This window comes from Syntrophaceae bacterium (genome assembly GCA_013177825.1).
Lineage (GTDB): Bacteria > Desulfobacterota > Syntrophia > Syntrophales > PHBD01 > PHBD01.
Genome location: JABLXX010000001.1, coordinates 460,221 through 573,013 on the forward strand (window position 1 = coordinate 460,221; position 112,793 = coordinate 573,013).

Sequence of the window (112,793 nt, forward strand, 5' to 3'; positions counted from 1 at the left end):
CCCGCCAGGCGGTGGGCGTTTTCAACCGCGGCGGCCAGCTCCAGCTCCGTGATCCCTTCCCTCAGGGTGGACAGCACCGCCTCGTGGCCCGCATGGATGGCCCCGCAGGCCTTCCGGATCTTTTCGATCTCGGCCGGCTCCTTCTTCTTTCTCTGGTCCAGCGGCAGGGAGGAGACGTCGACCGCCTCGAAGCCGGGGAAGCATTTCCCGACCTGCCGGAACTGCTCCGCCGTCAGGATGTCCATCTCCACGCCGAGACGCCGGTCTTCCCCTTGCGCGGGTACGGACAGGGCCTCGCCGATCCGTTCAAGGCGCCGCTCCTCCCGGACCTTTTCCCGCGGGATGAAGACGTCGTTCAGGGCGAAGTCCAGTCCGCTCCGGACGTACAGCGTGTAGTCGCCGGGGAGGACGACCAGCCAGGAGGGCTGCGCCGTGCCCGTGTAGTAGAGGATGTTTCTGGAGTAGCCGATCAGGGCGGCCGTGATGCCCCGGGCGGCCATCCCGGCCTGCAGGCCCTTGATTCTATCTTTACGGTCCATGGAGATACCTCCCTGCGAATAAAGAAAAGAGATCTGGAAACCGATTATATCGGATTGCCGAACCGCCGCCCGCCGCGCTTAGATAATTAGCCGTGTTAATTCCCGGGAAAGGCAAAGCGATCCTGATGCCGGAACGATGTCCGCGGGCGCATTGCTCGGTGATGGGTGAAAACGGTTTCAGGGATGGGTGGGGTGATGTCTCAGGGGGACTCCATCTGTGCCGCCGTTCGCCTGAGGAGGGCGAGGATTTTTTCCGCCCGGAATTCCGGAACCCGGGAGAGGCCTCTCTCGTACCGCGACAGGGTCTGGCGGGTGATTCCCGCTCCCCCGGCCACGTCTTCCTGGCGAAGATGAAGCCGGGTGCGAAGCCTCTTCAGCCGTGCCGGCTCCGTCGTCAGGAGGGAGGTGTCCGCCGGGATCGAATCGTCCCCATGCGGTTTTTTTAACTTCCCGATTGTCACGATCGGTTTCCGTTTCCGTTTTGCAGCGACCCTCTTTGCCGTTCTCCAAAGTTTTTCCGAGAGCTTTACGGTGATGGGCGTCTCCAGCCACTCTGCCATGTAGCCCTTCGTCCGGCTGACGGGTTCCCGCAGGTCATCCGCCTCGACGATCCCGATCTGCATGAGTCTCTCGTGGGCCTTGAAAAAGGCATCCACCGTATGGCCCGGATTGCGCCAATTCACGCTTTCCCCGCAAAAATCAAGGATGCTCCGGGGGGTCGCCCTGGGCAGCCCGCCTTTCTTTCCGGCGACCGTTCCGATCAGCGTCCAGTATGTACCCAGCTTCTTGGTGAATGCCTCCTGATACGGGTTCAGGTGGAGAAGGGCCTTGCCGTAGTAGCCGATCCAGAACAGCCCCTCCACGTTCAGGAAATGGGCCAGGGCCTGGCCGCAGCGGAACCGGAACGCCGTTCCTGCCCGGTCCTTCCGCCGATATTCCACGTCCAGGAGATCCAGGAGACGGTCCGGTCTCTCCCTGCCGAAGGTGACCGTTCCGCCGGTGCGGTAGTCCTTCCAGGTCATGGACACCCTCAGGTCCGCAAGGCGAAGGACTTCCGCTTTCAGGTCGTCGAGAAGATTCCCCGCCCGGCCGCGGCGAAGGCGGATGTTTCTCATGGCCGCGATCTCCTCCGGCGTGATGCGCGCAATCCCCGTCCGGGGATCGTCCAGGCGGGCGATGGCGGACATCAGGATCATCAGGACGTCCGCCGACTCCACGGACAGGCTGCGGACGGTGTTTCTCAGCCGGCCCGAGTAGATGAAGTCAAGGCGGGGCGTGTAGTACAGGGCGATGGTCGGATGGAAGCGGTGGGAATAATCGGGCGGCGGCTCATAAAAGAAGGTGATGTTTCCCGCCCTTGTTTCATACGGATAATAGGGGTGGCCGTGGGCGTCGGAGGACCACCTGGATTTCGGCCCGCCGGCATAGATCGCCCGCAGGGAGGAGTGGATGATGGGGCTGACGGGGAAAGGGATTTTTTCGAGGACCGGCGGAAGCCTTACGGCATCGCTACGGGCGGGCCTGTCTTGATAAAAAGCTTTCCGTTCCATCGGGCCTGGCCCCGGGTGAAGGGTTTGGGAAAAAACGCCGGATGCCGTCGGGAGGAGCACTTCTTTACGTTCCAATAGTCATAAGGTCGATTGTCACCGTTCGTCAAGGCGGAAGACAGAGCCGGCAGAAAAAGGGAGCTTTTGGATTCGGAATGTCGGGGATGAGATCCCGGCGAGGGCTTGTGCGCCGCTTCCTGTGGCAGAGGACGCATTCCCGGCTGAATCATCGTGTCCGGGCCGGTTCGGGATCGGAAAAAAACGGGGAGACCCGGCGGGAAATATGGTACGAATGTCATCACGAGATCAGCGAGGAGGTCTTGAGATGACGACAACGGAAGCCGGGAAGGAAGAAAAGAATGTCTGGAAGGTTGTCCGGGTGGTTCCGGAAAATCATGACGTGAACTCGGTCTTCCTGGAGGGGGCGGATGAAAAGTTCTCCGCCCGCCGGGCCGGTCAGTTCGCCTCCATCCGGATCCCGGGACCCGATGGCTGGAGCGAGCCCCATCCGTTCACCATCTCCGCCGCCCCCGAGGATTCGCTGCTGCGCCTGACCATCAAGAAGGAGGGAGCGTTCACCTCCGCCATTCCCGACCTGAAGCCGGGGACGTCCGTGAAAGTCATGGGGCCGCTCGGCGTTTTCTGCAAGGGCATCGACGAGAAGCCCGAGATCGTCATGATTGCCGGGGGGGTGGGCGTCACGCCGTTCCTGAGCGTCCTTCGCCATTTCCGGAACGGCAAGGCGAGGAACCGGGTCCTGCTTTTCTGGTCCAACAAAACGCTGTCCGACACCTTCTGCCGGGATGAAATCCGCGAGATGACCCGCGATCTCGACCTCACGGTGATCCACTGCCTGAGCAGGGAAGATGACGTCGGAGGCTACTTCGACGGGCTGGCCCCGCGACTTCTCTACGAAAAGGGTCGGTTGAGCGCCGACATCCTGAAACGGCACGGGGTGATGCGGGATGCCGCCTTTTACCTCTGCGGTCCGCCTCCCATGATGGAGTCCGCCCTGAAGGAACTGGGAATCCTGGGCGTGGATCCGGCGATGGTGGAGGAGGAACGGTTCATCTGGAAGAAATAGCCCGCCCATGGCCGGATCACGAACTTTCATGCGTCTCATCGCGTCCAGCGTCCGATCTGCGTGCCGGGCATCCGGAGGGACGATCCTTCTGGCGGTGCTGCTTGTCGCCGGCTGCGGCGAGAAACCCGTGTCCGTCGCGACTGTCCAGCCGCCCATCGACGTCAAGGCCGAACCCGTCCAGGATTCCCTTTCTTCGAACGAGAAAATCCGCATCAAGCTGAAGGCCGGATTCGTGGACCTGGTTCCCGTAGCCCGATACCGGATCGCCGCCGTCGTATCCTCGAAGAGAAAGTACTCGTCCGGATGGGGTGCCGAGGTGATGCCTTTCGACCTGGCCCTCGTCTGGGGCCGCCTCACGGACCCGGACATCGCAAAACGCCTGCAGATCAAGCACGACAACACCCGCCTCGCCTGGTTCCGGATCAAGGGGGACGACTCGCCTGTGAGCTTCGAGTATGTTATGTCCCACGGGTCCAACAACCATCTCATCCCGGCGACGGGGAACCTCTTCCGGGCTATCGACCGCGATGTGAGCGTCAAGGATCGCATTGTTCTCGAGGGGTACCTGGTGAACGGCGAGGGACTCATCGAGGGACAGACCATCCGGCTCAAGACGAGCCTTACCCGTGAGGATACGGACCGGGGGGCCTGCGAGATCTTCTATGTCACGTCCCTGCGGATCGGGGACCGGGTGTATCGCTGAAAAACGGTGCGGGAAGATGCATTCGGACGGGGAAATGGTTCGATTGCCGGGCCTCGCGGCAGCCCGGCTCGATCTCCCGGTCAGCGGCCGCCGACAGTGAAAAAGGCATCGATCTCCCGCAGCCTTGCCGCTTCGGTCCTGTAGAGGGCATGGGCCTCCTCCAGGGTCACCTTCTTGAACCAGATCCGGTTGCCCGGCATGGCCTGGGCGACCTTCGGCAGATCCGTCGAGATCACCGTAGCGATTTTCGTGTAGCCCCCCGTCGTCTGCTCCACAAGGAGGATGATCGGCTGTCCGTCGGCGGGGAGCTGGACGTTGCCCGGGATGACCGGCTCCGAGATGATGCTCTGGGGAAATCCCTCGTCATGGTGGATCGGCGTGCCATGGAGGCGATACCCCATGCGGTCCGCCTCGGATGCCACGGTATAGTCGGCGTCGAAAAAAATCTCCATCCCCGAGTGAAAGGCCTCTTCCTGGGGCCCCGGCAGGGCCTTCAGCACGATGTCGGTCCGGTACGTCGGGATCCAGCGATACGGAAGGCGCCTCGGTGCCGCCAGGAGGTCGCCGGCACCCCGCCGGAGGACGTCCTCCTTCCACAGAGCCCTTCCCTCGATGCCGCCGATCTTCGCCTTGAGGCAGGTGGCGCGGCTCCCCATGACGACGGGGACATCGATTCCCCCCGAGACGGCCAGGTAGGTCCGGCAGCCGGTCGTGGCGAAATGGAACCGGAGGATGTCCCCCGCCTTAACCCGGAAGGACTTCCAGGGTGGCATCGGCCCGTCGTTGAGCGTAGCGGCCATGTCGGCGCCTGCCAGGGCCATGTCGGCTTCGCAGAGAACCTCCAGGGCCGGACCCTGCAGTGTCATTTCCAGGACGGCTGCCTCGGGGGGATTCGCGACCAGCAGATTGGCGATGCGGTAGGCAAAGCCGTCCAGCGCACCGGATGGGGGGACGCCGCGGTCGATGTAACTGTAGCGTCCGGCGTCCTGGACCGTCGTCAGGGAACCTGGCGAAAGAACGCGGAAGGCCTCCATCAGGGTTTCTCCTCCTGGCGGATCCGGTCGAATTCCGACTCGGGAATCGGGACGAAGCGAATCCGGTCGCCCGCCTCATAGAGAAAGGGTGACTCCCGCTCCGGGGCGAAAAGCCGGAGGGGCGTCCGGCCGATGATCTGCCAACCACCGGGGCTGTCCACCGGGTAGACGCCCGTCTGGGCCTCGGCGATGCCGACGGAGCCGCCGGGGATGACCGTCCGGGGCGTTTCCCGGCGCGGCGTTACGATCTGTTTGTTGAGCCCGCCCAGGTAGCAGAAGCCGGGGGTGAAGCCGATCATGTAAATCGGGTAGTCCGTTCCGGAGTGGACGGCGATGACTTCTTCCGGGGTCAGCCCGTTGCGCTCCGCAACGACTCCGATATCGGGTCCGTGCTCTCCTCCGTAGCAGACCGGAATTTCGACAATGTGGGGCGCCGGGATGTCCACCTCCCGGAGATGTCCCTCCAGTTCGTTCAGGACCTCCGACAGCCGTTCCGGAGTCGTTTGCAGGGGATCGTAAAGAAGGGAGAGGGAGCGGTAAGCGGGAACGACGGCCTGGACGCCCTCGGGGAGATTCCGCTTGAGGAGAGCCGTGACGGCCCGGACTTTCTCGTTGATCGCGGGGTCGATGGCATCGCCGTATTCCACCAGGATGGCCCGGTCGCCGCTGTGCCGCAGGCGGGGTCTCTCGAACGGAAGGAAAGTCATGGGCGAAACCATCCTCCTTATGGACCGATGAAGGTTCCCAGGGGGGCGACCCCGATCCCGTCCCGCTCGAGGACGGAACGGATCCGCTTCACCAGGGCCACCGCCGCGGGGTTGTCGCCGTGAACGCAGAGCGTGTGGATCTCCATATCGAGGACCGTCCCGTCGGTGGCGATCACTTTTCCCTCTTGGGCCATCAGGAGCGCCCGGGCGGAGGCCTCTTCCGGGTCCTCGATCACGGCCCCGGGCATGCTCCTGGGCGCGAGCTTCCCGTCGGGCGTGTAGGCCCGGTCGGGGAAGGCCTCGAAGGCGACCCGGATCCCCGCCTCTGCGGCGATTCGCTTCACCAGCGGCGCCTGGGCTCCGCCAAGGGCCAGGTAGATGAGGCCGCGGTCGATCCGGGCGACGGCCCCGATGAGGCTGCGCAGGAGGGCCTCGTTCCCGACGCTCTCGTTGTACAGGCTTCCATGCGGCTTTACGTGCTGGAGCGCCACGTCGTGGGCATCGCAGAAGGCCCGGAGAGCCCCCACCTGATACATCACGTAGTCGCGGATTTCCTCGGGCGTGCAATCCATCCTCCGCCGGCCGAAACCGGCGAGATCCGGGTAGCCCGGGTGGGCGCCCACAGCCACGCCGTTTCCCTTTGCCAGGCGGACCGTTTCGTACATGACCCGGGCGTCGCCGGCGTGAAATCCGCAGGCAATGTTCGCCGAGGTGATGTGCCGGATCGCCTCGGCGTCCATGCCGAGGGTATAGGCGCCGAAACTCTCTCCCATGTCGCAGTTCAGGTCGATGTTCTTCATCGGGCGTCTCCTGGCTTATTTCATCCGGTTGGGCAGGTAGAGGGCGATGTCCGGGAAGACCGTCAGCAGGATCGTCGCCAGGAGCATGAGCAGGAAAAAGGGCATCGCCGCCCTGGCAATGCGGAACAGGCTGTCGTTGTTGAGCCCGCTGATGACGAAGAGGTTGAAGCCCACGGGCGGCGTCACCTGGGCCAGCTCGATCATGACGACGAGATAGATGCCGAACCACACGAGATCGAACCCCGCCGCCTCCACCAGGGGCAGGACCAGCGGCGCCGTCATGACGATCATGGAGAACCCGTCGATGAGGCAGCCCAGGAAGAGGTAGAGGATGGTCAGGATGACAATGAGCATGTACGGGGAAAGCTGCATCGAGACGACGTACTCCGTCAGGGCCCGCGTGATTCCCAGGAAGCCGAAGACGTTCGAGAGATAGGAAGCGCCCATGACGATGAGCATGATCATGCAGCTCGTCTTTATCGAGTTGATCATGCTTGTCTTGAAGACCTGCCAGGAGAGGCTCCTGGTGAGGGCGGCGAAAAACAGCGCGCCCACGACCCCAACGCCTCCGGCCTCGGTCGGGGTGGCCCACCCCAGGTAAATGCTTCCCAGCACAAGGAACACGAGAAGCACGACGGGGGCGATGGCCGGGATGGCCTGGAGACGGTCTTTCCAAGTGTAGCGGTCTTCCGCCCGCGGTGCCAGCGCGGGATTGATCAGGCAGCGGAGAAAGATGTATCCGCAGAACAGCAGAACGATCATGAAGCCGGGAAGGAATCCGGCGATGAAGAGCTTGCCGATGCTGACGTCGCCGATGATGCCGTAGACGAGCATGACCATGCTGGGAGGGATCAGGAATCCCAGCGTCCCAGCCCCGGCCAGCGACCCGATGGAGAGGTCGTGGTCGTAGTTGCGCTTTTCCAGCTCCGGGACGGTGATCTTCCCCACGGTGGCCGTCGTCGCCGCCGAGGAGCCGCTGACGGCGGCAAAGAACGTGCAGGCGAGGACGTTCACGTGGATGAGTCGTCCCGGGATGGCGTCCATCCAGGGAGCCAGGCCCCGGAAAAGGTCCGACGAGATCCGGCTCCGGAACAGGATTTCGCCCATCCAGATGAAGAAGGGCAGGGCCATCATGGCCGATCCGCTGGTGTTGTTCCAGGCGACGTTGGCGATGATGGATCCGAAGGACACGTCGCTGAAAAAGAAGAAGCCGCCGATTCCGACGATGAACAGGGAGATGCCGATCCAGACGGAGCCTCCCAGGAACAGGATAAGGAGCCCGATGATCGTCGCCGAAACGGGTCCGAGGTCAGGTTGCATTTGTTTCTACTCCGTGGCGGAGAGCCGCCCTTCCAAATGGAAAGACCCGTTGCCGTTCTCCATGGGGTGAAGGGAAACGGGGAAATGGGATTTGAACTACCGGCCGAGATCGTCGGCCTCTTCCAGGATACGGATTCCCTCCGTGTCCTGCCTCAGTGCCAGCAGGCCCTTCAGGAACTCCGCCAGAAACTGCAGCGTCAAGAGCGCCGATCCGAGGGGCAGGAAAGCCTCCGGAATCGCCAGGTACGTCTCGGAGATCTGCATCGACCGGGACTCGCTGACGACGGAGTCCCAGAAGAACTCCCACGTGTACATCGTCAGGGCCGCGCAGAACAGGAAACCCACGATGAAGCAGACCATATTGAAGATGATATGGGCCCGGCCCTTGATGACATGGGGAAGAAACATCATCCGGATGTGCCCCCGTTCGCGGAGCGTGTAGGCAAGCCCGGTGAAGGTCAGCATGGCCATCAGGTAGCCCGAGTACTCGTCGGTAACGTAGAGGGTTCCGGAGAAGAAACTCCTGGTGATGATTTCGCCTATGACCAGGAGCAGGGCGATCGCCATGAAGATGCCCGCCAGCCAGCCGCCGGCGCCGGAGAGGCCGTCCAAAACCTTGATCAGCTTTTTCAAGTGTGTTTCTCCAGGGGGAAAAATTGGGAAACCCCGGCAGGAGTGCCTGAAAAAAGGCCGGGGGACCGGGGGATCAGGCCCCCGGGTTCCCCCGGCTTCAACCCTGCCGAAGCGTTTTTCTTACCGCTTCACTTTCTTCATGAAATCGGCGTAGATCTTCTTGGCGTCCGGCGGCGCGGTTTTCAGCCAGTCGGCCCGGATCCCCTCGGTGATCTTCTCGAGCTCGGCGATCTGCTTCTTCGTGGGCTTCACCGTCTGGATGCCGTTCTTGTTGCTGATGGCTTCCATGTCCCTGTCCCACTTCCTGACCTTGGCCCACATGATCGTCTCCATTTCCCTGCCGGCCTTCACGAGGGCGTCCTGTTGGGCCTTCGGGAGTTTCTGGAAGGCCTTGAGGTTCACGGTGACCATGTTGGTGGCGATGGTGATGTTGAGGGGCTCGAAGTACTTCAGCACTTCCCAGAACTTTCCGTCCACGGCCGTGGGGGTCGATGTCATGACCGAGTCGATCACGCCGGTCTGCAGCGACGTGTAGACCTCGCTGAAGGGAAGGGCCAGGGGTGTGGCGCCGACGGCCTCCATCACCAGGGCGCCGTTCTTGTCGTAGGTTCTCACCTTCAGGCCCTTCATGTCGGCGAGGCTCGCCACCTTCTTCTTGGTCCAGAGTCCGGCGCCGGGCCAGGGTGCGATGTAGAGGATCTTCTGGTTCCACTTCTGGGCGGCCTTGTCGAAGTGGGGCCGGGAGATGTCGAGGAGGAGCTTCAGTTCGTCGAAGTTGCGGACGAGGAAGGGGAGGGTCACGATCTGGAAGACCTTTTCGTCGCCGGCCACGCCGCTGATGAGCATATCGGAGACGGGAACCAGCCCGTCGCGGACGACCTTCAGGAGTTCCGGGCCCTTGTATCCCAGGGCGCCACCGCTCTGAACCATCAGTTCCAGCTCTCCGTTCGTGGCGGTCTTTACCTTGGCGGCAAACTCGGTCAGGCCGACGCTGTGCTCGTTCTTCGGGGGCCATACGGAGTTGGCGTTCCACTGCGTTTTCGCCAGGCAGGGCGAGGCCAGAAAGGCTGCCGAGACAAGCATGATCAATAACAGGGTCCAGGTCTTCTTCATGTATCGTTTCTCCTTTCCATGGTTTTGAGGTGGGTGGGTATTCGTCCGGGGCGCTTGGCTCCAGCCGCAAGCGGGGCCGATTATAAAACCTCGTTCCGCTCAAAAGCAAGCCGAATTATAAATATTTTGTTTTATAAAATCAGGGTGATAAACACGATTCTCCGGGGCTTGGCAAACGGTGCGGCCCGATGCCGGAGAAACGGGGGCCGTGTGCGGCGATCGAACCGGTCCGCTGAAACGGTTCCCTGCCGGCCGGGCCGTCTTCAGGGCGTTTCTTCCCGCCTCCGGACACGCTCCGCAGGTCTCCCCGTCGGCCGGGGGAATTCCCCCAGGAGTTCGTCCAGCAGGAGCGGCGCATCCTGGATGGTCTCCCCGCAGGACCCGCCGCTTTCGACTTCTCCCCGCCAGAGGGGGGGCATTCCGGTTTCGGACCCGGACCGGAAGACGCGGATGACCACCTTCCGCGAAAACCGGGTCTCGGTGAAGGAGCCCTTGATGTAGAGCCGCTCGTCCTGCAATGCGCCGCCCGCCCCGGCGGCCGTCTCGATCCGGACGGGGAGGCATTCGTACGACACGTCCAGCGTGATCTCCGGCCGGGTCTCGTCGCGGACATATCCCCGATTCTCGAGGATGCGCACCGCGTTCCCGGCCAGGGACCGCTCCGCCGCCGCGTCGTCGCCGGCCGACGGCAGGATGAGGAAGCGTGTTGCACCTTCCGGGAATCCGTTCCCGGGAACCTGAGCGTGAACGGTCATGGCTACGGTCCCGGGAGGCTCGGCGGCCGCCGCCGGGAAGGGAAGCAGGAACAGGAAGAAGGCGACGGCCGGCAGCAGGCTCCTGCCGCTTGCGGGAGATTCATTCCCTGAATGGGGGTGCTTCGGCCACGGAAAGACGGTCCTCACAGGGTTGCCCCCTCCTTTCTTCCCTTTTCCTCGTCCACGAACAGAAGCAGCGTCCCGCCGGCCAGAAAGAGGAGGGCCACCGACAGGATGCCGATCCGGGAGGCCGCGGGGCCCTCGAACCCCGCCGACCGCGCTGCGAGGCCCGCCATTCCGACGAGGGCGGGGCCGAAGATGACGGAGAATTTCCCCACCATGTTGAAAAAGCCGAAAAACTCGGCGGGCCGGTCCGGCGGAATGATCCGGGCGTAGAAAGACCGGCTCAGGGCCTGGACCCCTCCCTGGACGAGGCCGATGGCCGCCGCCATGACAAAGAAGTCCTCCCGGGTCCGCATCAGGCTGCCCCCGATGGTAACGAGGAGGTAGACGCCGACGGCCAGCAGGATGGCCCGCTTCGTGCCGATCCGTTCTCCCAGGCGTCCGAAGGCCAGGGCCGCCGGGAAGCCGATAAACTGGACCATCAGGAGGGCCAGGATCAGGTCTTTTGATGCAAATCCAAGGGAGAGCCCGTAGTCCACGGCCATCCGGATGACGGTGTCCACGCCGTCGATGTAGAACCAGTAGGCCAGGAGGAAGAGGAGGATCGTCGGGTAGCGGCGGATGCCCCGGATCGTCCCGGCGAGATTATGCCAGCCTTCCCGGAACATGACGCCGACGGAGATCCGCTTTTTCTCAGCGGGCTCCCGGACCCAGAGAAACAGCGGGATCGAGAACACAAGCCACCAGATCCCCACGGTGACGAAGGAGGCCCGGACCGCCTGGAGAGGATCCGCCAGTCCGAACCGGGCGGGGGAAACGGTCATCCAGATATTGACAGCCAGGAGGATCCCGCCGCCCAGGTAACCCAGGGCGTACCCGAGGGCGGACACGCGGTCCATGTCCCGGCGGCCGGCGACCAGGGGGAGCAGGGCGTCGTAAAAGACGTTCCCGCCGGCGAAGCCGATGAGGGACAGTCCGTAGAGAATCGCCGCGGCCGGCCACTGGCCCGCCTGGACAAGGGACAGGCAGGCCGTGGTGAGAGCCCCCAGGCCCAGGAAGAACAGGAGAAAGCGCCGTCGGGAGCGTCCCCGGTCGGCAGCGGCCCCCAGGAGGGGAAACAGAAACGCCGCGAGGAGGCCGGCGGCGGCATTGGTGAATCCCAGGCGGGCCGTGCTGACGACCGGGTCCGCCCCGGCGCAGCAGAATTCCTTGAAGAAGACGGGGAAGAACCCGGCCATGACGGTGGTGGCGTAGGCCGAGTTCGCCCAGTCATAGAGGGCCCAGCCCCGGACGGACCGCCGTGCCTGCGGCGATGGTTGCGGATTTTCTACGTTTTCGGATTCATTCATGATGAAAGGGGTTTACGGGGCCGAAGAGCGGGTGTATGATCCCGACGTTTTGTGATCCATAGCCTTTTTCCCGGGGATTGCCAAGCATTATGCCGCCTCTGCTGATGGATTCCGTCAACGCCCTGTTGGAACGCCTCCGTGTCCAGTCCCGGGGGGACGTCCGCTTCGAGGAGCGGGAGAATCATCCCGTCCAGGCCACGGTGTCCATGGCCGGCCGGGACGAGACGGCCCACCGCATCGTTTACCGGAAATCTCACGACGACGGCATCAATCACGCCGTCGCCGGCGGCTGCGCCCACCTCCTACGTCTCTTCGGTGCCCCCGAGGAGGAACGTTTCGTCCCCGTCTCCAGCCGGCGAACCCTGATGACCTTCCTGATGGAGGAGGAAGAGGACCTGCGGCGCCTTTCCTCCGTCTTCGGCCGGGAAAAGATCCGGGACATGGCTGTGATGTGGTATGAAGGGGCGGTTTTCCAGCTCACGAGAATGCCCCCCGACATCATGGTGGAGAAAGGACTCTACGACGCCCTGCCGGAACTGCGGCCGGCCCAGGCCCGGATGCTTCGCCTGCAGTGGCGATCCGCGATCAATGTTCTCACTCCGGATGCCCGGAAATACATGCCGAAGCGGATCCACTTCGCCGCCAACGTGATGAACTTCGCCTTTTTCAAGATTCTCGAGGACCACCTGCGCCTCGACTGGACGGCCCCCTACATGAAGACGATCTTCCTCTTCGACGGCGGCGAGCTGGCGGAGATCACCCGGCGGGAATACGGGGAGGGGCATGCCGGCGACCGGGCCATGATCGACCGGTGGGCCGCAAAGGTGGGCCTGGAGGGCTGGTACGAGTGGATCCCCTGGCGGGCGAGGCCGTAAACAGGCTCCTCCCGTCTCAACCCAGCGGGCCGATCAGGATCGCTCCCGCCGGCATGACCGCCGCCGCGAGGCGTTTCCAGGCGGCTGAGAACACGGTGCCGGCGGTTCCCCCGCGGGAGAAGATCGCCAGGAATTCCGCCGCCGCGGGGGGGGGAGGAGATGCCACCTGTCCGATCTCAATTCCGGGTGGCTTTTTTCATCGAATTCAAATACAGGGAAAGCCGGTTAAGCGTTTTCAGCAGGGAAGGAGCCGTTTATGAACGAGAATAATTTTGTTTTCCGCGGGGCGTCCCGGTACGTCCTCGACGACGAGCTGGCCAAGATCGTCAACGTTTCCATGGCCCTGGAGATGCCCCTCCTCCTCAAGGGGGAGCCCGGTACGGGCAAGACCATGCTGGCTCACGCCATCTCCGAGGCCCTGAACATGCCGCTGATCATCCTCAACGTCAAGTCCAGCATGAAGCTCGTGGACGCCCTCTACCAGTACGACACGCTGACCCGCCTCAACGACAGCCGGTTCGGCGACTCGAAACGGGACGTCAGCAACATCGAGGATTACATCCGGATGGGCAAGATCGGCCAGGCCTTCACGGCGGACGTCCGGACGGTGCTGCTCATCGACGAGATCGACAAGGCCGACACGGATTTCCAGGACGACATGCTGGACGTCCTCGACCAGATGCAGTTCGACATCATCGAGGTCGACAAGACCGTCTCGGCCCGGAACCGCCCGGTCATCATCATCACATCCAACGCCAAGAAAGACCTCTCGGACCCCTTCCTGGGCCGGTGCAACTTCCACCACATCGCCTTCCCGGACCCGGACATGATGCGCCTCATCCTGGACGTCCACTTCCCGAACCTGAACCGGGAACTGGCGGACGTGTGCATTTCGACCTTCTACCGCCTCCGGGAATTCACCGGGATCGAGAAGCGCCCCGCCACACGGGAGCTGATCAACTGGATCCGCGCCGTCAAGGCCGACCCCGACTTCAAGGTTTCGTCCCTCAAGCAGGGCGGCGTGCCCTACCTGGGGGTCCTCTTCAAGAAGAGCCTGGACCTGGAGAACGCCGGCCGGCAGCTCAGGATGCGCACATAGGGAGCAGGACGTGTTCGTCGATTTCTTCTATACCCTCCGGGACCGGGGAGTTCCCGTCAAGCCCACGTCCTTTCTGAAGCTTCAGAAGGCGCTGGGGATGGGGCTCATCTGTTCCGTGGAGGACTTCTACACCGCCGCCCGGTCGATCCTGGTGAAGAGCGAGCGGTACTTCGACACCTACGACCAGGTGTTCGCCCACCATTTCCGGGGGGTGGTCCTTCAGGAGCCGGAGGACGCGGAGCTGTCCGAGATGGCCCGGGCCCTCCTGGAGGAGTGGCTGAAAAGCCCCGAGGACGTCGCGGCGGCCCTGGGCATCGAACAGGAGAAGCTGGCGCAGATGACGCCGGAGGAGTTGCTCCGGTACTTCTTCGACCGCCTCAAGGAGCAGACAAAGGCCCACCACGGGGGCAACCGGTGGATCGGCACGAAGGGGACGTCGCCGGTGGGTCACTCCGGGGACCACCCGGGAGGGATGCGGGTCGGCGGACGCTCACGGAACAAGTCGGCCATCAAGGTGGCCATGGAGCGGCGCTACCGGGACTACTCCCAGGAAGGCCCCCTGACGGAGAGCCAGATCGGCGAGGCCCTGAAGAAGCTGCGCCGGATGACCCCGGCGGGCCCCCGGGATGTGGTGAACGTCGACAAGACCATCTACGAGACGATGCGCAACGGCGGCGAGATCGACATCGTCTTCGACCGCCGCCTCAAGGACCGCCTCAAGATCATCCTCATGATCGACAACGGCGGCTGGTCCATGGATCCCTACGTGGCCATCGTCCAGACGCTCTTCAACTACGCCCGGAGCCAGTTCAAGGACCTGACCATCTACTTCTTCCACAACACCCTCTACAGCCGGGTCTGGCTGGATCCCCAGCGCCACCGGAAGCCGGAGCGTCTCGAGGAGTTCATCCGGAAGGACCCGGAGACTCGCCTGATCTTCGTGGGCGATGCCAGCATGGCCCCCTACGAGCTGATGCACACCAACGGCTCCATCTACATCGACCAGAAGGAGCACCAGGCCAGCATCGACCGGCTCAAGTTTCTCGCCCGGAATTTCCGGCACTCCGTATGGCTGAACCCCCAGACGGAAGACGAGTGGGGCTACACCTGGACCGTCGGGGTCATCCGGCAGGTATTTCCGATGTTCGAGCTGTCGCTGGACGGACTCGACAAGGCTGTGCAGTACCTCATGTCCCGCCATTGATTGTGGGACGACCTCGCCAAAAGCCCGGATGCTGCGTTGCGCGGCATCCTTCGTCATTGCGACGTACGGACAGAGTACGCCTCATTCCTCAGGATTTGCGCGCCTTGCCTGCGGGCTTATCTCGAGGTCGTCTGAACGCCTGCCAGTAAATAGAAGGGACACTTCCCCAATTTCTTGTCACGAACAGGCCAAGCGTCTCGTTCCGAATTAGAAATAAGGGAGATGTCCCTTTATTTAATCCCGCGAACAGAAGGTTGAGAGGGGGGCTTCCCGGAGCGCGAAGGAAGCCCCTCTTTTCTTCTATTTGATCAGCTTGAAGAGTTCCTTCGCTTTCGGATGGGCCGCCGTCCCCAGCAGTTCGAAGAGCATCATCTCGGTGCTTGCCAGGATGGCCCCCTCGGCGGTCATCCGGCCGATGCCGATCTCCCGGTTGGCCGTGGTCCGGGACGACACGGCGTCGGACGCCAGGTAAACCTCGAACCCCGCCTCCAGCAGATCCATGCATGTCTGGTAGACGCACACGTGGGCCTCGATCCCCAGGAGAATCACCTGTTTACGGCCGGTGGCCATCAGTGCGGCGGCGAAAGGTTCATGGTGCCAGCAGCTGAAGGTCTCCTTCACGATGGGATCGAGGTCCGGCAGGAGTTCCCGGATCTCGGGCACCGTTTCGCCGATCTTCACCTGCTCGGTAAGAATCACGGGGATTCCCAGCGCCCGGGCGCCCAGGAGGAGTTTCCGGCAGTTCTGCAGGAGAAACTCCCGATCGTCCATGGCGCGATAGAGGTTTCCCTGGATGTCGATGGCGACCAGGACCGCCCTGTCGATTTTCAGCATGTCTTGTTGCCTCCCCGGATGATAGGTTTCAGGCGAACCGGCACTCTGTCTGACGCCAATGTTCCAGCAGTGAAGGCCTGCCGTGTGCGGGAACAGGTCAGGAGTTGCAGCCCGATTTCCCGCTTCCCGCCGTTTCGAAAGGCGTCTTCCTGGGCGGGCCGGCCCGGAAGAGGGAGCTGGTCAGCGGCGTGTCCGGGAGGATCCCCTGCAGGAAGGAGGCCGTATCGAGGATCCTGTCCAGGTCGATGCCCGTTTCGACTCCCATGGACTGGAACAGGAACAACAGATCTTCTGTCGCCACGTTTCCCGACGCCCCGGGGGCGAAGGGGCAGCCGCCCAGGCCGCCGATGGCGGAGTCGAAGACCCGGATCCCCGTTTCCCAGGCCTTCAGGGCGTTGGCCAGGCCCAGGCCCCGGGTGTTGTGCAGATGCACTCCGAAGATGACTTCCGGGAACGCAGCGAGGCAGGATCTCAGGATCACTTCCACCTGGGCGGGATATCCCCAGCCGACGGTGTCGCAGAGGGTGATCTCCCGGATGCCGATCCGGGCTGTTTTCTCCACATACTTCAGGATCGCCGCCGTCTCCAGATAACCTTCGAAGGGGCAGCCGAACACGGTCGCCAGGTTGACCCGGAAGGCGAGGCCGGGAGTCCGATCGAATTCGCCAAGGACCCGACGGAGCGCCTCGAGGGATTCTTCCGGTGTCTGGCGGACGTTGTTCAGGTTATGGGAGCGGCTGACGGAGAAAAAGAAGTCGAGCTTGTTCACGCCGGCGGCTGCCGCGTCCCGGGCGCCCTGGAGATTCGGGACCAGCGTGGTCAGAACGATTCCTTCGCCCTGCAGGCTGCGGACTTCCGCCAGGACGTCCTTCATGTCCCGGAACTGGGGTATGGCCCGGGGATTGACGAAGGCCCCCGCCTGGATCTCCCGGAGGCCACAGGCCGCCAGCCGCCTGATGAGGTCGATCTTGCGGTTCGTTGCCACGAAGACGGACAGGTTCTGGAGCCCATCGCGGGGCCCGACTTCCACGATGCGAAGTCCCGTTGGATTCATGAGCGGCTGCCTGGGGGTAGGAATTCCGGAGCATTCATCAGGGTATGCATTTTAAGGGCAGGGGACGGGAAAGTCAATGACATTCGATGGGTTGGGCATCTTGGGACAGGAGGCCCCAAGGTTTCCCTGTCGCCTGCAGAGCCGGGAAGGACAAGCCTGCTTTGCCGCGGGAAGCCTCCGATCTGTAAACGAAAAACGAACCTTCATATCTCTTGCGGAAGCCCTTGACAAAACGCGAATTTTCGCATAGGCCACGGCCATGAAAATCATTCGTTTTTCCGTTGCCTTTATCGTCGCCTTGGGTCTGGCGATTTTTCTTTTTGGCGGCTCTGCAAACGCCCAGTCCCTGCCGGACCTTGTGCGCCCGGCCCTGAAGGCTCGCTTCGAGGGACTGGCGAATGCCGCGCCGCCCCTCTGCCGTGCCGAGACTCCCTGCCGGTCCTCCCGACTGGCCGATTTTTATCGCCAGCGGGCCTTCGGACCGGCCTGGGTCCTGAGGAACGGTCCTTCCCCCCAGGCGGATCGCCTTCTGTCGGTGTTGTGGACGGCCGGCCAGTACGGGCTCAGCCCCACGGATTACCATTACGAGGCCATTCGGAGCCTTCTGGCGGCATGGCGCATTTCCGGGAAATGGACCCCCGGCGAGGGGGCCGATTTCGATCTCCTGTGCACGGACGCCTTCATGCTCTTCGGGTCCCATCTTCTCTCCGGAGTGGCGGATCCCAACGGGCTGTTCAAGATGTGGGAGGCCCGTCCGCGTTTCGTTGACTGGTCCGCCTATCTTCAGGACGCCCTGGCGGCGCAGACCGTGGACGTCCATCTGCAGGTTCTCAAACCGGATTACCCGGGATACGACCGCCTGGTCGCTGTGGCCGCCGAGTACGCAAAAATTGCCGTAGCGGGTGGATGGCCCGTGCTGCCGCCGGGCAAATCCCTTAAGAAGGGTGTGAGCGATCCCAGGGTGCCGATCCTGAGGAAACGCCTCATCGCCGGCGGCGACCTGGCGCCGGCCATGGCCTCCGAGGACCCCCGTTTTGATGACGTTCTCGATCAGGCCGTCCGAAAATTCCAGCGCCGCCACGGCCTGACGGAAGACGGAGCCGTTCAGAAGGAGACCCTGAAGGCCCTCAACGTGCCCGTGGAGCGCCGGGTGGTCCAGATGCTCCTCAATCTCGAACGCTGGCGATGGCTTCCCCAGGAGGTGGGGAACCGCTTCCTGTTCATCAACATCCCCGATTTCAGCCTGACGGCGATCGAAAATGGGCGCGCGCCGCTGAGCATGCGGGTTGTCGTAGGGATGCGGCACAGCCGGGATCCGAAGATCGAATACCGGACGCCGGCCTTTACGGGGCGGATGACCTACCTGGAGATCAACCCTTACTGGAACGTGCCTTTCAACATCGCCATCAAGGAATACCTGCCGAAGCTGCAGAAGGACCCGGTGTCCCTGCAGAAGCAGGGAATGAAGATCATCCTTGGCCGGGACACCGTCGTGGACCCCAAGACGGTGGACTGGGCGAAGATGAACGAGAAGACCTTCAAGTACCGCATCCGCCAGGATCCGGGGGCCTTCAACGCCCTGTCCCATATCAAGTTCATGTTCCCGAACCGGTTCGACGTGTATCTCCACGACACGCCCCAGCGGAGCCTGTTCAAGAGGACGACCCGCGACTTCAGCCACGGCTGCATGCGGGTGGAAAAACCGATTGACTTGGCGGTCTATCTTTTGCAGGATGATGTGAACTGGTCCCGGGAAAAAATCCTGGCTGCCATCCGCAAAGGCAAGAACCAGGCTGTGGATCTCCCGGCGCCGATCACCGTGCATATCGCGTACTGGACCGCCTGGGTGGATCCCGACGGCACGGTCCAATTCCGGGACGACATCTACCGATACGATTCCGTGCTCGAGGCGGTTATGGGCACGAAAACGTCCATCCTTGCGGCGTGGAACGGCGGCAGGCAGACCTCCGCCGCGAGCCTGAAGGGGGGACGGAGGGAAAAGAAACAGAATCAACTGGGAACCCGCAGGGAGGTGAATCCGACGTGGATGAGAAGCGTTACGAACTGAATGTACAGCTTGCCCAGATGCTCAAGGGCGGTGTCATCATGGATGTTACGACGGTTGAGCAGGCCCGGATCGCTGAGGAGGCCGGGGCCGTGGCGGTCATGGCCCTCGAGCGCGTTCCCGCGGACATCCGCGCACAGGGGGGTGTGGCCCGCATGTCGGAGCCGGGGCTGATCCGGGAAATCAAGCAGTCCGTGTCCATTCCCGTCATGGCCAAGGCTCGGATCGGCCACTTTGTGGAGGCCCAGCTCCTGGAGGCGCTGAAGATCGATTACATCGACGAGAGCGAGGTCCTGACCCCCGCCGACGAAGAGTGCCACATCGACAAGACGCAATTTTCCATCCCCTTCGTCTGCGGAGCTCGCAACCTGGCGGAGGCCCTGCGCCGCATCGCCGAAGGGGCGGCCATGATCCGCACGAAGGGCGAAGCGGGAACGGGAAACGTGGTGGAGGCGGTCCGTCATATGCGGACCATGAACCGGGAGATCCGACAGCTCGCCAACATGCCCCTCGAGGAAGTGACGGGTTTCTGCAAGGTCAACGGCATGCCCTACGAACAGGCCCTGAAGGTCCGGGAACTGGGCCGCCTGCCGGTCGTGAACTTCGCCGCCGGAGGCATCGCCACGCCGGCTGATGCGGCGCTGATGATGCAGCTCGGCTGCGACGGCGTCTTTGTCGGTTCAGGGATCTTCAAATCCTCCAATCCAGCCGTCCGGGCCCGCGGAATCGTCAAGGCCACGGCATTTTTCAACGATCCGGAAAAAATCCTCGAGGCGTCCCTGGGGCTGGGGGAGGCCATGCCGGGCCTTGAGATCGCCCAGATTCCCGAGGACAAGCTGCTGGCGGGGCGGGGCTGGTGACCTGCCGGCGGTGAGGGCCCCTTGCTCCCGACCATGAATTCTCCCGAATCATCGAACCGGCCGGAGCCTGTGCTGGGCGTCCTGGATCTGCAGGGCGGCGTTCTCGAGCACCTGGATCATCTGGAGCGTCTCGGCATCCGGGGGCTTCCCGTCAAAAGGCCCGAGGACCTTTCTGGTCTCAGCGGCCTGATTCTCCCCGGCGGCGAGAGCACCTGCCTGTCCCGGCTGCTCCTGATCTTCGGGGTCGACGAGGCAATCCGCCGCGAATACCGAAGGGGCATGAAAATCTGGGGGACCTGCGCCGGCACGATCCTCCTGGCCGCCCGGGTCCGCGGGGAAAAGTCCCATCTGGGGCTCATCGACATGGAGGTGGAACGGAACAGCTTCGGCAGCCAGCTCGACAGCTTCACCGCCACGGCCGTCGTTCCCTCCGTATCCCCCGATCCCCTCCCGCTTACGTTCATCCGCTCCCCCAAGATCCTGCAGGTCGGAGAGGGCGTCAACGTCCTGCTCAGGATGAATGACTTCATTGCCGCTGCGGAGACGCCGAACGCCCTGGCGACGGTCTTCCATCCCGAACTGACGGGGAGCACCGCCTTCCATCGCTATTTTGCCGTCAAGTGCGGCCTTTCCCTTGCACCCGACATTCCAGCCCTGGATCCCGGCTGGAGCCGGACGAGCTGGACCCGGCACGCCCGTGTCCGGTGATGCCATGAACGTCGAGCAGTTCCGCTACAGCGCCGACAACCTGGCTTATCTCGTGTGGAACGAAACGGGGGCGGTCGCCGTCGACGGCGGCGCCGCGGAGGACATTCGCGGGTTCCTTGCGGAACGGAATCTGCCGCTCCTGTACGTCACGAACACCCACCGCCATTACGACCACACCCTCGGGAACGAAGCGCTTCTGGCCTTGCCCGGCGCCCGTTTCATGGATCCCGGGAGCCTTCCCGACGGGGGCGATATCGAGCTGGGAAGCGAGGCCGTCAGGGTCCACAGGACGCCGGGTCACACGGAAGACTCGGTATGCTTTCAGGCCGGATCGGCGCTCCTGACGGGGGACACCCTCTTCAACGGAACGGTGGGAAACTGTTTCTCCGGGGATCTTCTCGGCTTCCTCGGATCCGTCCGGCGGCTGATGGCCTTCCCCGTGGAGACCATGATCCTCGCCGGACACGACTACGTCCGGGACGCTCTGCTCTTTGCCCGGAAGCTGGATCCGTCGAGCCTGCCGGCCCTGGAGGCGTACTGGCGGACCTACGATCCGGCGTTCGTCTGCTCGTCCCTGCGGGAGGAGCGAAGCATGAATCCCTATCTGCGGTTCAACGACCCGGGAATCGTCGCGGTTCTCCGGGAGCGGGGATTGCCCCGGGCCACCGAGGAGGAGCGCTGGCTGTCCCTCATGTCCATCGAATAAGCGCCCCGTCCGGCAGCCGAATCGTGACGCGGCACAACCTTTTTAAAAAAGACAGGAGGTTGCGGATGCCCCGGAAAGACGGGAAGATGGTTTGTCTGAATCACCCCGAGTTGGAAATGATCCCTCAGAATGAGGGAAACGAAGGGACGTTCCATGTGATCCGCCTGGCGACTCTTTCCCGGCACGGGCGAATCGAAATGACAAACAAATCCACCGGATTCGACGTCTATTCCTGCCGGGAATGCGGTTATTGCGAGACCTACCTGACGGCGGAGGAACTGGATCTCCTGAGGAAGAAATAGGGAGGCGGGCTGCCTCCGGCGATGTTACCGGAGATCCAGGCGCCAGGACCGGAGCTGCCGCACGGGATAGTAGGACTCCTTGGACTTGGCCAGGTCCATGAGGCCCATGTCGCTTTCCTTGTTGATGAATTCGAAACCGGCGAAGAGGAAGCGGGCGCACTCCCGATCCAGGTACTGATAGAGTCCCCGGACGGAAGGATAGGCCTTCTCGAAGTTGAGCGTCGCCATGGTTCCGTTCAGCCGGGAGGCGATCCCGAAGGCGTTGACGGTCCCGTCGATGCGGACCAGGATTCCGATTCCCTCCAGGATCTCCAGGTTTTCCAGGGCAGCGATCACGGCACGCCGCTCGCAGGAGAGCGTGTCTTCCCCCAGAGGATCGCAGTCTCCCCGGAGACGGCACCATTCGTCCAGGAATGCCAGGCACTCCGGGGCGTTCTCCCGCCGGATCGGCTCTACCGCCACCCGCCCCCGACTCACATAGGCTTTTTCAAACTGGTGGATGAGGTTTCGCTTGCGGGTGTACCGATTCCCCCGCAGTTCGGCCAGGTCCGCTGTCCGGTAGATATAGTCTCCGTACTCGGCCTGATCGGTGAGGCGAAACCGGGCCTCCAGGGCGGAACGCCCGATCCGCTCGACCCAGTCGTCCGGGACGAACCAGAACGAGGGGATGTCCGAACCTTCGGCCAGCCGGACGAGATCGTCCGCTCCCAATCCAGCCGGGGGCGGGACCGGCAGAACGAGGTAGCGGTCCGCCGGATCGAGGTCGGACCGGAAGGACAGGATCGCCGAGACCCCCTCGATCCGCCAGAACGTCCGGTACAGGTGCCCGTTCCACGCCATAATGGATAGGAGCGAATAGGGGGAGAGGTCGTAGGCCTGCTTCTCGAAGCATGGCTTCAGGGTGGCGTAATCTTCGATTTCAAGCGGTTTGAAGGTCATACCGTGTTATCGCTGCAGCATGGCCAAGGCCCCGGGTACGGGCCGGAATCCAAGAGGCCGGTAGAAATCCTCGGTGTTTCCGGTTGCGATGAGGCCGATCCAGCGGATGCCTTCCGTGTTGAGTCTTTCGACGATCGTTTGAATCAGCCTGCTTCCGATCCCCCGGTGACGCATGGTTTTCTCCACCGTCACGTCCTGGATGTAGGCGTCGCTGACGCCGTCGCTGAGGACCCGGGCCATGGCGACCAGGCGCCCTTCGGAAAACGCCGCCAGGAAACAGTGGCTGCCGGCCACGAGACGGGTGACGTCGCGCGGATCCGGATCCGCCGTTTCTTCCCACCAGCCCGCCTCGCGGTACAAACCGAGGATGCGCTGAATCTCCTCTTCCGAGGGATCGGTAAGATAACGGAACTCGATCCCGGCGCCCGCCATGTTCATCCCTTGTAGATGTAGCGTTCCAGGAGACGGTGATAGGGCGTCCAGTCAGAATCCTCATCCGGCGAGGCCTCGATGAAGGTCTGAAGGGCGTTGACCTTGGCGTCCAGGTCGTCCATGTGGTGGACGATCAGGGCCTCCAGGGTCTTGGGGCGCTTGGGGGAGCCGAACTCCAGGACGCCGTGATGGCTCAGGATCAGATGCCGGAGGGCCATGGCGGTCTGCTCCGGAAAGTCCGGCAGTCCGGCGATCCGGGCATCCAGCATTTCGACTCCCATGACGATGTGCCCCACCAGCCTTCCCGCGTTTGTATACTCCACCATCCGGTCGTAGGAGAACTCGTGAATCTTTCCGATGTCGTGGAGGATGCCGCCGGTGATCAGGAGGTCCCGGTCGGCGCCGGGGTAGTGATCCGCCGCCCGCTCCAGGAGCCTTGTCACCGACAGGGTGTGCTCCAGGAGCCCCCCGATGGTGTTGTGGTGGAAACTCTTGGCGGCGGGGGCCCGCTTGAAGCGGCGGACGAGGGCCTCGTCCCGGAAGAAGGCCATGAGGAGGGCCTTCAGGTGGGGCGTGGCGATCCGGTCCACGAACCCCATCAGTTCGTTGAACATTTCTTCCGGATCCCCTTCCGAGGCGGGCAGGAAATCCATCGGATCGACCTCCTGCTCGTCCAGCTTTTTGAGCCCCAGGATGTTGAGCTGGACGGCATCCCGATAGCTGACGGCCCGGGCGTTGATCTGGACGAAGTCCCCTTTTTTGAAGGCCTGGTCCCATTCGGGGGCGTGGTCCCAGATTTTTCCATCCACCTCCCCCGTGCGGTCCTTCAGTTTGAGGCTGAGGTAGGGGGCCCCTTTCATGGAGAAGGCCATGTTCTTTTCCGCCACCAGGAAGACCTCGCTGACCTTGTCTCCCTGCCGGATATCCCGGACAAACAAATTCTTCATGCTGTTTTTCCTATTCGCGTTTCATGAGTATAGACGATCATGGATTGGCCGCGGACGCTCCCCGCCAGGGTGATTCCCGTTCGGGCGGCTAGCCGGACGGCCTCCGCGGTGGGCGCACCCAGGGAAAGCAGGACGGGTATGCCCATGCAGGCTGCCTTGGATACGATTTCCAGCGATGCCCGCCCCGTTCTTACCAGAATTTTGTCGGTGCAGTCGATTCCGTTCAGGAGGGCGTGGCCGGAGAGCATGTCCAGGGCATTGTGGCGGCCGATGTCCTCCCGGACGGCAAGAATCCGGTCCGGTGCCGCCAGGGCGGCGCCGTGGGTGCCCCGGGTCCGTTCGTGGAGGACACAGGCTTCCACAAGTCCGTCGACCAGGTGAAAGGCCTGCCCCGGAGTGAGCGTCGGCAAGCCCGGCGCCAGGCTGGTGCCGGCGGGCCATCGGCAGGAGCTTCGTGCGCCGCTGGAGGCGATGGTGCCCCCCCCTGCTGTGGGTTCCGGTCGTGAAGCCCCTCCGGCCGTCCGGACGTCAACCGACCGGATCTCTCCCGGCCATGCCAGGTCCGTTGCAATGTCCTGCGCCTGTTCGATGCGGCCGATGTCCTCCCGTTGCCCGATCCGGCCCTCGGAGCGGAGAAAACCGATCGCCAGTTCCTCCGCATGCTCTCCCGTGCAGGCAATGGCGGCCACGCGGCGGCCGTCCAGGCGCACCTCCAGGAGAACCTCCCGGATGATCGGAGCGGTGTCCGGCCGGAAGGTGTCCTCGCGGTAAGCGAGGACGTCCATGATTTCAACGGGTTCCGTTTTGCGGTCGGTCATCCTTTTCCTTTTCCCGGAGGACCCGGTGGTCTCCCACCCGGATGGTCAGCTTCGCCTGATCGAAGTATTCCATCAGGGGGATGATGAATTTTCGGGACAGGCCCGTCAGGTCCTTGAAGTCCGTCGGATTCGCCTTTCCGGCTTTCAGGAGGAAGGCCCGGTAGTCTTCCCGGAGCCGTGCCAGGGCATCCCGGTGAAAGTGCAGGTCCTCGTTTATGCGGACCAGAATGCCTTCCTGGATCAGGACGCCCAGGATCTTGTCGGCCTCCCGCTTCCGGTCCCGGAACCGCTCCGCGAACTCCCGGACCGTCGGCGGGGCGTAACCCGCCTCCTGGTAGATCTGCAGGATCTCTCCCCGCAGGTCTTCCTGGCTTCCCTGCCAGTCCACCCGGTGCTCCGCCAGGCGGACCGTGTCCCGCTCCAGGAGCAGCCGGCCGGTTTTTTCCAGGTCCCGGAGCGCCGAGGCGAACAGTTTCGGCGGGATATACGAGCCCGCGGTGCTTCGCAGCTCCTCCCGTGGGATCCCCTCCTTCAGGGGGTTCTTTTCGTGGTAGACGCGAACGGTCCGGAGGATCCGCTCCTGGACGTCTTCATGAACGGTCCGGGACACGGCCCGCCACTCTTCGCGGTCCATGAGAATCGCCCGGCGGTCCGTGAACAGCTTCTCCAGGGTCTTGCGCAGGAGCGTTTCCGGAAGACCCGTGCGGACCACCAGCTCGTTCAGGGCCGTGCCGGCGAATCCCGACCGGTCGAGGATGACCGATACACGCTCCGCTTCGTCTCCCGCTGAGAGAATGTCGAAATCACCGAGGGACTTATCACCGTGGGCCTTGTGCTTCCGGGCCAGGGGATCGAGGATCGTTCCCCCGCCGAGGGTTGTGACGGGGGAGTAGCTGCGGACGACGTAACGGTCCCCCGCCAGGGCCACCACGGGGTTCTCCAGATAGAACTGGACGGGGGCCTGCCGGCCCGGCGACAGCTCGCTGCCCTCCGGGAGGAGGAGGCGGGCCATTGTCTCGCTGGTTCCCGTGTGAAAGCGGACCAGCGTGCGGTTCTTGAGCTTCTTTTCCGGGCCGGCCAGGTACTGGAATACCGCGTCGACGCGGCGCGTCGGTTCGATGGTTCCGGGCCGCGCCAGCACTTCGCCCCGCTCGACGGCGTCCCGGTCGAGTCCCTGCAGGTTGATCGCCGCCCGCTGTCCCGCTTCGGCCGTCGGCATGCTTTCATTGTGAATCTGGATGCCCCGGACCCTGGCCTTCTGCCCGGGCGGCAGGAGGACCACCTCCTCGCCGACGGCGATCCGGCCTGTGGCGACGGTGCCGGTGACCACCGTCCCGAATCCACGCATCGTGAAAACACGGTCCACGGGAAGGCGGAACAGCCCGGCGTCGGTTTCCTCCTCCACCAGCGCGGCGGTATCCTCGATGGCCGCCAGGACGTCCGGGAGCCCTTCCCCCGTCAGCGCCGAAACGGGAACCACGGGGGAGCCCTCCAGGAAGGTTCCCAGGAGGAACTGGCGGACGTCTTCCGTGACGAGGTCGAGCCAGTCCCGGTCCACCATGTCGATTTTTGTGAGGGCCACGAGTCCCCGGCGGATTCCCAGGAAGGTGCAGATGGCCAGGTGCTCCCGCGTCTGGGGCATGACGCCCTCGTCGGCGGCGATGACGAGAACGACCAGGTCGATCCCGGCCGCGCCGGCCACCATGTTCCGGATGAAGCGTTCGTGTCCCGGCACGTCCACCACCCCCAGGGTCTGCCCGCTTGCGGTCTTCAGAAAGGCAAACCCCAGTTCGATGGTGATTCCCCGCAGTTTCTCCTCCTTGAGGCGGTCCGTGTCGATCCCGGTCAGGGCCTTCACCAGGGCCGTCTTTCCGTGATCCACGTGTCCCGCTGTGCCGACGACGATATGCCTCATGATTTCCCCATTTGGCGGGCAATCTAACAGAATCGGGGGGGATTCACAAGGAGCGAAGGAGGCGCCCGAGAACTCCCTGTTTAAGCGGAAACATCCGTTACGATTGGGGAAAATGGTTGCGGGAATCGGTCCGTTCGGGATCTTTCCCTTTTCTTTCGTTTCTTCAGGTTTGCAATCCCTTCACAGTCGGGACCGGGAACATTGCAAGCTCAAGAACAGGGGTGGGTACAAGACCTTTTGACGCCTGCTGCCGGGGAACTTGGGATTTTGCGAGAGTGGTCCGCTGCTTTCGATTCGCTGCAGGATTCGGACCCCGTACACTGCGAAGCACCGCCGGCATTGCCGTCGGAAGCGGCAGCCGCTTCCGATGCAGCCATGTTCCCGGCAACACCCTGTTCGATCCCTGTTTATTTTGCTTCCTGGGGTGCCGTTGTGTCGGTCTTCTCCTTCTTTGCTTTTCTCTTTGCCTCTTCGGCTCTCTTCATCCGTTCCTTTTCCTCGGTCAACGCCTTGATGTTCTGGATCTCCCGCTCCTTTTCCTCCCAGTACGGCCTCTGGCTCTTCCTGAGAGCCTCCTTCTCCGCCGGAGATATTGCCGGCTGCCGGAGTTGGGCCATCGTTCTTTCATACCGGCATGGATTTTCCTGATCCGTGATGCTCAAAGCCCCCTTTTCGCCGCCGTAGATGGAGATATCGCCGGCATGGACCGGTGTGCCGGCAAGGAGGCACGGGACCGCCATGAAAAGCACAAACCGAATGATGTTCATATCGTCCTCTCTGCAACCCAATAAAATGCGGCCTCTTTTGGTTGCGCTCCGAACCCGCCTGGAACCGGAGCGACACCGGATAACATGGCAGACGGTCGTCTCGACCGCGCCGGAAGACATTGTGATTCCTCAACTTTTACGGAATTTGGGGCGCCCGATTCCGGATCTTTGTTTACGAACTCGCATTTGCGGCCATCATGAACCAGTGTGGTGACAACACGCTCTCGTCGGACGGGAAATTTCCAAGTGATATTCGGGAGTGGGTGCAACTCCGACAGCATCATGCCTTCCGCTTTTCACTTCGTCAAGAGAAACGGAGTATCGGAGTCGGGGCACTTTTTGATTGAAATCGGGGAAGGGGATTGATAAACATGCCTCCCTTGAGGCGGTGAGGACCAATATGCGGATTCTCGGGTTGGATTACGGGGAAAAGCGAATCGGGGTGGCGGTATCCGACGAACTGGGGATCACCGCCCAGGGGCTGACGGTCCTCGAACGGAAGAACCGCCGGGCCGACATGGAGGCCCTGCGCCGCCTCATCGAGGAGTATGAAGTGGAGAAAATCGTTGTGGGATACCCGGTGCGGATGGACGGCACGAAGGGGATCCAGTGTGAAAAGGTTGACCGGTTCGCCCGGCGCCTGGAGGAGACCTTCGGACTGCCCGTGCTTCTCCAGGAAGAACTCCTGACGACAAAGGAAGCCGAGGAGATCCTCAGAGCCGCGGGAACCGGACGCAAAAAGCGGAAGGCCGTGGTTGACAAGCTCGCCGCCGTTCTCATTCTCAGATCGTATCTGGACCGCCCGGCCATCTCCTCCGCAGAAGAATCCTGAAGATGACGGCAAAAAAAACCAAGTGGAGGGCTTTCCTGCTCTTCCTGGCGGGCATCGCATTCCTCCTCCTGACATCCTTCCTCTATTTCAGCTTCAGTCCCGTTGACGACCTGCACGTCACCTCCACGGTGGAGATCCCCAGGGGGACGGGCTTCGTGGAAATCGTCGATATCCTGGAGAAGACGGGTCTGGTGCAGAACAAGCCCTTCTTTTATGTGCTGGCGGTCCTTAAGCGGTCCAACCGGCAGATCCGGGCGGGAGAATACGAGCTGGCCAGTTCCATGTCGCCCAACGAGATCATCGGGCGGCTGGTCAGGGGGATGATCAAGGGCTACAAGGTGACGATTCCGGAAGACTGGTCGCTCCAGGAAATCGCCGACCTGCTGGCGTCTCCCGAATTCCGGCTGGTGGACCGGAAGACCTTCCTCGCAACGGCCCGGGACCGGGAATTCCTCGATGCCCTGAACATCCGGGGGGCCAGCGCCGAAGGATACCTCTTTCCCAATACGTATATCTTTGACCGCACCATGGGTGCCCGGGAGATCATCAAGGCGATGGTTCACCAGTTCTGGAAAGCCTTCACGCCGGAGATGAGAAATCGGGCAGAGCAGATGGGGCTGAACGTCCACGAGGCCGTCACCCTGGCCTCCCTGATCGGAAAAGAGACCGGCCTGAAGAGCGAAAAAAACCTTATTTCGGCGGTATTCCACAACCGGCTCCGCAGGGAGATGAAACTCCAGTGCGACCCCACGGCGGTCTATGACCTGGAGCGCTTCAGCGGCGCCGTCAAACGGAGGCATCTCCAGAGGAAATCGCCGTACAACACCTATGTCATTGATGGACTGCCGCCGGGGCCCATTGCCAATCCCGGGGCCGACTCCCTGCAGGCGGCCCTCCATCCCGCATCATCCGATGTTCTTTACTTCGTGTCGAGGCTGGACGGAAGCCATGAGTTCTCCAGAAATTACCTGGCGCACAACGAGGCGATCATCAAGTACCGCCGGATCGGAGAAGCAATGAAGGATGCGGAAAAGGCGGCGGCCCAGATGAATCAGCCCCGGCCGTACCACTGAACCGTCCCTCTTGCTTTTGCCGTCCCAATTCCGCCTGAAATCCCTCCACTTTTCAGCAATCACTTTTTAATTCAACGGATTGGGAAGATTGGACCGTTTCGTGAGGAGGTGGAGGATTGCCTTCGGACCAGATGGAAACCGGGGCACCGGACAGCGGTTCCGGTTCCCCGTTCGAGCCCTGGTCCGGGCGGCGGGAAATGGCCAATTCTTAAAGAGAAAACCGCATTTTTTCTTGACAAAGGGAAACCCCCCCCTTTATAGTCGCCTCGTGGAGCGAAGTGGCTTGTAGTGGAGGAGATCCTTTGTCTGGATTCCGGGGACAATATTACCACACCATCGACGAGAAGGGGAGAATCATCTTTCCTTCGCGATTCCGGGATGTTTTTGCCGAATTTTATGACAACCGCCTCGTGGTCACCAAGTGGGACGGCTACCTGATGGCCTTTCCTTACCAGGAATGGCTGGTCATCGAAGAGAAGGTCTCCTTTCAGTCCATCCTGCGAAAAGAAGTCCGGGCATTTCAACGGTTTTTCATGTCCGGAGCCATTGACTGCACCCTGGACGGGCAGGGACGGATCCTGCTTCCCCCCCATATGCGCGAATATGCGGGGCTGGAGAAGGACATCGTCCTGGCGGGCATGCTCAAGAGCATCGAGATCTGGAGCCGGGACCGCTTCGATGCGGAGATGAAGCGGGCGGAAGGAAGTCTGGAGGATTGCGGCCGGCACATCGCCGATCTGGGGATTTGAGCCGGGGGACCCCATGGCAGCCTTTCATCAACCGGTCCTCCTGGAGGAGGTCCTTGCCCTTCTGAACTGCCGTCCCGGCGGAATATACGTGGACGGAACCGTCGGGGGAGGAGGCCATGCCCGGGCCATCCTTGAAAGATCCTCCCCCGACGGCCTGATTGTTGGAATCGACCGGGACGACGAGGCCCTTCGGGAGGCGTCGCGCACCCTGTCCCCTTTCGGCAACCGGGTCGTCCTGGTGAAGGGAAGCTTTGCCGATCTTCGGGATGTCCTCGCAGCCCGGGGGATCGGCCCGGTTCAGGGGATCCTTTTCGATCTGGGGGTATCGAGCCACCAACTCGACACCCCGGAGCGGGGATTCAGCTTCTCCCTGGAGGGGCCGCTGGACATGCGGATGAACCCCTCGGCCGGCCCCGCGGCCCGGGACCTGATCCGGAGTGCCGGGGTCGACGAACTGGCCGGCATTTTCAGGGACTTCGGCGAAGAGCGGTTCGCCCGCCGGATCGCCCGCGCCATCGTCGAGCGAAGGAAGCAGGAACCCATCGAGACCACAGTCGAACTCGCCGCCCTGATCGCTCGGGTCGTTCCGGGAGGCGGCCGGGAAGGGCGGAGGATTCACCCGGCCACGAGGGTCTTCCAGGCCCTCCGGATTGCCGTGAACCGGGAGCTGGATCAATTGGAACGGGGGCTCCTGGAAGGGATCGAGGCGCTCGCGCCGGGAGGGCGGATGGCGGTGATCGCGTTTCACTCCCTGGAGGACCGAATGGTCAAGGAGACCTTCCGTTCCTGGGAGAAGACCTGCACCTGCCCGCCCGGCTTTCCGGTCTGCACGTGCCGGGCGGAAGCAAAGGCGAGAGTTCTGACGAGAAAGCCTCTTCGTCCCCGGCCGGAGGAGGCGGATGCCAATCCCAGGGCGAGAAGCGCCAGGCTCAGGGCGGCGGAAAGGATATGACGGTGCAGAAGGCGGGCGATTGGGGGACGGCGATTCCGCGGGGAGAAGGAACCTTCTCCTGGTGGCGCTATTCCGCCTTCATCGTCGTGGCCTTCGTGCTGATGGGCATGCTGACCCTCTATGTCTGGTCCCATGTCCGCATGACCCAGCTGGAATACAGGACGGCCGCGGAGCTGAACCGCAAGGAGCAGCTGCTGGACGAGCAACGGAAGCTGAAGATGGAAGTCGCCACGCTCAAATCCCGGAAGCGCATCGAGGCGATCGCCCGGGACACCTTGAATATGACCTTTCCCGAACAGGATCAGGTCATCATCGTGAAGTGACGGGAGAGAGACGCCCATGAACAGGGAATCCTCCAAATGGCTGCGTTTCCGGCTGGCAACGCTCCTGTGCTTCTTCCTGATCCTGTTCGTCGCCCTGATCTCCCGGGCGATCCAGCTGCAGATCCTCTCCGGCAAGACGCTCAAGAAAATGGCCGACCGGCAGCACATCCAGCCGGTTCTCCTTCAGCCCGAGCGAGGGATTATCTTCGATCGCAACGGAGAAAAACTGGCCGCCAGCATCCAGGTCGATTCCGTATGTGCCGATCCTGCCCGGATTGCCGATCCGGAGGATGCCGCCCGGAAGCTTGCGCCGATTCTCCGGACGGACCCGGAGGTCATCCGGAGGAAACTCGCCGTCCGCAAACGGTTTATCTGGATCGCCCGGCGGATTCCCGAGGAGCGGGCGGAAGCCCTGGATAAGCTGAAAATCGAGGGCATCTTTCTGGTGAAGGAGGCCAAGCGGATCTACCCCAACGGAGAGCTCGCGGCGGCCGTGATCGGGTTCGTGGGTCTCGACGCCGACGGGCTCGAAGGCCTTGAGATGCGGTACAACGACGATCTCAAGGGAACTCCCGAGAAACTCGCCTGGTTCCGCGACGCAAAAGGAAAGAAAATTTACGCCCGCGTGGAGGATGCGGAGGCGAAAAAGCCGGAGGACAATTACAACCTGGTCCTGACCATCGATTCGCGGATCCAGTACCTGGTGGAATCGAAGCTCAAGGAGGCGGTGCAGGCCAAGGGCGCCCGGGGTGGCTTCGCGATGGTGATGGATCCGAAGACGGGTGAGATCCTGGCCATGGCCAACGAGCCCGGCTTCGACCCGAACACCCCGAAGGACACGGCGGACAAGGGGCGGAACCGGGCCATCACGGACGTCTTCGACCCGGGATCCACCTTCAAGCCGTTTCTCGCCGCAGCGGCCCTGGAGGAGAAGGCGGTCAGCGAATCGACACGCCTGAATTGCGAAAACGGCGCCTACAAGGTCAACGACAGGGTCTTTCACGAAGCAAACCGGAAGAAGTACGGGGCGCTCACGTTCGGGGAGGTCATCAAGTACTCCAGCAACATCGGTTGTGTAAAAACGGCGGAACGGCTCGGCAAGGACAAATTCTACGAATACATCACCAAGTTCGGTTTCGGCGCCCGGACGGGAGTCGACCTGCCCGGCGAATCCCGGGGCCTGCTCCGCCCCGTCCGGAACTGGACGCGGGTCGACATGTCCACCGTCGCCTTCGGCCAGGGAATTTCCGTGACAGCCCTCCAGCTTATTACGGCGCTCTCGGCGATCGCCAACGACGGCGTCCTGATGAAGCCCCTCATTGTCCGGGCCGTTGTGGACAAGCAGGGAAAGATCGTCCGGGGCAACACCCCGACGACGGTCCGGCGGGTTGTCTCCCCGCAGACGGCGAAGCGCCTGGCCCGGATCATGACATCCGTCGTGCAGGACGACGACGGAACCGGCAAGAAGGCCCGGATCGCCAACATCAACGTCGCCGGCAAGACAGGGACATCCCAGAAATTCGACGCAGGCCGCCGGGCATACTCATCGGAACGGGTCCGGACGTCCTTCATGGGTTTCTTCCCGGCGGAGAATCCGCAGATCACCATGATGATCGTCCTGGACGAGCCGAAGATCGACAAGTGGGGCGGCGTAGCCTCGGCGCCGGTATTCAGCGGTATCGGCGAACAGATCCTGAACTGCATCAAGACGGACCTCCGCGAGCGCACGCCTGCTCCTCCGCCGCGGGAGATCGAACCGCTCCTGCCGGAGAAGGGGGTGAAGCTGGTCTCCGCCCCGACACTCCTCCTGAACGGTGCACGACCGGAGAGTGAAGAGAATGAGGCGTTGATGCCCGATTTCCGGGGCATGACGATGCGGGAGGCGCTCAAGCGGGCCAGGGAAAAGGGGATCGAGCTGAACATGTCCGGCAACGGGTGGGCGGTCAGTCAGGCTCCCCAGCCGGGGACCGCTTTGAAGGAGCGCCGCCTCTGCAGCGTATCCTTCAGTACAGGCCAGTGAAGGTGGGCGGGTGCTCCTTTCCGATGTGCTTCAGGGGATTGACGTCCGGGAGGTCTCGGGAGACCTTTCCGGGGATGTGCGCGATGTCTGCTACGACTCCCGGCGGTGCGCCTCCGGGAGTCTGTTTGTAGCCGTTCCCGGCCTGAAGTTCGACGGCCACCGTTTCATCGGCGAGGCCGTCCGCCGGGGTGCCGGATTCATCGTCCACGAGCGGGAGTTCACGCCCCCGCCGGACGTCACGGCCGTAAGGGTGGACGACAGCCGGCGGGTCCTGGGCATGCTGGGACGCAACTTCTTCGGGAATCCGTCCGGTTCGCTCTGCCTGATCGGCATCGTCGGCACGAACGGCAAGACGACCGTCACCTATCTCCTGGAATCGATCCTGGAGGCCGCCGGCCATCGGCCCGGCATCCTCGGGACGGTGAATTATCGGTTCGGCTCCCGGCTGTGGCCCGCACCCAACACGACGCCCGAATCCCTGGAGATGCAGCGCATCCTCCGGGTGATGCACGACGCCGGCGCCACCCACGTGGTCGGAGAGATCTCGTCCCACGCCCTCGACCTGAAACGGGTCGACGACTGTGATTTCGACCTCGGGATCTTTACGAACCTGTCTCAGGACCACCTGGACTATCACGGCACGATGGAGGCCTATTTCGCCGCGAAGAGCAGGATGTTCCTTGAAATTCTGCCGGGGAGCCGGAAGGGGCGGGCCATCCGCGCCGCGATCAACGCCGACGACCCGTGGGGGAGAAAACTGCTGGCGACGGCGGCGGAGAAGACGCTGTCCTACGGCCTGGAGACACCGGCGGACGTGTCGGCCCGGAACGTGGTCCTGACACTCGACGGCATCGAGGCGGAGGTCCGGGGACCGGGGATTTCGACCACGCTGTGCTCCCCTCTCATCGGGCGGTTCAATCTTTACAACATCCTGGCGGCGGCGGCCGCCTCGGCGGCCTTGGGCATCCCGGAGAGCGCCGTCCGGGACGGAGTGGAGCGGCTCGTGAACGTGCCGGGACGCCTGGAGACGGTCGCCGGAGGAACGGACGATCCCCGGGTTTTTGTCGATTACGCGCACACGGAAGACGCGCTCCGGCGCGTCCTGGAAAACCTGGGCATGTTCCGCCGGGGTCGGATCATCACCGTTTTCGGCTGCGGCGGCGACCGGGACCGGGGAAAACGGCCCCTCATGGGCCGGGCGGCCGTGGAAGGGAGCAGCGTGACGGTCATCACGTCCGACAACCCGAGGACAGAGGATCCCCTGGAGATCATCCGGGAGATCGAGGCGGGCGTGGTCGGACTTCCGGTGCGCCGGATCAGGAGCGGAGAGCTCGACGAGGCATCCGGGAGGACCGGACGGCCCTTCTACCTTGTTCAGCCGGACCGGAAGACGGCCATCGAAGAGGCCATCCGGTCGGCCGGTCCCGACGACATCGTCCTCATTGCCGGCAAGGGCCACGAGGATTACCAGATCATCGGGGAAAACAAGACGCCCTTCGACGACCGTCTCACGGCCCGGGACGCCCTGTCGGGCAGGCGGAACGGGAAGGCGGCCCGCTGATGGGGCCCCTCCTGACGATCCGGGAGATCCTGGATGCCACGCGGGGAGTCCTCCTCCGCGGCGGTGGTCCGGGGACGGTGAAGGGCGTCTCGACGGATACAAGGACCCTGAGACCGGGAAGCCTGTTCGTGGCCCTCCGGGGGGACCGGTTCGACGGCCACCGTTTCCTGGCGGCGGCCGCAGAAGCGGGGGCGGCGGCGATGGTGGTCCGGGAGGCCCCGCCGGAGGATCGGCTGTCGGGCCTGACCGGCGTGGACGTGATCCGGGTGGAGGACACCCTGACGGCCTTGGGCGACCTGGCCGGCCATGTCCGCCGGAGATTCCGGGTGCCCGTCATCGCCATCACGGGCAGTTCGGGGAAGACGACGACCAAGGAGATGGCCGCGGCCGTCATCGGGCGGAAAATGGAGACCCTGAAGACGGAGGGCAACCTGAACAACCTGATCGGCGTTCCCCTGATGCTCTTCCGGCTCGAGGCCGGGCATCAGGCCGCCATCCTGGAACTGGGAACGAACCGGCCGGGTGAGATCGCGCGGCTGACCCGGATTGCCCGGCCGGACGTCGGCCTCGTCACAAACATCGGCCCCGCGCACCTGGAGGGGCTGGGCAGCCTGGACGGCGTCTGCCGGGAAAAGGGGGACCTCTTCCGGAACATGAGCGAGACGGCCACGGCCCTGATCAACCGGGACGATCCGTACGTCCGGGCCCTGGAGGTTCGGTGGCCGGGGAAGAAAGTCACCTACGGCGTGGAACGGGAGGCGGACATTACGGGGACGGACATCCGGGTCGATAGGGAGGGGACTTCGTTCCGCCTCGGCATGGGGGGCGGCCTTCAGGACGTGCGCATTGCCCTCTGCGGAAGGCACGCCGTCTCCAATGCGCTGGCGGCTGCGGCCTGCGCCCGGGCACTCGGTCTCGACGATACCGCCGTCCGGGAGGGTCTGGAGTCGTTCCGCCCGGTCTCGGGCCGGATGACCGTGCTTCCCCTGGCCAACGGGGCCTTTCTGATCGACGACGCGTACAATGCCAATCCCGCCTCCGTCCGGGAGGCTCTCCGGACCCTCCGGGACCTGAGGGGGGCCGGCGCGGGGGTGGCGATTCTGGGAGACATGCTGGAACTGGGCGGATCCTCGGCGGAACTGCACCGGGAAACGGGCCGGCTGCTGGCGGAGACGGGGATCCGGCGGGCGTACCTGAAGGGCGCCTTCTCGGGGGACACCGCCCGCGGCGCCGTGGAAGGCGGGCTCGCCCCGGGGGACGTGTCCTTTTTCGAGGATCCCGCGGAGATCCTGCCGTCTCTGCAGGAGATCCTCCGCAGCGGGGACTGGGTCCTGGTGAAGGGGTCCCGGCGGATGCGCCTGGAGGAAGCCGTCCGGGCCATCGGCGGGCTGTTCGGAACGAAGGAGATCGCATGACATGATTTACCATCTGCTGTATCCGCTCCATACGGTGATCTCCTCGTTCAACGTGTTCCGGTACATCACGTTCCGGACGATCTACGCCTCCATCACGGCCCTGGTCATCTGTTTTGTCGTCGGCCCCTGGCTGATCCGCAAGCTGCGCAGCCTCGACGTGGGCCAGCAAGTGCGGGACGATGGTCCGAGCACCCATCAGGTGAAGCAGGGAACCCCCACCATGGGAGGGGTCCTCGTCATCTTTTCTGTCGTCGTTTCGACCCTCCTGTGGGCCAACCTGCGGGTGGACTACATCTGGCTGGTGATCCTCGTGACGATCGGCTACGGGCTCATCGGATTCATGGATGACTACCGGAAGCTGACCCGGCGGAACAGCAAGGGCGTTCCCGCGAAGACCCGCCTCGCCGGGGAGATCGCCATCGCGCTCTTCGTCAGCGTGATCCTGTTCTTCAAGCCCGGATTCACCTCGAACCTCACGGTTCCGTTCTTCAAGACGGTGCTTCCCGACCTGGGCTGGGCGTACGTCATCCTGTCGACGTTCATCATCGTGGGCTGCGCCAACGCCGTGAACCTGACGGACGGCCTCGACGGCCTGGCCATCGGGCCGGCCATCACCTGCTTCCTGACGTACCTCCTGTTCGCCTATTTCGCCGGCAACGTCCGCATCTCCGGGTACCTGCAGGTTCCCTACGTGGCGGGAGCGGGTGAGCTGTCGATCTTCTGTGGCGCCATGGTCGGCGCCGGGATCGGGTTTCTCTGGTACAACACCTATCCGGCCCAGGTCTTCATGGGCGACGTGGGATCCCTCTCCCTCGGGGGAGCTCTGGGGACCCTGGCGGTCATGACGAAGCAGGAAATCCTGCTGGTGATCGTCGGGGGCATCTTCGTCCTCGAGACGTTCTCCGTCATCGCCCAGGTGGGCTGGTTCAAGCTTTCCGGGGGCAAGCGGATCTTCCGGATGGCCCCCATCCACCACCATTTCGAACTGAAGGGATGGCCGGAACCGAAGGTCATCGTCCGTTTCTGGATCATCTCGATCCTGCTGGCCATGGTGGCCATCAGCACGCTGAAACTGCGGTAGCGGGAAGATGGAACTGGCGAACCAAAAAATCCTGGTGATCGGCCTCGGCAAGACAGGAAAGTCGGCGGCGCAGTTTCTCGTCCGCCGGGGAGCGAGGGTGGCCGTGACGGACAGCCGGCCCGCCGCCGATTTCCGGGAGTGGATGGCGGACGAAGCGGGGAGCGGCGACATCTTATGGGTTCCCAACGAGCCGTCGTCGCTTGGGGGGGTCGACATGGTTGTTCCCTCCCCGGGAATTCCGCCCGCTGACGTGGTTCTCTCGACGGCCCGTCGGCAGGGAGTGCCCGTTCTCAGCGAGATCGAGCTGGCAGCCCGGTTTCTCCGGATCCCGATGATCGCCGTTACGGGCACCAACGGGAAGACCACCGTGACGACCCTGCTGGGCGAGATCTTCCGGGACAGCGGCACGGAGGCCTTCGTCGGCGGAAACATCGGGACGCCGCTCATCGAATGCGCCGGCGCCGAGGGAAACGCCCGTTACGCCGTGGTCGAGGTGAGTAGCTTCCAGCTCCAGTACATCGAGACGTTCCGCCCCTTCGTCTCCCTGATCCTGAACGTCACCGCCGACCACGTGGACTACCACGGGACGTTCGAGGCCTACCGCCGGGCGAAGGAGCGGATCTTCGAGAACCAGAAGGAGGGGGACCGGGTCGTTCTGAACGCCGACGATCCGTACCTGTCGCCCCCCCTCACGACGCCGGCGGCGCCGGTCCTGGCGTTCAGCACCCTCCGCGAGCCGGAGGAGGGGATCTTTCTCCGGGGGGACCGGATGCTTTACCGAACCGGCGGTGTGGAAGAGGAGTATCCCCTGGACATGATCCGGATCCCCGGGCGGCACAACGTGGAGAACGTCATGGCCGCCATCCTGGCGGCCCGGGCGTGCGGGTGTTCCCGGGAGAAAATCGTCGAAACGGTCGGATCGTTCCGGGGCGTCTCCCACCGGATTGAATTTGCCGGCGAGAAGAACGGGGTTTCCTTCTACGACGATTCGAAAGGGACCAACACGGGGGCCGTGCAGCGGGCCCTGGAGACGTTTTCCCGGCCGGTGATCCTGCTCATGGGGGGGCGCGACAAGGACGGGGACTTCGCCAGCCTGGAAGAAGCGGTGCGGCAGCGGGTGAAGCGCCTCATTCTCTTTGGCGAGGCGGCCGAGCGGATCGGCGGCTTTCTCGGCGGGGTCGTTCCCACGGAGGAGGCGGGTCTCCTGGAGAATGCCGTCCGGCGGGCCTATGCGGAGGCGACGCCGGGGGACGTGGTCCTCCTGTCGCCGGGATGCGCAAGTTTCGACGCCTACGCGGACTACCGGCACCGGGGCCGGCATTTCCAGCAGATCGTCGGGGAGCTTTGAACCATGGTGCCCAGGGAAGGAAGGCCGGACATCGTGCTTCTGATCGTGACCCTCATCCTGGTGACGGTGGGGACGGTCATGGTCTACAGCTCCAGCTCGATCATGGCGGCGGAGAAATACAAGGACGGCCTGTATTTCCTCAAGAAACAGATCTTTTTCGTGATCCTCGGGCTCGGGCTGATGGTGTTCCTGACGAAGGTTCCCTACCAGAAACTGAAGAAGCTCGCCTATCCGGTCCTGATCGTTTCGGCGATCATGCTGGCGGTGCTTCTGATCCCCCACGCCGGCGTCAGGGCGGGCGGGGCGACGCGGTGGCTCCGTCTGGGACTCTTCAACTTCCAGGTGACCGAGCTGGCCAAGGTGGCGGTGGTTCTCTTCCTGGCCCACTACCTCACCCGGAAGGCGGCCCAGCTGAAGGACTTCAAGCAGGGCCTCCTGATCCCCATGCTGACGGTCTGCTTCCTCATCGGCCTGATCGTCCTGGAGCCCGATTTCGGAACCTCGGCGATCATTTTTCTCATCATGATGCTCATGTTCTACCTCTCGGGGACCCGGGTCACGCACTTGGCAGGCCTGGCAGCGGCCATGGCCCCGGTGGCCCTGTGGATCCTGATGCGCAAAAGCTACCGGATGGAGCGGCTGCTGACGTTCCTGGACCCCTGGCGGGATCCGGGAAAGTCGGGTTTCCAGATCATCCAGTCGCTCCTGTCCTTCGGGTCCGGCGGTCCCTTCGGCGTCGGCATCGGCGACGGCATGCAGAAGCTGTTCTACCTGCCGGAGCCGCACACGGACTTCATCCTGGCGATCATCGCCGAAGAGAGCGGATTCCTGGGGGTGGCCCTCGTGATCGGGCTGTTCACCGTTTTTGTGTTTCGGGGCTTCGTCATCGCCTTCCGGGCGGCCGATCCGTTCGGCACGCTCCTGGCGGCGGGGCTCACCATGATCATCGCCCTCGAGGCGTTCATCAACATTGCAGGGGTCATGGGCCTGATTCCCCTCAAGGGGCTGGCCCTTCCGTTTTTGAGTTACGGAGGATCATCGCTCATCATGAGCATGGTGGCGGTGGGCATCCTCCTGAACATTTCTTCGTACGAGTCGTGACGTGAAGATGCTGATTGCCGGCGGCGGCACCGGGGGGCACCTCTTCCCGGGCATTGCCGTGGCGGAAGAATTCCTCCGGCGGGACCGGGATCACCGGGTCCTGTTCGTGGGTACGGAGCGGGGATTGGAGAAGCGGGTGCTGCCGACACTGGGTTATGAATTGGCGACACTGGACGTGGAAGGCGTCAAGGGAAGGGGAGTAGCCCGTTCCCTGGGGGCTCTCCTGAAGATCCCCCGTAGCCTGCTGCAGGCGGCAGCGATCCTCCGGAACTTCCGTCCCGACGTGGTCCTCGGCGTCGGGGGTTACGCCTCGGGTCCGGCGGTCCTGGCGGCGGCCCTGAAAAGAATCCCCACGGCGGTGGCGGAGCAGAACGCCCTGCCGGGAACGACCAACAAGATCCTGGGGCGGTTCGTCGACCGGGTGTTCGTCACCTTCCGCGAGTCCGCGGGGGAGTTTCCCGCCCGGAAGGTCACCGTGTGCGGAAACCCCGTCCGTTCGGCCTTCCTGAAGGAGAGGCCGGCAGGGGAAAAGAGGGATGAGCGGTTCGGGCTTCTCGTCTTCGGCGGCAGCCAGGGAGCCCGGGCGATCAACCGGGCCGTGGAAGAGGCCCTGCCCCTGCTCGGGGACCTGAAGGACCGGTTACGGATCGTTCATCAGACCGGCGGGGCCGACGCGGAGCGCATGGCGGCGGCCTACCGGGAGCAGGGGTTCGATGCCGAGGTCACCCCGTTCATCATGGACATGTCCGGGGCCTATGACGAGGCGGACCTCCTGGTGTGCCGGGCCGGCGCCACGTCCCTCGCGGAGATTACGGTGAGCGGGAAGGCGTCTCTCCTGATTCCCTTCCCCTTCGCCGTGGCGGACCATCAGACCTGGAACGCCCGGGTCCTGGCCGGGGCGGGGGCGGCGGACATGGTGGCCGAGAAGGAGCTGACGGGATCTCTCCTGGCGGAGAAGATCCGGCGGTTCGTCGAGGAGCCGGAGCGGCTCCGGATCATGGAGGAGCGGTCCCGCTCCCTGGGAAATCCCCGGGCGGCGGCGGATATCGTGGATGCCCTGCTTTCCCTGGCGAAACCGGGAACGGCGGCGGCGTAGAGGGCGGCCGTCCGCGGGGCGGCCTGAAGGAACGACGGAATGGATACAACCAAGCGCGTCGACGGCATGCGCCGGAAGATCCGGACGATCCACTTCGTGGGGATCGGCGGCATCGGGATGAGCGGCATCGCCGAGGTGCTCCTGAATCTCGGATATGCCGTGCGGGGCTCCGATGTGGCGGCCTCGGACATCACGGCCAGGCTGGCCTCCCTGGGGGCGGATATCTTTCTCGGCCACAACGCGGCCAACATGGGGAATGCCGATGTGGTCGTCACCTCCACGGCCGTGGCGCCGGACAATCCGGAGGTCGTCGAGGCGCACCGGCTTGGTGTGCCCGTGATCCCTCGGGCGGAGATGCTGGCGGAGCTCCTGAAGATGAAGTTTTCCATTGCCGTCTCGGGAACCCACGGGAAAACCACGACCACGTCCATGATATCCATTGTCCTGGCCCATGCCGGACTGGATCCGACCATGGTGATCGGCGGGAAGCTGGCCAGCATCGGCAGCAACGCGAAGATGGGAGACGGGGAGATCCTCGTCGCCGAGGCGGACGAGAGCGACAAGTCCTTCCTGAAGCTGTCGCCCTGTATCGCCGTCATCACGAACATCGAGCTGGAGCACGTGGACCACTACCGGGACCTGGAGGAGATCAAGGAAGCCTTCCTCCAGTTCGCCAACATCGTTCCCTTCTACGGGGCGACGGTGCTCTGTTCCGACGACGGGAACGTCCGGGCGATCCTGCCGGGAATCCACCGGCGCGTGATCACTTACGGACTCGGGGAGGAAGCCGATTACCGGGCCTCGGAGCTGTCCTTCAACGGCTCCGTCTCGACCTACCGGCTCCACGTCCGGGGGGAGGACAAGGGCATCGTGACCCTGAACGTTCCGGGCCGCTTCAATATCCTGAACTCCCTGGCGACCGTTGCGGTGGCGCGGGAGCTCGACGTCGACTGGGATCTCCTCAAGGCGGGAATGGCCCTGTACACGGGCGTTGGACGCCGGCTGGAGGTGAAGGGCACAGCGGGCGGCGTCACCGTGGTGGACGACTACGGGCATCACCCGACGGAGATCCGGGAGACCCTGGCGGCGGCCCGGCACGTCTGGAAAGGGAGGTTCCTCGTCGTCTTCCAGCCCCACCGGTACAGCCGGACCCAGGGCCTGTTCAGCGAGTTCACGACGGCCTTTCCCGATGCCGACGTCCTGATCGTCACGGACATTTACGCGGCCAGCGAGAAGCCCATCCCGGGCGTTCATGCGGCGGCCCTGTGCGAGGCTGTCCGGGAGCAGGGGCACCCGGATGTCACATACATGAAGGATTTCGGTGAGATCGTCGAGCACCTGGCGCGGATCGTCCGGCCGGGCGACACCGTATTCACCCAGGGAGCGGGGACGGTCTGGAGAATCGGCGAGGCGCTCCTGAAGCGGCTCAAGCCCTGACGGGAAAAGGAACGGAGGCGATGGACGCCCGATTCCGGGACGAACTGGCGGCGGCCGCCGGAGAGGTTCTCTTCGACGAGCCCCTTGCCCCCTACACCTCCATGGGGGTAGGTGGGAAGGCCGAAGCCCTGGCCTTTCCCTCCGGCGAGGACGCCCTGGGGCGGACCGTTTCCCTGTGCCGGGAGCGGGGGGTTGCCTGGTTCCCGGCGGGGAACTGGACGAACCTGATCGTCGCCGACGAGGGCTGGCGGGGGGTCGTGGTGGCTCTCAAGAACCTTCGTCAGGTCAATCTGGTCCGGAATGCCGGAGGCGGGGCGCGGATCGAGGCGGGGGCGGGGGCACCCCTGGCGGAGACGGTGGCCTTGGCCGCCCGGGAGGCATTGACGGGGCTGGAGTTCGGCGCCGGAATCCCAGGAAGCGTGGGCGGTGCCGTGCGGATGAATGCGGGGGCCTTCGGGCGGGAGATGAAGGACGTGGTGGAGAGCGTTCGACTGCTGGATGAAAGCGGGCGTTTCCGGGAAGCGGCAGGGGCGGACCTGCCCTTCGCTTACCGGAACCTTGACCTGCCTCCGGGGTCGGTCATCACGGGCGCCCGGTTCCGCCTGGAAGAAGGAAACGGGGCGGCGGTGCGCCGCAAAATCGCCGAGATCATGGCCCTCCGGCGGCAGAAGCATCCACTGGAGCACCGGAGCGCCGGGTCGGTCTTCAAGAATCCCCGGGGTATCCCGGCGGGGCGGCTGATCGAGGAGGCGGGCCTCAAGGGGACCCGCATCGGCGACGCCCAGGTCTCGGAGAAGCACGGGAATTTCATCGTCAACCTGGGGAAGGCGCGGGCCGGGGATGTCCTGGCCCTGATCGATCTGGTCCGGGAGCGCGTCCGGGAAAAGACCGGTGTGATCCTGGAAACGGAAGTTCGCATTGTGGGGAGTCCGTCGTGAGAACCTCGCTTCGAAATAAGCTCCTGACCCGGAGAAACCGGATGCAGCGGACCCGGGGGCCATTCCTCAGGGAAGCGCTGTCGGTCCTGCTGCTCCTGTCGGTCGTGGCGGTGATGTCGGCAACTGCGATCGGCATCTTTTACGGGATCGTACAGGCGCCCTATTTCGGGCTCCGGGAAACGGTCATCCGGGGCTGCAAAGAGATCACCGAGCAGGAGGTGCTGGCGCTGGCGGCCCTCCGGCCCTCCGTGAGCATCCTGGCTGTGAACCGCGAGAAGCTCGCCCGGCGGGTGAAGCAGAATCCCTGGGTCCGGGAGGTCTCGGTAGGCCTGGAGCTTCCCGACCGCATGGTCATCCAGGTGCACGAACGGCTCGTCCGGGCGATCGTGAAAGGGAAGGACGGGCTGTACCTCATGGATACGGCGGGGAACCTCTTCAAACGGGTGGAGAGACAAGACGACGTCGATTTCCCGGTGGTGACCGGATATGAGAACCAGGCTGCCGTGGAAGCCGGGTTCAGGAAGGCGGTGGCCTTCCTGAACAAGCTGGCGGAAGCCAAGACCCATCCCAATGTCCATGACATTGCCGGCGTTCACCTGGATCCGGTCTCCGGCCTTTCCGTCGTGACCACGTCGGGGCTGTGCCTGAAGCTGGGATTCGACCAGTACGACGAAAAGCTGGCCCGCCTCGCCACGGTCATGGCGGACCTGGAGCGGCGGACGGGACGGCCCCGGTATGCGGGGGTGGATCTGGACGACCCGTCGAAGGTGACGGTGCAGAAGAAGGAAATCCTCGGCCCGGCCGGAAACGCCGATTCGAGGAAGGAATACCGGATGTAACGAAGGAACGGGGTAAAAACGTATGGCAGGGAAAGCGAAATCGTTCGTCGTCGGGCTGGACATCGGGACAACGAAGACCTGCGCCGTCGTCGGAGAATTGACGGAGCAGGGCGTGAGCATCATCGGGATCGGGTCCCATCCGTCGGAAGGCCTCCGCAGGGGCGTGGTGGTGAACATCGAGAGCACCGTCGAGGGGATCCGCCGGGCCGTGGAGGAGGCGGAGCGCATCTCCGGCTGCCAGATCCGGTCCGTTTTCGCCGGAGTCGCCGGGGCCCACATCCAGGGGCAGAACAGCCTGGGCATCGTGGCGGTGAAAGGCCGAGAGGTGGACCAGGACGACGTGAAGCGGGCCATCGAAGCGGCCAAGGCGGTGGCGATCCCCCTGGACCGGGAGATCATCCACACTCTTCCGCAGAGCTATACCGTGGATACCCAGGAGGGGGTCCGGATGCCCGTGGGGATGTCCGGCGTCCGGCTGGAGGCGAAGGTGCACCTGGTCACGGGCTCCGTCGCGTCCATCCAGAACGTCGTGAAATCGGTGAACCGGGTCGGTCTCGACATCCAGGGGATCGTCCTGGAGCAGCTCGCATCCTGTCTGGCCGCCCTCGGGGAGGACGAAAAGGACCTTGGAGTGGCCCTTCTGGACATCGGCGGCGGCACCACCGATATCGCCGTGTTCACCGAGGGAAGCATCCGCCACACCGCCGTCCTGCCCGTCGGGGGGAGCTACATCACCAGCGACATTGCCACGGGGCTCCGGACGCCGGCGGCGGAAGCGGAAAAGATCAAGCTCAGGTACGGCTGCGCCTATCCGCCGCTGATCTCCAAGGACGAGACCATCGAGGTGCCCAGCGTCGGAGGCCGGGAGCCCCGGGAGGTTTCCCGGCAGATCCTGGGGCGGATCATCGAAGCCCGGGTGGAGGAGATTCTCCTCATGGCCCAGAAGGAGATCGTTCGTTCCGGTTACGACGACCATCTGGCAGCGGGGGTGGTCCTCACGGGGGGCACGGCCCTCCTGGAAGGGATCACGGAACTGGCGGAGCGCGTGTTCAACGTCCCGGTGCGCCGGGGCTGTCCCCAGGGTGTGGTGGGCCTGGCGGACATCGTCAACAGCCCCCTGTACGCCACGGGGGTGGGACTGGTGGTATTCGGCGGCATGGAGGCAATCAAGCAACAACGGTCTTTCAGGGGCAAAGGACAGGTGATCGACCGAGCGGTGGACCGGATGAAGAGATGGATTCTTGATAACTTTTAGGGGGAGGAAATGTTCGAAATGACAGATCCATTGAGCATGGCCGCGGCAAAAATCAAGGTGGTCGGCGTTGGCGGCGGCGGGGGGAACGCCATCAACACGATGATCTCCTACAACCTGCAGGGGGTGGACTTTCTCGCCGCCAACACGGACGCCCAGGCCCTGCGGGCAAACGCGTCGCCCGTGAAAATCCAGCTCGGGTCGGAGGCCACCCGGGGGCTGGGTGCGGGGGCGGATCCCGAGGTGGGACGGCTGGCGACCATGGAGGCCCGGGACGAGATGTACCGACACCTGGAGGGGGCAGACATGGTCTTCATCACCGCCGGCCTCGGAGGCGGGACGGGGACGGGCGGAGCACCCATCGTGGCGGACATTGCCCGGGAGATGGGAGCCCTGACCGTCGCCGTCGTGACCAAGCCCTTCCAGTTCGAAGGGAAGAAGCGGAGCATCCAGGCGGACGACGGGATCTCGGAGCTCCGGAAGATCGTGGACACCCTCATCGTTGTCCCGAACCAGCGGCTGCTCAGCCTCGGCGGGCGGGGGCTCTGCATCCCCGATGCCTTCAAGAAGGCCGACGAAATCCTTTACAACGCCGTCAAGGGGATCTCCGATCTCATCACCGTTCCGGGCCTCATTAACCTGGATTTCGCCGACGTGAAGAACATCATGTCCGGGATGGGGATGGCCCTCATGGGGACGGGAACGGCCAGCGGCGAGAGCCGGGCGGTGGAGGCGGCCCAGAAGGCCATCTCGTCGCCGCTCCTCGAGGACAACACGATCCAGGGTGCCCAGGGAGTGCTCCTCAACATCACGGGCAGTCCGGACATCACCCTCTTCGAGGTGAACGAGGCGTCCACCCTCATCCAGTCGGAGGCCCACGAGGATGCCAACATCATCTTCGGGATCGTCATCGACGAGAACCTGAGGGACGAGATCCGGATCACCCTCATCGCCACCGGATTCGACGGATCCCTCGGGAAAAAGCGGCTGCCCCTGTCGGGGATCAATCTCGGCTCTTCGGCCGCAGAGGATCCCCTCAAGGAGCCGGCGTGGAAGCGGAAGCAGGTTCCCCTGGAGAGCATGAAGGTGGTGAAGCTCGGCCTCATCGACGACAACGACGACCTGGAGAGGCCGGCATTCCTGAGACGCCAGGCCGACTGAAAAACAGGAGGGCATTCCCCCTCCGGGTTTTGAGTTCCCCGGGACAATCTGATACAAGGGAACCGGACCCGGCATGAACTCCTGGACACTGAAGCAAAAATACGCCCGTCTGATGGACGGCGAAGAAGGGGCGATCCGAAAGGCCTGGACGGAGGCGGCCACCGTCTGTCTGGCCTACCCCAACGCCTACCGGACGGGCATGTCGAACCTGGGATACCAGGTTGTCTATGCGCTTCTGAACGAGCGTCCGGACTGGATCTGCGAACGGACATTTCTTCCCGACCCCGGGGACGAGGGCTTCTTCTCCCCGGGGTCGATCCCCCTTTTCAGCCTGGAGTCGCAGCGCCCCCTGACGGATTTCGACCTCCTGGCCTTTTCCGTCTCCTTCGAGAACGACTACCCCAACATCCTCTCGATCCTCGAAATGGCGCGGATCCCCCTTTCCTCTTCCCAGCGGGGAGACCGGGATCCCCTCGTCATCGGGGGAGGGGTCGCCCTCACCCTCAACCCGGAGCCGCTGGCGCCCTTTTTCGACCTGTTCCTCCTCGGGGAGGGAGAGGAGATGCTGCAGGAGTTCATGGACGTCTTCGGGGCGGCCCGGCGCGAGCGCCTGTCCCGGGAGGAGACCCTCCGGAAGATCCAGGAGGAGATCCCCGGGGCCTATGTGCCATCCCTCTGGCAGGTCCGCTACGGTCCGGATTCCCGGGTCGCCGGCATGGAGCCCGTGCTTCCCGGCCTCCCCGGGCGCGTGGCCGTGCGGCGGGTCCGGGAGATCGGCCGGTTTGCCACGGAGCAGGTCGTCTCCACCGCCGGGACGGAGTTCGGGGAGATGTTCCTCACCGAGGTGAGCCGGGGCTGCGGCCGGGGCTGTCGCTTCTGCGCCGCCGGTTACCTGTATCGCCCCCCTCGGTTCCGACCGGTCGGGGTCCTGCTGCCCTCCATCGAGCGGGGCATCGCACAGGGCCGGAAGATCGGCCTTCTGGGGACCGCCGTCTCGGACCACCCGGACCTGCGGTTCCTCTGCCGGGCGATCCTGGAGCGGGGCGGCCGGGCGGCGATCGGCTCCCTCCGCCTGGACCGCCTGGACGGGGAGATGGCGGATCTCCTGGCGAAGTCCGGGGTGGAGACGGTTTCCCTGGCGCCGGAGGCGGGGACACAGCGCCTGCGGAACGTGATCCGGAAAGGAATCGACGAAGACCAGATTCTGGAGGCCGTGGAGGCGCTCATCGGCCGGGGCATTTCCAACCTCCGGCTCTACTTCATGACGGGCCTTCCCACCGAGACGGACGACGACGTCGAGGCAATCATCGAGCTGACACGGTCGGTGCAGCATCGCGCCCTGGCCTCTTCGCAGGGAAAGCGGCGGTTTCGCCGCCTCACCCTGAGCCTCAACCAGTTCATCCCCAAGCCGGCGACGCCCTTCCAGTGGCACCCCCTGGAGGACGTCCGGACCGTCCAGGGGCGGATCCGGCGCATCGTCCAGGCCTTCCGGAAGGAGCGGGCCTTGACGGTCCTCTCGGACCTGCCGAAATGGAACTACGTCCAGGCCCTCCTGTCGCTGGGAGACCGCCGAGTGGCGGACATCCTCCTCATGGTCCACCGCTCCGGCGGCAACTGGACGGAGTCGCTGAAGGCGGTCAACGTCAACCCGGATTTCTATGTCTACCGCCGGAAGGAGCCCGATGAGATCCTGCCCTGGGGCTTCATCGACCACGGCGTTTCCGGGGACCTGCTCCGGAGGGAGTACCGGGACGCCCTGGCAGGATGGACGCCCCCGGAGGGGTGGGGGGCGGCGGAATGACGAATCCAGGGCAGGCGCACGCCGCGACCCGGGGGGTTTACCTGCGGCTCTTCCTGACGGCCGTCCTGTGGGGCGGGACTTTCGTCGCCGCCCGCGTCGCCGCCCGGGAGGCGGGTCCCTTTGCCGGGTCGTTCCTGCGCTTCTTTGCCGCCTGTCTTCTCCTGGTGCCCCTGGTCTTTCATCGGGAAGGCCCGGGACTCCGGCTCCGGGGCCGCCAGATTTTCTGGGTCGCCCTCCTGGGCCTGACGGGGGTCTTCGGCTACAACTTCTTTTTCTTCCAGGGACTGAAGACCGTGACCGCCAGCCGGGCATCCCTCATCGTGGCGAACAACCCCGTCTTCATCGCCCTCTTCGCGGCGCTGATCTTCCGCGAGCGGATGACCGGCACCCGGCTGGCGGGGATCTTCCTGTCCCTGGCCGGGGCCGTCACGGTCATCACCCGGGGGAACCCGGCGGAGATCCTCCACGGGGGGATCGGAATCGGTGAGCTTTCCATCCTGGGGTGCGTGGCGAGCTGGGTGGCCTATTCGCTCATCGGGAAGGCCGCCATGGACGGGATGAGCCCTCTCCTGGCGGTGACGGCCTCCTGTGTCACGGGGATGCTCTTCCTCCTCCCGCCGGCGGTTGCGGAGGGTATGATCGGGCAGGCCCCGGGCTACGGCTGGGCGACCTGGGCGGGGATCGCCTACCTCGGCGTGTTCGGGACGGTTCTCGGCTTTCTCTGGTACTACGAGGGAATCCGGGTGATCGGCCCGTCCCGGGCGGGGATCTTCATCAACTTCGTCCCCGTCAGCGGCGTCATCCTGGGCTGGCTGATCCTGGGCGAGACGATCGACCTGTCGCTCCTGGCCGGGGCGGTTATGGTGGTCGGGGGCGTGGCCCTCGTCAACCGCACCCCGCCGGCTACCAGGGCAGGTCGCCCAGACCCTCGAGGAACGCCAGGCAGTTGATGCCCAGGACGCGATGATTGTATCCGCCCTCCAGGACGGCGAAGCAGCCGGCGCCGCAGTCGATGGCCGCCTCCTGGACCATCCTTCCGATCTCACGGTAGTCCTCCGGGGCCAGGACGCCGCCCCAGTCTCCCTTCCCGTAGTCGAACCCGGCGGACACGGCGATCAGGTCCACCCCCTCCGAGGGGAGGGCCTCCTCCACCTGCCGGAGATAGTCCGAGGCCCGGGAGGCAGTGGGGTTGACGATGGTCGTGAAGCCCGACGAGCCGAGGATGTTGACCGTCCCGTCCCCGAAGTGGAGGTCGATGTCCAGGATGAAGGCCCGCTCGATCCGCTCCTCCCGCCTGAGCTTCGTCACCGCCACGGCCATGTTGTTGAAGTAGCAGAAGCCCCAGGAGCGGCCGGCCGAGGCGTGGTGTCCCGGCGGGCGGACCAGCGCGAAGGCCGGCTCCTCCAGCCCGATCATGGCCGCCTGGATGGTCGCGCCGGCGGCGAGGGCCGCCAGGTCGTAGAGGCCGTAAGCGCTAACGTGGTGGATGTGGGTGTCCGTGTGGACGGCGGCGATGTCCGCCCCGGCGGCGGGCTCGGCCCGGAGGAAGTCCACCCGGCCGTCGAGGACGCTGACGATCGACTCCATCCGGCCCGGCTCCGCCGCCGGGTCCGAGGTGTAGGTCTGGTAGAAGTCTTCGTGAAAGATCACGTTCATGGGGTCTCCTTTCCCGCCTTGGCCGGAAGCGTCCGGACGAAGGCCCGCGCTTTCCCGAGCCAGGCCTTGAGGTCGGCGTCTTTCTCGACCCCCCGGGGGCCCACCATGACCCAACCCGCCATGGGCCGGCCGGTCACGTCGAAGGGCTGTGCGTGGGGTGCGTCCAGGGCCTTCTGAAACCCTTCCAGTCCCACCCGGACGATGAGGGAGTCCTTCCAGATGCCGCACATCATGTTGCCTTTCAGGAGGAAACAGACCCCGCCGAACATCCTCTTCGCCGACAGGTCCTTCCATCGGTCGACAACGACCCGGATACGCTCCTCCAGCACCTGGTCATACGCCATGTTCCGCATCCTCCTTTCTGTTTGTTCTTGACGCCAACCCGGCTCTGCCGGAAAATCCGCTGCGGAAAATACCCGAAAAGGTTTATTCATCATGAAAAAGCACGAAATCACGTCAACGGACCGCTTCCTGGCGGGGATCTGCGCCTCCTGCCCGGTTTGCCGCCGCGCCCGGAAGACACAGGCAGGATCTGCATATTCCTTTGTCCGGACCATCGAGGCCGGTGTTTGCCCCTTCTGCCTGGCCTATGAGCGGGTCCACGGTCGCAAGGCCCATGAGCCGGTTCCCGGGCGATCCGGGAGGTGACGGCTCCATGAACGGTCGTAGAGCCGAGGGACTCCGGTTTATCCCGGCAGCGGGAGCATCATGCGGATCGTCAGGGCCCCCTGGGCCAGGCCGCCGATCAGGAGCAGCCAGAGGATGAGCCTGGAGGTGGCGGTGTCAAACTCCGGCCTGCCCTTCGCCAGGAAATAGTTATGGATGGCGAAGGCGAAGATCCCGCCGGCACTGACGACCAGGGAGAGAACGAGCCCCGCGGCGGCCCCCCGGTCCACGAGCACGAGGCCATAGAGGCCCGCCAGCCAGAGGGGGAGGTGAATCCAGAGAAACCCCGCGAGTCCCCCGGGGAGGCGGAACAGCTCCCACTCCTTCCAGTAGGCCGAGTCCATCTCGTGCAGGATCAGAAGCGTCAGGTTCACCAGGTAGAGCCAGAAGAGAATCTGCTGTTCCATGCGGGCTCCTTTTGGATTTCTTGTGCCGGTCAGCCCCGGTCCGGAATCTCCAATTCCAGGATGGCCGAACTGAGGGACTTTCCGTGGAGGTCGAGGGCCAGCGTCCGCGTCACCCCGCCGGACAGGGCGTTGTGCATGACGAAGTTGAGGGCGCCGATGTTGGGGAGGGCATAACGGACCACCTCCCCCTCGGCGATTCCGGCGAAGAAGGCCTTGACGCGCTCGGCCGTGACGTGCCGTTCGAGCCGCGGATAGTCGGCCGGGTCGTACGCGATGACCGAGACGTTCGCCGTATTGCCCTTGTCTCCCGTGCGGGAGTGGGCGATCTCCTTCAGTTTCATTCAGACCACCTCGTAACGGATGGAAGGATTCACCAGCGACCGCGGGATCAGGGTGGACACCATCGCCACGACCTCCCGGGTCGCCTTCCAGGCACCGGCCCCTCCCGCCGGGCCGTTCGTGTACAGGGTCTCCACTTCGTTGCCGATGCGGATGGCCTCGGCCATGCTCTTCGTGCGCCCGGCGACCCGCGCCCGGACCTCGTACGGATCGTGACCGGCGGACAGCCTGTCCCGGTGGAGCGAATTGACGCCGATGAGGTCATAGCGGATCTCTTCGAATTCCACGCCGGTGATCTTCAGCCGCTCCGCCACGATCTCCAGGGCCAGCCTCCCGCGGGCGACCGCGCCGGGGCCGCCGTAGCTGATCTGGCCCTCGCCGATCCAGCCGTCGAGGCAGCCGATGGAGACCTTCAGTGAATCGGTTCTCGGCTTCCCCTTTCCGCCGGAGACCTCCACCCGGTCCGGTCCGGCCGGTGCAATCCGGACCCCCGTGAAGTCGGCCACCACGTCCGGGGTGATGTAGGACGAGGGATCGTGGATCTCGTAGAGGAGCTGCTCCTTGCACGTGGCCAGGGTGACCATTCCTCCGGAGCCGGGTACCTTGGTGACGACGAAGACGCCGTCCTCCCGGACCTCGGCGATGGGAAATCCCAGCCGGGCCAGCCCCGGGACGTCCTTGCGGCCCGGGTCGGCGAAATACCCGCCGGTGACCTGCCCCGCGCATTCGAGCAGGTGGCCCATGACTGTGGCCTGTCCCATGCGGTTCCAGTCGCCCATGTCCCAGCCGAACTCGAAGATCGCCGGGGCGGTGAAGAGCGCAGGGTCCGCCACGCGGCCGGTGATGACGACGTCGGCCCCGTTCCGGAGGGCCTCGACCAGGCACTCCGCCCCCAGGTAGGTGTTGGCGGAGACCATCCGGTCTCTCAGGGCCGCCGACGATTCGCCCGTCTCCTCGATGCGGTAGTCGCCTGCCCGGATCGCCTCAAGCACATCGTCGCCCGTTACGGCGGCGATCTTCAGGCCCCCGATGCCCAGCCTGCGGGCGACCTCCCCGATTTTCTCCGCCCCGGCGGCGGGGTTGGCCGCGCCCATGTTGGTGACGATCCGGACTCCGTTTTTCCGGCACACGGGCAGGCAGGCCTCCATCCGCGCCGCCAGGAGCGGGTCGAAGCCCGCCTTTGGATCCTTCCTCCTTGCCTGCTGGGCGATGGCGATGGTCCTCTCGGCCAGGCACTCGAAGACGAGGTACCCGATGCCGCCCTGTTCCGCCAGCTCGACGGCGGGTTCGATCCGGTCTCCCGAATAGCCGGCCCCCGAGCCGATCCGGATGGTCTTCATGGAGTCCGTCCTTTTGCCTTCCGCTTTGATGATACAGCGAAAGGTACAGGATTCCGGAGGCAAGTCAAGGCCTCTTGCGGTGATGCCCGAGGGAGGAGGCCGCGCTACAGGGGCTTGTTGCCCCCGTCACCGTGGAAGATCGGCAGGGGCAGGTGCCTCCGGCGGGTCTCGCCGTAGAGGACCGTCCGCTCGCGGACGGTGGGGGCGCCCCGCTTTCCCTTGCCCTGCTCCTCGATGAGGTGGGAGCCTCCCAGGTGGAGGGCGTGCTTGCCGTATTTCGCTCCCATTGCGTCGGCCGCCTCGTAGAGCCGCTCGACCCGCTCCGCCCGGAGGGCGTCCTCGAAAAGGGAGTACTGGACCTGCGCGTCCGGCACGAGGTCCAGGAGGACGATGCCCGTGGCCCGGTAGAGAACGTGACGCTCCCACAGGCCGCCGAAGGCGTCCCGGAGGACTCCCGAGATCTCCAGCGGATAGACCGACGGGCGGGTGAGGCGCACCTCCGCGGCGGCGAGGGAGAAGTTCTGCCGCTTGAGGAAGAGGACGAGGCTCCGGGGCGCCAGGTCGTAGCGCCGGGCCTTGATGCAGGCCGACTCGAGATTCCGGAGGAGTTGAGCGAAGAGGTAGTCCGGGTCCGCCGAGGGCGGGGCGAAGGTCTTCGTCTTGCTGATGGAGAAGTAGGTGCTCTTCTCTTCCGCCGTGACGGGATAGACCGATTCCCCCCGGATCTCCCGCCAGATCTCGACGCCCGGCTTGGTGAGGCGCCGCTTCACCGTCTCCTCGGGGAGGCGGGCGAACTCCAGGGCCGTCCGGACCCCCATCTTGTTCAGGTAGTTCGTGGTGGCGGGGCCGATGCCCCAGAGCTTCCCCACCGGCAGGTCCCGGAGGTAGGAGGCGATGGCTCGGCCGGGGATGACGGTGAACCCGTCGGGCTTCCGGTGCTTCGAGGCCGCCTTGGCGAGGACCTTCGTGAGGCTGAGCCCCGCGGAGACGGTGATTCCCAGCTCCTTGATGATCTCCCTCCGGATCCGGTCCGCGATGGCCTCGTAGGAGGCCCGGAGGGCCCGGCGCATGCCCGTGAGGTCGGCGAAGGCCTCGTCGATGGAGTACTCTTCCACGTCGGGGGTGTAGCGCCGGATGATGTTGAACATCCGGCGGGAGAAGAGGCTGTAGGTCTCGTAGTCCGAGGGGAGGACGATCAGCCCCGGGCAGATCCGCTTCGCCTCCGGCAGGGAGACGCCCCGCTTGATCCCGATCCGCTTGGCGGCGTAGCTGGCGCAGGCCACGATGCCCCGCTCGCCCCCGGTGATGAGGGGCTTCCCGCGCAGCTCCGGGTGGATGGCTTCCTCGCAGGAGGTGAAGAAGGCGTCCCCGTCGACGTGGAGGATCGCCCGGGGCCACGAGGAGAGGCTGAAAAGGATGTCGTCGGTTCTGCCGCCGGAGGGCGCCACGGGTCGTACCTCGAAATCGGGAGCGTCGCCGGTTCTCCGGACGGGGCGGAGAAAAATGGATGCGGCGCTTCTCTCCTCTGCTTCCGGAAAAGCCCTTCCCGCCGCGGAGTGGCGGGGGTGGAGCGCCCGGCGGGAAGGGCGGGGGAGTCTTCTTGCGTCTTACTTGTGATACTTGCGGACCACCGCGGTCACCACGCCGCCGAGGCGCAGCTCCGACCGGGGGACGACGGGTGCATCCTTCGGGTCGGCCGTCCGGAGAACGACGCGCCCCTTCTCCCGGCAGAAGTACCGGAGGAGCCACGCCCCGTCCGCCTCCACCAGGACGACGTCGCCGTGTCTCGGAACCCGCCCCCGCTCGATGATGACGAGATCCCCCTTCCGGATCCCCTCGCCGATCATGGAGTCGTCTTTTGCCTGCACGAGGAAGGACGCGTCGGGGAAGGGCACGAGATACTCGTCGAAGGAGAGGATGTCCCGGAGTTCCTCCTCCGCCGGGGAGGGAAAACCGGCCCGGACCTCTCCTGCCAGGGGAAGCATCCGGCCGGGGCCGGCGGGGGAGATCGGGACTGCGGTTTCGGCGATTCGTTTCTCGTCCATGGCCTTCCATTTATAGAACGATCGTTCTATTGTCAACGGGAAAAATTCTGTGCTATAGAAAACCCGCTTTTCCTATCCCGGATCTTCTTGAAACAAGAGGAAAATGGCCCTGTTCCGGATCGCCACCTACAACGTCAACTCCATCCGCTCCCGCCTCCACATCCTGCTGCCCTGGATCGAGGCGAACCGCCCCGACGTCCTGTGCCTTCAGGAGACCAAGGTGGACGACGCCCGGTTTCCCGCCGGCGACTTTACGGCCCTGGGCTACCGGGCCGCCTTCCGGGGCGAGAAGCAGTACAACGGCGTGGCGGTGCTGTCCCTCGAAGAGCCGCGGAGCGTGTCCTTCGGCATCGACGACGGGGGGCCCCGGGACGAGGACCGCCTGATCCGGGCCGACTTCGGGAAGCTCACGGTGATCAACGCCTATGTCCCCCAGGGGCGGGATCGGGAAACGCCGCATTTTGCCTATAAGCTTGAATGGTTCCGGCGCTTTCGGGACGGCCTGGAGCGGAGCCTGTCGCCGGAGACGCCCCTTGCATGGGTCGGCGACCTGAATGTCGCGCCGGAGTCCATCGATGTCCACGACCCGAAGCGCCTCCTGGGGCACGTCTGCTTCTGCCCGGAGGTGTGGGAGGCCTTCCGGGGCGTCACCTCCTGGGGGCTCCTCGATGTTTTCCGGAAGCATCACCCCGGCGAACCGAAGCAGTTCAGCTTCTTCGATTACCGCATGCCCAAGGCGGCGGAGCGGGGGCTGGGCTGGCGGATCGACCACATCCTGGCCACGGCGCCCCTGGCGGCGAAGTCCGTCCGCTGCGACATCGACCTGGGGCCGCGGATGGCCGAGAAGCCGTCGGATCACACGGTGGTTCTGGCGGAATTTGAAATCTGACGCGGGCTGTTGAAAAAGGGCCGTCTGCTGCGTTCCCCTTGCCCTTCGCCATTCGACGTACCAGAAAGTACGACTCATGGCTCAGGACTGTGGGTGCCTTGCATCCAACCCTTTTTGAACAGCCCTAAGAGGTATTTTTTTCAGGCGGGCTGTTGAAAAAGCGCCGCCTGCGGCGTTTCCCTCATCCCTTGCCACTCGACGTACCAAACCGTACGCCTCGCGGCTCGGGATTTCGGGCGCCTCGCAGCCGGCCGGTTTTGAACGGCCTGCAGGGGGAGAGGAAGCGGTGAGCCGGATCGTCCGTATCCTGATCGGCGTTGTCCTGGCGCTTTCTTTTGCGCTGGTGCTCTGGTTCGCCACCAGGCCGTCGGAGGTCCAGAAGGACCCGGCCATGCAGGAAATCATCCGTCCCTTGGGGAGATAATAAGGAGGGATCTTGAAAGACCAGACCGACCGGCGGGAACAGATGGAAACGCTCCGGAAAAACAAGGAACTCGCCAGGAAGTACGCCCTTATTGGGGAGGCCCTGCCGGCCTTCGGGGACGAGGGAAAACTCTTCGAGGCCCTCGTGACGGGGGTCCGGGAGGCCTTTGAAATCCCCTACGTGTGGATCTCCCTGACGGACGCCCCGGAGGCGCTGGATCTTCTCGTGAAGCTGCGCCAGGCCCCGGCGCTCAAGGACGTGCTGAACGTCGTTCGCCTGGAGACACTCCAGGAGCTGCTGGGCGGCGGGAAGGCGCCCGTCCTGGCCAACGAGGGGCTCAAGCCCTTTTACCGGCTTCTCCCCCGGCGGCGGAAGTTCTTCTTCAAGTCCATCGTGATGGCCCCGCTGATCCTGAAGGGCCGGGCCGTCGGCAGCCTCAACTCCGCCGATCCTTCTCCCGCCAGATATCAGCCCGGAATGGACACGGGACTCCTGGAGCAGCTGATGGCCGTCGTGTCCCACTGCCTGGAAGAAAAGCAGCCTTCCGGAACGGAAACCGCCCCGGAACCCTGACGGTTCCTCGCTACGCCTCCACCGCCAGCAGGCCGATCCGCTCGTCCAGAAGGCGGGAGATGTCCGACGCTTCCTCCTGCCGGAGCGCTTCCCGGAGTACCTCCTCCGCGTCGGACCGGGTCACTTTCCGCAGCAGATCCTTGACGATCGGAACCGCGGCGGCGTTCATGCTCAGCCGGTCGATCCCCATGCCCATGTAAAGATAGGCCAGCCTCGGATCCGCGGCGGACTCGCCGCAGATCCCCACGGGGACGTTGCGTTCGTGGCAGACCGACGCCACCCGGGCGATCGTGGCGATCACCGCCGGATGGAGTGGATTGTACAGAGGAGCCACCTTCTGGTTGTTCCGGTCCACCGCCAGCACATACTGGATCAGGTCGTTCGTGCCGATACTGACGAAGGAGGTGTATTTCAGGAGGCTTTCAAGGATGGTCACCGCCGCGGGGACCTCGATCAGGATCCCCGCCGGGATATCCGGGTCGAAGGGGATGCCCTGCCGGGACAGGATGTCCTTCTCCTGTTCCAGGATGGCAAGAATCTCCTTGATCTCCGTAACGGAGGTGATCATGGGGAACAGGATCTGGAGCGGTCCCGATGCGGAGGCCCGGAGGATCGCCCGGATCTGCTCCCGGAAGATGTCCGTCAGCTCCAGGGATACCCGGATGGACCGCCAGCCCAGGTAGGGATTGTCCTCCCTGGGATAATCCATGTAGGCTAGGAACTTGTCGCCGCCGACGTCGAGGGTCCGGATGGTCACCTGTTTTCCCCCGGCGCCCTTGAGGATCCGCCGGTACAGATGAGCCTGCTCGTCCTCGGAAGGGAAGCGGGCCCGCGACAGGAAGGGGAATTCCGTCCGGTACAGGCCGATGTGGTCGGCGCCGTACTTCTCCACCAGGTCCAGGTCCGACAGGAGGCCGATGTTCGCCCCCATGCGGACGTGGAACCCGTCCGGGGTGATTGCCGGAAGGGTCCGGAGGCCGTCGAGCTGCTCGTTTCGCTTGATCTTTTCGTTTTCCAGCCGCTTATATTCCCGGATGACCAGCCGGGACGGATTCGGGAAAACATACCCGGAGGTCCCGTCGACGATGATGAAGTCGTCCTCCCGGACCTCGTTCTGAATGCCCGGAACGCCGATCAGCATGGGAATTTCGAAGGACCGGGCGAGGATCGTCACATGGGAGGTCTCGCCCCCTTTGGTCAGGATGATGCCCGTCAGATTCTCTTGGCGGAAGCGGATCAGCTCGGCCGGGGAGATGTTGGGGGCGACGAGGATGGTTTTCTTTTTGAATGTATGGACCTCCTCGTTGAATCCCAGGAGGTTGTCGAGGATCCGCTTGCCCACGACCTCGATGTCGTGGCCCCGCTCCCGCAGATAGGGGTCCTCGATGCGGGAGAACACCTTCGTGTACTCCAGGACCGTCTCCTTGAGGGCGTACTCGGCGGCATACCCTTTCCGGATGGTGTCGATGACCCTCTTTTTGAGCCCTCCGTCCCGGAGATACATCAGGTAGGCCTGAAAGATGGCCGCGTCGCCCTGCGACAGCTCCTCCTGAAAGTCGTAAAAAATGTGGAAGATCTGGTTCTCCGCTTCTTTGAGGGCCGCCTCGAACCGCGTGATCTCCAGCGGGATGTTGTCTACCTCCCGGAAATAGATGTCCGAGAAGCCGAGCGTCTCCCGGTAGAAATAGGCGTACCCCTCCGCAAATCCCGGAGAAACGGCGATGCCCCGGAGGGGGCCTTTCTTTTTTTCCTTCTTTTCCGCTCGGGCCTTCTCCGCCTGCTGGAGCCGCTCCTTGAGGCCCGCCGTCTCCTCCTCCGTCCGCTTGAGGTTCCTGAGCAGGACGGCGTAGGCCGCGGCCCCGGCGATCTGGGAGGCGATGGTCGAGAAAACGGGGATGTCCGTCTCCTTGAGCGCATCCGCCTGTTCCGTCTGTACCACCAGGACTCCCAGCATCTCGCCGTGGTAGATCAGCGGCAGCCCCAGGAAGCTGCAGAAGCGCTCCTCCCCGCTGTCCTGGAAATACTTGTGCCGGGGATGGCAGGTGGGGTTCTGCACCAGAAGGGGGGCTGTCTCCTCGAGGACGAGGCCCGTCAGCCCCTCGTCGATGTTCATGCAGATCCGGCCGACCGAGTCGGGATTCAGGCCTACCGTGGCCACGAGGGTGAGGCAATGGCGGTCCCGCTCCAGGAGGTAGATGGAACAGACGTCCACCTCCATCTTCCGGGCCACCAGGCGTACCACTTCCTGGAGGGTCTGATCTGCGTTGACCGACGTGGAGATGATCCTCCCCACGTCCTCGATGATGGAAAAGCTGCTTCGTTCGCCCTCGGGACCGACCATAGGGTTACCGGATCTTTCCCTCCCGCTGGAGGACGCCGCGGAGCTCCTTTTTGAGGATCTTGCCGATGATGTTTTTGGGCAGGGAATCGCGGAAATCGATATACCGGGGCACCTTGTAGGAGGCCATGTTCCGGCGGCACCAGTCCCGGAGTTCCTCTTCCTCGAGGGTCTCGCCGGGTCGGAGGACGACGCAGGCCATCACCTCTTCCCCGTAGATCGGGTCGGGGACGCCGACGACGGCGGCTTCCAGGATCCTCGGGTGGGTGAAGAGGATGCCTTCCAGCTCCTTGGGATAGATGTTCTCGCCTCCCCGGATGATCAGCTCCTTCTTCCGGTCCACGATGAATAGATAACCGTCCTCGTCCCTGTAGGCCATGTCTCCCGTGTGGAGCCAGCCGCCGCGGAGGGTCTGGGCGGTCTCCTCGGGCTTGTTGAAATACCCTTTCATGACGTGGCCGCCGCGGATGGTGATCTCCCCGACTTCGCCCTGTGGGACCTCCCGGTCGTCGTCGTCGACGATCCGGATCTCGCTTTCCGCGAAGGGGATTCCAATGGAGCCGATCTTGCGGACGCCGTTGATGGGGTTGGCCGTGGCGCCGGCGGTTCCCTCCGTGAGGCCGTAGCCCTCGACGATGATCATGTTGAACGTTTTCTCGAACCGGCGGATCGCCTCTACGGGCATCGGGGCGGCTCCGCAGACACCGTAGCGCAGCGAGCTGACGTCGACGTTCTCGCTCCCGGGAGTGTTCAGGAGGATCTGATAGACCGTGGGTACGCCGCTGAAGATGTTCACCCGGTATTGGGCGACAGTGTCCCAGAAGTCGGAGGCGGAGAAATTCTTTCGCAGGATGATCTGGGCGCCCACGGCCATGGGGGCCGTGCCGGTGATGACGAGACCGTTGACGTGGAACAGGGGCAGAAAGCACATAACCACTTCCTGTTCGCTGATGTCGGCGAGCTTTGTGGCCTGCCAGGAATTGGTCAGGATGTTGCCGTGGGACAGGAGGACCCCCTTGGGATTGCCCGTGGTGCCGGAGGTGTAGACGATGGTGGAGATGTCGTCCATGCCGATCGGAACGTCTTCCAGGCGGCTGTCGCCCTGCAGAAAATCATCGAAGGACAGGTAGCCGTCCGCCTCGAACCCCCGGGCGATCATGTGCTTCAGGGCGGGGGTTTCTCCCTGCACCCGGTCCGAATGTACCCGGTAGGGGGCGTCGACGAAGAGGGCCGCCGCGCCGGAATCGTTGAGGAGGTACTGGATCTCGCCAGTTTGCCACCAGCAGTTGACAGGGCCGGCGACGGCGCCGAGCTTGATGATCCCGAAATAGACGTAATAGAACTCCGGCCCGTTGTCCATCAGGAGGCACACCCGGTCCCCTTTTCGAATCCCAAGCCGTTTCAATGCGTTGGCGACGAGGCTGCTCCGCTCGTCCAGTTCGCGGTAGGTTACGTTTTCGTCGTAGAAGCGGATTACCGCCTTGTCGCCGAATCGCTCGGCCTGTGTCTGAATCATGTCACGCAGGTTCTTGAACGTGAAATCCATCTCTTTGCCCTTTCAGCGGTTTATTTCCTCTCCACACGGAGAATGAATCCGCCACGATGGACGGCTTCTTCCCAGTAGTCGATGATGAAGGCGGTCAGAAAGATGTCTTCGGGCCGGACCCCCGAAGCGAGGCTTGGAGTGGTGAAGGACAGGCTGTCCCCCGGCGCGAGAAGGCGGTAGAAAGTCGCAAACCCATCCTGTTCCCCGGTGCTGTAAAAAAGAATGACGCCCGGGATGGGATCGGTATCCCGGTCCGTGTCGGGCGAGAAGAAGGCGGCCCCGGACAGGGCCACGGTGTAGGGAACACCGGGCGTGAGCCCGACCTTGAAGGCCCTGCTTTCGATGGACTCTTTTTTCGTCATGTGGACGCAGTTCTTCTCGGCGTCGATGACGTAGTCCGTGGCCGGGGCGCTGGTGCAGAGCAGGAAGAAGATTGCAGCTGCCATCAGAAATCGCTTTGCCAAGGGGTCCCTCCTTTAAAGGATATCCTTGAAAAGATAACAGGTTACGGAGTTTGTCGGAGCAAGAATGTAACAGATTGAAAGGGTCTGCACAAGATTGATTTTTGGATCAATAAATCGTGAAGGAAGGACGAATGGTTGGATCGAAGAAACCCCTTTTCCCGGGGCAGGGGCGGCATGGAGAAGGCTTCCCGCGGGATGCGGCGGGAAGCCCGGAGATTTTTTATTAACCGACCATGAGCCGGATGGCGTCCACGACGGGATTTGTAAAGAGGGCCACCAGCACGGTGTAAAGGGCGAAGGAACCGACCGCTTCCGTCATGTAGATCCGGGGGAAGCGCTGCTTGAGGGAAACGATGAACATTCCGCCCAGCACCAGGCACCCGAACTGGAAATACGGAAAATTGTCCTTTCCGGCTGCGGCGTATTCGGCGAAGCCGAACGAGGCGGTCAGGCAGATCATGACTCCGACCAGGATGGCGATATGCAGGCTCTTTCTCATTTTAAAACCTCCTTGGATAGTCTCTCGTATCCTTTGTCTTCATGGCATGGAAGGTTCATGCCAGAAAGATAAAACGTTGCAGTCAGATGGTTATCATGATGTAAGTACTGACGATATTAAATGCCGGGTGTGCCTGGAGGGGTTCCCCGGATCGTGGACAGGGGATTCCCTGTTTAACGAAACGTTCAATGTGACGCTACCTGTTTACAAGACCCCCCGGTTGTGGTAATCAGCATTCGCCCCGCAGGCCATCCAGGCCGGGAAGGAGTTGTAAGCCATGATTTTCATTCCAAAAGAGGAGAAATTTTTCGATCATTTCGAGGATCTTGCGGACAAGATCGAAGAAGGCGGCCGTCTCTTCATGGAGATCGTGGACAACTACGATCACTCCGAGGGCAAGGTCGCCCGAATGAAGGAGATCGAACACGAGGCGGACAAGATTACCCACCTGATCTACGAGAAGATGCACAAGACCTTCCTGACCCCGCTGGACCGGGAAGACATCTACGCCCTGGCCAACAAGATGGACAGCATTCTCGATCTGATCGAGGCCGCGGCGGCGAGGATGTACCTCTACAAGGTCAAAAGCGCCTCGCGGGAGATCCGGGAGCTGGGCATCATCGTCAACAACTCCATCGCCCTGGTGAAAATGATTGTCCACGCCCTTCGGAACAAGAAGAACGCCGAGATGATCATGAAGGCCTGCGTGGAGATCAACACCCTGGAAAACGAGGGGGATTACATCCTCCGGCAGGCCATGGCCCGTCTTTTCGAGAGCGAGGAAGACGTATTCGAGCTGATCAAATGGAAGGAGATTCTCGAGCGTGTCGAGGAGTCCATCGATACCTGCGAGGACGTTTCCAACATTGTGGAAGGCATCGTCCTGAAACATGGTTAGCGCTTCGCTGGCGATGGTGATTTTCATCATCCTCATCGCCCTCGTCTTCGATTTTATCAACGGCTTTCACGACGCCGCGAATTCCATCTCTTGTGTCGTTTCCACAAGAGTCCTCTCCCCCCGTTACGCCGTGTACTGGGCCGCCACGTTCAATTTCCTGGCGGCCTTCATGATCGGGGCTCCCGTCGCGAAGACCATCGGTACGGGCATCGTCAACCCCATCATCATCAACAACACCCTCATCCTCTCCGCCCTGGCGGGGGCGATCATCTGGAACCTGATCACCTGGTGGTTCGGTCTTCCCAGCAGTTCCTCCCATGCCCTGATCGGTGGGCTGATCGGCGCCGGTGTGGTGAAGGGAGGAACGGCGTTTCTCGTCTGGGAGGGGATCATCAAGACGGCCAGCTTCATCGTCCTGTCGCCGATGATCGGACTGGTACTGGGGTTCGTTTACATGGCCCTGGTCCTCAATCTGACCAGGCGATTCTCCGCATCGAAAACGGACACGGTCTTCCGGAAGCTTCAGCTTGTCTCGGCGGCGGTCCACAGCCTCGGGCACGGGATGAACGACGCCCAGAAAACCATGGGCATCATCGCCATCGTCCTGTTCAGCAGCGGCTACATGGGGGCGACGTTCCACATCCCCTTCTGGGTCGTCCTGACGTGCAACTTTACGATTGCCCTGGGGACCATGGCGGGGGGATGGAGGATCGTGAAGACCATGGGCACGCGCATCACCAAGCTGCGCCCGATCGGCGGATTCTCCGCCGAGACGGCCGCCGCATCCTCCCTGATCGGTGCCACCATTTTCGGCATTCCCGTCAGTACGACCCATACGATCACGGGGGCCATCATGGGGGTCGGCGCCACGAGACGCCTCTCCGCGGTGCGGTGGGGTGTCGCCGGGAATATTCTCTGGGCCTGGATCCTGACGATTCCGGTCTCCGCCCTGATCTCCGCGGTTTTCTTCCTGTTCCTGGACCAGATCATTTAACGGGTCCGGGGCCTGCCGCCTTCCGCCTTTCGGGAAGGCCCGCGATACGGCGAGCCGGGCGGGAGGGGGCGTCGGTTCAATCCGTTTCTTCCGCCCGTCCCTTTTTCCGGAGATGGCGGGACACAAGCAGGCCCGCCGCCGTGCCGATGACGATTCCGGCGAGGACGGTCCCGCGGATCTGCCTGCGGCGCTCGATCCGCTTCCTCTCGTTCCGTTCCCGGACGGATTTTTCCAGAAACTGTTTCCAGTCCGGGATCTCCTCACGGGGCGGCAGGCTGTAGCAACGCTTCCAGAGCTCCAGGTAGTCCTTTTTTTCTTCATTCCAGCGGGCGTCGTCCCAGCCCAGTTCCTCCCGGCAGATCGATCCGACACGCTCCAGGATTTCCGCCCCGCCGTAGGGCAGGAGAAGCCCGATGCGGACGCGACGGAGCAGGAGGTCGTCCAGGTGCACCACCCCTTCCGTCCGGCAGGCCCACCGCAACTCGGCCCACACGGTGTTCGTCCCGGGGATGATCGCCCGTTCTTCTTCCGCTGCACCGGAGATCAGAAGAGGCGCCGCCGCCCCGTAGCGGCCGATGAGCCTTCGCTGGACCTCTCCGTCGAGACCCGTCTCCTCCAGCATGTTCATGGCAACGGGATTCAGAATCGGCGAATCCTCGATGGCATCCAGGCGGCGTGCCGCATCCCCCGGCAGGCGGGAGCGAATCGCCTGCAGCACGTCGTGGGCGATCAGGCGGAACGTGGTCAGCTTTCCCCCCGTCACCGTCACGAGCCCTTCCTCCTCCCAGACGACGTGGTCCCGGGACTCCTGCGACGGATCCGCCTTCCCCGTACCGATGACGGGGCGGACGCCGGCGAAGGAGGAGATGACGTCCTCCGGCTTCAGGTTCAGGCCGGGAAACTGGGCCTCCACGGCGGACATCAGGTATGCCGTTTCATCCGGCGAGATGGCCGGTTCCTCCTGGAGGTTTTCGAGATGGTCCACGTCGGTGGTTCCCACGAGGGTGATCCCCTCCCAGGGAAAAATAAAAACCGGCCGGCCGTCGGCGGGATGGATGAAGCAGAGGGCCTGGGCCACCGGGATCCGCCAGGCGGGGAAAATCAGGTGGCTTCCCCGGAGCGGGCGCATCCGGGGCGGGGCGCCGACCCGGGACCGGAGGACGTCCGCCCAGGCTCCCGTGGCGTTCACGACGACCCGGGCCTGCACCTCCGCCCGGCGGTTCCCCGCCAAGTCCCGGATCACCGCCCCGACGACGGTCCTCCGCCCCGAGGACGGATCTTCCCGGAAGAGGAGTTCTTCCGCCGCCACGTAATTGAGCGCCTTGCCCCCGGCCTCCACGGCCTCGAGAAGGACCCGCAGGACCAGGCGGGCGTCGTCCGTCTGGGCGTCTCCGTAATAGAACCCCCCCTGGAGTCCTTCCCGGCTGATATGCGGCGCCAGCATCTGGAATTCCTCCGGCGGATGGTACGTGTGGTCCCAGCGCAGAGCCAGGAGATCGTAGATGGAAAGACCGATGCCGTACAGGAACCGTCCGGGTGAGTTCCCTTTATAGACGGAAAGGAGAAAGCCGAGGGGATCGACCAGTCCCGGTCCTTCCGCCATGAGTTCCTGCCGTTCCTGAACGGCGGCGCGCGTCAGCATCAGGTCCCCTTCCTTCAAGTACCGGAGCCCGCCGTGGACGAGCTTGGACGAACGGCTCGACGTCCCCCAGGCGAAGTCCCTCTGCTCCACCAGCAGGGCCTGCAGGCCCAGCCGGACCGCCTCCCGGAAAAGCCCGGCGCCGGTGATGCCGCCGCCCACGATCAGAATGTCCCAAGGCCGCCCAAGTTTCGACCAGACCCTTTCTCTCCCGGCAACTCCCTCCATGATCCGTTCCTCCCTTCTTTGTCCGACCGCCGTTTCTCCGGCCGGCACCGGCGACGGTTCGGACTTCCGGTTACCCGGTCAGTTTGCCGGGATTCATGATCCCCGAGGGATCGAACCGGCGGCAGAGGTCACCCAGGACGGCCATCCCCAGGGCTCCTTTCTCCGCCGGCAGGTAGGGGGCATGGTCCACGCCCACGCCGTGCTGGTGGCTGATGGTTCCCCCCTGGGCGACGATGGCCCTGCTCGCCCCGTCCTTGAGGCGCCGCCAGCGGAGCAGGCTTTCCTCCGGTTCCTCCGCCAGACGGAACAGGCAGGTCGTGTAGAGGCTGGAGCCCCAGGGATAGAGGTGCGAGAGGTGGGTGAAGAAGTGGACCTTTTCCCCCGTTTCGGCAAGGGCCTCTCCCAGGGCCCGTTCGATCTCCCGGATCATCCCGGGGATGGACGACCACGGCACGGCCGTCTCCAGCGTATCCACAGCGTATCCCGCCTCCCACAGGGTGTTCCGCAGGTAAGGCATCCGGAAGCGGTTCCGGTGCCACTCCCTGCCGAAGGTCTTTCCTGCCGGTATGCCGCCGCAGCCGGCGGCGATTTCCAGGGCCTCCCTCCGGGCCGTCCTCGAGATCTGAGCTCCGCCGGAGACGGCGAAGAGGAGCATGCACTTGTGCTTTGCCGCGCCCCGGACGGAGAGGTACCGTTCCAGCGCACCGATGAGAAACTCGTGACCCGCCAGGGCGAGGGTGGTCTCCGTCTCCCGGGCGGTGCTCAACCGCAGCATCGAGAGGGGGATGCCCGACCACAGCATCCGCCGGGCCGCCTCTCCGCCCCGGTCGAAGTCGGGGAAAAACAGGGCGTGGAATTCCTCGGTGCGGGGGATGGACGTCACGCGGACCACTGCCTCGGTGAGGATCCCGAAACGGCCTTCCGAGCCCAGGACGGCCTCCCGGAGGTCCGGTCCCGCGGCGGATGCCGGGAAGGGGGGCAGCTCGAGGGTTCCCGAGGGAGTCTCCATCCGGCCGCCGGCAAAGAGCCGCTCAATCCTCCCGTAACCGAGGGACTGCTGGCCGCTGGAGCGGGTGGCGATCCAGCCGCCGAGGGTGGAGTACTCGAAGGACTGGGGAAAGTGGCCGAGGGTGTATCCTCTCGACCGCAGTTGCGCCTCCAGGTCCGGTCCCGCCACCCCCGCCTCGAAAACGGCCTGGTGGCTCCGTTCGTCAAACAGGAGCAGTCGGTTCATCCGCGAGAGGTCCACTGTCAGGACGGGTTCTTCACCGGGGAGCGGGTTGACGTGGCCCGCGACGCTGGTGCCGCCGCCATAGGGAATCAGCCGCACCCGGTTGCGCTTCGCAAAGTCGAGCAGGTTCCGGACGTCTTCGGCGTTGAACGGCCGGGCGATGCCGTCGGGAAACGAATCGATCCGGCCGCTGCGGAGGGCGATCCAGTCCGGGAGGCTCTGACCGCGGGCATGCCGAAGCCGGTCCTCCGGGTCCGTCGAGACGAAGGGGTGCGGCGGAAGCCGGGAGGGCGGGACCCGGCGGAGTACGTCTTCCAGGGAGGCGTCGCGCGGGGGGGCCCCCGGGCCGATTGTCTTGTGCAGGAACTTCAGCGCCGATCCGGGCAGGGTGTAGCCTTCCGTGTCGTCTCCCCATCCGTTCCATCGTCTCATGGTGGTTCCTCCTGCCGTTTCAGCGGTTCTCCGGTTATAGGGGTTTTTTGATGGTCACCGGTACCTTGCAGAGTTCCTGGAAGGTCCGGGCGTCCGCCGCCGAACCGACGATATCGCCCCAGTGGATGGGGATGGCCGACTCCGGCTCGATGATGTTAACGGCCTTGGCCGCTTCTGCGGCGGTCATCGTGTAGGTGCCCCCGATCGGAAAGATGACCACGTCCGCCCGCACGGTTTCCATCTCCGGAATGACGTCGGTGTCGCCGGCATAGTAGATGCGCTTGCCCTCCACCGTGACGACAAAGCCGATCCAGCCGTTCCTGCGGGAATGGAAGGCCTTGTGTGTGTGTGTGTGTGTGTTGTATGCGGGAACCGCTTCCACGGGGATGTCGTGGGCGGTGAGATTTTCTCCGGGCTTCAGGATCCGGACGTCGCCGGACAGCCGGGGCGCGGCGTCGGCGGTGGTGACGATGACCGTGTCGTCCTTCCGGATCCGCTTCACGTCCTCCGGGGACAGGTGGTCCCCGTGGCTGTGGCTGATCAGGATCAGATCCGCCTGGTCCTTTGTCCGGACTTTCCAGGGATCGATGTAGATGGTCTTTTCGCTCCGGATCAGGATGCTCGAATGGCCAAGCCAGAAGATCTTGTCGGTGATCATGACCCCTCCCGACAGTGTGTTTAAAAGCTTTTTCATTCCGGATTATTACGACAGATCTTTTTTAACGTCAAACGGTGGTGCCGTCAAGAGGTCTCGCGGAGCGGATGGATTTATGGTAATGGATCCGCATTCTTCACGACCCGAAAGGAGGTCTGGGCACATGAAAGGGAAAAAGGCGCCGCTGGTGAGCGTCGTCATGGGAAGCGATTCCGACCTTCCCTTGATGGAGGAGGCGATGAAGGTTCTTCAGGACTTTCAGGTTCCCCACGAGATCTTCCTGACGTCGGCCCACCGGGCTCCGCAGCGGACTTCCGAATTTGCGGCGGGTGCCGCCGGACGGGGAGTCCGCGTGATCATCGCCGGTGCCGGCGCGGCGGCCCATCTGGCCGGGGTGATCGCCTCCCAGACCCCGCTGCCCGTCATCGGGGTCCCCATCGATGCCACCTCCCTGAAAGGTCTCGACGCCCTTCTCGCCACGGTCCAGATGCCCGGGGGGATTCCCGTGGCGACCATGGCCGTCGGCAAGGCGGGGGCGAAGAACGCCGCCCTCCTGGCCGTCCGGATCCTTGCCCTCACGGATGCCCGCCTGCAGAAACGCCTTGCAGTGTTCGTGGAGGGCATGGCGAAGGACGTGGAAACCCGGCACAAGGGCATGCTGAAGAAGCTGAACACGTAAAGAGGCAGACAAGGCGACCGCGTTCGCTCCGAAAGAAGCGGAGCCGCGGAGCTTCCCACCGGAAGGAGCGGCCATGGCCGAGCGGATCGAAATCCACCCAAGACAGCCCGATCGACGGAGCGTCGAGCGGATCGCCGATCTTCTCCGGCAGGGGGGAATTGTGGCCTACCCAACCGAGACGTTCTACGGTCTCGGGGCGGATGCCACGAATCACGACGCAGTGGACCGGATCTTCGCCGTCAAGGGGAGGGATTTCAAGAGCCCCGTCGGCCTGATCATCGGCCGAATCGAGGACCTGGACCCGCTGGTTGCGGAGATTCCGGCCGCGGGTCACAGGCTGATCGGCGCCTTCTGGCCGGGGGCGCTCACCCTGGTGTTTCGGGCGTCCGGGAGGGTCCTGCCGCGACTGACAGCGGGCACCGGAAAGATCGGAATCCGCCTGTCCGGCCTGCCGGCGGCCCGGTCCATCGCGGCCGCCCTCGGGGAACCCGTCACCGCCACCAGTGCCAACCGCTCCGGAGAAAAGGAATGCAATACGGCGAGTGAGGTCTTGGCGCAGCTCGATGATTCCATCGATGCCGTTGCGGATGGAGGTGCCACCGCCGGCGGGCTGGGATCGACCTTCGTGGACGTCTCCGGCGACGCCCCGGTCATCCTCCGGCAGGGGGCGATCGCCGAGGAGGACATCCGGCGGATTCTGGGAAAGATGTCGTAATGATCCGGGACGTGATGAGGGGGGCGGATATCCAATCCGTCCCCCATCCTTTTTTCTCTTTCTTTCTCTTCGCATCATGGCGCGGGGGCTGCCACGGGGACTCCCGCCGTCGCGAAAACGTTTCCGCTCTTCGCCTTCTGAAACCGAAGAGTCTGGGGTCCGGAAACGTTTTCCAATTGCTCCTCTGGGAACCCCCGGTCGCGCCCCCGCGAACGTTGGTCGGGGAGTGGGACTTCCCGGAGCGCGAATAGCGGCTTTTTCGGGGCACCCTGCCGTCGCAGCGCAGCGCCCGCAAAGTCATCTGTCTCTACGCCGCTAGGCGCGAGTTATGACTTTGCAGCGGAGCGAGACGCTGCAGGGTCGAAAAAACGCTTCTGAGCGCGAGGGAAGCCCTGTCCCACATGCGAGCCCCCATCGGCGCCTGATTTCTGTAAAAAAAGGGAAAAATAAAGGAGGGGACGGATGGGATATCCGCCCCCCTTCGTTATCCGTATCCTTTTTTTCCAGCCCCTGCTATGGCAGCGCGCGCTCTGCGTCCAGTGGAATGACCCCCGTCTTGATGATTCCCGTTTTGTCCACTCCGGCCTTGTCCAGGGCGAAGACGACCATGAACGGGATCGCCGCCCCCGGGGCCAGGCTGTCCTTGGGGGCGGGTGTGATCTGGGGGAAGGACAGGCGTTTCTGCAGGTCCTCTTCCGAGAGGCTCGCCAGCTCGGCGTCGGAGAGATGGTTCCCTGCATAGGAAATGCGGCTTCGAATGATCCGGTCCGACGGGTCGTACAGTTTTCCCTGGATGCGGATCCGGGTCACCGTCTGGGAAGAAATGTTCTGGACGGTTCCCTCCAGGATCATCAGATCGCCCAAAAAGACGTTGGCCATCATGCGGCGCCGGACCTGCTGGATCCGGATGTCGCCGGGGTTGACTTCCGCCTGCTGGATGTCCTTTCCGAACACGGTTTCCAGGGCGGGAACGGCGACAACGAGGTCCGAGACGACGGCCCGCCGCACGTCGGGATACAGAAAGAGGAAGGTGGTCCCGCCGATCACCAGGATAAGAAGCACCGACAGGAAGATGAGAAGAAAGGAGGGGCGCCGCCGGGGGGCATCCGTCGCGGGAGGGACGGGCTCTTCCTCTTCCTCCTTTTCTTCCTCCGGGGACGGTCTGTCCAAGGCCCGGGGGGGATAGTCCTCGGGCATGCGCCGGGGCTCCGCCTCGCGAAGGGCCTCCCGGATCCGGTCCGCGGCCATCATCACCGTGTCGCCCTGCCGGGGTGCATTGGAGGGAGGTTGACTTCCGGGCAGCAGGATCTTGAGGTCCGAGGCCTCGGAGAGTTCCGGAGGAGGAGCCGGCGGTTCCTCGATCGCCTCTTCCGGTTCGGGCCTGGCCGCTTCCCGCTGCGGGTTTTCCTGGAAAAAAACGGCTTTGCAGCTTGTGCACCGCACCCAGGCCCCGTCGGCTTCCATCAGGGTATCGTCAAAGCGGTATTTTGTGCCGCATGCTTCGCACCGGATGATCATGACTCCTCCTTGCCGCGTGGTTTTCTCCCGGTCTGCCGGAAGTCCGGACTTGCCTTCACTTTCCCGCGTTCAGGACGCAGACGTCGGGAAGAAAGCGGCCCTGTTCGTCGAAGTCGAGTCCGTAGCCGATGACGAAACCATCGTCCATGGTGAACCCCACGAAATCCGCCTCGAAGGGAACCTTCCGGCGGAGCTTCTTGTCGAGGAAGGCGCAGACTTTCAGACTCCGGGGATTGCGGGCCCGCAGGTTCTCTACGAGGTAGGTCAGGGTGAGGCCCGTGTCGATGATGTCCTCGACAATGAGGACGTCCTTCCCGGTGATGTCGGTCTCGATGTCCTTGGTGAGTTCGATCCGGCCGGATGTTTCCGTGCCGGAGCCGTAGCTGGCAACGCGGATGAAGTCGATCCGGCAGGGAATGCGGAGGGCCCGGACAAGATCGGCCATGAACATGAAGGCCCCCTTCAGAACGCCGATGACGACGAGATTGCGGTCTTCGTAGGCCCTGGAGACCTCTTCCCCCAGTTCGAGAACCCTCTCCCGGATGGCTTCCCGGGAATAGAGGACCGATTTTCTCATGGCCTCCATCGCCATCCCTCCTTATGTTGCCGATTTTCCATATCTTATGTGCCCACCCCTGTCAACCCGAAATCCTTCCTCAGGCCGCGCCGCCAAAGGCCCGGGCGAAGGTCTCGATATGGGATTCGATGATCGCCTCCGCCTGCCGGAGGTCGTCCGCGGTCCGGAGCTCCGAGGAGAGGCTGAGAAAAATCCGGTCGAAGGGGGATCGCTCACATCCCAGGGCGTCGTAGTCGATGAAGGAGATCATGTACTGGGAGCCGTCGAAGTAGTATTTCCCCAGCCGGTTTACGTCGGGAGAGCGGAAGGGCCAGTTCAGCTTGAGCTCGAAGTAGGCGAGGGCCTTCTCCCGGGTCGGCCCTTCCCGGAAGGCCTCCGGCGGGGGCATGCGGCCGACACGCTCGCTGATCAGGCGGAAATACTCTTTGGAGAAGTCGATGTCCGTCACGCACAGGCCGAAGAGGTACCAGTCGTCCAGGAGGTCCACGAGGGCCCGCTGCTCCGCCGGGGCCAGGTAGGTGTAGCTGGGGCAGAAGTGGCCGTCGCAGAGCTCCCGGCCGTAGAAGGAGGCGTCCCGCAGGTCCCGCCCCTCGTTCTGCATCGGATGGAGGAGGCATCCCACCTGCGTTTCTTCCTCATTCAGGAAACCGACGAACTCGCAGCAGTAGATGACCTCATAGCGCTTCGTCGGGTCTTCCTCCTGCAGAACGAGGCGCGAGAAGGTCTCCGGATCGAAGTCCGGACCGGCCAGGCGACGGTAGAGGGTGGTGCGGCGACGGAAGCGCCGGACGAGGGATTCCCGGGTGCTGTCGGCGTAGTTGTAGATGCCGCAGCAGGCCCCGCATGACTGGGCACCGGGCTGGCAGAGATGGACGAAATCGGGTCCCCGGTTCATGACGGACGGGGCCTATTCGAAGACGACTGTTTTCGAGCCGTAGGGGAGGATACGGTTCTCCAGGTGGAGGCGCACGGCCCGGGCGAGGACGATCCGCTCCAGGTCCTGGCTCTTGAGCTGGATGTCCTCCACGGAGTCGCGGTGGCTGATCTTGATGACATCCTGGGCGATGATCGGCCCGTCGTCCAGCTTCTGTGTCACATAGTGGCTCGTGGCGCCGATGATCTTCACGCCCCGGTCGTAGGCCTGCTGGTAGGGCTTGGGGCCGGCGAAGGCGGGGAGGAAGGAGTGGTGGATGTTGATGATTCGGTTGGGATACTCACGGACGAATTTGCCACTTAGGATCTGCATGTATCGCGCCAGAACGATAACATCGATCTTCTCCTTCTTCAGGAGGGTGATCTCCTTCGCTTCCTGGCGACTCTTGGTCTCAGGCGTGATGGGGAAGCACTCGAAACGAAGGCCGAAGGGCTCCACCAGGGACCGCAGCTCCTCATGGTTTCCGATGACCAGGGGGATCTCCGCCCGGAACTCCCCCATCCGGTGCCGCAGCATCAGGTCGTAGAGGCAATGCGGGTGGCGGGAGGCGAAGACGGCCATCCGGGGAACCGTATCCGTGAAGTGCAGGCTCCAGGTCATGTCGAACTTCCGGGCCGTGTGTTTAAATACGTCGCCGATCTCGTCCCGGGGGATGTTGAACCCGTCCAGTTCCCACTCGATGCGCATGAAGAAAATTTTCTTCCTGATGGACGTGTGCTGGGCGGCGTGGACGATGTTGCCGTTCTGCTGGAAGATGAAGTTGGAGATGTTTGCCACCAGCCCCTTCTGGTCGGGACAGGACAGGAGCAGGACGGCATTGGGCCCGTTCATGGTTCGTCTCCTCAAGGGGGCGGAATGAAAGGATAATGGAACGTCTTCCCGGGGCTATATAGGAGGAATGGAATTGCAGGTCAAGGGCAAAGATGATAAGAGGACCCCTCCGGCTGATGTTGCCGGAGGCCCGGAAGGCCGGCATTCCTTAAGCGGGGAGCCGGCCCCGGAGCGCGCAGGGGAAGAACATGAGCAGGATCGTCGAGAACATTCATCTGTCCAACGGCCTTGTCTTGGAAGTGTGGGACCTGTCCCGGCCGATCGCGGCGGACACCACGAAGGTGGAACTGTACATCCGGGTGAAGGTGCCCTTCGAGGAGTCTCATTTCGACGCCCCCGGACATTATGATCTCACCCGGCGGGTCTTCGGTCCCGAGGGAGTCTACGAATACAGGAAAGAGCGGACCTTTGTAAACAACGTCGACCGGGAGACCGTCTTCGCGGAACTCCTGAACGGTTTTCGGGCGGATGCCCTCCCGTACCTCGAACGGCCCGACTTCCCCCGGCGGTTTTCCCTGAACCGGCATCGGGAGATCCTCCAGAATCCATGGAAGTACCCGGTGCGGCTGCCTGATGGAGGCACGACGTGAAGGCACTGCTGACGGACCTGGCAAATGAACAGGCGGCCTTGGACTGCCTGGTAGCGGACATACGAGATGACCAGTGGTCGGTCATGACCCCGTTTTCCGAGTGGACCGTACAGGACCAGGTCAGCCACCTGGCTTTCTTTGACGGTGCCGCGTTCCTGGCAATGACGGATCCGCAGGCCTTTCAGGCGCAGTCGGCGACGTTTCCGGCGGACGAGACGGTCTTCGATGTCACCCTGGACAAGGGACGACGGATGGCGCCGGCGGATCTGCTGGCCTGGTGGCGCCGCGAGCGGGATTCCCTCCTGGGGGCTCTCGGCAGCCGGGAAGCAAAGGACCGGATCGAATGGTTCGGTCCCCCCATGAGCGTCCGGACCCTGGCCACGGCCCGCCTGATGGAGACCTGGGCCCACGGCCAGAACATCGTCGACGCCTTGGATCTCAAGCGTCCTGCCACGGCGAGGCTCCGGCACATCGCCCAACTGGGATACATCACCTTCGGCTGGAGTTTCTTCAACCGCCGCCTCGATCCTCCCGACAAGCTGATCCGGCTGGAACTCCTGGCCCCGGGAGGAGACACCTGGGCCTGGGGACCCGATGCGGCCGATGAGACCGTCCGGGGGCCGGCGGAGGATTTCTGTCTCGTCGTCACCCAGCGCCGCCATCCCTACGATACGGGACTCGAATGGAGCGGTCCCGCGACGGAGCAATGGCTCCTGTATGCCCAGGCCTTTGCGGGTCCGCCCACCTTCGGTCCCCGGCCGGGGCGGTTTCCGAGAACGAGGGAGTGACGGTCGAGACCGGGCGGGGCCGTGAAGATTCTCTCCTGTCCGCCTGGCTTTCCTGGCAACCTGCTACCCACAAGATCGCCGATGCTTTCCTGAAACGGAGGGGTTGCCGGGTTTCCGGCGCCGCCGACGGGGGCGCCGGCACACTGTCCCGCGCGACGCCACGGTCCGCCGGGGAGCCGCGAAAGGCGGCCGCGGATTGATGAACTGGAAAGATCTGCTGGTATCCGTTGAGAAGCCCGGCCGGTACATCGGCGGCGAGGTGAATGCCCTGCGGAGAGACCCCGCCACCTGCCGGCTCCGGTTTGCCCTTGCCTTTCCCGATGCCTATGAAGTGGGCATGTCCCACCTGGGACTTCAGATCCTTTATTCCATCCTCGGCACCCGGTCCGACATCCTGGTGGAACGCTGTTTCGCTCCCTGGCCCGATATGGAACGTCTTTTGAGGGAGGCGGGCGTTCCCCTCTCTTCCCTCGAGTCCGGAATTCCCCTCCGGGACTTCGACGTCGTGGGCTTCTCCCTCCAGTACGAGCTATGCTACACAAACGTCCTCAACATGCTGGACCTGGGAGGCATTCCCCTCCGGGCCGCCGACCGGCGGGACGGAGATCCCCTCGTCGTTGCCGGCGGGCCCTGCGCCTTCAATCCGGCCCCCGTGTCGGCCTTCATCGACGCCTTTGCCGTCGGCGAGGGGGAGGAGGTCGTTTCGGAGATCGCCGAGGCCGTTCTGGAGGGCCGGGAGCGGGGAGAGGGGCGCCGGGGCCTCCTGGAGCGCCTGGCCGCCCTGGAAGGCGTCTATGTTCCTGTCCTGCCCCGGGCGGGCCGTGTCCGGAAACGCGTCGTGGCGGACCTCAACCGGTGGAGCGCCCCCCGGCGGCCCGTGGTGCCCCTGGTGAAGGCCGTCCACGACCGGGTGAATCTGGAGATCGCCCGGGGATGCACCCGGGGCTGCCGCTTCTGCCAGGCCGGCATGGTCTGGCGGCCCGTCCGGGAGCGCAATCCGGCCCTGCTCATGGACATGGCTGAGGAGATGCTCTGCGCCACCGGGCACGACGAGCTTTCGCTCCTGTCGCTCAGCTCCGGCGATTACAGCCGGATCGAGCCGCTCCTGGAAGGCCTGATGGCCCGCCACTACGACGACCGTGTAGCCTTGGCCCTGCCGTCGCTCCGCGTAGAGACCCTGACCGGGAACCTGATCGAGCAGATCCGGCGGGTCCGCAAGACGAGCTTCACCCTGGCTCCGGAGGCGGGGACCCAGCGCCTGCGGAACCGGATCAACAAGGGAAATGCGGAGGAGGATCTCCTCCGGACGGCCTCCCGGGTCTTCGAGGCGGGCTGGAGGTCTATGAAACTGTATTTCATGATCGGCCTTCCCGGAGAGACGCAGGAAGACCTGGAGGGGATCGCCGAATTGGCGTACCGGACGCTGGGCGTGGCGGGAAAGCGGGGACAGGTGACGGTGAGCCTCTCCACGTTCGTGCCGAAGCCCCATACGCCCTTTCAGTGGGAAGCCCAGATGTCCCTGGAGGAGACCCTCGAGAAGCAGAAATTTTTCCGGGGGCGGATCCGAAACCGGAACCTGCCCGTCAAGTGGCACGATGCCCGGATGAGCCTCCTGGAGGGCGTCTTTTCCAGGGGGGACGAGCGCCTTGGCGACCTGCTGGAAGAGGCCTTCCGTCTGGGATGCCGGTTCGACGGCTGGTCGGACCGCTACCGCTTTGACCTCTGGGAGGAGGCCCTTCGCCGGACGGGGATCGATCCGGCGGACTGCCTGCGTGAGCGGGGGAGCGGCGAGGTGCTGCCCTGGGACGGGATCGACGCCGGCGTGGAGAGGGAATTTCTCCTGGAGGAGCGGGAACGGGCCCGACGGGAAGAAGCCACGGCGGACTGCCGGACGGCGGGATGCACGAACTGCGGCGCCTGCGACCATGATGTCATCCGGATTGTCGAGGCTGCGGAGGAAGCGCTTCCGGCATCGGGCCGACAGGAAGGGGAGCGGATGCCGGACGCCGCGATTCCCGTCTGCTACCGGATGACCTTTGCCAAGCGGGGGACCTCCCGGTTTCTCTCCCACTTGGAGCTGTCCTCGGCCCTCCTCCGGGCCATGAAGCAGGCGGGGCTGGCCTTCGTCTTCAGCGGCGGCTTCCACCCCCACCCAAAGGTCTCCTTTGCATCGGCCACCGCAGTCGGCATGGAAAGCACGGCCGAATACCTGGAGGTTCAGGTTCAGGAGAAGGATCCGGTCCTGCCCTCCCTTCCGGACCGGATCAACGCCTTCCTGCCGGCGGGGCTGGAAATTACGGCGGCGGAGGAGATTCCTCCCTTTGGATGGTCCCTGGCGGAGCAGGTTTCGGGTTTCTCTTTCCGGATCGCCTTTCCCCGAGAGACCTCCCCGGAGGAATGGGACCGCCTGGCCGGCCGCGCCGGAGAGTTTCTGGCAGCGGAGTGCTTCCCCGTTACCCGGGAGGCGAAGGGCAAGGTCACGACCCGGGACGTGCGGCCCCTGGTGAGCCGGCTTCTGGTGGATCCGGCCGCTTTTGCCGTCGAGGCAGACGTGGCCATGGGGCCGGCGGGCTCCGTTCGTCCCCTGGAGATCCTCACGCAGGTCCTCGGCATCCCGAAAGCGGAAGCGGCCCGCCTGCCCGTCCTCAAGACGGAGACCTTCTTCCGGTGATTTGCCGATCCCCCCCGGCCGCGCCCCCGCGACTGGTCTGCCCGTACGGGACACGGGGGCTCCCGGGAGTGCGACGGCCGATGGATATATTTTTTGGTTGACAAACGGCGTCGAATTGCGTAGGTAGCCTTTTCCAATTTTTCTGACAGCGAAGGAATTTCTCTCATGTACGCAGTCATCCAGACGGGTGGTAAGCAGCACCGGGTTTCCGAAGGCGATGTCCTGGCGGTCGAAAAGATCGAGGGGCAGAAGGGAGACGCGGTGGTGTTCAGCGAGGTTCTCCTGGTTTCGAAGGATGAAGACGTCCGGATCGGCCAGCCTTTTGTTGAGGGCGCCAAGGTCGTCGGGGAGATCGTGGCCCAGGAGAAGGGCCCCAAGATCGTCGTCTTCAAAATGAAGAGACGCAAGGGATTCCGCAAGAAGACGGGACACCGGCAGCTCCTCACCCGAATGAAGATCAAAGAAATTTCTCTGTAAACGGAGGGCCCGATGGCACACAAGAAAGGGCAGGGGAGTTCCCGGAACGGCCGGGACAGCAATTCCCAGCGCCGGGGCGTGAAGGTCTTCGGCGGCCAGAAGATCACCGCCGGCTCCATCATCATTCGCCAGCTGGGAACGAAGATCCATCCGGGCAACAACGTCGGCATGGGGAAGGACTACACCCTCTTCGCCAAGATCGACGGCGTCGTGGCGTTCGAGAAGCTCGACAAAACGCGCAAGAAGGTCAGCGTATACGCCGCCGCCTGAGGTGCGGGAATCCGGATCATCCGGAGAGCCGCAGCGACCGGATCGGCCAGTTATTTTACGGGAAGGCACTTTTTTACAAAAGTGCCTTTCTTTTTTGGCGAGACCGTTGAAAAGCAGCTGCCTGCTGCGTTCCACTCGGTCCAATCTCCTCAACATATCCGATCATTCTTGAACAGCCTGGAAAGACGATTGTCGGCGGTCCGCCATGAAATTCATCGACGAGGCAAAAATCTACGTTAAGGCCGGCGACGGCGGCCGGGGCTGCGTCAGCTTCCGCAGGGAGAAGTATGTTCCCCGGGGAGGCCCGGACGGCGGCGAAGGCGGCAAGGGCGGAGATGTAATCCTCGTGCCGACCGGCGCCCTGCAGACGCTCCTGGACCTGAAATACCGCCAGCACCATACGGCCGATCGGGGAGGGCACGGCGGCGGCAACAACCGGACGGGCAGGAACTCCCAGGACATCCGGATCCGCGTTCCCGTCGGCACCCTCGTCAAGGATGCCGAAACGGGCGAACTCCTGGCGGACCTGACAGAGGAGGGCCGGGAATTTGCCGTCGCCCGGGGCGGCATCGGGGGGAAAGGGAACGCCTTCTTCAAGACGTCCACCAACCAGGCGCCGCGATTTGCCCAGGAAGGCATGCCCGGCGAGGAGCGGACGATCCTCCTGGAACTGAAGCTTCTGGCCGACGTTGGGATCGTGGGGCTTCCCAACGTCGGGAAATCCACGTTCATCTCCCGTGTCTCCGCCGCCCGCCCCAAGATCGCCGACTACCCCTTCACGACGCTGGTTCCCAATCTCGGAGTCGTCCGCTACGGCGAGGAGAGATCCTTCGTTGTCGCCGACATCCCGGGCCTGATCCGCGGGGCCTCGGAGGGCCACGGGATGGGTATCCAGTTTCTCCGCCACATCGAGCGGACCGCCGTTCTGCTCCACATCCTGGACATCTCCGGCGAGGCCGCCACATCCGGCTGGGAAAACTACGAAACGGTGAACACCGAACTGGAACAGTTCAATCCTTCTCTCATGGAGAAGCCCCAGGTGGTGGCCGTCAACAAGACGGATCTGACGGACGTCCGGGAGAGGCTGAAAAAAGAAATTGACACCTTTGCCGCGAAAGGGATAAAACTCCATACCTTTTCGGCAGTTACCGGAGAAGGGCTGCCGGCGGTCCTTCATGCCGTGGCGGCGGAACTGGAAAAACAGAGAGAACGGATCCAATGAACACCATGAGGAAAGACGTCCTGGGCTCGGTGAAGCGGGTCGTCGTCAAGGTCGGGTCAGCCGTCGTGACGGGCGAGGACGGCATCGACCGGGACATCATCGAACAGCTTGTCGGCGAGGTGGCCGGGCTGATCGCGAAAGGCTGCCAGGTGGTCATCGTCACCTCCGGCGCCATCGCCTCCGGAAAGCACCGCATGGGGATCACGACCCCCCTGAAGAGCATGCCCCAGAAGCAGGCGGCGGCGGCCATCGGCCAGGGGCGGCTGATGCGGGTCTACTCGAACGCCTTCGGCAGGCACGGCGTCTACGTGGGGCAGGTCCTCCTGACCATGAGCGACCTGACGGACCGCAAGCGGTTCATCAATGTCCGCAACACCCTGACCACCCTGATGGAATGGGGCGTCGTCCCCATCATCAACGAGAACGACACCGTCGCCGTGGACGAGATCAAGTTCGGCGACAACGACTCCCTGGCCGCCATGGTGGCCAACATCGTCGAGGCCCACCTCCTGGTCAACCTGACCAGCACGGAAGGGCTCTACGACCGGAATCCCGCCAAGTCCAAAAAGGCGAAGATCCTCCACCTCGTCGAGGAGATCACCGACGACATCCAGGCGGCGGCGACGGACGAGACCTCCGACGTGGGTACCGGTGGCATGCGGAGCAAGGTCCTGGCTGCCCGGCGGGTCACCGCCTTCGGAATCCCCTACATCATCGCCTCGGGCAAGCGGAAGGGCGTTCTGGCGGGCATCCTGGACGGGGAGGAGATCGGCACCCTGTTCCTGCCCTCCAGCGAGCACCTCAACAGCCGCAAGTACTGGATCGCCTTCACCCTCCGCTCCCGGGGGAAACTCGTCCTCGACGACGGGGCGAAGAAGGCCCTGCTGGAGCAGGGGAAAAGCCTTTTGCCCTCGGGCATCCTGGACGTGGAAGGGGAATTCGGCGTCGGGGACCCGGTGATCTGCGTCGATCAGCAGGGGACGCTGCTGGCCAAAGGCCTGGTAAACTTCAGCGCCCAGGACATCCGGAAGATCATGGGACTCAAGACCTCGAAGATCCAGCAGGTTCTGGGTTACAAGGACTACGACGAGGTCATCCACCGCGACAACATGGCCGTCTCGAAGGAGTCGCGCCGGACGCGGTAGGATCGACGGCTCACGTCAAAAACAAAGGCCGCCATTTCCAGGATGGCGGCCTTCTTTTATCTCCGGATTCCCGTCAGATCAGATTGTTCCATCCAAAGCGCCCGTCGTCCCGTCTCTGGTTTTCCAGCATGCGCCGTTCGATGGCCAGGCGGGTATCCTCGAACTCCCGTGCACCGTCGTCGGCGGGGATGGAGATCGGCTGGTCCCAGCGGATCATGACCCTGCTGAAGGGCTTTGGAACGACCATGCGATCCCAGCTTTTGAGAACCCAGGCCCTGTTGACGGCGATGTAGACGGGGGTCACAGGCACGCCGGAGTGCCTGGCCAGGACGATCAGGCCCGGCTTGATGACGCCCGGGGGTCCCTTCGGGCCGTCGAGCACGTGAACGGCGAAGGGATGGATCTTCAGGTCGTCCACCATGGCGGCCAGGGCTTTCCTTCCGTTATGCGATGAGGAACCCCGGACAGGGCGGAATTTCAGGTGGCTGAACATATCGGCGATCAGATCCCCGTCGCGGCTCCCGCTGATCATGACGGCCGGCCGGTACAGGCCGAACCGGACCGCGTACCCGATGACGGAGATGATCCGCTGGTGCCAGATGGCGGCAAGCACCTTGCCTCCGTTCCGGAGATGTTCCCGGACCGTCTCCTCGTTTTCGGATTCGATCCGGATCGTCAGGAAGTACAGGCGGGCGATCCAGTAGGCGATGACCATCAGGTTGTGCTGCAGGGCGTACCGGGAGAACTTCTTGATGAATGTGGAGCGCGTCCCGGCCCGCGGGGAGCCGCTCCCGCGTTTCCGGTTCTTTTCCCCCCGGAGACCTCCCTCCCCCTTGCCGGGGAAGAAAATCTGCGGATAAAAGGCCATGTCCATTCTTCCTTTGCTTTCCCGGGAACGGGACGGATCAACGCCAGCCGTCATCCGGGAGATCGCAGGTCCATGTCGGCGATTTCTTCCTGCCGCCGCTGCGATAACCGCCGCGGCGGAAACGTGGTGCCTGCCGCTCAGACGCCTCCGCCCAGAACCTTGTAAAGGGTGACCAGGTTGGCGTACCGGGCCAGGCGCAGGGAGATCAGTCCCTGCTGTGCGCCGTAGAGGGAGCGCTGGGCATCGAGAACGCCCAGGTAGCTGTCGATTCCCTTTTCGTACCGGGCATTGGAGAGACGCGAGGCCTCCGCGAGCGCCTCGACCAGCGCCTCCTGGGCCTCGATCTGCTGCTCCACGGTGCCCCGGACGACAAGGGCGTCGGCCGCTTCCCGGAACGCCGTCTGAATGGCTTTCTCGTACTGGGCCACCGCCATTTCCCGGACTACTTTCGTCACCTCGTAGGCCGACCACGTGCGGGCATCAAAGATCGGCAGCACGATCTGCGGCGCGAAGGTCCACGCGGCGGAGCCGGCCCGGAATAGCCCCGACAGCTCGGCGCTGGCCGTGCCGATGGTCGTGGAAAGGGAAATGCGGGGGAAGAACGCCGCCCGGGCGGCGCCGATGTTGGCATGGGCCGCCTTGAGCCGATGCTCCGCCGCCAGCACGTCCGGCCGCTTGAGGAGCGGGTCGGATGACAGGCCGGAGGCGATTTCCGCGGGGGGAGTGATACGGGTCAGCGACTCCGGCAGGAGCCCCGGCGGCAGGGGCGAACCGGCCAGGAGATGGAGGGCGTTTTCATCCTGCGCGACCAGTTGCGTGTACCGGGCGACGCTCCCCCGGGCCGCTTCCACCTGGCTCTGGGCCTGCCGGAGGGTCAGCGCGGAGACCAGTCCCACGTCGTGACGCTTCCGGACCAGGTTGTAGGTGGTCTCCTGCGCCTCCAGGGTCGCGGCGGCCAGTTTCAGGTTCTCCCGGTCCGCCGCCAGGGCGAAGTAGGCGTTGGCTACGGCGGAGACGAGCATGATCTGGGCGCTCCGGCGATCCTGGTCCGTGGCGAGGTACTGTTCCCATGCTTCGTCCTTCAGGCTCTGAAGGCGGCCGAAGAAGTCGATTTCCCAGGCGCTGACGCCGGCGGTGACGCTGTTTTTCCTGGAAATGACATCCGTTCCGGAACTCGAGAGATCGGCCGGGATCCGTTCCCTGTAAACGCTGCCGGTTGCGTTGACCGATGGCAGGAGGGAGGCCCGCTGGACGCCGTAGAGCGCCTCCGCCTTTTCCACGTTCAGGATGGCGAGGCGGAGGTCGCGGTTGTTGGAGAGGGATGTCTCGATGACTTTCCGGAGGCGCTCATCGGTGATGAACTCCCGCCACGGAAGCTCCGAAGCGGCCGGCGCGGGTGCAGCGGCCTTTGTTTCCTTGTAGGCCGCCCCGGCCGGCCAGTCCGCGGGAACGGGAGAGGCGGGCCTGGTGTATTCCGGGGCCAGCGTGCATCCACCGAGGAGTGCTGTCACCACGGCCAAGAGAAGAAAGGTCTTTCTGCTCATATCAGCGATCCTCTGCCGGGCTTGTGTCCTCCGGCTTGACGGTTTCCTCTGTCTTGCTTTTTCCGAAGAGTTTTTCTTTCAGCGCCGGGAGAAATCGGCTTCCGCCGCCGGATCCGGCTTTCTCGATCCTTCCACGCCTGCCGAAGACCCGCTCGACCAGGACATAGAAAAGGGGTGAGAAAATGACCACGAGCACCGTGGCGGTCACCATTCCTCCCAGCACGCCGGTTCCGATGGCGTTTTGCGCCCCCGCGCCGGCACCGGTGGTGATGGCCAGGGGCAGAACTCCGAAGCCGAAGGCCAGCGAGGTCATGACGATCGGGCGGAAGCGGAGCTTCGCTCCCTCCATCGTGGCCTCGATCAGCCCCATGCCCTTTTCCAGTCCTCCCTTGGCGAACTGCACGATCAGGATGGCGTTCTTGGTCGTGAGGCCCAGGGTGGTCAGGAGGCCGATCTGGAAATAGACGTCGTTGTTAAGCCCCCGCATGCTCGAGGCGATGACGCCGCCGATTACACCCAGGGGTAGAACCAGCAGGATCGAAATGGGAATGGTCCAGCTCTCGTACAGCGCCGCCAGGCACAGGAAGATTACGAAGACCGAAAAGGCGTAGAGCAGGGGCGCCTGGGAACTCGACATCCGCTCCTGGTAGGAAAGCCCGGTCCAGTCGTAGCCGATTCCCTTGGGCAGTTTTGCCACCGCCTCTTCCATGGCCTGCATGGCCTCTCCCGAACTGATGTCCTGCTTCGGCTCGCCCCAGATGTTGATGGAGGGAAACCCGTTGAAACGCGACAGCTGGGGAGGACCGGAGGTCCAGCGGCCCGTGGCGAAAGACGAAAAGGGAACCATTTCTCCCCGTGTGTTCCGGACATAGAGTTTCCCCAGGTCGCTGGGCAGCATGCGGTGGGGGGCATCTGCCTGAACGTACACCCGCTTGACCCGGCCGTCCTTGATGAAGTCGTTGGCATAGGCACCGCCGAAGGCCGCCGAGATCGTGCTGTGGATGGAAGAGATGGGAGCACCCATGGCGCCGGCCTTTCCCCAGTCCACGTCGACCCGGTATTCGGGCACGTCCGGGATGCTGTTGGGCCGGACAGAGGTGAGCCTCCTGTCCTCGGCCGTAATCCCGAGAAGCTGGTTCTGCGCCTCGATCAGGGCAGCGTGCCCGAGGCCGCCGCGGTCCAGCAGCTGGAAATCGACACCCCTGGCCATGCCCAGTTCAGACACGGCGGGCGGTGCGAAGATGAACACCATGGCGTTGCGGATGCCTGCGAGGGCGCCCATGGCCCTTCCCGCAACGGCCTTCGCCTTCAGGTCTTTCCGGTCGCGGAGCTCCCAGTCCTTCAGCTTGATGAACACCATGCCGTTGTTCTGAGACCTTCCGGAAAAACCGATCCCGTTGATGCCCATCGTCGAGGCCACCGCCTCCTTCTCGTTTTCCTGGAAATAGCGCTCGATCCGCCTCGTGACCTGCTCGGTCTGCTCCAGCGTGGAGCCCGTCGGCATGATCACCTGGGCAAGGAGGATCCCCTGGTCTTCGTCGGGAAGATAGCCCGTGGGCATCCGGAGGTACAGGAATCCCATGCAGACCACGATCGCCATGAAAATGGCCAGGTAGCGCCGTTTCCGGGTCAGGGACCGGCCGACCAGCTTCGTGTAGAGGTCCCGGACATGGAAGAACCAGCGGTCGAAACGGCGAAAGAAGGGACGGAGGAAGGGAATCGCGTTGTCGCCCGGTTCGTGTCCCGCCTCCACCGGCTTGAGGAGAGACGCGCAGAGCACCGGCGTGAGGATCAGGGCCACCACGACCGACAGGAGCATGGAGGAGATGATGGTCACGGAGAACTGGCGATAAATGATGCCGGTGGAGCCGGGGAAAAAGGCCATGGGGCCGAACACCGCCGAAAGGACGAGTCCGATGCCGATCAGGGCGCTGGTGATCTGCTCCATCGATTTGGCGGTGGCCTCCCGGGGCGAAATGCCTTCCTCGCTCATGATCCGCTCCACGTTCTCCACGACCACGATGGCGTCGTCTACGAGCAGGCCGATGGCCAGTACCATGGCGAACATGGTCAGCATGTTGATGGAGAAACCGAAGAGCCCCAGCACGGCGAACGTTCCCAGGATCACGACGGGCACGGCGATGGTCGGGATCAGGGTGGCCCGCATGTTGCCCAGGAAGAGCCACATGACCAGGAAGACCAGGAAGATCGCCTCGAAGAGGGTCTTCACCACTTCATTGATGGCTACCCGGATGAAGGGGGTGGTGTCGTGGGGATAGACGATCGTGATCCCCGCGGGGAAGAACCGGCTCATCTCCGCCATTTTCGCCCGGACGCCGTTGGCCGTATCCAACGCATTGGCGCCGGCGGCCTGCCGGATGGCGATGCCCGCGGAGGGCTTCCCGTTGAAGGCGCCCGCGATGTCGTAGGCCTCGGTCCCCAGCTCCGTCCGGCCCACGTCCCGGATGCGAACCATGGAGCCGTCCGGGTTGATTCGGATGGGGATGGCGGCGAACTCCTCGGGGGTCTTGAGCATGTTCTGGACGACGATGGAGGCGTTCATGCGCTGGCCCTTCACAGCCGGGGCCCCGCCGAACTGCCCGGCGGAGACCTCGACGTTGTAGGTCTTGAGCGCCGCGACCACCTCCGCCATCGTCAGGCTGTAATCCCGGAGCTTGTTGGGATCGACCCAGACGCGCATGGCGTAGCCGCTGCCGAAGATCTGAACCTCGCCCACGCCGGGCACCCGCGCCAGGACCTTCTCCAGGTTGGAGACGGCGAAGTCTCTCAGGTCGTTGCCGTCCATGCTTCCGTCTTCCGAGATCAGTCCCACGACCATCAGGTAGTTCCGGGTGGACTTGCTGACCTGGACCCCCTGATTCTTGACCACGTCGGGCAGGCTGGACATGGCGAGCTGGAGCTTGTTCTGCACCTGGGCCCAGGCGAGATCCGGGTCGGTTCCCGCCTCGAAGGTCAGCTCAATTCGGGAGGAGCCCGAGGAATCGCTGGTGGCGGACATGTAGAGCAGCTTCTCGAAGCCCGTCATCTTCTGCTCGATGATCTGGGTGACGCTGTTCTCCACGGTCTCCGCCGAGGCCCCGGGATAATAGGCGCTGATGGCGATGGAGGGCGGCGCGATGAGGGGGTACTGGGAGATGGGCAGGTTGTAGATCGCAAGCCCCCCCGCCGCCATGATGATGATGGCGATGACCCATGCAAAGACCGGACGATCCAGGAAGAATTTCGACAGCATCGCCGATCACCGCCCGTTCTTTGCTGCCGGCTGCGTGGTTGTGCCTTTCGCTGCTCCGGTACTTTTTTCTTCCTCGGCGACAAAAGGGACGGCCTTTACGGTGGCGCCGGGCCTTGCCTTCTGCATGCCCTCGACAATCACCTTCTCGCCCGCCGCGAGGCCGGAGACGACGAGCCACTGGCTGCCGATGGCGCGATCCAGCGTGAGTGCGCGCTGCTGAACCTTGCCCTGGTCGTCTACGATCAGCGTCAGGGGATTCCCCTTTGGATCGCGGGACACGGACTGCTGGGGAATCAGGATGGCCTGCTTGTGGACGCCTTCCTGCACCACCGCCCGGACGTACATGCCCGGCAGAAGAACGCCCTTCGGATTGGGAAAGACCGCCCGGAGGGTCACCGAACCGGTCGTTGGATCGACGGTGATGTCGCGGAACGTCAAGATTCCTTCCATAGAATAGACTGTGCCGTCGTCCAGGATGAGCCGCACCCGCTTCTGGCCCGCTCCGTTCTGGTCAAGGCGGCCTGCCTCCGCGCTGCGCCGCAGCCGCAGGAGTTCCGTCGTGGACTGGGGAACGTCCACGTACATGGGGTCCAGCCGCTGAATCACGGCCAGGGGCGCGGGCTGATACGCAGAAACGAGGGCGCCCTCGGTGACGCTCGATCGTCCGATGCGGCCCGAGATGGGCGCCGTGACGGAGGTGTATTTCAGGTTGATCCGGGCGTTTTCGACCGTGGCTTTCCAATACTGGACGTCCGCCTCTGCCTGTTTCAGTGCGGCCGTTGCGTCGTCATAGTCCTGCTTGCTGACCGCCCTGTCGGCCAGCAGTTCCTGTACACGCCCGGCCCTCAACTGGATCGCCGGCAGGTTGGCCTCGGAGCGGGCCAGGGCGGCCCGGGCATTGTCAAACGCAGCCTGATAGGGGGCCGGATCGATCTGGTAGAGAACCTGACCGGCCTTGACATCGGAGCCTTCCGTGAACAGGCGCTTCTGGATGATGCCGCCCACCTGGGGACGCACCTCGGCGACCTTGTCGGCGGATGTCCGACCGGCCAGCTCCGTCGTGGTGGCCACCGCCTGAGGCTGAATGGTAATGACGGCGACCTCCGGCGGTCCGCCTCTCTGCGGTCCCCCTGCCGTCTGCTGTCCGCAGCCGGCAGTGATCAGTATGCACAGGAAAATCACGGCGGCGGCCATACGCCCTGTTCTTTCGAAAATCTGCATGCCACACCTCGATGTCGTTGCCTGCAAGTCGTTCACTGCCCGCTACCGGGCACGGTATTCGCTTCTGAGGAACCTTCCGGAAACATATTCACGGAATGAATGTTCATTCTTCGCACCATGGAAGCGCGGGGAAGATCTCCGCCCGCCCGTGCCTGCTTTTGTTACCTTTTCAACGCGTCCCAGCAGGCCTCTGCGGTTCTTTCGGTCAGGTCTTCGTCCATTTCGATGAATCCGTTGAGCTGATCCTGGATCAGGCCGAACAGGGGACCGAAGGCCAGGGAAAACAAAACCATGATGGGTAGGTCCTTCAGGATCTGCTGTTCGACTCCCTCCTCGAAAAGGTCCCGGATGGGATCCTGTCCTTCCGGCTTGTTCAGGAGCCTGTCCCGGTGCTGGGCCACGCCGTAGGGGGAGTTATGATACTGTTCCATGTATCGGAAATGGAGGGGATTGGCGGCCATGTACCGGAGCAGCACTTTCCACAAATGAAAAAACCGCTCCCGGGCCGGTCTGCCGGTCGGGTGACCCGCCAGGAGGGCTGCCATGATATTCCCTTTCAGCTCATCGAAGAGTTGCCGGATCAGGGCTTCCTTCGTCTCGAAATAGCGGTAGATTGTCCCCGCCCCCACCCCCGCCTTTTCGGCGATCATGGCCATGGGCGCCCCGTGGAAACCGCGCTCGGCGATCAACTCCAGGGCGGCTTCAAGAATTTCGTCTCGTTTGGTGGGTGCTTTCAAACGCCGGGTGCTCCTTGCCGGTGGTGCGGAATGAACGTTCACTCCGTTTAAAGGGGCACGGCTATAAAGTCAAGGTTTTTTTGTCAGGGATTTGAAAAGGAACCCTCAGTGCAGAAGATTTCGACCTCTCCGGCAGCGGCGAGTCTTCACGGTGCCGCCAGCTTCATGCCCAGGGCCCGGGCCTCCTTCATCGTCTTTTCGTCGGCCCGGATCTTCCCGGCCTCCATGGCGCTGCCGTAGACCATACCGACGAGGTCGGCCTCCACGTAGGCATAGGCGTCCTGGAAGGCCCGGAAGGCGTTGACGGCGCCGGAATCGAAGGGGTCTTCCCCACCGTAGGCCATGGCCACGGCGATCCGCTTTCCCCGGAAGGGGTCCTTCCCGTAGGCGGGCAGGGCGAAGCAGCGGTCCATCCAGAGCTTCGTCTGGGCGGTCATGGTGAACCAGTAGACGGGACTGGCGATGACCCAGGCATCGGCGGCCAGAAGCTTGGGGTAGATGGCCTGCATGTCGTCGTCGATGGCGCAGCGCTTCGCGTTCTTCTTCTGGCAGGCCATGCAGCCCCGGCAGGGGGAGATCCGGAGGTCGTGGAGGTACACCGTCTCCACCTTCGCCCCCTTCGACGCGGCCCCCCGGGCGATCTCCCCGGCAAGGATCGCCGTGTTTCCCTTCTTCCGGGGGCTTCCCAGAAGCACCAGCACCTTCTTTCCCGTTTTTTCGGACTTCATCCGGTTTTCTCCCTTTCTTCTGTATTCAGCCTGTTTCCGGGGCGGCCTATTGCCCCGTCTCCCGGCTGCCGGTCCGTCCCGCGGAGGTCATTCCTCCCCGGATGCCGTCCGCTTGCGCAGTTCCCGGCGCAGGATCTTGCCCATGGGATTGCGCGGCAGTCGTTCGACGACGGTCACGCGGAGGGGCCACTTGTGGCGGGAGAGATGATCCCGGCAGTGCCGGAGAAGGGCTTTTTCCTCGACGGTCGCACCCTCCCTGAGCTCCACGTACGCGACGGCCTCTTCCCCGACGACCGGATCGGGCATGCCGACGGCCGCTACGTCCCGGACGGCCGCGTGCCGGTGGAGGACCTCTTCGATGTCGCGAGGGTAGATGTTGAAGCCTCCGCGGATGATCAGGTCTTTCTTCCGCTCCACGATGTAAAGGTAGCCGTCCCCGTCCATCCGCGCCATGTCTCCCGTGTACAGCCAGCCCTCCTGGAAGGTCCGGGCGGTTTCTTCGGGAAGATTCAGGTAACCGGCCGCGACGCTGGGACCCCGGACGATCAGCTCCCCCACCTCTCCGGCGGCGACGTCTTGATCCCGGTCGTCGACGATCCTCACTTCCACGGAGGGGATCGGCTGGCCGACGGAGTCCGGCTTGACGGGGCGGCCCTGGTAGTTGGTGCTGACCGCCGGCGCTGCCTCCGAGAGCCCGTAGGCGGGATACACGGTGCAGCGGAAGGTCTCCTCGAAGCGCCGGAGCGCCGGGAGGGGAAAGGGGGCCGATCCGGCGAGGCACTTTCTCAGCGACGAGAGGTCGTACTTCGCCGCCTCCGGGCTGCCCAGCATCATCATGAACATGGCCGGAACCCCAGGGAAATCGGTCACCCGGTGCCTCTCGATCAGGGCGAAGGCCTCCTCCGCATGAAATCGCCGCATCAGGACGTGGAGATTCCCGTATTGATAGGCCTTGTTCATGGTCGTGATCCCGAAGGAGTGGGACAGGGGCAGGGCCACGAGCGTCACATCCGACGCCTTCGTTCCGTGGGCACGGGCCGCATTGACCGCGTTGGCATACAGATTGGCGTGGGTCAGCATCACGCCTTTGGGGTTCCACGTCGTCCCGGCCGTGTAGAGAATGACGGCAAGGTCCGTCTCCCGGAGGTCCGGCTTTCCGTCGTTTTCCGGGTCCGCCGCGGCGAGGGATCGGAAGGAGATCGCTCCGGGTGGAGGGGTGTCACCGGTGAGGATGCGGTGTTTCAGGGAGCCGGCGGAGTTAACAAGCGCCTTGTGCACGTTCAGGATTTCCGGGCTCGTGATGAGGCCTTTGGCTGCGCAGTCCTTCAGGATGTGCCCCAGTTCCGTCGCCCCGACGGACGGGATGACGGGGACGATGACGGCGCCGCACCGCAGGATTCCCTGGTAGCCGATGATGACCTCGGGGCAGTTGGGAAGAAGCACCGCCACCCGGTCGCCCCTGCCGATGCCGAGCCTTTTCAGGCCGGAGGCCAGCCGGTTGGCATCCCGGAGAATTCCCGCGCTGGTGAAGGTTTCTTCCTCGAAGACCAGGAAGGGGTATTCGCCGAAACGGCTGAGATTGTCGTCTGCAAGTGTGACGAGGTTCATGTTCCTTGATTTCTCCGGTCTTTGCAAATCGTGGCCGCCGCTCATGTTTTCTTCAGCCGGTCATAGACCTTGCAGGCGTCCTTGATTCCCAGGGTGCAGGCCATTCGGGCGTCCTCCATGGATTTCGCCGCTTCCCCCTTGCGATAGTAGCAGCGGCCCCGGTTGTAATAAGCCCAGCCGTTATTCGGCCTGAGCTCGATGGCCTTCGTGAGGGAGACGATGGCCTCGTCGTTCCGGTTGTTTCTGCTGTGGATCCAGCCGAGCCAGTTGTGGGCGTCGGCGTTTCGGGGATTCAGAGCCACCGCCCGGTTGAGATCCTCCACGGCGCGCACTTCCTGGTTCTGTCTCGCCAGGGTCCGTCCCCGCAGGTAATGGGCCTTGTCATTCGTCGGATCCGCATCGATGGCCCGGCTGAAGGCGGCGACGGCCTTATCCAGCCGGTTCTGCTTCAGGTGCATCAGGCCCTCCTGGATGGGTTCCGCGACGGCGGGCCGGACGGCGATGAGGGGGGTGTCGCCGGGGAGGGAGGGTTTGCCGGTGACGGGGATGTCGCCGGTGACGGGCATGCGGCCGGACCGCTCCGCTCCGGGCGTTTCCATGACGAGGGGGTGTATTTTCCCCTGATTGTCCTCATAGGAAGCAGTCAGGATTTTCCAGGCACCGCGCTGTTTTGTCAGGGTCGCCTGTGCCTTGACGGTGCCTTTCGTCCCCTCCACGAGGAAGGTCATGGTGGCCCGTCCCTGCTGTCCGGACGTGCTGATGCTGACGGGGAACCAGGGCTTCACCTCCCGGACCTCTCCCACCACCTCCCGGATCTGCGGATTCTGTTTCAGGTAGGTCTCGCAGAGCCGGAAGGGATCCGACTCGCGGATAAAATCATAGGCTGCGGAGATGACCAGGATGATCCCGATGATGAGGAGGAACGGCAGCGCTCTCCATCCCCCGCCCTTGGGCTTGACCGGCTCGTAGGAACCGGGCGGTTTCGGCGGCGGCGGAGGAGGGGACGGAGACGGAGACGGCTGGGAGCGCGCGCCGGTGGAAGGTTGCTCTTTCCTTTTCCTGAAGATTTTCATCGTTTTCATGGCCGGCACCTCCTTGCTTTGCGGGGGAGGACTCAGAGCAGAAAGTCGGGGCGGACCCGGTCCCGCCCGTCAAACCGGATTCCCTCCTGCTCCAGCAGATCCCTTTTCAGGGCCGGGCCGCCGCCGAAGCCGCCCAGGCTGCCGTCGGAGCGGACGACCCGGTGGCAGGGGATGGCAAGGGGGAAGGGATTGGAGGCCATCACGGAGCCGACGGCCCGGGCCGCTCCGGAATGGCCCGCGGCGGCCGCCAGGGACCCGTAGGTCCTCACCCTTCCCCGGGGTATCCGTCCCGTTTCCAGGAGGACCCGGCGCCGGAAGGGAACCAGAGAATCCATCTCCAGTTCCTCGATTGGGACGAGGGCGGCCTCCCCGCAGAGGAGGCGGTGGAGGACCTTTTCCATTTTCCCGTTCGACCCGTCCTTCGATGGCAGCGCCCCGGGGAAGTCCAGGATGATCCGACGGGACAGCTCGTGGCGGCGGGTGGGGAGGTAGATGCGGACGATGCTGCCCGATCCGCCGGTCCCCCGGACCACCGCTGCGAAGCCCAGATCCGAGGGCAGCAGGTGATACCGCCGGATCTTCGCCGTTTCTCCGTGTGATCCGTTTGCCTCCTTCATGGAACCCTCCCGGAGCGGTCACATCATGTGTTCAACGAGGATCTGGACGCCGATGCCGATCAGGATCAGCCCGCCCAGCAACTCCACCTTCCGGCCGAAAAGGGACGCCAGCCGGCGTCCGGCCAGCATGCCCGCCATGGTCATGACGAAGGCGACAACGCCGATGACGACGCTCGGATACAGGATGGGCGTCTTGAGCAGGGCCATGGTCATCCCCACCGCCAGGGCGTCGATGCTGGTGGCCACCGAGAGCATCAGGAGCGTCCAGCCCCGCGTCGGGTCTTCCCGGTTTCCGCCCGTCTTTCCGTCCCCGGCGAGGGATTCATGGATCATCCTGACGCCCACGAAGAGCAGGAGCCCGAAGGCCACCCAGTGGTCGTACTCGGAGATGCGCTCGACGACGGTGCTTCCCGCCAGCCAGCCGAGGAGCGGCATGAAAAACTGGAAGGCCCCGAAGGAAACGGAAAGCCGGAGAACGGGGCCGGGGGAAACGCGTCCCCGGACGGCACCGATGCCGATGGCCACGGAGAAAGCGTCCATGCCGAGCCCCACGGCGATGATCAGGATGGAAAGAAAACTCATGAACCGGCCGGGCCGCCCGGCGATTCCCGGAAGAAGGCGGCGATCCTCTCTGCGGTTTTCTTACCAATCCCGCCGGCCTTTTGCAAGGTCGGGACGTCGGCCTTGCGAACGGCGGCCGCGGAGCCCAGTGCCTTAAGCAGGGCCTCGCGGCGCCCGGGGCCGACGCCGGGGATCTTGTCCAAGGCGGAGGTAAGATCGTTTTTTGCCTTCCGTTGATGGAGGTAGGCCTGGGCGAAACGGTGGGCCTCGTCGCGGACCTGCTGAAGAAGGTGCAGGAGCGGCGGCCAGCGGGACGGGTCGAGGGCGTCCTTGCGTCCGGGAAGAAATACCCGGTCTCCCCGGGGCTCCCTGCCTCCGGGCGGGTGCTCCCGGGATTCCTTGGCCAGGGCGACCACCTCCACGTCCTTCACACCTGTGTCGCGGAGGGCCGACAGGGCCACCCGCAGGTGTCCCTTTCCACCGTCCACAACGATCAGGTCGGGCGGCTCTTCGCTTCCCGAGAGGCGGCGCCGGAGAACCTCGTACATCATCCCGTAGTCGTCAATGCCCTCCACCGTCCGGACCCGGTAGCGGCGATACCGTCCCCGGTCGGGCCGCCCCTCCCGGAAGGCGACCTTGGAGCCGACGGCGACTTCCGCCCCGAGGCTGGCGATGTCGAAGCACTCGATCCGCTCCGGGATCCTGTTCAGGGACAGCTTTTCCGCCGCGAGTTCCAGAGCCCGCCGCGGATCCGACCCGGGAGCGCGCGCAACCTGGAGGGCATTCCGGACGGCCATCTCCACCAGCTTTCGCGGCTCCCCCCGCCGGGGAACGGAAAGCGCGACCCTTCGTCCGCTCCGGTCGCTCAGCCATTCGGCGACGACCTCCCGGTCCGGGATGTCGACGGGCAGGAGGATTTCCGGTGGAATGAGGACTTCACCGTCGTAGTAGCGCTTCAGAAGGGCCGAGAGGATCTCCTCCCGGTCGAGGGCGAGTCGGATCGGAGGAAAAAGAAGCTGCCCCGTGACCTTGCCCTTGCGGACGAAGAGAACGCAGGCCCGGGTCAGATGTTCTTCCCCGTGGATGCCGAAGACGTCCCGGTCGCGATGCGTCATGGAAAGGACGTGCTGCTTCTCCAGGACCCGCTCGATCGCCCCGATGCGGTCGCGGAGCAGGGCCGCCTCCTCGAACCGGAGGGCCTCCGCGGCTTTTTCCATCCGGCGGCGGAGGTCCCCCAGGAGGACCCGCTCCCGCCCCTCGAGGAAGGCCAGGCTGTCCGACACGAGGGCGGCGTAGGGACCCGCCTCGATGAGGCCCGTGCAGGGGGCGGAGCAGCGGCGGATCTGGTACTCCAGGCAGGGCCTGCGCCGGCCGCGGAAGTCCGTGTCCCGGCAGGTCCGGAGAGGGAACAGGCCATGGAGGAAGGAGAGGGTCTCCCGGGCCGAGGCGCTCGACGGGAAGGGGCCGAAATAGCGGGCGCCGTCCTTCCGCGGGCGCCGCACGAGCTGGTAGCGCGGGAATGGCTCCCGCATGTCGAGGCGGATGTGGAAGTAGGCCTTGTCGTCCCGGAAATCGACGTTGTAGCGGGGGCGGTGCTCCTTGATGAGGGTGTTTTCGAGGAGGAGGGCTTCCTTTTCCGTCGCCGTGACGATGAACTCCACGTCTTCGAGGCGGCCGACGAGGAAGGGGATCATGAACCGCCCGTCCGTTCCGCCGGCGTAACTCTTGAGGCGGCTGCGGAGATCCTTGGCCTTGCCGACGTAGAGAACCTCTCCCTCGCGGCCCTTCATCAGGTAGACGCCGGGTCCCCGGGGGGCGCTGTCCACGATGGCGTCGAGGGCGGACCGGTCCACGGCTATTCCCCCAGGCGCCGTACGGCGCGCAGAACCTGGAGCGACTTGATCTCCCGTCCCAGAAGGTGCCGGATGAAGCGGGCCGTCAACGCCCGGCTTTCTTCCGCCGCCTGGCGGGTGAAGCCGATCCGTCCGATCCGTTCGAGCTCCACGTCCTTTCCCAGGAGAAGGGTTTTCAGGGTTCCCGCCGTAACGGTTACGGCGTCGGGGTCTTCGGTCCCGCAGGCCCCGCACCGGACTCCGCCCTGCCGTGGATCGAAACGCCAGGTCCCGTTGCCTGCCTCGCACCGGCAGGCGGTGCACCGGTCCAGGACGGGCTCGAACCCGGCGGCCTTCAGGAGGCGGATCTCGAAAAACCGGAGATGATCCTCCGTCAGGGCGGGCTCCCGGTCGAGCAGGTGAAGGAAATCCCGGACGAGGCCGTAGAGAGAATCATTCGGCTTCCCTTCCACGGAGAAATGGTCGGCGAGATCGACGACGCAGGACGCGAGAAGCGTCTTTTCCAGGTCCCCCCGGAGGGCCTCGTGGTGGTCCACGGGCTCGCTCATCTCGATCAGGGCGAGGGAGTCCCGGGAGCGGCGGGAGAAGAGGATCCGGACCCGCGAGAAGGGCTCCAGGGCGTTGGCGAATCGTTTCCGGCTCTTCCGGGCCCCCTTGGCGATTCCCCGGACCTTGCCGAAGTCTTCGGTCAGGAAGGTGACGATGCGGTCCGAGTCCCCGTAGTCCAGCGTCCGGAGGACGAAGGCCTCGGCCTTAAGGGGCGTTCTCGAGCTCACGGTATACGACCTGACCTCCCACGATGGTCATCACCGCCCGGCCCTTCATGGGCATGTCCTGGAACGGCGTGTTCCGGCTCCGGGAGCGGAAAGAGCCGCTGTCCACCGTCCAGAAACGGTTCAGGTCCAGCACGGTGATGTCCGCGTCGGACCCGGGCTTCAGGGTGCCTCCGGGGACGCGGAGGATCTGCGCCGGCCGGACGCTCATCCGGACAACCAGTTCCGGCAGCGAGAGGATTCCCTTGTGGACCAGCTTCAGGGTGAGGCCCAGGGACGTCTCGAGGCCCACCATGCCGAAGGCTGCCAGGTCGAACTCGACGGCCTTGTCGGTGAGGGCGTGGGGGGCGTGGTCGCTGGCGACGGCGTCGATGGTCCCGTCCCGCAGGGCCTCGCGGACCGCTTCCATGTCGGCGGTGGAGCGGAGCGGCGGGTTGACCTTCAGGTTCGTATCGTAGTCCTTGAGGGCCTCGTCGGTGAGGGTGAAGTAGTGGGGGGCCGTCTCCGCCGTCACGGTGACGCCCCGCGCCTTGGCCTCGCGGATGAGGCGGACGGACCCGGCGGTGGTGACGTGGCAGATGTGGACGGACGCGCGGGTGTACTCGGCCAGCAGGATGTCCCGCGCGATCATGGTCTCCTCCGCCGCCGCGGGGATTCCCCGGAGCCCGAGCTCCGTCGAGACGAGGCTCTCGTTCATCACACCGCCCGCCGACAGGGTCGGATCCTCGCTGTGGGACAGGACGGGCATGTCCAGGGAATGGGCGTATTCCAGGGCGCGGCGCATGACGGTGCCGTTCGTGACCGGACGGCCGTCGTCGGAGAAAGCTGCCGCTCCGGCCTCCTTCAGGTCCCAGAATTCCGAAAGGATCTTTCCCTCCAGGTTCCGGGTGATCGACGCCACCGGATAGACGCGGGCCTTTCCGCAGGCCGCGGCCTTGCGGAGGATGAACTCCGTCACGGAGCGGTTGTCGTTGACGGGATCGGTGTTGGCCATGCAGGCCACGGCGGTGAAGCCGCCCGCCACGGCGGCCTCGCAGCCCGTCGCTATGGTTTCTTTGTATTCGAAGCCGGGTTCCCGGAGGTGGACGTGCATGTCGATGAGCCCGGGGACCACCACGAGTCCTTTCATGTCCAGGACGGTCGCGCCGCTGTCGGCTTTCCTGTTTTTGCCGGCGGGGGAGGGGATGTTCCGGGCGATCCGGGCCACCTTGCCGTTCCGGATGAGGATATCCAGGGGGCCGTCGATGTCCTGGGAGGGATCGACGAGCCGGCCGTTTTTGAGGAGAAGGGTCATTGTTTTCCCCCTGTCAGGAGGTAGAGGAGGGCCATCCGCACGGCCACCCCGTTGGTTACCTGTTCCAGGATCACCGACGACGGGCCGTCGGCGATCTCCGGGGCGATTTCCACCCCCCGGTTGATGGGTCCGGGGTGCATGACCAGGACGTCCGGGCCGGCCAGGTCGAGGTGCCGCCGGCTCAGGCAGTAGTGCTGGGCGTATTCCCGGAGGGAGGGGAAGAAGTTCTGCTGCTGCCGCTCCAGCTGGATGCGCAGCATCATGATCACGTCCACCCCCGAGACGGCCTCCTCGAGGGACGTCCGGACCTCCACGCCCATGCCCTCGATGTCCCGGGGCATCATCGTGGCGGGTCCGGCTACCGTCACCTGCGCTCCCATTTTCTGGAGGCCGTAGATGTTGGAGCGGGCCACCCGGCTGTGGGCGATGTCCCCGACAATAGCCACCTTCAGGCCCGTTATGGTGCCTTTCTTCGCTCGGATCGTCATGAGGTCCAGGAGTGCCTGGGTCGGATGCTCGTTGGACCCGTCGCCGGCGTTGATGACGGACTGCCGCACCATCCGGGCCAGCATGTGAGGCGCCCCGGAGGCACTGTGCCGGATCACGATCACATCGGGATTCATGGCCTCCAGGTTCTTCGCCGTGTCGATCAGGGTTTCCCCCTTCACGACGCTGCTCGTGGAGGCGGAGATGTTGATGGTGTCGGCGCTCAATCGCTTCCCGGCGATCTCAAAGGATGTCCGGGTGCGCGTGCTGGCCTCGTAAAAGAGGTTGATGATCGTCTTGCCGCGCAGCGTCGGCACTTTTTTGATCTCCCGGGAGGACACCTCCACGAAGGACTCCGCCGTGTCGAGGATGATCGCGATCTCCTCGACCGGAAGGTCCTTGATGCCCAGGATATCTTTTTTCTGCAGGATCATAAGCGGGCCTCGCTTGGTCTGTCTGGTATGTCCGCCGGTGTTGTGGCCGGTTCCATGCTCATTCCTGGCCGGGCTCGATGACGACTTCATCGACGCCGTTTTTTTCCGTCAGGTGCACGCTCACATCCTCCCAGAGAGAAGAAGGGAGGTTTTTGCCGACGAAGTCGGCCCGGATGGGGAGTTCCCGGTGCCCCCGGTCGATCAGGACGGCCAGCTGGATGAGCTTCGGCCGGCCGAAGTCGATCAGGGCGTCCATGGCCGCCCGGATGGTCCGCCCGGTGAACAGGACGTCGTCCACCAGGACGATCTTCCGGCCGTCCAGGGAGAAGGGAATGTCTGTCTTGCCCAGCCGGGGCTTCCGGTTGGAGGTCAGGAGGTCGTCCCGGTAGAGGGTGATGTCGACGATGCCCATGGGTACCCTGGCCTTCTCGATCTGCTCGATCTTGATCTGCAGCCGCTGGGCGAGATAGATCCCTCCCGTCCGGATGCCGATCAGGACCAGGTCTTCGATTCCCTTGTTCTTCTCCAGGATTTCATAGGCGATCCGGGTGAGGGAACGGTCGATGCCTTCCGCATTGATGACCACTTTTTTCTTTTCCATGCGACGGGTTACCCCCCTTGGCAAAAAAAAACCTTCCCGGGGATCGGGAAGGCGTCACGTCATCCTGTATTTGCAGAGCGGTTTTTTCATAACGTTCCTTTTTCAATCTCGCCGGATCAAGTTAAAAGGACCGGTCCTTTTCGAAGCAATACGATAGTCCAGCAGGCCGTGGCCTGTCAAGAACAAACTGCCCGATTCCCGGTGCGGGCGGTTGCCGCTTCTCATTTCCCGGATCTGTGGTATAAGGTCTCCCGGAGAAAAGCCGGGAGGGGCGGAGTCGAACGTGAAGATCATCATTGTCGGGGCCGGCGAGGTCGGCTATCACATCGCGAAAAAGCTGTCGGAAGAGAGGCAGGACGTGGTGCTGATCGACAAGGATCCGGGAAAGATCCGGCGGATCGGCGAGAATCTGGACGTCCAGTCCTTCCAGGGATCCGGCACCAGTCCCCAGGTGCTGCGGGAATCGGGGATCGCGGATGCGGACATGCTGGTCGCGGCCACCGACAGTGACGAGGTGAACCTGATCTCGTGCCTCCTGGCGCGGAGCCTCAACCGCCACATGCTCAAGGTCGCCCGGGTAAAGAACGAGGAATATCTCCGGGAGACGGATCTTTTCCAGAAGGAGCTGCTGGGAGTCGACCTGATCATCAATCCCCAATCCATGATGGTGGAGACGATCCTCAGCCTCATGAAGATTCCGGGGGCTGCCGAAGCCGTCGATTTCGTCGGCGGCAAGGTCAAGCTGATCGGCTTTTTTGTGACCGGCGAATCTCCCTTTTCGGGACAGAAGTTGAGCGCTATCCGGGGATTCGAGGGCAGCGCCCTGGTGGCGGCCATCGTCCGGGGGCACCGGATCCTGATTCCCAGCGGCGGTGATACGATCCAGCCCCACGACCTGGTCTACATGGCGGTCCGGGCGGATCACCTCGACGCCACCCTCGAACGTCTCAACCTGAAAGCCGGACCCGTGAAAAACGTCTTCATCGTCGGCGGTGGGGAAACGGGATACGCCGTGGCCCGGGCTCTCGACGGCCGGGGCCTGAACGTCCGGATCCTGGACCACGACGGGGACCGCTGCAAGCAGATGGCGGCGAGCCTGGACAAGGTCATGGTCATCCGGGGGGACGGGACGGACCGGGATCTTCTCCGGGAAGAAAATGCCGGCGCCTCGGACCTCGTCATCGCCGTCACGGGCGACGAGGAGAGCAACGTCTTCATTTCCCTGCTGGCCAAGGGGCTCGGCGCCCGCCGCACGATCACCCGGGTGAGCAAGCTCAGCTACATGCCGGTCGTTTCCGCCATGGGTCTCGATACGGTCCTGAATCCGAGGATGTCCGCGGTTCGGGCCATCCTTCAGTACATCCGCCGGGGGCGGATCCTGTCGGTCACCCCGCTCCGGGAGGAGCAGGCCGAGGCCATCGAGGCGGAGGCCCTGGAGACGTCGGACATCGTCCGGGCGCCCCTCTCCCGGGTGAAGTTTCCCCGGGGGGCGATCCTGGGGGCCATTGTGCGGGGGGAGGAGATCATCATTCCCCGGGGGAACACGGTCGTCATGCCCAAGGACCGGCTCATCATCTTCGCCATGCAGGACGTCTTCGACCGGCTGGAGAAGCTCCTGACGGTGAAGCTGGAGTATTTTGAATGAACGGGCGGCTCATTGCCCACCTGCTTTCGATCCTGGTTCTCGTCCTGGGTCTGTGCATGGTCCTGCCTGTCCTGGTCTCCCTCTGGTACGGGGAGGCATGTGCCCGGCCGCTGTTTCTCGCGGCAATCCTCACCGGATGCCTGGGCCTCGTCATGAGGGCCGCCTCGGGGCAGCCCGCGGACCGGTACCTGAGCCACCGGGACGGTGTCGCCATCGTCACGGGAGGCTGGGTGCTTGCCGGCCTGGTGGCGACCCTGCCTTACCTCCTGACGGGCGCCATCCCGGATTTTACGGACGCCTACTTCGAGTGCATTTCCGGCTTCACCACCACGGGATCCAGCATTTTCAGCGCCGTCGAGGAGCTGCCCAGGGGCGTCCTCTTCTGGCGTAGCCTCACCCAGTGGCTCGGGGGCATGGGGATCATCGTCCTGTCCATTGCGATCCTCCCCTTCCTTGGAATCGGGGGAATGCAGCTCTACAAGGCGGAGACGCCGAGCCCCGTGGTGGACAAACTGACGCCGAGGATCTCGGACACCGCCAAGGTCCTCTGGAAAGTGTATGTCCTCCTGACGCTGGTGCAGATCATCCTGCTCCTCTTCGGCGGCATGTCCCTCTTCGACGCCGTCTGCCACACCTTCACGACGATGCCCACGGGCGGGTTCTCCACGAGAAATGCCAGCATCGCCGCCTACAACAGCCTCTACATCGAGATCGTGGTGATCGTGTTCATGGTCCTGGCGGGGATGAACTTCGCCCTCCATTACAAGCTCCTCCGGGGCGACTTCCGGTCGGTCCGGAAGGACCCGGAGATCCGGGTCTATCTCCTCATCTTCGCGGGCCTTACGCTCCTGGTGGCGGCAAACCTCTACGGCGGCCGGACGTACCCGTCGGCGCCGGAGGCCCTGCGTTACGCCTCCTTCCAGGTGGCCTCGATCCTGACGACGACGGGCTACGCCACGGCGGACTTCAAGCAGTGGCCGGCCTTTTCCCAAATTGTGCTGCTCCTGTGCATGTTCCTCGGCAGCATGGCCGGGTCCACCGGGGGCGGCATCAAGACCCTGCGCCTGCTCCTGCTCGTCAAGCACGCCTACCTCGAGATCCTCCGCGTGATCCATCCCCATGCCATGACGATTGTGAAACTCGGGAAGACGCCTGTCTCCCAGGGCGTCCTCCGCAGCGTCTGGGGCTTTTTCATCCTCTTCATCGGCATCTACGTCCTGGCGACGATGGTCATGAGCGCCCTGGGGGTCGATTTCATGACCGCCGTTTCCTCCGTGGCCACCTGCCTGGGGAATGTGGGACCCGGGCTGGGCGCCGTCGGGCCGACGGAGCATTTCGGCCACATGCCGGTTGTGGGGAAGTGGGTTCTCATCGCCTGCATGCTCCTGGGGAGGCTGGAGATTTACACGGTGCTGGTATTCCTGATGCCCCGCTTCTGGAAGGACTGACGGGCTGCTGAAAACGGCCGTCTGCTTTGTTCCCCTCATCCCGCACCGCTCGACGTACGAAAAACCCTTCCTTCTCCTGTTGCCAAGTGCGATCTTCCGGGGCGCTGGGGGCTGCCACGGGGATTCCCGCCGTCTTCAGGCGTGGTTGCGGAGCTTCAGCTCTTGCGGGTGGGGGTTCAGGTAGACTTGGTCTTTCAGGTAGGGCTCGTCGAACTTCCGGACGTAGTGGCGGATCAGGGTGACCGGGACGATCAGCGGGATCTCGCCCCGCCGGTAATCTCCGATGACCTCCTGCAGCTCCTGCCGCTCGGCGGCGGAGAGCTGTTTTTTGAAATAGCCCGCCATGTGCTGGAGGACGTTGGCGTTCTTGGCCGGCGTGGCCTTGAGCCGGAGGGCCTCCATCATGAGCTTTTCGTACCGGGCGTAAAGCTCGTCCGCCGGGATCGTTCCGGCCATCGCCACCAGCTTCCCCATCTCGCGGTAGTGCTTTTCGCTGTGGGCGAGGAGGAAAAGCTTGTGGGTCGAGTGGAAACGCACCAGGCTCGACGGCGTCCGGCCCGATTCGTTCAGCTCCTGCCAGCGCCTGCAGGCGAAGATCCGCTCGATGAAGTTTTCCCGGAGGAGCGGGTCCTGGAGGCGCCCCTCTTCCTCCACCGGCAGGAGAGGAAAGCGCTCCATGAAGATCCGGGCAAAGATGCCCGAGCCTTTCCGGATGGTCCGCCCGTCTCCCTCGTCATGGACATTCACCCGCTCCATGCCGCTGGAGGGGGACCTGCTCTTGAAGACGAATCCGCAGAGTCCTTCCTTCTCCAGTTCGGCCACGCGGCGGTCGGCCCAGGCCTCCATTCGGCCGGTGAGATCCCGCCTTGAGCGGGTGGTGACCAGGCGGGGCCTCGCCGGGTCGCCCTCCAGGTGCATCGACTCCCGGGGAACCCCCAGCCCGCATTCCACCTCGGGGCAGACGGGAACGTACTCCACATAGGCTCCAAGGGTGTCCCGCAGGTAGCGGTCCAGCTTGTGGCCGCCGTCGAAGCGGACGTTCTCTCCGAGGAGGCAGGAGCTGATACCGAGGCGGATTCTGTCCATCATTCGTTCCTCCCGGTTCCGCTTCCGGCGGTTTCCTGCTCCCGCCGACGGACCGTATCCGGGCAGCGGCCCGCGGCCAGGGCTGCCTTGGCCCCGGCGCCCGCCGCCACGACAATCTGCTTCATCGCCTCCATCGCCTCGGAAAGCTGCTGTCTGGTGTGATCCTCCATCCGTTCCGGCATGAATCCCCTTCGGAGCCCGGCTGTCAGGATGTTTTCAGGTGCCGGACGCCAGCCTTCCCGGCGGCGACCACTTCCGAGACGGCGTCCAGGAACAGGCCGTGCTCCACGATGCCGGCCCGCGATTCGAGGACCCGGACCAGCTCCCGGAGGGCCATGATGGGGCCGAATCGGCAGTCCATGATCAGGTTACCCTGGTCGGTCTTGAAGAGGCTCTTGTCGGCGTTGCGCCGGAGGGTGACCTTGGCGCCCATGGATTCCAGGAAGTCCAGCTGGGTCCGCCACCCGAAGGGGATTACCTCCAGCGGGACACTCCGTTTCGTCCCCAGCATGGGGGAAAGTTTCGATTCGTCCACGACGATGACAACCCGCCGGCTGGCCTGGGCGACGATCTTCTCCCGCAGAAGGGCTCCTCCTCCGCCTTTGATGAGATTCAGGCTCGGGTCCACCTCGTCGGCCCCGTCGATGGTCAGGTCGATGGAGGGCCGGGCGTCCAGCGTCGTCACCGGCACGCCGTACCGGAGAGCCTCCTCCTCCGCCTGGAACGAGCAGGGTATGCCCGTGATGTCCCGGATCCTGCCTGCATTCAGCCGCTCCGCGATCAGCTTCACGGCGTGGATGGCCGTGCTTCCATGCCCCAGCCCCACCACCATCCCCGATTCGACAAAATCCACGGCGAACGCCGTGGCTTGCCTCTTCCATTCCGCGGTGTCTGTCGTCATGGCATACCCTCCTTGTCCCCTGGTTTTCTTCCGGTCACGAGGAATACCGTAAACTCCCGGATATCGCCCCCTTTCGCCTCCTTCCGGATCCGGGTTGCCGTCAGGGTCCGAACGGATGCAAATCCCGCTGCCGCGGTGTCTCCGGCCAGCGAAGAGCGGTCGAAGCCGAAATGGAAAACGCCCTGGTCGTCGCTGTGGAAGCGTCCCCCCTCCGCATCGAGGTCCGCCAGGGCGATCCGCCCCCCGGGATGGAGGGCGGCGTGAACCCGCCGGAGGAGCGCGGGGATGTCCCGGATGTGATGAAGGGTCATGTTGCTTACGACCAGGTGGTAGGGACCGTCCGGTAAGGGGTCGGCTTCGAGATCCGCCAGCCGGGTCTTTACATTCGTCCATCCTATCCGTTCGATCTTGCCGTTCAGGACGTCAAGCATGCCGCGGGATCCGTCCACGGCGGTCAGCGTCCCGACCTTCGGCGCCAGGATGAGCGTGAGCAGTCCCGTACCGCACCCGAGATCGAGGCAGTCCATCCGCCCGTTCGGCGAAATTTCCCGCATAATCGTTTCGGCCACGTCCCCGGCAAGGCGGACCCGTTCCGGCTTCTCGTCCCAGAACGAGGCGGCCCGGTCGAAATTGCGACGCGGTGTCTCGTCAGATTCGGCCATGGAATTCTCCCGGCATTCGATCGAGGGTTGCTTGAGGGATGCTGCGACTATGGCACACTTTTCGGGGCGTGAAAAGAGTCCGGTCGCCCCGGGCGGCGGCGGACCCGCCGGCGTCAGGCCGGGAGCGACCCCGCGGATGGAGGCGTGCCGCCGTTTTCGGCCGGTCGGCCCTTCCCGCGTTTCAGCCATTGTCCCAGGCGGTCGAAGCAGACGTAGAAAACGGGGGTCACGTAGAGGGTCAGCATCTGGGAGAACAGGAGCCCCCCAACGACGGAGACGCCCATGGACATCCGGGCGTCGCCCCCGGCGCCGATGCCCAGCGCGATGGGGAGGGTGCCGAAGAGGGCCGCCATGGTGGTCATCATGATGGGGCGGAAGCGGATCACGCAGGCCTTGTGGATGGCGCTCCGGGCGTCCAGTTTCTCTTCCTCTTCCGCCACGACGGCGAAATCGACCATCATGATGCCGTTCTTCTTCACCAGCCCCACGAGCATGATGATTCCGACAAAGGCATAGAGGTCCAGCTCCAGGCGGAACAGGAGCAGGGAAACGAGGGCCCCGAAGGCTGCCAGTGGCAGGGCCGAGAGGATGGTGACGGGGTGGATGAAGCTCTCGTAGAGGATTCCCAGGACCACGTAGATGATAAAAATGGTGACGAAGAGGAGGAAACCGAGGCTGCCGAATGATTTCTGAAACTCCTCCGAGGCTCCTTCAAACTGGGCCGTGACAGTCTGGGGCAACACTTCGGCGGAGACGTTCCGGATCTGGGCCATGGCCTGGTCGATGGAGTAGCCCTGCCTGAGGTTGAAGGAGATCGTGGCCGAGGGAAGCTGTCCCGAGTGGCTCACCGTCAGCGGCACCAGCTTTTCCTCCAGGCGGGCGAAGGACTCCAGGGGAACGAGCTTGTCGCGGGAGGATTTGATGTAGACCAGGGAAAGGACGGACGGATCTTCCCGGAAAGCCGGTTCCAGCTCCAGGATCACGTTGTACTCGTTGCTCGTGCTGTAGATGGTGGAAACCTGGCGGGACCCGAAGGACGTGTAGAGACCGTCCTGGATCTGAGAGGCCGTGAGGCCCAGAGATGACGCCTTGTCCCGGTCGATGACGATCCGGATGCGGGGACTCTGGATGTTGAGGTCCGAGTTCACGTCCACGAGGGACGGGAGGCCGGCCATCTTCACCTCGAGGGCCAGGGCCGCCCGGTAGAGGTCCTCCAGGGAGTTGCTCTGGAGGGTGTACTGCCAGGCGGCGGTGGAAGACCGACCCCCGATGGGAATGGGGGGCGGGTTGTAGGGGAAGGCGACGAGGCCGGGGATGCTGTTGAGCTTCGGCCGGAGTTCATTGATGATGTCGGTCACGTTCTCCTTCCTCTTCGAGCCCGGTATCAGGGTGACGAGGGAGAACCCCGTGTTCGACCCCTCCTCGCTGCCGGCGACGGACAGGAGCCCGCGCAGATCCGGGTGAGCCTGGAGGATCCGGTTCACCTGGTCCTGGTGCTCCACCATGTAGTCGAAGGAGGACCGATCGGCAGCCTTCGTGAAGACGAGGAAGTGGTCCTGATCCTGGGAGGGAACGAAGCCCTTGGGAATCCAGAAGAACAGGAGGACCGAGAGGACGAGGATGCCCCCCGTCAGGGCCAGCGTGGCCCGCGGGTGGTTGAGGGGAACCCAGAGGGTCCGGCCATAGAAGTCGGCGGCCCGCCGAAAGAATCGTTCCGATGCCTCCTGGAAGCGTCCTCGCTTGCCTTTCCCGTACCCCCGGAGCAGGTAACTGCAGAGCATCGGGGTCAGGGTGAGGGAGATGAACCCGGAGACGAGAATGGCCACGCCGATGCTGACGGCGAACTCCCGGAACAGGCGGCCGATGATCCCGCCCATGAAGAGGATCGGAATGAAGACGACTACCAGGGAGATGGTCATGGAGAGAATCGTGAAGCCGATCTCCCGCGAGCCCGTGAGGGCCGCCTGCATAGCGTCCTCCCCTTCCTCCATCTTGCGGACGATGTTCTCCATCATGACGACGGCGTCGTCGACGACAAACCCGACCGACAGGGTCAGGGCCATGAGAGACAGGTTGTTGAGGCTGAATCCCAGGAGGTCCATGACGGCGAAGGTGGCCACCAGGGAGAGGGGCACGGCGAGCCCCGGGATGATGGTCGGCAGCAGGGACCCGAGAAACAGGAAAATCACCGCGACGACCAGGAAAATGGTCAGAACCAGGGTGAACTGGACATCCTCGATGGATTCCCGGATGTAGTCCGCCTGGTTGTAGAGCAGCATGAACTCTACGGCCTCGGGGATCATCTTCTGGAGCTGGGGGATCTTCTCCTTCATGTCGGCGGCGATCCGCACCGTGTTCTGGCCGGGCTGCTTGCTCACGGCCAGGATGATGGCATTGTATTCCTTGTCTTTCGTCAGAAACCAGAGCTTCGTCTTCTCGAACTCGATCCCGTCCTCTGCATGCCCGATGTCCTCGATGCGAAGGGGAATGCCGTTCTTGCTGGACACGACGAGGCGGTTGTAGGACCGGGCGTCGGGAAGCTGGCCCGTCGATTCCATCGTGTAGGACTGGAAGGACCCGTCGAGGGTCCCGCCGGGCCGGCTGACGTTACCCTGCTTGATGGCGTCCGTCACCTCGTTGAGGCCGACGCCCCGGGCCGCCAGCTTCCGCGGGTCCAGCCGGACCCGGACGGCCTTCTTCTGGGCCCCCATGACCTTGACCTGCGCCACGCCGTCCACGGTGGACAGGGTGCCGCTGACGAAATCCTCCGCCAGGTCCTGTACGTCCGGCATGGGCATGGTCCGGGAGGTCATGACGAAGTACATGATGGGCTGGTCGGCCGGGTTCGTCTTTGCGTACGACGGAGGCGAGGGCATGTCGGTGGGGAGGAGATAGCGGGCGGCGGAGATGGCCGTGTTCACGTCCTGCGCTGCAGCGTCGATGTTGCGCTCCAGGGAGAACTGGAGGGTGATGGTCGTGCTGCCTGTCCGGTTCGTGGAGGACATGGACTGGAGCCCGGCGATCTTCGTGAACTCCTTCTCCAGCGGTGTAGCCACGGTGGAGGCCATGATCTCGGGACTGGCGCCGGTGAGGCTGGCATAAACCTGGATGGTCGGGAAGTCGACGTTGGGCAGGTTGTTGACGGGGAGATGCCGGTAGCTGTGGATCCCGAAGAAAAGGATGCTCACCATGACCAGGATGGTCATGACGGGCCGGCGGATCCAGATTGCGGAGAGGTTCATCGTCCTGCCTTCAGGGCTTTCCGGCGGTCGCCTTTTTGACCTCTTTGATCTCCACGGGGAACCCCTCCCGGAGTTTCAGGTGGCCGTCGGTGACGACCGTCTCCCCGGGCTCCACGCCCTTGGCCAGGACCGTTTCCGGCCCCACGACGCGGTCCACCGTCACGGGGCGCTGGGCCACCGTCTTGTCCTGTTTGATTACGAAAACATAGTGGCCTTCCTGGCTCTTCTGGACGGCGGGAGACGGCACCACCAGGGCGTTTTTCTGGATCGTGATCTCCAGGGCCGCGTTGGCGAACTGTCCCGGCCACAGGAATCCGTCCGGATTGACGAACTCCGCCTTGAGGCGGATCATGCCGGAATCGGGATCGACGGTGTTGTCGACGAAGACGAGGACCCCTTCCCGGGCATCTTTTTCCTTCCCCGGCAGGGTGGTCGTCACTTTCAGGGACGACTGCCGCATCTGCCGGCGGACGTCGGTCAACTGGTTCTCCGGGATGGAAAAACGGACATAGACGGGGCGGATCTGGTTGACCGTGGTGAGCGTGCCGGTGTTGGCCGTGACGACGGCCCCGGGGTTGACACCGTAGCTTCCCGTCTTGCCTGCGATGGGGGCCCGGATGGAGCAGTACTGGAGGTTCAGGCGGGCCTTCTCGACGGCTGCCCGGTTGTCGCGGACGGTCTGGGACTGGGTGGCTTCCGTTGTCTGGTAACGGTCGTAATCGGACCGGGACACGGCGCCTTTCTCCAGGAGGAAGGCGTAGCGCCGGGCCTCCGCCCGGGAGTTTGCGAACTGGGCCTCCTCCTTGGCCAGCCGGGCCTCTGCCTGCCGCAGCTCCTCGCGGTAGGGGGCGGGATCGAGGCTGAACAGAAGATCTCCCTTCCGGACCTCCTGGCCTTCCCGGAAATGGACGGCCGCGACCTGTCCGGTCACCTGGGGGACCACCGTCACCGTGCGGTATGCCTCCACGACCCCGACGGCCTGAATCTGGACGGGCATGTCTTTGCGGACCGCCTCGCCGGCCGCAACGGGGACCGCAGGCGGTGCATGCTGTGCCTCTTTCCCGCCGCATCCGGCGGCAGAGAGGACGGTGACCAGCAACAAGACGATCCGGAAGAGGGCATTTTTCTTCATTGTTTCATCCCCATGGCCTTCTCGATGGCCGACCGGGCCTTCCGGTAGTCGTAGAGGGCCTGGATGTGTTTCAGTTTCGCGTCGCTGTAACCCACCGTGGCGTCGGTGACTTCCACGGGGGTGCTGAGCCCCGCCGAGTACTTGAGCGTGACGATCTCCAGGTTTTCCTCCGCCTGCCGGGTTGCCAGGGCGGCGTCGGTGATGGTCCGCTCGGCCTTCCCGAGGTTCAGGTAGGCCTTCTGGATCTCCGTGCGAACCTCCAGCCGCTTGGCATCCAGTTGCGCCTGGAGCTTGTTCCGCTTCGCCAGGGCCTCCCGGATGCGGTTCTGTGTGGCCAGGCCCTCGAAGAAATTGACCGATACCGACACGCCGGCGTTCCAGCCACGAGAGAGGGGTCTCTCGCTCCCTTCGTAGGAGTAGGCCGCTTTCCCGCTGAGGCTGGGAAGGTATTCCTTGCGGGCCAGATCGATCCCGCGCTCCTCCATCTCGATCTGCGACGCCAGGGATTTCAGATCCTCCCGCGCCTCGAGGGCCCTTGCCAGGGCGTCGGCGAGGACGACATCGTAGCGCAGGAAGGCCAGGTTGTCCTCGATCCGGTAGGGCGGGGGGGAGGGAAGGCCCATGACCTGGTTCAGGCTGACCCGGGCCAGCATCTCGTCGTTTTCCGCGGTTGTCAGCTCCAGCCGGGCGTTGCTCAGGTCCACTTCCGCCTTGGTCACGTCGTAGCGGGACTTGGTTCCGGCCTCGAAATAGGTCTTTGCCTGGCGGAGATGCGATTCGAACCGTCCGACCTTTTCCGTCTGCACGTCCCGGTTGCGGGAGGTCCGGAGAAGGTCGTAATAGGCCTCCCGGACGGAATGGATCACGGAAACCCGCCGGTCTTCCAGGTCATGCAGGGATGCCTCACGGGACAGGTCCTTGATCCGGACGTTCGTTTCCCGTTTCCCGAAATCGTAGATGTTCTGGGTGAGGGTGGCGGCGGCGCTGTAATAGCTGTAGGAATCCGGGGGGATCTGGGTGTAGGCGTCGGCGGTGTTTTTGTCGTTCGGGTTGAAGCGCGTGTAGCCCCCGGTCACGTCAAGCTTGGGGAAGTATTCCTTCCTTGCCTGCGCCGCCTGGGCTGCCCGGGCCTCCACTTCGTATGCGTAGGCCGCCAGGTCCGGGTGCCTCTTCAGGGCGATCTCGATGCAGCGGGAGAGGGAAAGGGTCTCGCCCTCCCGGATGGACGGCGTTTCCGCCCATGCGGGCATGCCCATGAGGAGAAAAAGCAGGGCGATCAGGAGCAGTGTGGACCGGATGTGGGTTGGACTCATGGAGCGCTCCGTATTTTTCGGACCCGCTGCGGGGAACGGCCTGGATATGGCAGGGACGGGCCACCATATACAACTTTCGCCGGTCGATCAAGAAGCGCCCGATCCCCTTCTCAGTGGAGCAGCATGCCCAGCCGGTCCCAGCGGACCCAGGTGTCGTCCCGGTCCCAGGACCAGTAGATGACGAAGGCCTTGCCCATGACGTCCTTGAGATCGACGAAGCCCCAGAAGCGGCTGTCGTAGCTCTGGTCGCGGTTGTCGCCCATTACGAAGATCGCGCCCCTGGGAACGGTGACGGGACCGAAGTTGTCCCGGGGCTGGATGGACGCTGGGAAGATGACGCCGTCCACATGGATCCCATGGCCGTCGTCCTGGGGCTTACCGTTCAGGAAGACCTTCTTGTTGCGGACCTCCACGGTATCCCCTTCGACGGCGATCACCCGCTTGATGAAGTCCTTGGAGCGGTCTTCCGGGTAGATGAAGACAACGATGTCGCCCCGCTTCGGATTCCCGATGGGAATCAAGGTCTTGCGAACGAAGGGGATCTTGACGCCGTAGAGAAACTTGTTCACCAGGATGTGGTCCCCGATCTGGAGGGTCGGCTTCATGGATCCCGAGGGGATCTTGAAGGCCTGCACGATAAAAGTGCGGATGAACAGGGCGATGAGAATGGCGATGATGATCGCTTCTGCGTATTCCTGAATTTTGGATTTTGGTTTCGACATGATTCCCGCTACGAATAAATGTTGATGAGGGTCACGACGATCATGACCACGGCGGTGCCCGCCTTGGCGAGGATGACCGCGAGTCCTCCCAGGAGAGATCCCAGGCCGGCCCGTAGCGCCGGCCGGATCTTCCGCTGCCGCATCATCTCCACGGCAAAAACGCCGGCAAATCCGCCGGCGAAGGCTCCCAGGACCGTTCCCAGGCCGAACAGAAACGGGGTGAAGAGGAACATGCCCGCGACACTGCCGAGGGCAGCCGCCCAGGCGCCCTTCCTGGAAGCCCCGAATCGGGCCGCGCCGGCGGCACGCAGGGCGAAATCGAGCACTTCCGCCAGGGCCGCCAGAAATACCAGGACCAGGAGGACTTTCCAGCCCAGGGTCGCAAATCCCGTTGCTGCGGCGTACACCAGGGCCGCCGCAAGGATCAGGAACTGACCGGGCAGGCCGAGGAGGGTGGCCAGGAGTCCCGCCAGGGAGACGGCGATGAGAAGAAAAAGGCCGGCCGATTCCAGAAAGGACAAGTTACTTCTTCCTCTTCATCGTTGACGGGCGGAACCTTTCCCAGGCAAGCACGATGGAACTGGCGATGAAAATGGATGAGTAGGTTCCAATCACGATGCCGACAATGAGCGTAAAGGCAAAGTCGTGGATCACCGCTCCTCCCAGGAAGAAGAGCGCCACCAGGACGATGAGGACCGTCAGGGCGGTCAGGATCGTCCGGCTCAATGTTTCGTTCACGCTGGTATTGATCAGCGTGGCCAGGTCCTGCTTGATATTCTTCCGGACGTTTTCCCGGATCCGGTCGAAGACGACGATGGTGTCGTTGATGGAGTACCCGATGATCGTGAGCAGGGCCGCCACGATGGTGAGGTCGAACTCCTTGCCCATGATCGACAGGGCCCCGACGGTGATGATCGTGTCGTGCACCAGGGCGAGGATCCCTCCCACGCCGTAACGGAACTCGAACCGGAAGGCAATGTAAATGAGCATGCCGACCCAGGAGAAGAAGATCGCCAAAAGCGCCTTCTTTGTCAGGTCTTTTCCCACCTTGGGTCCCACGAACTCGACCCGGCGGATGTCGAAGGTCCCCGCCCCGAGGGCCGCTGTCAGGGCTTCCTGGATCTTTTCGCTGGTGCCCTTGATGTCGGTGGATGTTTCGGCGACGCGCACCACCACTTCATTCTCGCCATACTGCTGGATGATGCTCCCCTCCAGCCCGATGGGCTTGAAGGCCGCCCGGATCTTCTCCGGCGCCGGTTCCTGCTGGAACTTGATCTGGATGATCGTCCCCCCGGCGAAGTCGATGCCGTAATTGAGCCCGCCGTGCCAGATGACCGAGGCGATGCTGATTACGATCAGCGCCAGGGATATGCCGAAGGCGATTTTCATCTTGCCGACGAAATCGAAGTTGGTTCCCGCTTTGATCAGTTCCATGCGGTGCTCCTCAATGCAGAAAAGTGCGGCCGGGGCGCTAGCAGGCCCGGATTCATACGCTGATCCTGGAAATTTTCCGGTTCCAGACGAAGTGGTCGAAGACGATCCGGGTCACGAAGACGGCGGTGAACATGCTCGCGATGATACCGATGGTGAGCGTTACGGCGAACCCCTTCACGGGACCGGTCCCGAAGCCGAACAGGAACAGGGCGGCGATGAGGGTCGTCACGTTCGAGTCGAGGATTGTCAGAAAGGCTTTTCCATAGCCCGCCTCGACGGCCATCTTGGGCGTCTTCCCGTTCCGCAGTTCCTCGCGGATCCGCTCGAAGATGAGCACGTTGGCGTCCACGGCCATGCCGATCACGAGAACGATTCCGGCGATGCCCGGCAGGGTCAGCGTGGCCTTGAAGGCCGCCAGGGTTCCCATGAGGAGGATGATATTGAGGATGACGGCGCTGTTGGCGATGACGCCGGACCACTTGTAGTAGATGCCCATGAACAGGATCACGAGCAGGCCGCCGATGGCGACGGACCAGAGCCCCTTGTTGATGGAATCCTGGCCCATGGAGGGTCCCACGGTCCGCTCTTCGAGGATGACGACCGGCGCCGGCAGGGCGCCCGCCCGGAGGACGATGGCCAGGTCCTTGGCCTCGTCCATGGTGAAGGTCCCCGTGATCTGGGCATTGCCTCCGGAGATCTTTTCCTGGATCACCGGCGCCGAATGGACGACGCCGTCCAGCACGATGGCGAGCCGCTTCTTCACGTTTTCCCCGGTGATCCGCTCGAACTCGGTGGCGCCCTGGCTGTTGAACTTGATCGCCACATAGGGCTCGCCGAAGCGGTCGCTGATCTTGACCTGGGCGTTTTCCAGCGCTCCGCCGGTCATGAGGGTCTTGCTCCTGACGAGGTAGGGAACCTCGACGCGGCGTCCCGATTCCGGCTCCACCTTGTAACCGTGAGCCAGGACGCTCCCCTCGGGGACGCTGCCCCGGAGGGCCTCATCGAGGGAATGCTCCTCATCGAGAAGCTTGAATTCCAGGAGCGCCGTCTTGCCGATCAGGTTTTTCGCCCTGGCGGGGTCCTGGATGCCGGGCAACTGGACGACGATCCGGTCGTCCCCCTGGGGCATGATTTCCGGCTCGGAGATGCCGAACTGATCCACGCGGTTGCGGATCGTCTCCAGGCTCTGCTCGACGACGAACTTCTTCATCTCCGCCGCCCGCTTGTCCCTGATCTTCAGGGTCACCAGATCGCGCCCTTCCCGGGTCTCCGACTTGGCCACCTCCATGTCGGGGTAGCTGTCCTTCAGGATCTTGTCGAAGGCCCCCCGGGAGGCGGGATCGGGTAACTCCAGGCTGATGACCGCCTTCGCCCGCTCGATGTTGCGGAAGCGGACGCGCTTGTCCATCAGGGTCTCCTTCAGGTCATTGGCGATGCGTTCCGCCGTGCCTTCCAGGGCCTTTTCGGTATCCACCTCCAGTACCAGGTGCATCCCTCCCTGCAGGTCCAGCCCCAGGTGGATCCGGTCCGAAGGCAGGTTTTTCTTCCAGAACTCGGGAAGGTCCGGGACCAGGGTCGGTGTCAGGTAAAACAGCGCCCCCAGGCAGATGAGAACGGTAATGGCAACACGGATGCGGATGCTCTTGATCATGGCAAA

General features: G+C 63.9%; 109 protein-coding genes (1 of these 109 only partly in view). 46 read left to right on the top strand and 63 right to left on the bottom strand.

Annotated elements, in window-relative coordinates; genetic code table 11:
• Together HPY65_02060 and HPY65_02065 are read right to left on the bottom strand one after the other, a co-directional pair.
• A protein-coding gene (locus HPY65_02060) for an aminopeptidase P family protein (GenBank protein ID NPU83244.1) crosses the window boundary here: on the bottom strand, positions 1-539 show its 5' portion. The gene continues 637 nt to the left of window position 1, outside the view; the window shows 539 of its 1,176 coding nt (coding positions 1-539); the start codon lies at positions 537-539; the stop codon falls past the left edge of the window.
• Positions 540-739: 200 nt separating this feature from the next.
• Positions 740-2,089: a helix-turn-helix transcriptional regulator gene (locus tag HPY65_02065; GenBank protein NPU83245.1), complete on the bottom strand. Its 1,350-nt coding sequence runs from the start codon at positions 2,087-2,089 to the stop codon at positions 740-742.
• A gap of 322 nt (positions 2,090-2,411) precedes the next feature.
• On the opposite strand from HPY65_02065, the gene HPY65_02070 reads away from it, so the two are divergent.
• On the top strand, positions 2,412-3,170 hold the full coding sequence (locus HPY65_02070; protein NPU83246.1) for an FAD/NAD-binding family oxidoreductase: 759 nt from the start codon (positions 2,412-2,414) through the stop codon (positions 3,168-3,170).
• Between the two features lie 28 nt (positions 3,171-3,198).
• Entirely contained in the window at positions 3,199-3,873 is a 675-nt protein-coding gene (locus HPY65_02075; protein ID NPU83247.1) for a hypothetical protein, read from the top strand.
• Between the two features lie 80 nt (positions 3,874-3,953).
• Here HPY65_02075 and HPY65_02080 read toward each other — a convergent pair whose 3' ends face one another.
• The 8 genes from HPY65_02080 to HPY65_02115 form a co-directional block, all read right to left on the bottom strand.
• Complete coding sequence (locus HPY65_02080) at positions 3,954-4,910, bottom strand: biotin-dependent carboxyltransferase family protein (GenBank protein NPU83248.1); 957 nt, start codon at positions 4,908-4,910, stop codon at positions 3,954-3,956.
• Positions 4,907-5,614: a 5-oxoprolinase subunit PxpB gene (gene pxpB, locus HPY65_02085; protein ID NPU83249.1), complete on the bottom strand. Its 708-nt coding sequence runs from the start codon at positions 5,612-5,614 to the stop codon at positions 4,907-4,909. Before pxpB ends, HPY65_02080 begins: the two co-directional genes overlap by 4 nt.
• 17 nt (positions 5,615-5,631) lie before the next feature.
• Positions 5,632-6,414: a 5-oxoprolinase subunit PxpA gene (locus tag HPY65_02090; protein NPU83250.1), complete on the bottom strand. Its 783-nt coding sequence runs from the start codon at positions 6,412-6,414 to the stop codon at positions 5,632-5,634.
• Between the two features lie 15 nt (positions 6,415-6,429).
• Positions 6,430-7,734, bottom strand: a complete 1,305-nt coding sequence (locus HPY65_02095) for a TRAP transporter large permease subunit (GenBank protein ID NPU83251.1) — start codon at positions 7,732-7,734, stop codon at positions 6,430-6,432.
• Positions 7,735-7,830: 96 nt separating this feature from the next.
• Positions 7,831-8,367 (bottom strand): TRAP transporter small permease, encoded by a 537-nt coding sequence (locus tag HPY65_02100; protein NPU83252.1) that lies wholly within the window; start codon positions 8,365-8,367, stop codon positions 7,831-7,833.
• 120 nt (positions 8,368-8,487) lie between these two features.
• The gene (locus tag HPY65_02105; protein ID NPU83253.1) at positions 8,488-9,480 is read right to left on the bottom strand and encodes a TRAP transporter substrate-binding protein; all 993 of its coding nucleotides are present in this window, start codon (positions 9,478-9,480) and stop codon (positions 8,488-8,490) included.
• Positions 9,481-9,743: 263 nt separating this feature from the next.
• Complete coding sequence (locus HPY65_02110) at positions 9,744-10,382, bottom strand: hypothetical protein (GenBank protein ID NPU83254.1); 639 nt, start codon at positions 10,380-10,382, stop codon at positions 9,744-9,746.
• Positions 10,379-11,707, bottom strand: coding sequence for an MFS transporter (locus HPY65_02115; protein NPU83255.1), 1,329 nt, complete (start codon positions 11,705-11,707; stop codon positions 10,379-10,381). Before HPY65_02115 ends, HPY65_02110 begins: the two co-directional genes overlap by 4 nt.
• An 89-nt stretch (positions 11,708-11,796) precedes the next feature.
• On the opposite strand from HPY65_02115, the gene HPY65_02120 reads away from it, so the two are divergent.
• Complete coding sequence (locus HPY65_02120; protein ID NPU83256.1) at positions 11,797-12,582, top strand: hypothetical protein; 786 nt, start codon at positions 11,797-11,799, stop codon at positions 12,580-12,582.
• A 16-nt stretch (positions 12,583-12,598) separates the two neighbouring features.
• Here HPY65_02120 and HPY65_02125 read toward each other — a convergent pair whose 3' ends face one another.
• Positions 12,599-12,748 carry a hypothetical protein gene (locus HPY65_02125; GenBank protein ID NPU83257.1) on the bottom strand — a complete coding sequence of 50 codons (150 nt, stop codon included), beginning with the start codon at positions 12,746-12,748 and terminating at the stop codon, positions 12,599-12,601.
• A gap of 90 nt (positions 12,749-12,838) precedes the next feature.
• Between HPY65_02125 and HPY65_02130 the strand changes: the two genes are divergently transcribed.
• Entirely contained in the window at positions 12,839-13,681 is an 843-nt protein-coding gene (locus tag HPY65_02130; protein ID NPU83258.1) for a MoxR family ATPase, read from the top strand.
• A 10-nt stretch (positions 13,682-13,691) separates the two neighbouring features.
• Positions 13,692-14,885: a hypothetical protein gene (locus tag HPY65_02135; GenBank protein ID NPU83259.1), complete on the top strand. Its 1,194-nt coding sequence runs from the start codon at positions 13,692-13,694 to the stop codon at positions 14,883-14,885.
• Between the two features lie 300 nt (positions 14,886-15,185).
• On the opposite strand, the gene HPY65_02140 is transcribed toward HPY65_02135, so the two are convergent.
• Positions 15,186-15,719: a hydrolase gene (locus HPY65_02140; protein ID NPU83260.1), complete on the bottom strand. Its 534-nt coding sequence runs from the start codon at positions 15,717-15,719 to the stop codon at positions 15,186-15,188.
• A 97-nt stretch (positions 15,720-15,816) separates the two neighbouring features.
• Complete coding sequence (locus tag HPY65_02145) at positions 15,817-16,773, bottom strand: hydroxymethylglutaryl-CoA lyase (protein NPU83261.1); 957 nt, start codon at positions 16,771-16,773, stop codon at positions 15,817-15,819.
• Between the two features lie 259 nt (positions 16,774-17,032).
• On the opposite strand from HPY65_02145, the gene HPY65_02150 reads away from it, so the two are divergent.
• The 5 genes from HPY65_02150 (at position 17,033) to HPY65_02170 (ending at position 21,414) form a co-directional block, all read left to right on the top strand.
• Positions 17,033-18,841 (top strand): L,D-transpeptidase family protein, encoded by a 1,809-nt coding sequence (locus HPY65_02150; GenBank protein NPU83262.1) that lies wholly within the window; start codon positions 17,033-17,035, stop codon positions 18,839-18,841.
• A complete protein-coding gene (gene pdxS, locus HPY65_02155) occupies positions 18,817-19,698 on the top strand; it encodes a pyridoxal 5'-phosphate synthase lyase subunit PdxS (GenBank protein ID NPU83263.1) in 882 nt (293 codons plus the stop codon). Before HPY65_02150 ends, pdxS begins: the two co-directional genes overlap by 25 nt.
• Before the next feature lie 33 nt (positions 19,699-19,731).
• Positions 19,732-20,406 (top strand): pyridoxal 5'-phosphate synthase glutaminase subunit PdxT, encoded by a 675-nt coding sequence (gene pdxT, locus HPY65_02160; GenBank protein ID NPU83264.1) that lies wholly within the window; start codon positions 19,732-19,734, stop codon positions 20,404-20,406.
• A gap of 4 nt (positions 20,407-20,410) precedes the next feature.
• Positions 20,411-21,112, top strand: a complete 702-nt coding sequence (locus HPY65_02165; protein NPU83265.1) for an MBL fold metallo-hydrolase — start codon at positions 20,411-20,413, stop codon at positions 21,110-21,112.
• Between the two features lie 65 nt (positions 21,113-21,177).
• Positions 21,178-21,414, top strand: coding sequence for a hypothetical protein (locus HPY65_02170; protein NPU83266.1), 237 nt, complete (start codon positions 21,178-21,180; stop codon positions 21,412-21,414).
• A 24-nt stretch (positions 21,415-21,438) separates the two neighbouring features.
• Here HPY65_02170 and HPY65_02175 read toward each other — a convergent pair whose 3' ends face one another.
• From HPY65_02175 to HPY65_02200, 6 genes are all read right to left on the bottom strand, one after another.
• A complete protein-coding gene (locus tag HPY65_02175; protein NPU83267.1) occupies positions 21,439-22,353 on the bottom strand; it encodes a DUF2156 domain-containing protein in 915 nt (304 codons plus the stop codon).
• A gap of 6 nt (positions 22,354-22,359) precedes the next feature.
• Positions 22,360-22,785, bottom strand: a complete 426-nt coding sequence (locus HPY65_02180) for a GNAT family N-acetyltransferase (protein NPU83268.1) — start codon at positions 22,783-22,785, stop codon at positions 22,360-22,362.
• 2 nt (positions 22,786-22,787) lie between these two features.
• Positions 22,788-23,732, bottom strand: coding sequence for an HD domain-containing protein (locus HPY65_02185; GenBank protein ID NPU83269.1), 945 nt, complete (start codon positions 23,730-23,732; stop codon positions 22,788-22,790).
• Positions 23,729-24,550, bottom strand: coding sequence for a formate dehydrogenase accessory sulfurtransferase FdhD (gene fdhD, locus HPY65_02190; GenBank protein ID NPU83270.1), 822 nt, complete (start codon positions 24,548-24,550; stop codon positions 23,729-23,731). The genes HPY65_02185 and fdhD overlap by 4 nt, the downstream gene beginning before the upstream one ends.
• The gene (gene selB, locus HPY65_02195; GenBank protein ID NPU83271.1) at positions 24,522-26,465 is read right to left on the bottom strand and encodes a selenocysteine-specific translation elongation factor; all 1,944 of its coding nucleotides are present in this window, start codon (positions 26,463-26,465) and stop codon (positions 24,522-24,524) included. The genes fdhD and selB overlap by 29 nt, the downstream gene beginning before the upstream one ends.
• A gap of 407 nt (positions 26,466-26,872) precedes the next feature.
• Entirely contained in the window at positions 26,873-27,232 is a 360-nt protein-coding gene (locus HPY65_02200; protein NPU83272.1) for a hypothetical protein, read from the bottom strand.
• A 400-nt stretch (positions 27,233-27,632) separates the two neighbouring features.
• Between HPY65_02200 and ruvX the strand changes: the two genes are divergently transcribed.
• The 19 genes from ruvX to HPY65_02295 all read left to right on the top strand — a co-directional run bounded on the left by ruvX (position 27,633) and on the right by HPY65_02295 (position 49,161).
• Positions 27,633-28,064 carry a Holliday junction resolvase RuvX gene (ruvX, locus tag HPY65_02205; GenBank protein ID NPU83273.1) on the top strand — a complete coding sequence of 144 codons (432 nt, stop codon included), beginning with the start codon at positions 27,633-27,635 and terminating at the stop codon, positions 28,062-28,064.
• Positions 28,065-28,066: 2 nt separating this feature from the next.
• Positions 28,067-29,137, top strand: a complete 1,071-nt coding sequence (gene mltG, locus HPY65_02210; GenBank protein ID NPU83274.1) for an endolytic transglycosylase MltG — start codon at positions 28,067-28,069, stop codon at positions 29,135-29,137.
• 302 nt (positions 29,138-29,439) lie between these two features.
• Entirely contained in the window at positions 29,440-29,886 is a 447-nt protein-coding gene (gene mraZ, locus HPY65_02215) for a division/cell wall cluster transcriptional repressor MraZ (protein NPU83275.1), read from the top strand.
• 13 nt (positions 29,887-29,899) lie between these two features.
• Positions 29,900-30,838 (top strand): 16S rRNA (cytosine(1402)-N(4))-methyltransferase RsmH, encoded by a 939-nt coding sequence (gene rsmH / locus HPY65_02220; protein NPU83276.1) that lies wholly within the window; start codon positions 29,900-29,902, stop codon positions 30,836-30,838.
• On the top strand, positions 30,835-31,161 hold the full coding sequence (ftsL, locus tag HPY65_02225; GenBank protein ID NPU83277.1) for a cell division protein FtsL: 327 nt from the start codon (positions 30,835-30,837) through the stop codon (positions 31,159-31,161). The genes rsmH and ftsL overlap by 4 nt, the downstream gene beginning before the upstream one ends.
• A gap of 16 nt (positions 31,162-31,177) precedes the next feature.
• Positions 31,178-33,181 (top strand): PASTA domain-containing protein, encoded by a 2,004-nt coding sequence (locus HPY65_02230; GenBank protein ID NPU83278.1) that lies wholly within the window; start codon positions 31,178-31,180, stop codon positions 33,179-33,181.
• 10 nt (positions 33,182-33,191) lie between these two features.
• Positions 33,192-34,742 carry a UDP-N-acetylmuramoyl-L-alanyl-D-glutamate--2,6-diaminopimelate ligase gene (locus HPY65_02235; protein NPU83279.1) on the top strand — a complete coding sequence of 517 codons (1,551 nt, stop codon included), beginning with the start codon at positions 33,192-33,194 and terminating at the stop codon, positions 34,740-34,742.
• On the top strand, positions 34,742-36,157 hold the full coding sequence (locus tag HPY65_02240) for a UDP-N-acetylmuramoyl-tripeptide--D-alanyl-D-alanine ligase (GenBank protein NPU83280.1): 1,416 nt from the start codon (positions 34,742-34,744) through the stop codon (positions 36,155-36,157). The genes HPY65_02235 and HPY65_02240 overlap by 1 nt, the downstream gene beginning before the upstream one ends.
• A gap of 1 nt (position 36,158) precedes the next feature.
• Positions 36,159-37,238 carry a phospho-N-acetylmuramoyl-pentapeptide-transferase gene (locus tag HPY65_02245; protein NPU83281.1) on the top strand — a complete coding sequence of 360 codons (1,080 nt, stop codon included), beginning with the start codon at positions 36,159-36,161 and terminating at the stop codon, positions 37,236-37,238.
• A gap of 7 nt (positions 37,239-37,245) precedes the next feature.
• Positions 37,246-38,586 carry a UDP-N-acetylmuramoyl-L-alanine--D-glutamate ligase gene (gene murD / locus HPY65_02250; GenBank protein NPU83282.1) on the top strand — a complete coding sequence of 447 codons (1,341 nt, stop codon included), beginning with the start codon at positions 37,246-37,248 and terminating at the stop codon, positions 38,584-38,586.
• A gap of 3 nt (positions 38,587-38,589) precedes the next feature.
• Entirely contained in the window at positions 38,590-39,687 is a 1,098-nt protein-coding gene (ftsW, locus tag HPY65_02255) for a putative lipid II flippase FtsW (protein NPU83283.1), read from the top strand.
• Positions 39,688-39,694: 7 nt separating this feature from the next.
• The gene (gene murG / locus HPY65_02260; protein NPU83284.1) at positions 39,695-40,783 is read left to right on the top strand and encodes an undecaprenyldiphospho-muramoylpentapeptide beta-N-acetylglucosaminyltransferase; all 1,089 of its coding nucleotides are present in this window, start codon (positions 39,695-39,697) and stop codon (positions 40,781-40,783) included.
• 66 nt (positions 40,784-40,849) lie between these two features.
• Positions 40,850-42,220, top strand: coding sequence for a UDP-N-acetylmuramate--L-alanine ligase (locus HPY65_02265; GenBank protein ID NPU83285.1), 1,371 nt, complete (start codon positions 40,850-40,852; stop codon positions 42,218-42,220).
• Between the two features lie 20 nt (positions 42,221-42,240).
• Positions 42,241-43,158: a UDP-N-acetylmuramate dehydrogenase gene (gene murB, locus HPY65_02270; GenBank protein NPU83286.1), complete on the top strand. Its 918-nt coding sequence runs from the start codon at positions 42,241-42,243 to the stop codon at positions 43,156-43,158.
• Positions 43,155-43,997, top strand: a complete 843-nt coding sequence (locus HPY65_02275; protein NPU83287.1) for an FtsQ-type POTRA domain-containing protein — start codon at positions 43,155-43,157, stop codon at positions 43,995-43,997. The genes murB and HPY65_02275 overlap by 4 nt, the downstream gene beginning before the upstream one ends.
• 22 nt (positions 43,998-44,019) lie before the next feature.
• On the top strand, positions 44,020-45,252 hold the full coding sequence (gene ftsA / locus HPY65_02280) for a cell division protein FtsA (protein NPU83288.1): 1,233 nt from the start codon (positions 44,020-44,022) through the stop codon (positions 45,250-45,252).
• Positions 45,253-45,270: 18 nt separating this feature from the next.
• A complete protein-coding gene (ftsZ, locus tag HPY65_02285; protein ID NPU83289.1) occupies positions 45,271-46,410 on the top strand; it encodes a cell division protein FtsZ in 1,140 nt (379 codons plus the stop codon).
• 73 nt (positions 46,411-46,483) lie between these two features.
• Positions 46,484-48,211, top strand: coding sequence for a radical SAM protein (locus HPY65_02290; protein NPU83290.1), 1,728 nt, complete (start codon positions 46,484-46,486; stop codon positions 48,209-48,211).
• Positions 48,208-49,161, top strand: a complete 954-nt coding sequence (locus HPY65_02295; GenBank protein ID NPU83291.1) for a DMT family transporter — start codon at positions 48,208-48,210, stop codon at positions 49,159-49,161. Before HPY65_02290 ends, HPY65_02295 begins: the two co-directional genes overlap by 4 nt.
• On the opposite strand, the gene HPY65_02300 is transcribed toward HPY65_02295, so the two are convergent.
• Positions 49,115-49,867 (bottom strand): histone deacetylase family protein, encoded by a 753-nt coding sequence (locus HPY65_02300; protein NPU83292.1) that lies wholly within the window; start codon positions 49,865-49,867, stop codon positions 49,115-49,117. The genes HPY65_02295 and HPY65_02300 overlap by 47 nt on opposite strands.
• Complete coding sequence (locus tag HPY65_02305) at positions 49,864-50,211, bottom strand: RNA methyltransferase (protein ID NPU83293.1); 348 nt, start codon at positions 50,209-50,211, stop codon at positions 49,864-49,866. Before HPY65_02305 ends, HPY65_02300 begins: the two co-directional genes overlap by 4 nt.
• Positions 50,212-50,302: 91 nt before the next feature.
• On the opposite strand from HPY65_02305, the gene HPY65_02310 reads away from it, so the two are divergent.
• Positions 50,303-50,515: a hypothetical protein gene (locus HPY65_02310; GenBank protein ID NPU83294.1), complete on the top strand. Its 213-nt coding sequence runs from the start codon at positions 50,303-50,305 to the stop codon at positions 50,513-50,515.
• Between the two features lie 38 nt (positions 50,516-50,553).
• On the opposite strand, the gene HPY65_02315 is transcribed toward HPY65_02310, so the two are convergent.
• The 5 genes from HPY65_02315 to HPY65_02335 form a co-directional block, all read right to left on the bottom strand.
• Entirely contained in the window at positions 50,554-50,940 is a 387-nt protein-coding gene (locus HPY65_02315; protein ID NPU83295.1) for a hypothetical protein, read from the bottom strand.
• A gap of 29 nt (positions 50,941-50,969) precedes the next feature.
• Complete coding sequence (locus tag HPY65_02320) at positions 50,970-51,281, bottom strand: hypothetical protein (GenBank protein NPU83296.1); 312 nt, start codon at positions 51,279-51,281, stop codon at positions 50,970-50,972.
• A complete protein-coding gene (locus HPY65_02325) occupies positions 51,282-52,619 on the bottom strand; it encodes a DUF1446 domain-containing protein (GenBank protein NPU83297.1) in 1,338 nt (445 codons plus the stop codon).
• A gap of 104 nt (positions 52,620-52,723) precedes the next feature.
• Complete coding sequence (locus tag HPY65_02330; GenBank protein NPU83298.1) at positions 52,724-54,037, bottom strand: DNA polymerase IV; 1,314 nt, start codon at positions 54,035-54,037, stop codon at positions 52,724-52,726.
• 189 nt (positions 54,038-54,226) lie between these two features.
• Complete coding sequence (locus tag HPY65_02335; protein ID NPU83299.1) at positions 54,227-54,664, bottom strand: hypothetical protein; 438 nt, start codon at positions 54,662-54,664, stop codon at positions 54,227-54,229.
• A gap of 103 nt (positions 54,665-54,767) precedes the next feature.
• Here HPY65_02335 and xth point away from each other — a divergent pair, with 103 nt between their 5' ends.
• From xth to HPY65_02350, 3 genes are all read left to right on the top strand, one after another.
• Complete coding sequence (gene xth / locus HPY65_02340; protein ID NPU83300.1) at positions 54,768-55,553, top strand: exodeoxyribonuclease III; 786 nt, start codon at positions 54,768-54,770, stop codon at positions 55,551-55,553.
• 286 nt (positions 55,554-55,839) lie between these two features.
• On the top strand, positions 55,840-55,977 hold the full coding sequence (locus HPY65_02345) for a hypothetical protein (protein NPU83301.1): 138 nt from the start codon (positions 55,840-55,842) through the stop codon (positions 55,975-55,977).
• A 12-nt stretch (positions 55,978-55,989) separates the two neighbouring features.
• Positions 55,990-56,550, top strand: a complete 561-nt coding sequence (locus tag HPY65_02350) for a DUF484 family protein (protein ID NPU83302.1) — start codon at positions 55,990-55,992, stop codon at positions 56,548-56,550.
• Between the two features lie 10 nt (positions 56,551-56,560).
• Here the strand turns inward: HPY65_02350 and ptsP are convergent, their stop codons facing one another.
• From ptsP to HPY65_02370, 4 genes are all read right to left on the bottom strand, one after another.
• Entirely contained in the window at positions 56,561-58,891 is a 2,331-nt protein-coding gene (gene ptsP / locus HPY65_02355) for a phosphoenolpyruvate--protein phosphotransferase (protein ID NPU83303.1), read from the bottom strand.
• 4 nt (positions 58,892-58,895) lie between these two features.
• Positions 58,896-60,434 carry a long-chain fatty acid--CoA ligase gene (locus HPY65_02360; GenBank protein ID NPU83304.1) on the bottom strand — a complete coding sequence of 513 codons (1,539 nt, stop codon included), beginning with the start codon at positions 60,432-60,434 and terminating at the stop codon, positions 58,896-58,898.
• 20 nt (positions 60,435-60,454) lie between these two features.
• Complete coding sequence (locus tag HPY65_02365) at positions 60,455-60,898, bottom strand: hypothetical protein (protein NPU83305.1); 444 nt, start codon at positions 60,896-60,898, stop codon at positions 60,455-60,457.
• Between the two features lie 223 nt (positions 60,899-61,121).
• Positions 61,122-61,397, bottom strand: coding sequence for a hypothetical protein (locus HPY65_02370; protein ID NPU83306.1), 276 nt, complete (start codon positions 61,395-61,397; stop codon positions 61,122-61,124).
• Positions 61,398-61,674: 277 nt separating this feature from the next.
• On the opposite strand from HPY65_02370, the gene HPY65_02375 reads away from it, so the two are divergent.
• Both HPY65_02375 and HPY65_02380 read left to right on the top strand, forming a co-directional pair.
• Positions 61,675-62,295, top strand: coding sequence for a DUF47 domain-containing protein (locus HPY65_02375; protein NPU83307.1), 621 nt, complete (start codon positions 61,675-61,677; stop codon positions 62,293-62,295).
• Positions 62,288-63,289, top strand: a complete 1,002-nt coding sequence (locus HPY65_02380) for an inorganic phosphate transporter (protein NPU83308.1) — start codon at positions 62,288-62,290, stop codon at positions 63,287-63,289. Before HPY65_02375 ends, HPY65_02380 begins: the two co-directional genes overlap by 8 nt.
• 76 nt (positions 63,290-63,365) lie before the next feature.
• Here the strand turns inward: HPY65_02380 and HPY65_02385 are convergent, their stop codons facing one another.
• From HPY65_02385 to HPY65_02395, 3 genes are all read right to left on the bottom strand, one after another.
• Positions 63,366-65,156, bottom strand: coding sequence for a glycerol-3-phosphate dehydrogenase/oxidase (locus HPY65_02385; GenBank protein ID NPU83309.1), 1,791 nt, complete (start codon positions 65,154-65,156; stop codon positions 63,366-63,368).
• 70 nt (positions 65,157-65,226) lie between these two features.
• A complete protein-coding gene (locus HPY65_02390) occupies positions 65,227-66,819 on the bottom strand; it encodes an FAD-binding oxidoreductase (GenBank protein ID NPU83310.1) in 1,593 nt (530 codons plus the stop codon).
• 34 nt (positions 66,820-66,853) lie between these two features.
• The gene (locus HPY65_02395; protein ID NPU83311.1) at positions 66,854-67,474 is read right to left on the bottom strand and encodes an MBL fold metallo-hydrolase; all 621 of its coding nucleotides are present in this window, start codon (positions 67,472-67,474) and stop codon (positions 66,854-66,856) included.
• 163 nt (positions 67,475-67,637) lie between these two features.
• Here HPY65_02395 and purE point away from each other — a divergent pair, with 163 nt between their 5' ends.
• Together purE and HPY65_02405 are read left to right on the top strand one after the other, a co-directional pair.
• A complete protein-coding gene (gene purE / locus HPY65_02400) occupies positions 67,638-68,153 on the top strand; it encodes a 5-(carboxyamino)imidazole ribonucleotide mutase (protein NPU83312.1) in 516 nt (171 codons plus the stop codon).
• A gap of 73 nt (positions 68,154-68,226) precedes the next feature.
• The gene (locus HPY65_02405) at positions 68,227-68,868 is read left to right on the top strand and encodes a threonylcarbamoyl-AMP synthase (protein NPU83313.1); all 642 of its coding nucleotides are present in this window, start codon (positions 68,227-68,229) and stop codon (positions 68,866-68,868) included.
• 513 nt (positions 68,869-69,381) lie between these two features.
• Here HPY65_02405 and HPY65_02410 read toward each other — a convergent pair.
• The 4 genes from HPY65_02410 to purU form a co-directional block, all read right to left on the bottom strand.
• Positions 69,382-70,386 carry a DUF3426 domain-containing protein gene (locus HPY65_02410; protein ID NPU83314.1) on the bottom strand — a complete coding sequence of 335 codons (1,005 nt, stop codon included), beginning with the start codon at positions 70,384-70,386 and terminating at the stop codon, positions 69,382-69,384.
• Between the two features lie 55 nt (positions 70,387-70,441).
• A complete protein-coding gene (hpt, locus tag HPY65_02415) occupies positions 70,442-70,978 on the bottom strand; it encodes a hypoxanthine phosphoribosyltransferase (protein ID NPU83315.1) in 537 nt (178 codons plus the stop codon).
• A 64-nt stretch (positions 70,979-71,042) separates the two neighbouring features.
• Positions 71,043-71,858, bottom strand: coding sequence for a hypothetical protein (locus HPY65_02420; GenBank protein ID NPU83316.1), 816 nt, complete (start codon positions 71,856-71,858; stop codon positions 71,043-71,045).
• Between the two features lie 12 nt (positions 71,859-71,870).
• Complete coding sequence (gene purU, locus HPY65_02425; protein ID NPU83317.1) at positions 71,871-72,728, bottom strand: formyltetrahydrofolate deformylase; 858 nt, start codon at positions 72,726-72,728, stop codon at positions 71,871-71,873.
• 188 nt (positions 72,729-72,916) lie between these two features.
• Here purU and HPY65_02430 point away from each other — a divergent pair, with 188 nt between their 5' ends.
• The 7 genes from HPY65_02430 to proB all read left to right on the top strand — a co-directional run bounded on the left by HPY65_02430 (position 72,917) and on the right by proB (position 79,891).
• On the top strand, positions 72,917-73,318 hold the full coding sequence (locus tag HPY65_02430) for a hypothetical protein (GenBank protein ID NPU83318.1): 402 nt from the start codon (positions 72,917-72,919) through the stop codon (positions 73,316-73,318).
• Complete coding sequence (locus HPY65_02435) at positions 73,315-74,106, top strand: TIGR03084 family protein (protein NPU83319.1); 792 nt, start codon at positions 73,315-73,317, stop codon at positions 74,104-74,106. Before HPY65_02430 ends, HPY65_02435 begins: the two co-directional genes overlap by 4 nt.
• Before the next feature lie 199 nt (positions 74,107-74,305).
• Positions 74,306-76,777, top strand: a complete 2,472-nt coding sequence (locus tag HPY65_02440) for a TIGR03960 family B12-binding radical SAM protein (GenBank protein NPU83320.1) — start codon at positions 74,306-74,308, stop codon at positions 76,775-76,777.
• A gap of 165 nt (positions 76,778-76,942) precedes the next feature.
• Complete coding sequence (rplU, locus tag HPY65_02445) at positions 76,943-77,254, top strand: 50S ribosomal protein L21 (GenBank protein ID NPU83321.1); 312 nt, start codon at positions 76,943-76,945, stop codon at positions 77,252-77,254.
• 12 nt (positions 77,255-77,266) lie between these two features.
• Positions 77,267-77,524, top strand: coding sequence for a 50S ribosomal protein L27 (gene rpmA / locus HPY65_02450; GenBank protein ID NPU83322.1), 258 nt, complete (start codon positions 77,267-77,269; stop codon positions 77,522-77,524).
• Positions 77,525-77,729: 205 nt separating this feature from the next.
• On the top strand, positions 77,730-78,746 hold the full coding sequence (obgE, locus tag HPY65_02455; GenBank protein NPU83323.1) for a GTPase ObgE: 1,017 nt from the start codon (positions 77,730-77,732) through the stop codon (positions 78,744-78,746).
• A 5-nt stretch (positions 78,747-78,751) separates the two neighbouring features.
• On the top strand, positions 78,752-79,891 hold the full coding sequence (proB, locus tag HPY65_02460) for a glutamate 5-kinase (GenBank protein ID NPU83324.1): 1,140 nt from the start codon (positions 78,752-78,754) through the stop codon (positions 79,889-79,891).
• 73 nt (positions 79,892-79,964) lie between these two features.
• On the opposite strand, the gene HPY65_02465 is transcribed toward proB, so the two are convergent.
• The 15 genes from HPY65_02465 to pyrR form a co-directional block, all read right to left on the bottom strand.
• Complete coding sequence (locus HPY65_02465) at positions 79,965-80,759, bottom strand: lysophospholipid acyltransferase family protein (GenBank protein NPU83325.1); 795 nt, start codon at positions 80,757-80,759, stop codon at positions 79,965-79,967.
• Between the two features lie 137 nt (positions 80,760-80,896).
• Positions 80,897-82,303, bottom strand: a complete 1,407-nt coding sequence (locus tag HPY65_02470; protein NPU83326.1) for an efflux transporter outer membrane subunit — start codon at positions 82,301-82,303, stop codon at positions 80,897-80,899.
• A 1-nt stretch (position 82,304) separates the two neighbouring features.
• The gene (locus HPY65_02475) at positions 82,305-85,553 is read right to left on the bottom strand and encodes an efflux RND transporter permease subunit (protein ID NPU83327.1); all 3,249 of its coding nucleotides are present in this window, start codon (positions 85,551-85,553) and stop codon (positions 82,305-82,307) included.
• A gap of 9 nt (positions 85,554-85,562) precedes the next feature.
• Entirely contained in the window at positions 85,563-86,777 is a 1,215-nt protein-coding gene (locus HPY65_02480; GenBank protein ID NPU83328.1) for an efflux RND transporter periplasmic adaptor subunit, read from the bottom strand.
• A gap of 161 nt (positions 86,778-86,938) precedes the next feature.
• Positions 86,939-87,514 (bottom strand): TetR/AcrR family transcriptional regulator, encoded by a 576-nt coding sequence (locus tag HPY65_02485; GenBank protein ID NPU83329.1) that lies wholly within the window; start codon positions 87,512-87,514, stop codon positions 86,939-86,941.
• A gap of 146 nt (positions 87,515-87,660) precedes the next feature.
• Positions 87,661-88,242, bottom strand: coding sequence for a flavodoxin family protein (locus HPY65_02490; GenBank protein ID NPU83330.1), 582 nt, complete (start codon positions 88,240-88,242; stop codon positions 87,661-87,663).
• A gap of 87 nt (positions 88,243-88,329) precedes the next feature.
• A complete protein-coding gene (locus HPY65_02495; GenBank protein NPU83331.1) occupies positions 88,330-89,850 on the bottom strand; it encodes a long-chain fatty acid--CoA ligase in 1,521 nt (506 codons plus the stop codon).
• A gap of 41 nt (positions 89,851-89,891) precedes the next feature.
• On the bottom strand, positions 89,892-90,932 hold the full coding sequence (locus HPY65_02500) for a tetratricopeptide repeat protein (protein ID NPU83332.1): 1,041 nt from the start codon (positions 90,930-90,932) through the stop codon (positions 89,892-89,894).
• A 32-nt stretch (positions 90,933-90,964) separates the two neighbouring features.
• Positions 90,965-91,549: a methylated-DNA--[protein]-cysteine S-methyltransferase gene (locus HPY65_02505; GenBank protein NPU83333.1), complete on the bottom strand. Its 585-nt coding sequence runs from the start codon at positions 91,547-91,549 to the stop codon at positions 90,965-90,967.
• Between the two features lie 18 nt (positions 91,550-91,567).
• The gene (locus tag HPY65_02510; GenBank protein NPU83334.1) at positions 91,568-92,131 is read right to left on the bottom strand and encodes a manganese efflux pump; all 564 of its coding nucleotides are present in this window, start codon (positions 92,129-92,131) and stop codon (positions 91,568-91,570) included.
• On the bottom strand, positions 92,128-93,963 hold the full coding sequence (gene uvrC / locus HPY65_02515) for an excinuclease ABC subunit UvrC (GenBank protein NPU83335.1): 1,836 nt from the start codon (positions 93,961-93,963) through the stop codon (positions 92,128-92,130). Before uvrC ends, HPY65_02510 begins: the two co-directional genes overlap by 4 nt.
• Before the next feature lie 2 nt (positions 93,964-93,965).
• Entirely contained in the window at positions 93,966-94,739 is a 774-nt protein-coding gene (gene recO / locus HPY65_02520) for a DNA repair protein RecO (GenBank protein NPU83336.1), read from the bottom strand.
• On the bottom strand, positions 94,717-96,030 hold the full coding sequence (locus tag HPY65_02525; protein ID NPU83337.1) for a dihydroorotase: 1,314 nt from the start codon (positions 96,028-96,030) through the stop codon (positions 94,717-94,719). The genes recO and HPY65_02525 overlap by 23 nt, the downstream gene beginning before the upstream one ends.
• Positions 96,027-96,950 (bottom strand): aspartate carbamoyltransferase catalytic subunit, encoded by a 924-nt coding sequence (locus HPY65_02530; protein NPU83338.1) that lies wholly within the window; start codon positions 96,948-96,950, stop codon positions 96,027-96,029. Before HPY65_02530 ends, HPY65_02525 begins: the two co-directional genes overlap by 4 nt.
• Positions 96,951-97,008: 58 nt before the next feature.
• The gene (gene pyrR / locus HPY65_02535; protein ID NPU83339.1) at positions 97,009-97,551 is read right to left on the bottom strand and encodes a bifunctional pyr operon transcriptional regulator/uracil phosphoribosyltransferase PyrR; all 543 of its coding nucleotides are present in this window, start codon (positions 97,549-97,551) and stop codon (positions 97,009-97,011) included.
• 283 nt (positions 97,552-97,834) lie between these two features.
• On the opposite strand from pyrR, the gene trkA reads away from it, so the two are divergent.
• Both trkA and HPY65_02545 read left to right on the top strand, forming a co-directional pair.
• Positions 97,835-99,196 carry a Trk system potassium transporter TrkA gene (gene trkA, locus HPY65_02540; protein NPU83340.1) on the top strand — a complete coding sequence of 454 codons (1,362 nt, stop codon included), beginning with the start codon at positions 97,835-97,837 and terminating at the stop codon, positions 99,194-99,196.
• Positions 99,193-100,644, top strand: a complete 1,452-nt coding sequence (locus HPY65_02545; GenBank protein ID NPU83341.1) for a TrkH family potassium uptake protein — start codon at positions 99,193-99,195, stop codon at positions 100,642-100,644. The genes trkA and HPY65_02545 overlap by 4 nt, the downstream gene beginning before the upstream one ends.
• 135 nt (positions 100,645-100,779) lie before the next feature.
• On the opposite strand, the gene HPY65_02550 is transcribed toward HPY65_02545, so the two are convergent.
• The 11 genes from HPY65_02550 to secD all read right to left on the bottom strand — a co-directional run bounded on the left by HPY65_02550 (position 100,780) and on the right by secD (position 112,787).
• Positions 100,780-101,733, bottom strand: coding sequence for a DUF523 and DUF1722 domain-containing protein (locus HPY65_02550; protein NPU83342.1), 954 nt, complete (start codon positions 101,731-101,733; stop codon positions 100,780-100,782).
• The gene (locus HPY65_02555) at positions 101,730-101,912 is read right to left on the bottom strand and encodes a hypothetical protein (GenBank protein ID NPU83343.1); all 183 of its coding nucleotides are present in this window, start codon (positions 101,910-101,912) and stop codon (positions 101,730-101,732) included. The genes HPY65_02550 and HPY65_02555 overlap by 4 nt, the downstream gene beginning before the upstream one ends.
• Before the next feature lie 23 nt (positions 101,913-101,935).
• Entirely contained in the window at positions 101,936-102,631 is a 696-nt protein-coding gene (gene rpiA / locus HPY65_02560; protein NPU83344.1) for a ribose 5-phosphate isomerase A, read from the bottom strand.
• Positions 102,628-103,293, bottom strand: a complete 666-nt coding sequence (locus HPY65_02565; GenBank protein NPU83345.1) for a class I SAM-dependent methyltransferase — start codon at positions 103,291-103,293, stop codon at positions 102,628-102,630. The genes rpiA and HPY65_02565 overlap by 4 nt, the downstream gene beginning before the upstream one ends.
• Before the next feature lie 113 nt (positions 103,294-103,406).
• Entirely contained in the window at positions 103,407-106,535 is a 3,129-nt protein-coding gene (locus HPY65_02570) for an efflux RND transporter permease subunit (protein ID NPU83346.1), read from the bottom strand.
• Between the two features lie 10 nt (positions 106,536-106,545).
• On the bottom strand, positions 106,546-107,667 hold the full coding sequence (locus HPY65_02575; protein ID NPU83347.1) for an efflux RND transporter periplasmic adaptor subunit: 1,122 nt from the start codon (positions 107,665-107,667) through the stop codon (positions 106,546-106,548).
• Positions 107,664-108,980, bottom strand: a complete 1,317-nt coding sequence (locus tag HPY65_02580; protein ID NPU83348.1) for a TolC family protein — start codon at positions 108,978-108,980, stop codon at positions 107,664-107,666. Before HPY65_02580 ends, HPY65_02575 begins: the two co-directional genes overlap by 4 nt.
• A gap of 110 nt (positions 108,981-109,090) precedes the next feature.
• On the bottom strand, positions 109,091-109,702 hold the full coding sequence (gene lepB / locus HPY65_02585) for a signal peptidase I (protein ID NPU83349.1): 612 nt from the start codon (positions 109,700-109,702) through the stop codon (positions 109,091-109,093).
• Positions 109,703-109,710: 8 nt separating this feature from the next.
• The gene (locus tag HPY65_02590; GenBank protein NPU83350.1) at positions 109,711-110,223 is read right to left on the bottom strand and encodes a DUF456 domain-containing protein; all 513 of its coding nucleotides are present in this window, start codon (positions 110,221-110,223) and stop codon (positions 109,711-109,713) included.
• Between the two features lies 1 nt (position 110,224).
• Positions 110,225-111,136, bottom strand: a complete 912-nt coding sequence (secF, locus tag HPY65_02595) for a protein translocase subunit SecF (GenBank protein ID NPU83351.1) — start codon at positions 111,134-111,136, stop codon at positions 110,225-110,227.
• 52 nt (positions 111,137-111,188) lie between these two features.
• The gene (gene secD / locus HPY65_02600) at positions 111,189-112,787 is read right to left on the bottom strand and encodes a protein translocase subunit SecD (protein NPU83352.1); all 1,599 of its coding nucleotides are present in this window, start codon (positions 112,785-112,787) and stop codon (positions 111,189-111,191) included.
• Positions 112,788-112,793: the final 6 nt, after the last annotated feature.

What these genes read in the sequence shown, in the direction of transcription:
- purE (NPU83312.1), top strand. Translation starts at nt 67,638, where the DNA reads ATGAAAGGGAAAAAGGCGCCGCTGGTGAGCGTCGTCATGGGAAGCGAT.
- ftsZ (NPU83289.1), top strand. Translation starts at nt 45,271, where the DNA reads ATGACAGATCCATTGAGCATGGCCGCGGCAAAAATCAAGGTGGTCGGC.
- rplU (NPU83321.1), top strand. Translation starts at nt 76,943, where the DNA reads ATGTACGCAGTCATCCAGACGGGTGGTAAGCAGCACCGGGTTTCCGAA.
- HPY65_02150 (NPU83262.1), top strand. Translation starts at nt 17,033, where the DNA reads ATGAAAATCATTCGTTTTTCCGTTGCCTTTATCGTCGCCTTGGGTCTG.
- HPY65_02070 (NPU83246.1), top strand. Translation starts at nt 2,412, where the DNA reads ATGACGACAACGGAAGCCGGGAAGGAAGAAAAGAATGTCTGGAAGGTT.
- HPY65_02140 (NPU83260.1), bottom strand. Translation starts at nt 15,719, where the DNA reads ATGCTGAAAATCGACAGGGCGGTCCTGGTCGCCATCGACATCCAGGGA.
- murB (NPU83286.1), top strand. Translation starts at nt 42,241, where the DNA reads ATGGACGCCCGATTCCGGGACGAACTGGCGGCGGCCGCCGGAGAGGTT.
- HPY65_02530 (NPU83338.1), bottom strand. Translation starts at nt 96,950, where the DNA reads ATGATCCTGCAGAAAAAAGATATCCTGGGCATCAAGGACCTTCCGGTC.
- HPY65_02240 (NPU83280.1), top strand. Translation starts at nt 34,742, where the DNA reads ATGGGGCCCCTCCTGACGATCCGGGAGATCCTGGATGCCACGCGGGGA.
- HPY65_02120 (NPU83256.1), top strand. Translation starts at nt 11,797, where the DNA reads ATGCCGCCTCTGCTGATGGATTCCGTCAACGCCCTGTTGGAACGCCTC.
- HPY65_02325 (NPU83297.1), bottom strand. Translation starts at nt 52,619, where the DNA reads ATGAAGACCATCCGGATCGGCTCGGGGGCCGGCTATTCGGGAGACCGG.
- HPY65_02095 (NPU83251.1), bottom strand. Translation starts at nt 7,734, where the DNA reads ATGCAACCTGACCTCGGACCCGTTTCGGCGACGATCATCGGGCTCCTT.
- HPY65_02525 (NPU83337.1), bottom strand. Translation starts at nt 96,030, where the DNA reads ATGACCCTTCTCCTCAAAAACGGCCGGCTCGTCGATCCCTCCCAGGAC.
- HPY65_02375 (NPU83307.1), top strand. Translation starts at nt 61,675, where the DNA reads ATGATTTTCATTCCAAAAGAGGAGAAATTTTTCGATCATTTCGAGGAT.
- HPY65_02165 (NPU83265.1), top strand. Translation starts at nt 20,411, where the DNA reads ATGAACGTCGAGCAGTTCCGCTACAGCGCCGACAACCTGGCTTATCTC.
- HPY65_02295 (NPU83291.1), top strand. Translation starts at nt 48,208, where the DNA reads ATGACGAATCCAGGGCAGGCGCACGCCGCGACCCGGGGGGTTTACCTG.
- secD (NPU83352.1), bottom strand. Translation starts at nt 112,787, where the DNA reads ATGATCAAGAGCATCCGCATCCGTGTTGCCATTACCGTTCTCATCTGC.
- HPY65_02230 (NPU83278.1), top strand. Translation starts at nt 31,178, where the DNA reads ATGAACAGGGAATCCTCCAAATGGCTGCGTTTCCGGCTGGCAACGCTC.
- murG (NPU83284.1), top strand. Translation starts at nt 39,695, where the DNA reads ATGCTGATTGCCGGCGGCGGCACCGGGGGGCACCTCTTCCCGGGCATT.
- HPY65_02380 (NPU83308.1), top strand. Translation starts at nt 62,288, where the DNA reads ATGGTTAGCGCTTCGCTGGCGATGGTGATTTTCATCATCCTCATCGCC.
- HPY65_02420 (NPU83316.1), bottom strand. Translation starts at nt 71,858, where the DNA reads ATGAACCGGGGACCCGATTTCGTCCATCTCTGCCAGCCCGGTGCCCAG.
- HPY65_02565 (NPU83345.1), bottom strand. Translation starts at nt 103,293, where the DNA reads ATGGCCGAATCTGACGAGACACCGCGTCGCAATTTCGACCGGGCCGCC.
- HPY65_02495 (NPU83331.1), bottom strand. Translation starts at nt 89,850, where the DNA reads ATGAACCTCGTCACACTTGCAGACGACAATCTCAGCCGTTTCGGCGAA.
- HPY65_02370 (NPU83306.1), bottom strand. Translation starts at nt 61,397, where the DNA reads ATGAGAAAGAGCCTGCATATCGCCATCCTGGTCGGAGTCATGATCTGC.
- HPY65_02290 (NPU83290.1), top strand. Translation starts at nt 46,484, where the DNA reads ATGAACTCCTGGACACTGAAGCAAAAATACGCCCGTCTGATGGACGGC.
- HPY65_02550 (NPU83342.1), bottom strand. Translation starts at nt 101,733, where the DNA reads ATGATGGACAGAATCCGCCTCGGTATCAGCTCCTGCCTCCTCGGAGAG.
- HPY65_02105 (NPU83253.1), bottom strand. Translation starts at nt 9,480, where the DNA reads ATGAAGAAGACCTGGACCCTGTTATTGATCATGCTTGTCTCGGCAGCC.
- HPY65_02300 (NPU83292.1), bottom strand. Translation starts at nt 49,867, where the DNA reads ATGAACGTGATCTTTCACGAAGACTTCTACCAGACCTACACCTCGGAC.
- HPY65_02570 (NPU83346.1), bottom strand. Translation starts at nt 106,535, where the DNA reads ATGAACCTCTCCGCAATCTGGATCCGCCGGCCCGTCATGACCATCCTG.
- pdxT (NPU83264.1), top strand. Translation starts at nt 19,732, where the DNA reads ATGAATTCTCCCGAATCATCGAACCGGCCGGAGCCTGTGCTGGGCGTC.
- murD (NPU83282.1), top strand. Translation starts at nt 37,246, where the DNA reads ATGGAACTGGCGAACCAAAAAATCCTGGTGATCGGCCTCGGCAAGACA.
- selB (NPU83271.1), bottom strand. Translation starts at nt 26,465, where the DNA reads ATGAGGCATATCGTCGTCGGCACAGCGGGACACGTGGATCACGGAAAG.
- ptsP (NPU83303.1), bottom strand. Translation starts at nt 58,891, where the DNA reads ATGGTCGGTCCCGAGGGCGAACGAAGCAGCTTTTCCATCATCGAGGAC.
- HPY65_02405 (NPU83313.1), top strand. Translation starts at nt 68,227, where the DNA reads ATGGCCGAGCGGATCGAAATCCACCCAAGACAGCCCGATCGACGGAGC.
- HPY65_02180 (NPU83268.1), bottom strand. Translation starts at nt 22,785, where the DNA reads ATGGCGGGCGCCGGGATCGAGTTCCGTTATCTTACCGATCCCTCGGAA.
- HPY65_02545 (NPU83341.1), top strand. Translation starts at nt 99,193, where the DNA reads ATGAACGGGCGGCTCATTGCCCACCTGCTTTCGATCCTGGTTCTCGTC.
- rsmH (NPU83276.1), top strand. Translation starts at nt 29,900, where the DNA reads ATGGCAGCCTTTCATCAACCGGTCCTCCTGGAGGAGGTCCTTGCCCTT.
- ruvX (NPU83273.1), top strand. Translation starts at nt 27,633, where the DNA reads ATGCGGATTCTCGGGTTGGATTACGGGGAAAAGCGAATCGGGGTGGCG.
- hpt (NPU83315.1), bottom strand. Translation starts at nt 70,978, where the DNA reads ATGGCGATGGAGGCCATGAGAAAATCGGTCCTCTATTCCCGGGAAGCC.
- HPY65_02490 (NPU83330.1), bottom strand. Translation starts at nt 88,242, where the DNA reads ATGAAGTCCGAAAAAACGGGAAAGAAGGTGCTGGTGCTTCTGGGAAGC.
- pyrR (NPU83339.1), bottom strand. Translation starts at nt 97,551, where the DNA reads ATGGAAAAGAAAAAAGTGGTCATCAATGCGGAAGGCATCGACCGTTCC.
- rpiA (NPU83344.1), bottom strand. Translation starts at nt 102,631, where the DNA reads ATGACGACAGACACCGCGGAATGGAAGAGGCAAGCCACGGCGTTCGCC.
- HPY65_02480 (NPU83328.1), bottom strand. Translation starts at nt 86,777, where the DNA reads ATGCAGATTTTCGAAAGAACAGGGCGTATGGCCGCCGCCGTGATTTTC.
- HPY65_02385 (NPU83309.1), bottom strand. Translation starts at nt 65,156, where the DNA reads ATGGAGGGAGTTGCCGGGAGAGAAAGGGTCTGGTCGAAACTTGGGCGG.
- HPY65_02200 (NPU83272.1), bottom strand. Translation starts at nt 27,232, where the DNA reads ATGAACATCATTCGGTTTGTGCTTTTCATGGCGGTCCCGTGCCTCCTT.
- HPY65_02510 (NPU83334.1), bottom strand. Translation starts at nt 92,131, where the DNA reads ATGAGTTTTCTTTCCATCCTGATCATCGCCGTGGGGCTCGGCATGGAC.
- proB (NPU83324.1), top strand. Translation starts at nt 78,752, where the DNA reads ATGAGGAAAGACGTCCTGGGCTCGGTGAAGCGGGTCGTCGTCAAGGTC.
- fdhD (NPU83270.1), bottom strand. Translation starts at nt 24,550, where the DNA reads ATGACCGACCGCAAAACGGAACCCGTTGAAATCATGGACGTCCTCGCT.
- HPY65_02090 (NPU83250.1), bottom strand. Translation starts at nt 6,414, where the DNA reads ATGAAGAACATCGACCTGAACTGCGACATGGGAGAGAGTTTCGGCGCC.
- xth (NPU83300.1), top strand. Translation starts at nt 54,768, where the DNA reads ATGGCCCTGTTCCGGATCGCCACCTACAACGTCAACTCCATCCGCTCC.
- HPY65_02130 (NPU83258.1), top strand. Translation starts at nt 12,839, where the DNA reads ATGAACGAGAATAATTTTGTTTTCCGCGGGGCGTCCCGGTACGTCCTC.
- HPY65_02265 (NPU83285.1), top strand. Translation starts at nt 40,850, where the DNA reads ATGCGCCGGAAGATCCGGACGATCCACTTCGTGGGGATCGGCGGCATC.
- HPY65_02465 (NPU83325.1), bottom strand. Translation starts at nt 80,759, where the DNA reads ATGGCCTTTTATCCGCAGATTTTCTTCCCCGGCAAGGGGGAGGGAGGT.
- HPY65_02115 (NPU83255.1), bottom strand. Translation starts at nt 11,707, where the DNA reads ATGAATGAATCCGAAAACGTAGAAAATCCGCAACCATCGCCGCAGGCA.
- mltG (NPU83274.1), top strand. Translation starts at nt 28,067, where the DNA reads ATGACGGCAAAAAAAACCAAGTGGAGGGCTTTCCTGCTCTTCCTGGCG.
- HPY65_02410 (NPU83314.1), bottom strand. Translation starts at nt 70,386, where the DNA reads ATGATCATCCGGTGCGAAGCATGCGGCACAAAATACCGCTTTGACGAT.
- HPY65_02430 (NPU83318.1), top strand. Translation starts at nt 72,917, where the DNA reads ATGAGCAGGATCGTCGAGAACATTCATCTGTCCAACGGCCTTGTCTTG.
- HPY65_02580 (NPU83348.1), bottom strand. Translation starts at nt 108,980, where the DNA reads ATGAGTCCAACCCACATCCGGTCCACACTGCTCCTGATCGCCCTGCTT.
- HPY65_02360 (NPU83304.1), bottom strand. Translation starts at nt 60,434, where the DNA reads ATGGATTTCACGTTCAAGAACCTGCGTGACATGATTCAGACACAGGCC.
- obgE (NPU83323.1), top strand. Translation starts at nt 77,730, where the DNA reads ATGAAATTCATCGACGAGGCAAAAATCTACGTTAAGGCCGGCGACGGC.
- HPY65_02315 (NPU83295.1), bottom strand. Translation starts at nt 50,940, where the DNA reads ATGGAACAGCAGATTCTCTTCTGGCTCTACCTGGTGAACCTGACGCTT.
- HPY65_02245 (NPU83281.1), top strand. Translation starts at nt 36,159, where the DNA reads ATGATTTACCATCTGCTGTATCCGCTCCATACGGTGATCTCCTCGTTC.
- secF (NPU83351.1), bottom strand. Translation starts at nt 111,136, where the DNA reads ATGGAACTGATCAAAGCGGGAACCAACTTCGATTTCGTCGGCAAGATG.
- HPY65_02390 (NPU83310.1), bottom strand. Translation starts at nt 66,819, where the DNA reads ATGAGACGATGGAACGGATGGGGAGACGACACGGAAGGCTACACCCTG.
- purU (NPU83317.1), bottom strand. Translation starts at nt 72,728, where the DNA reads ATGAACGGGCCCAATGCCGTCCTGCTCCTGTCCTGTCCCGACCAGAAG.
- HPY65_02555 (NPU83343.1), bottom strand. Translation starts at nt 101,912, where the DNA reads ATGCCGGAACGGATGGAGGATCACACCAGACAGCAGCTTTCCGAGGCG.
- HPY65_02470 (NPU83326.1), bottom strand. Translation starts at nt 82,303, where the DNA reads ATGAGCAGAAAGACCTTTCTTCTCTTGGCCGTGGTGACAGCACTCCTC.
- ftsW (NPU83283.1), top strand. Translation starts at nt 38,590, where the DNA reads ATGGTGCCCAGGGAAGGAAGGCCGGACATCGTGCTTCTGATCGTGACC.
- HPY65_02305 (NPU83293.1), bottom strand. Translation starts at nt 50,211, where the DNA reads ATGGCGTATGACCAGGTGCTGGAGGAGCGTATCCGGGTCGTTGTCGAC.
- HPY65_02500 (NPU83332.1), bottom strand. Translation starts at nt 90,932, where the DNA reads ATGAAAACGATGAAAATCTTCAGGAAAAGGAAAGAGCAACCTTCCACC.
- rpmA (NPU83322.1), top strand. Translation starts at nt 77,267, where the DNA reads ATGGCACACAAGAAAGGGCAGGGGAGTTCCCGGAACGGCCGGGACAGC.
- ftsL (NPU83277.1), top strand. Translation starts at nt 30,835, where the DNA reads ATGACGGTGCAGAAGGCGGGCGATTGGGGGACGGCGATTCCGCGGGGA.
- HPY65_02575 (NPU83347.1), bottom strand. Translation starts at nt 107,667, where the DNA reads ATGAAGAAAAATGCCCTCTTCCGGATCGTCTTGTTGCTGGTCACCGTC.
- pxpB (NPU83249.1), bottom strand. Translation starts at nt 5,614, where the DNA reads ATGACTTTCCTTCCGTTCGAGAGACCCCGCCTGCGGCACAGCGGCGAC.
- HPY65_02175 (NPU83267.1), bottom strand. Translation starts at nt 22,353, where the DNA reads ATGACCTTCAAACCGCTTGAAATCGAAGATTACGCCACCCTGAAGCCA.
- HPY65_02440 (NPU83320.1), top strand. Translation starts at nt 74,306, where the DNA reads ATGAACTGGAAAGATCTGCTGGTATCCGTTGAGAAGCCCGGCCGGTAC.
- HPY65_02065 (NPU83245.1), bottom strand. Translation starts at nt 2,089, where the DNA reads ATGGAACGGAAAGCTTTTTATCAAGACAGGCCCGCCCGTAGCGATGCC.
- HPY65_02310 (NPU83294.1), top strand. Translation starts at nt 50,303, where the DNA reads ATGAAAAAGCACGAAATCACGTCAACGGACCGCTTCCTGGCGGGGATC.
- HPY65_02335 (NPU83299.1), bottom strand. Translation starts at nt 54,664, where the DNA reads ATGGACGAGAAACGAATCGCCGAAACCGCAGTCCCGATCTCCCCCGCC.
- ftsA (NPU83288.1), top strand. Translation starts at nt 44,020, where the DNA reads ATGGCAGGGAAAGCGAAATCGTTCGTCGTCGGGCTGGACATCGGGACA.
- HPY65_02320 (NPU83296.1), bottom strand. Translation starts at nt 51,281, where the DNA reads ATGAAACTGAAGGAGATCGCCCACTCCCGCACGGGAGACAAGGGCAAT.
- HPY65_02185 (NPU83269.1), bottom strand. Translation starts at nt 23,732, where the DNA reads ATGAAGAATTTGTTTGTCCGGGATATCCGGCAGGGAGACAAGGTCAGC.
- HPY65_02075 (NPU83247.1), top strand. Translation starts at nt 3,199, where the DNA reads ATGCGTCTCATCGCGTCCAGCGTCCGATCTGCGTGCCGGGCATCCGGA.
- HPY65_02170 (NPU83266.1), top strand. Translation starts at nt 21,178, where the DNA reads ATGCCCCGGAAAGACGGGAAGATGGTTTGTCTGAATCACCCCGAGTTG.
- HPY65_02505 (NPU83333.1), bottom strand. Translation starts at nt 91,549, where the DNA reads ATGAAGGAGGCAAACGGATCACACGGAGAAACGGCGAAGATCCGGCGG.
- lepB (NPU83349.1), bottom strand. Translation starts at nt 109,702, where the DNA reads ATGTCGAAACCAAAATCCAAAATTCAGGAATACGCAGAAGCGATCATC.
- HPY65_02145 (NPU83261.1), bottom strand. Translation starts at nt 16,773, where the DNA reads ATGAATCCAACGGGACTTCGCATCGTGGAAGTCGGGCCCCGCGATGGG.